Genomic DNA, 100,167 nt, shown 5'->3' with positions numbered 1-100,167 from the left:
ACAGCTTTGTTGGACACTTAGCCGGAGAGTTGTTCCTATGAGTCTCTCACTCAAACCATGCGACATCGAGTCGCACTTACCATGTCATCTGCATAGCGGATTGATGGTTCTATAATGTACTTCCCTGGGGTTTTGTTGGTTATTCTTTTCTTAGTATCCTCGTGATATCTAAGTAGACCTTCAATTCCGTTTAATGCGATGTTGGCTAGTAGAGGACTAACCACACCACCTTGCGGTGTTCCTTGTTCTGGAAACTCAGGGTTTATTCCGGCTTTTAGGCATCTGAATATTCCTGACTTAATACCTTTAGGGGCAGTAAGGTTATCCATTATGGTTGTGTGACTTATCCGGTCGAAGCATTTCTCAATGTCGAGTTCGATGACCCGCTTATTGATTCCATTTGCATGGGAGTTTAGGTTAATCTGTAGGATTTTCTGGGCATCATGTGCCGACCTACCAGGTCTAAAGCCGTAACTCCTAGAATGGAAAGTTGCTTCGTGTGCTGGTTCTAAGGCATATTTTGCGAGGCATTGCCAAGCTCTATCCGCGATAGTTGGGATTTTAAGCATTCTGGTACTGCCGTCTTTTTTAGGGATGGGAATACTACGCAATTTCTGGTGTTTCCAGTTATTGCTCGATGCCTTCAGCGATTTCTCTAGTTCGTATCGCTCCTCAAAGGTGAGGGACTTCTTACCGTCGATACCTGCTGTCTTCTTTCCAGCGTTTAGCTGAGTTACTTGGCGAATTGCCAGTAATCTAGCCGCTTTGGACTTCAGAATAAGTTTTTGAAGGGACATTGCTTTTCGCTTGTCGCCTGCTTGAACTGCTTTAAACACTCGCTTTTGTAGGCGGAATAAATTACGTCGGAATTGCTTCCAAGGTAATGTCTTCCAAGATTCACTAGCGATGTCGCTGTGCCTAATCATGCTCGTACTCCGTAAAGTGTCTTCTGAATATCTTGCGGCAATTACGCCGCATCCTACCCGAATCAAAGGGGTTCCGTATCTCGTCTTACCTACTTGGAACTCGACCGTTCCTAGACCTTTGATTCGTTTTTATTCGTTCCCTCAGATGATTGTTAGTTCTTTTAGGTGTAGCCATTTTGACCATCAGATACCTAGGGTTCAAACTGCTAACGAGAACATATTGCAGTAGGTATTATCTCTGATGAAGTCAGGGTTTTTGAGTTATGCCCTGCTTTTGCTTGGGTCACTTTTCTAGGCTCGGTTTCACCATGAGAACGCCCCATTAGCGCCAGTGTCAACTCATAACAGTTGTCTGATTGCACCCTGTTCCCAGCTACAGCCTGCAAGAATCGAGCTTGCTCACTGTGGGCAGATAGGGAGTCACGCCTGAACCTGGCGGGTAGGGCTTTCACCTACATCAATCTGAGAGTTCAGCGCAAGATGTGGGAGTCTTGGCTGGGTTAGTTATGTACGGACTGTTTACCGTGATTTACTAACCAACGAATCGCACACTCTTTAGCAATCGATCAGCTAGGAGTTATTTTTATTACTGCTCTTGATAGTTCCAAAGTAGCCCACCATCGACAAAGAATGTCGAGCCAGTTATATAGTCAGCGTCAGAAGAAGCTAAAAAAGTAGAAATCGCACTGACATCTTTAGGTTGTCCTAAACGATTGAGGGGAATATTTTTGAGCAAAGCGCCTAGAGCGGTAGGATCGTTTAATAGTTTACTATTCATAGGGGTTGCGATCGCCCCTGGTGCTACGTTATTGATAGTAATGCCGTAAGGGCCCAATTCTACAGCTAAGTTGCGAGTCATCATCTTTAAACCGCCTTTACTAGCACAGTAAGCCGTAAAGTTGGGAAAAGGTAATTCTTCGTGTACGGAGCTAATATTAATAATTTTCCCAGTACGCTTTGTTTGCATCAAATGCTGCACAAAAAATTGCGTCGCAAAAAAGCAACCTTTTAAGTTGATATCTAGCACCTTGTCATAATCTTCCTCGGTAACTTCCCAAAAAGGTGCATGAGTTTCTATTCCGGCATTATTTACTAAGATATCTAGTTGACCAAAATATTCGATACTTGAATCAATTAGCTGACGAAGCTCGCTAACAACGCTAATATCTGCCTTAACAATTAAGCCTTTACTTCCCGTAGCTTCCACTTGTTTTAAAGTTTCTTCAGCTTCAGTAATGTCAGAACGATAGTTAATGACGACACTCGCTCCGGCGGCGGCTAAACTAATTGCAATGTCTTGACCGATTCCCTGACCGCTACCTGTGACTACAGCAATTTTACCTGCAAGCTTCATCTAACTAACCTCTTTCGATTTGTATTGGCTGAACCAAGCCGTAAAGATCCTAGACTATCCCAATAGCTGAAACCTCAACCAAAATAGAGATAAAGCCCTAAATATTTGCTCTAATTGAAATCTTTGTTTATCCTCTAGCTATGAAGTCAAGAGGACCAGAGAGAAGTTGAGCGAACGATCTTTAGCAATCGAAGAACAAGCTTGGGAAACGCTAGAAAAGTCAATGATTTATTACCACGAGAAACCCATTGGCACTATAGCCGCTCTCGATCCAGGTATTGATGCGGCAAACTACGATCAGTGTTTTATTCGAGATTTTGTTTCCTCCGCCCTCGTGTTTCTAATTAAAGGTAAAGCAGATATTGTCCGCTTCTTTTTGGAAGAAACGCTAAAATTGCAACCGAAAACAACCCAATTGGATTGTTTAAAGCCTAGTCGGGGCTTAATGCCAGCTAGTTTTAAAATTGGGTTTGCTAATGGGCAGGAATATTTAAAAGCTGACTTTGGCGATCATGCGATCGGCAGAGTTGCGCCAGCAGATGCGGGTTTGTGGTGGATTATTTTATTACGCGCTTATACTATTTCTACCGAAAGTAAAGAGTTTGCTTCTCGTGGCGATCTTCAAGAAGGGATTAGATTAATCCTAGAACTATGCTTAGTTACTCGCTTTGATATGTACCCAATGGTGTTAGTTCCTGATGGTGCGAGTATGATTGACCGTCGTTTAGGACTCTACGGACATCCCTTAGATATTCAATCGTTATTTTATGCAGTTTTAAAAGCCAGCTTAGAATTGCTAACTCCAATTAAAGAAAATCAAGCAATTATTCAAGCTGTGCGTAACCGCTTAGATCCCTTAATTAAGCAACTCCGGGAAAATTACTGGTTAGATGCCGAGCGATTAAATGTAATTTACCGCTTTCAAGTAGAGGAGTATGGCGAAGAAGCCCTCAATCAGTTCAATATTTATTCTGACTCTATCCCTTTTTATCGGTTGGCGAAATGGCTACCTGAAGCTGGGGGCTACTTAGCGGGAAACTTAGGGCCAAGTCAGTTAGACTGTCGGTTTTTTTCTTTGGGTAATTTGATGGCGATTGTCTCTTCTTTAGCTAACGAGCAACAATCTCATAGAATTTTAAACTTAATTGAATTGCGCTGGAGTGACTTAATTGGTGAAATGCCGATGAAACTTTGTTATCCAGCTTTAGAAGATGTTGAATGGAGAATTGTCACAGGGGCAGATCCAAAAAATCGTCCTTGGTCTTATCACAATGGCGGAAGTTGGCCAGTTTTATTGTGGATGTTGACGGCGGCAGCTAAAAAAATGGATAGAGGCGAATTAGCCCATCATGCGATCGCAATTGCTGAAAGAAGATTGCTAGAAGACCACTGGCCTGAATACTACGATGGCCCCGATGGTCGCTTAATTGGTAAAGAAGCGCGTAAGTATCAAACTTGGACAATTGCGGGGTATTTATTAGCCAAGGAATTGATTGCTAATCCCAGTCACCTGAAACTGATTACTTTCGATGCTTGAGAAGTGATGAGCAGACGGCAGCGTTAAAATTATTAATGACTATTACGCGCTGCTTTTATGTCTCCTTCTGCCAATACTCCTGACGCTAAAAATACCATTCGCATTCGTGGCGCTAGACAACACAACCTCAAAAACATTGATTTAGAACTTCCGCGCGATCGCTTAATTGTCTTTACAGGGGTTTCCGGTTCGGGTAAGTCTTCCCTAGCTTTTGATACAATCTTCGCCGAAGGTCAGCGCCGTTATGTAGAATCTCTCAGCGCCTACGCCAGACAATTTTTGGGACAACTAGATAAACCGGATGTAGAGGCAATTGAGGGATTAAGTCCGGCTATTTCTATCGATCAAAAATCTACTTCCCACAATCCTCGCTCTACGGTGGGTACTGTTACAGAGATTTACGACTATTTGCGTTTGTTATTTGGACGGGCGGGAGAACCTCATTGTCCAATTTGCGATCGCTCTATTGCCCCTCAAACTGTCGATCAAATGTGCGATCGCATTCAGGACTTGCCCGACGGTACGCGCTTTCAAATCCTTGCTCCCGTCATTCGCGGTAAAAAAGGGACTCATCGCAAATTACTCTCTAGTTTAGCTTCCGAAGGTTGGGTGAGAGTGAGGGTAAATAATGAGGTTCGAGAGCTATCCGACAACATCGACTTAGATAAAAATTATACCCATACTATTGAAATTGTTATTGACCGCCTAATTAAAAAACCAGGTATTGCAGAGCGTCTATCTGATTCTCTAACTACTTGCTTACGTCTTTCCAGTGGAATTGCGGTGGTAGACTTCCTAAATGATACATTGGGTAAGACAGGTGGAGTCCAGCCTGATAGTAAGTATAACCTAACTGGCGAAAAAATAGCAAATGAAAATGACGATTTAACCTCTACAAATACACCTAATTCCTATCAACAAGAGTTGATTTTTTCCGAAAACTTCGCCTGTCCAGTACATGGCGCAGTTATGGAAGAATTATCACCGCGTTTGTTTTCTTTTAATTCTCCCTATGGTGCGTGTCCAAACTGTCACGGATTGGGTAGCTTACAGAAGTTTGCAGCCGAGCTTGTAGTTCCAGACCCCCAAGCACCTGTATATGCGGCGATTGCTCCTTGGTCAGAAAAAGATAACTCTTACTACCTATCTCTGCTTTATAGTGTCGGACAAGCGCACGGCTTTGAGATTCAAACTCTGTGGCATAAACTCACTGACGAGCAGCAGCAAATAGTTTTACATGGTAGCGACAAACCCGTATGGATAGAAGATCGTAAAGATTACAGGCGTTACGCTGGAGTGCTGCCTATTCTCCAGAAGCAGTACAAAGAAGCTTCAGAGTTGCAAAAGCAAAAGTTAGAGCAGTATTTGGTTAACCAGCCTTGCGAAGTTTGTTTAGGAAAAAGGTTAAAGCCCGAAGCGCTGACTGTAAGGTTGGGACAGTACAGAATTACCGATCTAACAGGCGCATCAATTGGGGAGTGTCAGCAGAAGTTGCTAAAAATGCAACTAAGTAATCGCGCCTTACAAATTGCTGACTTGGTGCTAAGAGAAATAAAAGCTAGGCTGCAATTTCTCTTAGATGTGGGTTTAGACTACCTCACCCTAGATCGTCCTGCTATGACACTCTCAGGAGGCGAAGCGCAGCGAATTAGACTTGCAACGCAAATCGGTTCGGGATTAACGGGGGTATTGTACGTTTTAGATGAACCGAGTATTGGTTTGCATCAACGAGACAACGGACGATTGTTGCAGACTTTAACAAAACTAAGAGATTTGGGTAATACGCTAATTGTTGTCGAACATGATGAAGAAACTATTAGAGCGGCAGATTATTTAGTAGATATTGGCCCCGGTGCGGGTGTTCATGGCGGTTATATCACTTCTCAAGGCAATTTAGAAACCTTATTAAACGCCGAAGATTCGCTGACAGGTGCGTATTTATCAGGAAAACGAGCGATCGCAACTCCAAAACAACGCCGCGAAGGAAATGGGCGGAATTTATCGATTAAAAATGCTTGTCGCAACAACTTACAAAATATTGATGTAGAGATTCCTTTAGGTAAACTTGTTAGCGTTACCGGGGTTTCGGGTTCGGGAAAATCTACTTTAGTTAACGATTTACTTTACCCAGCTTTGCAACATCAACTAACGCGCAAAGTTCCCTTACCTCAAGGTTTAGATCAAGTTGAAGGTTTAAATGCTGTGGATAAAGCGATCGTTATTGACCAATCTCCCATTGGGCGTACTCCTCGTTCTAATCCAGCGACTTATACAGGAGTTTTTGATGTAATTCGTGAAGTATTTACCCAAACAATCGAAGCAAAAGCTAGAGGTTACAAAGCCGGACAATTTTCTTTTAATGTCAAAGGTGGACGTTGCGAAGCTTGCGGAGGACAGGGGGTAAATGTGATTGAAATGAATTTTTTACCTGATGTTTACGTGCAGTGTGAAGTTTGCAAAGGTGCGCGTTATAACCGCGAAACTTTGCAAGTCAAATTTAAAGATAAATCCATTGCCGATGTTTTAAATATGACGGCGGAAGAAAGTTTAGAGTTTTTTACTAATATTCCTAGAGCCGTGAATAGATTGCAGACTTTAGTAGATGTAGGCTTAGGTTACGTGCGATTAGGACAACCAGCAACTACTTTATCTGGAGGTGAAGCGCAACGAGTGAAATTAGCATCAGAATTATCCCGTCGTGCTACCGGAAAAACTCTTTATTTAATTGATGAACCAACTACAGGCTTATCTTTTTATGATGTACATAAATTACTAGATGTGCTGCAAAGATTAGTAGATAAAGGCAATTCAATTTTAGTAATCGAACACAATTTAGATGTGATTCGTTGTTGCGATTGGGTAATAGATTTAGGTCCAGAAGGGGGCGATAAAGGCGGCGAATTAGTTGCTATAGGTACACCCGAGGAAGTAGCAAATAATCCGCGTTCTTACACGGGACAATATTTGAAACAGGTATTGCAGCAACATTCAATAAAATGAAAATTTCACTACCTAAAATATCAACACTCCCACCACTTGAAAATTTGTCCGAATGGTGAGAGTGTGAAAAACTAATAGGTAGCAGTTAAAAATTAATGAAGGATTTTTGGGAGGGTTGCGGCGCTGGTAGCTGGTAGAAAAATAGCAAATAGATCAGTGAGTAGAGAGAGATTTTTTTTGTTGCTAAAGTGGGATGCTGGGATAATTTTTTTCTGTCTCTGATTTTAGGTGCGACTTCTCTAAACATCCAACCACCAAACAACATCATGGTAGCAAAAGCTATAAAAAATAGAAGCATAAAGCCTCCTGCTTGTAGATATGGACAGTAAATTGTTTTACTAGGCACAAGCTAACAATAAAAGCAAGCAACGGCAATATTTATTAACCAAAATCGCAAATTGTAACGACTAGGCATAATTTTCTCAGAAAGCTTCTAGGTTTAATAACAGTTGAAGTCTTTGGAATGGAAGCTTAGGCAGACTTTGTATGGATTGGGTAAATATGAGAAAAAATAGTATTTCCGAGAATAAATTAGGGTAATAGTTAAATCAATAGGGAATATTTACTTATGGAAAATTCTTTTGATCGCTGGCAAGATTGGTTAACAGTATTTGGTTATGTAGGTTTTACAGTTTTTGTAATGTGGCGCGTTTTTAGTACGAAATAAAATGGATGCGATTAAATACTTTATAGGTTTGGTAATATTTTCAAGCATTGGCTCGTTTTTGATTGTAGATGCGATCGCATTTTTTAAACTCTTAGGTAAAACGAACAATCGTTTCTTGTTTTCGGACTTCCTTCGCCTTGTGGTTTTAGCGGGGATGGCTGCAATTGGTTTTCTGCTGGCGAAAGAAACCTTTGTTAAACCTAACGATGGGACAGTATTTTTAGGTATGGGCGCGATCGCATCCTTCACTTTGTACGCCCTAGGAATCAAACGGAGAATGGCTGAGAAAAAAAACATCAATAAGCAGTAAGCGAGGAATTTTTTAATAATGAACCAGTTAGCAACCAATCGTCTAATAACTATTGCCGTTAGCCACTATTGTGAAAAAGTAAGATGGGCGCTGGAATGGTTGAAGATTCCTTATGTAGAAGAATGCCACGTACCAATTTTTCATCGTTTGACTACCCGGAGATATGGAGGTAAAAGCGTTCCGATTTTAATCACCCCAACAGGTGTTTTTAAAGACTCAACGGATATTTTGCATCATCTCGATGCGACTTCGCAAGCACCGCAGCATTTATATCCTATTGATCCTAATCAACGCCAAGAAGTAGAACAACTTGAAGAATTATTTGATAGTAAGTTAGGCGTACATATCCGCCTTTGGGGGTATCAATATCGAGGATTAGATAACCGCGAAGCTATGCGAGAAATGTGGTGTGAAGATGCGCCTAGATTTGAAAAAATTGGATTTGAATTTGCATTTCCCCTCATGAGTCGCATAGTTCAACGTGTTTACAAGGTTTCTGCTGCTAATGCTGCTAGTTCGTTACAAGAAATCAAACAAATTTTTGCGCTAGTAGCGGAGCGTTTAACCGACGATAAGCACGGGTATTTAGTTGGCGATAGCTTTAGCGCTGCGGACTTGACTTTTGCTGCATTGGCGGCTCCGATTTTACGACCAAAAAATCATCGCGCTACAAAATTTCTCCGTAGGGAAATAGCGCCACAGATGGCAGAAGTAGTTTTAGAATTACGTCAAACAAAGGCGGGGAAGTATGCACTACGCCAGTACCGCGAACATCGCTAAATATTAGCCACTAACCAACTTTTGAAAGCGCGGAGATTTGGCAATTTCTGCAAAATCTTGTTCTGTTTTTGCATCTTCTTTGTAGCGAGGATTGATTTCAATTGCCTTTTGCAAGTTCTCAAGAGCTAACTTCAATTGTCCTTGGAGAGCGTAAGAGAGAGCTTTGTTGTAGTAAGGAGGCGCATAAGTGGTATTAATCTCTAAAGCTTTGTCAAAGCTGGCTAGGGCTTCTTCATCGCGCTCTAATTGCACGAGTAAATAGCCTTTAGAATTCCAAGCTTTGTAGGAATTGGGGTTAAGTTCAATATTTTTGTCAAAAGAGGCGATCGCATCTTCGTATTTTTCTAGCACTTCTAAAGCCATCCCCCGATTTAACCACGCTACCGCATCTTCTGGCTGAATTTGTACAGCGCGATCAAAGGCTTCATAAGCCTCTTGGTGGCGTTGGAGTTTTCCTAAAGCTACACCTTTATCAACCCAAGCTTGGTGATAATTGGGAGAGAATTTGATCGCGTTGTCGTAAGATGCGATCGCATCCTCGTACTTTTGCATTCTCCCTAACACGATTCCACGATGAAACCAAGCTAGATAATTATCTGTTTGAGTTTTTACTACATTGTCGAAAGAAGAAGTTGCATCTTCGTACCTTTTTAACTCTTTGCAACTTAGCCCTCGATAGTACCAACTATCGGGATTAATGGGGTTAAGTTCTAATTCATTGTCAAAAGAGGCGATCGCATTTTCATACTGTTTTAAGTGCCAAAATGCCATACTGCGATCGTGCCATACTTCCGGGCGATCGCGGTTGATTGCTAAAGCCAGATCGAATAAGGCGATCGCATCAGGGTAATTTTCCGCCGTTAGTTGTGCTTTTCCCTCATTTATATAGTCTTCTGGATTAACAAATAATTGAGGATGATTAGATTTAAGCTTTTCTAATTCTGCTGTTAGCGGTTGAATTGTTTGAGTTATTTCTGCAAAAGCTACTTCTACTAACGATTGGGGAATATTACTTGCTAACTGTTGTAATATTTGCTCTTTTTGGGTTTTAGCATCTACTTGTACTTGCTCTAATTCTGCGGCTAGTTTATCTTCTAAAGTATTTAATTTATCTAAAGCTACATTTTTGCGTGTTTGAATTTCTGTTTGCAACGCCGTAAGTTGAGCAGCAAAATCTGTTTCTAATTTTTTTACACTTTCTGCTGATTGGGCTTCTTGTAAGTGGATTGTTCCTTGAGATTTTTCTACTTGGCTGGCAAAATTAGTTTCTAAAGCTTTAAGGTTTTGTAAATCTGCTTCTACCTGTTCCTGCATTTTTATTTGATATTGAGCAACTTGAGCAAGAATATCAAAATGCAATTGTTCTAACTGTTTTAAACTTGAGTCTTGTTGTTGTTGAACTTGCTGCTTTGCTTGAGCTTGAATTTCTGCTAATTGTGGCGCTAGTTCTGAATCTAACTTACTCAAATTTTGCTTAATTATATCCTGCTGTTTTTGTGCTTCTATTTTTAACTGCGCTATTTCTTTAGCAACTTCATTCTCTACCTTTTTTAGGTTAGCTAAAGCTATATTTTTTCGCTCTTGAGTTTCCGATTGAATGTTAGCTAACTGTTTAGTTAAATCTGCTTGAGTTTGTTGGAAGCTTTGGAATATCTTTGTTTTTTCTTGTTGCAACTCGGCTTTAAACTTGGGAGCAAGTTCGCGTCCTAAATTTTCTATATTTTGCACTAAAGAGTTTTGACTACTTGCTGTTGCTATTTGCAACTTGCTTAAACTTTCGCTAAACTCTATCTCTGACCTTTGAAAGTTTTGCAAAACTATATCTTTCTGCTTCTGTAATTCGCTCTGTAGCTGGGGAGCAAGCTTTGCTCTTGACTGTTCTAAGTTTTGAATCAATAGCTTTTGTCTAGTTTCCGCTTCTATTTGTAAGCTACTTAATTGCTCAACAAAGTCTGCTTCTGACTGCTCCATATTGTGCAAAGCTATATCTTTTTGCTCTTGCAAAGCCGTCCTAATTTGAGGAGCAAATTCCGTATTTAGCTGTCGGAGATTTTGCGTTAATAGATTGTGTCTGGTATCTATTTCTATTTGTAGCTTTTTCACCTTCTCTGTAAACTCTACTTCTAACTGCTGAATGTTTTGGCTGATTTCATCTTTTTGAGTTTTCAAATCTGCTTCCAGCCGATTAGGAAAATCCGCGCTTAGTTGTTCAAGATTTTGAATTATTGATTGTTGCCTTTCCTCCGTTTTAACTTGCAATTGATTCAAAGCTTTAATAAACTTTGATTCTGATTGTTTTAAACTTGCTACTACCTCATCTTTTTGTTGCTGAAGAACCGTTAATTCTTGGGGAAGGTCTGCCTTTAATTGAGTTAAATCTTTGAGAATCAAAAAATGTTGTTTTTGCGCGTCGTTTTGTAATTCTTGCAAGCGTTCTGCAAAAACTGTCTCTGATTCTTCTAAAGTATGCTTGGCTCTATTTATTTGTGTTTCTAGGTTTGTTAAAAGCTGGTGTTTTAAGCGTGTGAATTCTGCCTGATGGCTAGATAACTGCTCTTTTTGTGTCGCCATTTCTTGATGTAAATCTTCTGCATCAGTATTTAGATCGTCGGCAGTATTTTGCGCGGAAACTATAGTATTTTCAACTAACTTATTTGCTTCAGCAAGTTTTATTTCTAATGCTTCTAAATCGTGGAGATTGGTTTTAATTGCTTCAGCTAATTGTTTAACTATTTTGCGCCGGGTTGCAAATAAAGTTGCGATCGCAATTACTAGCAGCAACACCAAAACACCCAGGAGTATATTAAACAGGGTGACAGTGCGATTAAATTCCCGACTCGCTTCTGTTTGCGTTACCGAGCTTTGAAGTGGGGTTTGCTGCGCCAAAACGGGTGACAATGACGATAGTACGCTCAAAGACAACAGGAAAGTAATTAAATGTGTAGGTTTGCGCTGCATTGAAATGTCTCCTGTGCCTATGAGCCAAATTGATAAATCGCTTATCTTAATTTAAGATAAACAACTCTTACTCTATCAATGTCTCTAGTTGAAAGATAACAGAAAGGTTGTTTGCAGGCATAGCAACGGTTTTGACTAAATTAAGTTGTTGAGATTTGGCAACAGCGACTACTTTATCTAAATCTCTGACACCCCAATTAGGATTTTGCTCCCGTAAGCTTTCGTCAAAAGCAATATTACTGAGGGAAGTATGCTTTCCGCCGTGAGTAAAAGGGCCATAGAGATACAAAATACCGCCGGGGGGTAAAATCTGCCTCGCACCAGCCATCAAGCCTAGACAAGCTTCCCAAGGGGCAATGTGAATCATATTAATGTTGACGATCGCGCTAATTGGTTCAACTCCTAATTCCCAATTTGGCTGACAAGCATCTATAACAATTGGTGGATATAAGTTTTCAGCCTTAGTATAACTTCTCCAAGCATTAATACTAGCGATCGCTAAAGGATTAGGATCTGTTGGTAGCCAATGGCGAGGAGTAAGACGAGGTGCAAAAAATACCGCGTGTTCTCCTGTACCGCTAGAAACTTCTAAAACTGTACCTGTAGGTGGTAAAACTTCTAAAAGTACCTCTAAAATTGCCTCGCGGTTACGTTCGGTTGCTGGCGCGTATTGTCTAGCATCAGGATAGTTATTCAACTTTACAGCGCCCTTCTAAGTTACAAAGCCTTTGAGTGCGATTGCGTTCGATGGTAGCTAAATCTGGTCTTCCAGTGAGTTTTAGCCGCCAAGATGCCCAGATACTATACAGAGTATCAGCAATAAAACCAATTACAGGCAATTTGGTTATAGCGTAAATCCACCCCATCCCCAAAACTTCGTAAACTCGGCGAAAAACCTCTACGTTTTTAACAATTGTACCGTCTGGTAGTACGGCGTGGATTCTTCCCATTGCTGTTTTGAAGTCAATATTGCCGTTGTCTTCGCTTTTATATAAGTCGTCTGCTATATCTACAAAAGCTACCAATCCTCGCCCAGCATCCCGTTTCTGCAAAAAGTTGACTTCGCGCAAGCACAAAGGGCATTCACCGTCGTATAACAGCTTAATTCGCCAAGGTTGTGTAGCCGTTGATTCCTGAAACTGTGTTTTCGACGAGAGCATAATGATTTAGATATGTAAATGTAGCTATCTTCTATTTTAAGAAATATTAAGCGGTAATATGCACAGAAAATTGGGAATTGGTCATTGAGAATTTTTACCCGTTACCCTGTAATTAAAGTATTCACACATAGAGAAATAACTATGATTGACCTTTACTACTGGACAACGCCAAACGGTCACAAGATTACGATGTTTTTAGAGGAAGTGGGTTTACCTTACAATATTATTCCCATTAATATCGGATCGGGCGATCAATTTAAGCCAGAATTTCTCAAAATTGCTCCTAATAACCGGATTCCGGCAATAATCGACCGCGAACCCACGGTTGGCGGCGAACCTATATCTGTATTTGAGTCTGGGGCGATTTTGCTGTATTTAGCTGAGAAAACTAATAAGTTAATTCCTACCGATGTGCGCGATCGCGTAGCGGCTTTAGAATGGTTATTCTGGCAAATGGGAGGATTAGGCCCAATGGCGGGACAAAATCATCATTTCAATCGTTACGCACCCGAAAAAATCCCTTATGCGATAGACCGTTATATTAACGAAACGGGACGCTTGTATGGCGTGTTAAATAAGCGCTTAGAATCCAGAGAATTTGTTGCTGGTAGTTATTCAATTGCGGATATTGCTTCCTATCCTTGGATTACAGGTTATGAGTTGCAGGGTCAAAATTTAGATAATTTTCCTCACCTCAAGCGCTGGTTTGAAGCAATTAAGGCGCGTCCATCGACTATTCGCGCTTACGAAAAGGCGGAGGCGTTTAAGGATCAACCCCTTGATATTGAAAAGTCGAGACAGTTATTATTTAACCAGTCTGCAAAGACTATCGGCGACGCTTAAATGTTTCCTAGTTTTTTGCCCTACGAAGTTAATTTACTGCAAGAAAATAACTCAATAGCTTTAGCAAAAGGTATTAAACGAGCGCAAATTAGGACTTCTTTAAGCCAAAATGCTATCGCAACTTCTTACGTTTGCCAAGGTACAGGAACGCCAATACTATTACTACATGGTTTTGATAGTTCTGTTTTAGAGTTTCGCGCCCTTTTCCCTTTACTGGCTAAAAGCAACCAAACATGGGCGGTTGATTTATTGGGTTTTGGATTTACCCAAAGATTACTAGAAATTGATTACAATCCCAGCACAATCAAAACTCATTTATATGCCTTTTGGCAAACGCTAATCAACCGCCCAGTAATGCTAATTGGTACGTCTATGGGAGGTGCTACCGCTATAGATTTTACTTTGTCCTATCCCCATGCTGTTGAAAAACTTGTATTAATCAATAGTGTAGGTTTTAGTGGTGATTTCCCTTTAGGCAAATTGTTATTTTCGCCTTTAGACTACTTGGCAATGGAGTATTGGCGACAGCGCAAATTGCAAGCATTATTTTTAGGTAGTAAGTTCGGTAATTTAAAGCCTGGAGAAATTGAAGCGATTAGATGTGCGGTACTACACTTAGAAATGTCTAATTGGCAAGCTGCAATGATGAGCTTTACTAAAAGTGGCGGTTATGGTGACTTGGTGGGAAAAATTGCCCAAATTAATACGCAGACATTAATTTTGTGGGGTCAATTAGATGAGACATTGCCGAAAATAGACGCGGAAAAGTTTAATAGAGTGATCGCCCATTCTCGGCTACTATGGCTTGATTGTGGTCATGTTCCCCATTTAGAGCGATCGCAAATTGTAGCAAATCAGTTACAATTATTTAATAATTCCGGCATTAAAAACTTGCTCGGCGGTCAAATTTAAGTCTTTTAAAGTTGGGGATTTAATAACTTCGCCTAACCGAAATTGACTAACTTGATACTCGTCTTCAACTAAACTATAAACAGAAATTGTCGGTTGTTTGGGGTCGCCGATATGACGCTTACCGCCCAAACCTAAGTAGTCTACAATCCAGTATTCAGGAATGCCTAAAGTCTCGTAGTCTGTAAGCTTGTGTCCGTAGTCGGTGCGCCAATTAGTGCTAACAACTTCGATAACCAATCTAACAGAATTACCAACTGTGATAATTGATTCTCTTTCCCATCTAGGATCGCTTGTAATAGCTTGTCTATCTACAACTATCAAATCGGGTTCATAGCCAGAGCGATCGCTATCAGACTTAATTACGCACTCTTTGGGTATAAAGTAAGGGAGTTGGTGCTGTCTAATTGCAAAGTTAAGTTCTGCGGCAAGAAAACCTGCTATTTCTGAGTGTTTCCCAGTCGGTTTAGGCATTTCGACAATTATGCGATTGTGCAATTCATAACGAGATTCTGACTTTTCTGGATACCAAGCAATAAACTCGTCAAAGGTTACTTGTTTAGATATGGTCTGAATCATAACTGATAATACAGGTAATTTTAAAATTGCCTTGGTTGCTCTTGGCGACTTCTACTATTATTTAAGATTATCCCCAAAACGAGCAAACTCAACGTTAATAGTAGGAGCATTAACCAATCTCCAGCACGCACATACAATGTTTTTGTTTCCCGACGATAAATAGTTGCAGCGTGTAATTGATAAGTATTGAGCTTAGATATCCACTCTGTTTTGCCGTGGGGATCGACAATTCCAGAGTAACCCGTATTTGTTGCTCTTACTGCCCAGCGATCGCTCTCAATTGCCCTCATCACATCTTGAGCATGGTGTTGAGCAGGCATGGCGGGACTGTAGTGGGCGTTATTAGCAGCGCTGAGGATAAATTGACCTCCTAGAGCAGTTTGGCGGCGTAAATGCTCACCAAAGGCGGATTCATAACAAATACTTGTGATCGCTCGTCCAAAAGGTGTGTCAAATACTTGGTTGTCTGCACCTGCAACTTGATGGGCTTCTAAGGGGGAAAGTCTATTAATTAATGTTCCTAAAACTTCTGTAAAGGGTATATACTCGCCCAGAGGTACTAATTTTACTTTGTTGTAGCGGCTGTAAATTTGTCCTGTACCTGTAAGCGTAAACAAACTATTTGTATAGCTGCTTCCTTGTTCTCCAAAAGCTCCCAACCAAGCAACAACACCTTTTTCGCGCACTGCTTGATAAAAAGAACTACTTGGTATATCTCGCCAAAACAAAGGCAAAGCTCCTTCGGGGGTCAAAACTGCCTCAACTCCTTGATCAGCAAGAGTTTTGTAGCCAGTAGTATAACCTTCAATCGCCCGACGTAAACCACCTTCGTAAAGCTTGATTTCGTTCGGAATATTCCCTTGAATAATGCCTATTTTTAAAGCGGTTTCCGGGGTTTTGATTAGTGGCTGACTGGCTAATCCCCACCCAATTAAATGCAATCCGATTAGTAAAGAAGCTGCATAACTTAAGTAAGTTCTACTACGATTAAGCCAAGCTTCAGCAATTAACAAGTTAACTGCAACTAGAGCGGCGGTTACTGCCGTAGTACCCGATATTTGACCTAAATGTAAAATTGCGATGTTGTGGGGGCTTTGAGTATAGGCGAGCGTAGTCCACCACAATGCGCCCCTACTCCAAATACTTTCTAAACCGCACCATAAGGTTGTACCAACTAAAACGCGGAGGGGAAAAGTTAACTTTTTTCCCAAAAAAGTCATGCTAGTTGCCCAAACTGCAACTAAAGCCGCTCCCCACAGTGTAAGAAATATCCAGCAAAAAGCAGCGATCGCTAAACTAGCAAACCAAGGTACTCCCATCCATGTCATCGGATGAATGCCAGTAATCCACCAGATCGCTACACCGTGATAGCCAATTCCCCACAGCAAGCCGCAAAGGAAAATATTAGTTTTCCTTGGCAAACGATCTATAGCCCCCCTACCCCCCCAATTCTGGGGGGAATCAAATCTAAAGTCCCCCAAAGTTGGGGGATTTAGGGGAGGCTCCTCAATTAGTGCAAGAGATTTATTAGCTGTCGCTTCAACAATTAAAATCCATAACGGTGCTAAAGCAATCCAAGCTAAAAACCATGCGCTTACAGGTGCAACAGTTAAACCCATCAACACCCCAGCGATTAAAGCAATAAAAAGCGGGAGAAAACCCCCCGCTTTTATATGTTTACTCTTCCTCAACATCATCAATGACATTAGGCGGTACTAAAGCAACATCGGCGATCGCATCGTCTTCATCCAATCGTTGCACTCTTACCCCGGTAGCGGTTCTAGACTGCGTAGGAATAGCGTTGACGGTTTGACGAATAATAATTCCGCGACTTGTCACCATCATTAATTCATCATCAGTGTTGACAACACAGAGGGCTGCAAGTTTGTCTTGGGTTTTACGGGGTTTAAATTTGGTAGCAATTTTCCCCTTGGTTGCCCGGTTGTACAGCTTAAACTGAGCCACCGGAACGCGCTTACCATAGCCTCCCATAGTAATAATTAATACCCAAGGGCCGGTTCCCTCAGTAACCGTTACTTCTTCACCTTCAGCAATTTCAGAAATTTCTATTTCATCAATTTCAACTTCCGTTTCCGTAACTTCTATTTCATCAATTTCGACTTCCTCGGCTTCAGTATCTAAGATGGGCAAAGTAGCAAGAACAGCACTAGGCAATATATCCATCCCAATTAGCTCGTCGCCAGCTTTAAGTTTCATCGCTCTTACGCCGCGAGTTGCTCTACCTAGAGGGCGCAATTGTTCTTTATTGGTTCTAAAGTGAATTGCCATCCCCGAACGCGAACCGATAATGATACTGTCTTCATTTCTCGCTCGTCGTACCCACCGAAGCTCATCGCCATCTTCTAAAGAAATCGCAATTAATCCATTTGCCCGAATATTACTAAAAGCTGCTAAATCAGTTTTTTTGATGTAGCCATTGCGAGTCAACATTACCAAGTATTCATCGCTAGTAAATTCGCTCACAGGAACGATGGAAGTAATTTTTTCATTTCTAGGGATGGGTAACATCTGCACAATGGGCGCACCTCGGCTAGTGCGGGATGCGGCAGGGATTTGGTAAGCCCTCAGAGAATAAACTACACCGCGATCGCTAAAAAATAATATGCTGTCATGATCGCAACAAGTTAGAAAATGCTCAATCCCGTCATCTTCTTTAATTTTTGCCCCAGCTTTACCGCGCGTTGCTCTACTTTGCGCCTCAAAAGTGCTTACAGGCATCCGCTTAATGTAACCTTGCTCTGTCAGCAAAATTAAAGCTTTTTCATTGGCAATTAAGTCAATGTCTCCCAGTTCCCCTAAATCTCGCTCAATTACTGTGCGTCTGGGGGTGGAGTGAGCAGCTTTTATTTGCCCTACTTCAGTTTCAACAATTTCTAAAATCCGTTCGCGTCTTGCCAATATGTCTTGCAAGTCGGTAATTTGGGTTTGCAAATCATCGTGTTCGTTGCGGATTTTATCAGCTTCTAATGCTGTCAAGCGGCGCAGTTGCATCTGTAAAATTGCATCGGCTTGTTGTTCGCTAAGAGAGTAAGACTCAATCAACTCTACTTTGGCTGTCGGTGAATCGGCGGCTTGACGAATTGTGATGATAATTGCATCTAAATTAGCTAGAGCAATTAGCAAGCCTTGCAATAGATGATCTCGTTCCTCAGCTTTACGCAATTCGTACTGAGTGCGGCGGGTAATCGAAACGATGCGGAAGTCTAAAAATACTTGTAAAAACTGCCGCAGGGTTAGCAACTGAGGATCGTTATTCACCAGCGCCAGCATATTTGCGCCAAAGTTTGCTTGTACAGGTGTTTGCTTGTACAGATTGTTTAGCACTACGCGGGGATAGGCATCGCGCTTAAGTTCTATAACTACTCGCATCCCATCGCGATCGCTTTCGTCCCGAATATCAGAAATTCCTTCTAGGCGCTTTTCGTTCACCATTTCGGCGATTTTCTCGATTAGCGCTGCCTTATTTGTCTGGTAAGGCAATTCTGTAATAATAATCGCTTCTCGGTCAGGACGACCTCTTTGTTCGATGGTTTCAATTGTTGCGACTCCGCGCATACAAATTGAGCCGCGCCCAGTAGTATAAGCTTCTTTAATTGCTGCTGTGCCTAATATCTGCCCTCCGGTAGGAAAGTCTGGACCAGGAATGTATTGCATTAATTCCAGATCGGTAATTTCTGGATTGCGAATTAAAGCAACTAACCCATCAATTACTTCACCCAAATTGTGGGGGGGAATATTTGTCGCCATCCCGACAGCAATTCCCGATGAACCATTAAGCAATAACTGGGGAATCCGTGCGGGTAGTACAGTGGGTTCTTGTTGCGAACCGTCGAAGTTATCGCTAAAGTCTACCGTTTCTGCTTCTATATCTCGTAATAACGAGTCCCCGGTTAATGACTGCAAGCGACATTCGGTGTATCGCATTGCGGCGGGGGGATCGTTGTCTATCGAGCCAAAATTACCATGTCCGTTGATGAGGGGCGATCGCATAGAAAAGTCTTGCGCCATCCGCACCAAGGCATCATATACCGCCGTATCTCCGTGGGGGTGATACTTACCCAATACTTCCCCGACTACACGGGCGCATTTACGAAACGGGCGATCGGCGGTTAGTCCTAGTTCGTGCATTGCGTAAAGAATGCGGCGATGCACAGGTTTCAGACCATCCCTGGCATCTGGAAGCGCCCGACCTACAATTACGCTCATCGCGTATTCTAGGTAAGACCGGGACATTTCATTACGCAAATCGGTGGGGATAATCCTCTCCTGAGAGATCGTCATAGCTCAAAAAGCTCCAAAAACCTGAGATTTTAATCGACAAACTCAATAAAGCGCCAAATTCTTCCAAATAGCTGCTATATTTATGTCATTTTCTGTTACAATCTTAACACATTTTGGGGTCAACAGGGCTTTAAATTAAGCTCTTTTTCTGTCTTCAGGTAGTGGAAAGCAGACAGGGAAAAAATCTAAGCTAAAGCATCCCTGGAAAATATATTTATGAATAGCGAAACAACCCCAAGTCAAGCCGAAAAAAGTACAGAAAACGAAGAAGTCGAACTAAGCGCAGAAGTTCTAGATCGCATTAAGCATCCGCCAGCTATTGAAGATGCGATGATGGATTTAAGCCCCTCTGAACGTGCCAGCAACCCAGCAGTAGCACCGCAAATGTACGAAGCATCAGGCAATGAAAGAGATGACTTGAAGCGCGATGAATGAGTAAATTATTTTGCAACTGATTCGAGATATTGGCGAAAAAGGACTTTTAGAGAGGTTACAACGTTTTTGTCCTACCGAAATTATCGGCGATGATGGGGCAGTAATTACCACATTACCGGGACATAACTTAGTCGTAACTACAGATGTATTAGTAGATAAAGTACATTTTAGCTTAGGCACTACTTCCCCGGAAGATGCTGGATGGCGTGCTGTAGCAGCTAATCTATCAGATTTGGCAGCAATGGGCGCAACTCCTCTAGGTATTACCGTCGGTTTGGCACTTCCGGGAGATGTGGCGGTTAGTTGGGTAGAACGTTTATATCAGGGAATGAATCAATGCTTGCAAACTTACAATACGGCAATTATCGGCGGTGATGTTTGCAAGTCGTCGGTTATTACTGTTGCAATTACAGCTTTTGGACAAGTTGAACCCTGTGATGTTATTCGCCGCGACGCAGCTAAAGTAGGAGATGCGCTCGTTGTAACTGGGGTTCACGGGGCATCACGGGCAGGATTAGAGTTATTATTACATCCAGAATTAGGGAAATTATTAAGGGAGTGCGATCGCCTATTATTAATTAAAGCCCATCAACGCCCCCAACCTAGACTAGATGTATTGCCAATACTTAAACAAATTGCTCCACAAGTTGCCGGGATGGATAGCAGTGATGGATTAGCAGATGCGGTATTACAACTATGTAAAGCTAGTTCTGTAGGCGCAACCATTGAACGTCAAAATATCCCCACACCTAGCGCCTTTACTAATTGGCTATCTCAAAATCAAGCCTTAGACTATGCTCTATACGGCGGCGAAGACTTTGAATTAGTGTTATGTATGCCCATAGTTCAAGCTCAATCGATAGTCCAAAAACTTAGCAGCGCGGCAATTATTGGTACAATTACAGCTAATCAAGAAGTAGTATTATGCGATCGGTTTAATCAAAACCCCGATCAGCTACTAAGTGGCGATCGCAGCTTTCAACATTTTTAATTTGTTAATCCAAATTTTTACCAACAACTACAGCATTGATTTGGCAATGAGACGTTGCAATGCAACGTTTCTACAGGGATTTTGATTCCAAAACGGACAACCCATCAAAATACCTAAACAAAAACCCCGACGAAGCTATCTACCTCAACCGGGGTTTTATTACTTTAAGCTGTGATTACACGCTTAAACCCACTTTTGAGCCATTAATTCAGCCAAATCAACTACCCGTTGACTGTAGCCCCACTCGTTGTCATACCAAGCCATGACTTTAACCATGTCGTTACCCATAACCATTGTTAGACTCGCATCTACAATCGAAGATGCGTCATGACCTTTGTAGTCTGACGAAACTAAGGGTAAATCGCTGTATGCCAAAATGCCTTTAAGAGGGCCTTCTGCTGCTTCTTGCAAAACTTTGTTTACTTCTTCGGCGAAGGTATGTTTCTCAACTTGAATTACCAAGTCTACCATCGAAACGTTAGGAGTAGGTACGCGCAAAGCTACACCATTTAGCTTACCTTTTAATGCTGGCAATACTAAAGAAACAGCTTGGGCTGCACCTGTAGAAGTTGGTACAATATTCATTGCGGCTGCTCTTGCCCGTCTAACATCGCGGTGACTAGCATCTAATAAACGCTGATCTCCCGTGTAGCTGTGGGTAGTAGTCATTGTCCCTTTGATGATGCCGAACTTTTCGTGCAACACTTTAGCAATGGGCGCTAGGCAATTAGTTGTACAACTAGCGTTACTAATTACAACGTGCTTTTCGTGGTTGTAATCGTGGTCATTCACACCCATGACAAACGTGCCATCGTCATTTTTGCCTGGGGCAGTAATTAAAACTTTTTTAGCACCAGCTTTTAGATGCTTTGATGCCCCTTCTTTGCTGACAAAAACCCCTGTAGATTCAATAATTAGGTCAATATCCCAATCTTTCCAAGGCAAATTTTCGGGGTTGCGATCGCTTGTACATTTAATGGTCTTGCCATTAACTATTATGGAGTTGTCATCAGCACTAATATCCGCACTGTGCAACGTTCCTAGCATGGTGTCATACTTGAGCAGGTGAGCGTTGGTTTTTGGATCGGAAGTATCATTGATGGCGACAAGATCGATATTACTATTTTCTCGACCCAGCCAGCACCTTGTAAAGTTGCGCCCGATGCGTCCAAACCCGTTGATCGCGACTCTAATCACAGCGTCTTGCCCTCTGGTGTGTGTTGAATAAACTTTTGGTATTGAACCACATCATATCGCAAAGGGCGGTTCATTATAACTTGCTGTTATTGAGCTTGCCGAAAATATCTAGTTTCCTTCATATTTAACTCACACAGGAGTTGCAATGGGTGTATTTTTGGACAACTTTTAATTTGGCGATCGCTCTTTAAAAGGATATTTTAAGTATTCCTCATGAGAACTTACGAAATATTTAAGTTGTTAATCTGCAAACAAAAGTTAAAAGAATCTTAGATACTTATAACTATTAAAATGGCTGTTTGCCTTGCCATTACTCCCTTGTACGGTGCATTAATCTAAAAATCTATCGTAATCCACAGGAAAAGAATTTACAGATTGTACTATCTACAAAATCTAATTATTGATATGATAGCGCGTGACATTCATCCCGGATTGGTTGGTGTGATGGGGTGTAAGGAGCAAATATGCCAAATTCTGTTGATTTACGCGGTAAACCATTTCATTTCATTGGTATTGGCGGAATTGGAATGTCTGCCCTAGCTTATATTTTGGCTAAACGCCAACTACCTGTATCAGGCTCAGACACTCGCTCTAGCAACATTACTCAAAAATTACAAGCCCTTGGAACGCAGATATTTGACTGCCAAGCAGCCAGCAATTTAGAATTTTTTAGTTCAAAAAGTAATTCCTTACCCCAAGTAATCTATTCCACCGCCATAAATACAGCAAATGTAGAGTACAAAGCAGCGCTAGAAAAGGGTTGTTTGTTGATTCATCGCTCGGACTTATTAGCGGCTTTGATGGAGGAGTATTCAAGTATTGCTGTTGCCGGAACTCACGGTAAAACTACCACAAGTAGCGCCATTGGCTATATGCTTATGGAATCGGGGATTGACCCTACAATCATTGTGGGTGGAGAAGTAGCAGCTTGGCACGGCAACGCTAGATTAGGACAAAGTAAGTATTTAGTCGCCGAAGCTGATGAATCGGATGGTTCTTTGGTTAAATTATCGGCGGCGATTGGCGTAATTACAAATATTGAATTAGATCATCCCGATCATTACGCAGACTTAGAACAAGTAGTAAACACATTTTTAACTTTTGCTAGTCGCTGCGATACTACGATTGGGTGCATTGATTGTCAAACCGTAAAAAATCGCCTTAAACCAAAAATTAGTTACAGTTTGCAACCAGAGGGAGCAGATTACACCCTGAGCGATGTTGAGTACCGCGCCGATGGCACAACCGCTAAGGTGTGGGAGCAAGGGCAAGTTTTAGGAGTATTGAATCTACGATTGTTGGGTAAGCATAATTTAAGTAATGCGATCGCATCGGTTGCTGTAGGTAGATTGTTAAAGCTAGATTTTGATACTATTGCCCAAAGCCTAGCTACCTTTGTGGGTGCAAGTCGTCGGTTTGAAGTGCGCGGCGAAGTAAACGGAATTACTTTTATTGATGATTACGCCCACCACCCCAGCGAAATCAAAGCCACCTTAGAATCAGCGCGTTTGCAAGCAAAGCCGGGAGCAAGAGTAATAGCAATTTTTCAACCCCACCGTTATAGTCGTACCTTGACTTTTTTAACAGAGTTTGCTGAGTCTTTTCTCAAGGCAGATTGGGTTGTAATTACAGATATTTATAGCGCGGGAGAGCAAGATTTGGGACTAGTTAGCAGTCAAAAATTAGTAGCACTAATTGCCCAGCACCAAGAAAGAGTAACCTACCAACCGAGCTTAAACGATGTATCTAGTTTTTTGGTTGAAAAGCTCCGCCCTGGAGACATTGCTTTATTTTTAGGAGCGGGAAACCTCAATCAAATTATCCCCAGTGCGATCGCATCTATTAGTCAAATATCTGCCTAAAAACTATATGTATTCACAAGCCACCGAGTGTCAAATTAAAGCTCAAGTATCTCTTGCTACTTTAACCTCCTTTCGAGTAGGAGGCCCCGCCGAGTGGTACGCCGCACCGCGTAATTTAGACCAATTAAAAGCTAGTTTTGAATACGCCGAAACGCGAGATTTGGCAATTACGATGTTGGGAGCAGGATCGAACTTGCTAATTAGCGATCGCGGGATTCCGGGCTTAGTCATTAGCACTCGTCACCTGCGCCATAGCGAATTTGATCCCCAAACAGGTACAGTCACCGTCGCCGCCGGAGAGCCACTACCAAGATTAGCTTGGCAAGCAGCCGAAAGAGGCTGGCAAGGCTTGGAATGGGCGGTAGGGATTCCAGGAAGCGTTGGGGGGGCGGTGGTAATGAATGCTGGCGCTCACAAAACCTGTATGGCAGATATGTTAGTTAATGCTGAAGTGCTTTTACCATCGGGGCAGATAGAGACGCTAAGTTTAGAGGAATTAGGTTATAGCTACCGTACTTCATTGCTGCAAGGAAGCGATCGCCTAGTTACTAAAGCCACTTTGCAACTCCAACCCGGCTTTGATTCAAGTTTAGTAATGGCAACTACTGGTCAGCACTTAGAGCAACGAAAAAAGAGTCAACCTTACCATTTGCCCAGTTGTGGTAGCGTATTTCGCAATCCTCTACCTTATACGGCGGGTTGGCTAATTGAACAAAGCGGACTCAAAGGCTACCAAGTGGGGGCGGCGCAAATAGCTCAACGCCATGCTAATTTCATCTTAAATTGTGGCGGCGCTAAAGCCAACGATATTTATAGCCTAATTAATCATGTGCAACAACAAGTACAGCAAAATTGGTCTGTATGGCTGCATCCAGAAGTAAGAATGCTAGGAGAATTTCAACCGATTGGTTATTAGCGCTAGGAATTTCCTCAGCCCATCTATAATTTAATGGAACTTTGATAATAGTATTAAGCGGTCAATATCATGACAAAAGGACAAGGGTTTGGGTTTGGTTTGGGCAAAATGAAAGAATTAGCTGATGCTTTCAAAAAAGCCCAGCAAGTTCAAGAAAATGCAAAAGTCTTGCAAATAGAATTAGAGCAAATGGAAATATCCGGCGAAGCTGGTGGCGGCTTGGTTAAAGTAGTTTTGAGCGGCAATCAAGAACCAAGACGAGTAGAAATTTCCCCGGATGCTGTATCCGAGGGAGCCGATGTACTTTCTGACCTTGTAACAGCAGCCATGAAAGACGCTTACAACAAATCTACTGGCATAATGCGCGAACGGATGGAAGAATTGACCAGTGGGTTAGAGTTACCAGGAATGTAAATAGAACCGGGTGCGGCGCTAGTTTTATAGTAGTGCCAGCACTCCGAGCAAAATTATGACGTACAAACTTTTATTTGTCTGTTTGGGTAATATTTGTAGGTCGCCGACGGCAGAAAATATTATGAATCATCTGATTGAGCAGGCAGACTTAAAAAGTAGCATTTCCTGCGATTCGGCGGGTACAGCAAGTTATCATGTGGGCAATCCTCCCGACTTCCGTATGACTGCTGCTACTTTGAGTAAGCTAGGGATAGAGCTAGTTGGTCAAGCGCGACAGTTTCAAGCATCGGACTTAAAAGATTTTGACTTAATTTTGGCGATGGATACAGCCAATTATCAAGATATTTTAGCTCTCGATCCTAGGGGAGAATACAGCGATAAAGTTCATTTGATGTGTGAATACTGTACAAAATACTCTACTGAGGATGTCCCCGATCCTTATTATGGCGGGACAGAAGGCTTTAATTATGTAATTGATTTAATACTTGATGCTTGTGGTGGGTTATTAGAAACGGTAAAAGTGCGATCGCATCTTTAATCTACAATCGATGATTTTTCATTGCACTTACTAACTCCGCCCGGTTGCTTGCAGTAGTTTTTCTTAATAAACTTAACGTATTTCTCTACCGTGCGCGGACTCAAGTGCAAGCGAGTACCGATCTCTGCATTAGGAAGCCCGTGAGTGAGTAATAAGACTACCTGCTGTTCGCGCAAAGTTAGGTATAGTAGTCAAACGTTGTTTTGGGCAGTAACGGCACTAGGCGGCTGCAAATAGGGTTTAATGGAAGTTAGAAACGACGCGCGATACTCTGATTGCAATATTTGATGAGTGCCTAAATCATCAGCAATATGCGATCGTCAAAGACATGATGGATAAGTAATACAACTAAAATAATTGGAGCTAAAACAATCAATAAAGGCGATTTATATATCGTTGACTCATTATTGCAATCTCTAATAAATAAATAGTTACACGCAAACCAACTGAAAAATCAACCCCTGTTCGAGTAGAAAAGTTCTACCTTGAGCTATTTAGAGGCGGCTTATATAAAGATGAGCGACTGATAGAACCTCTATTTATACCAATTAAGTCAATTTTTTGATTAATATGGATAAACCGCTTCCTTCTCTTGAATTGAAAACCTTGAAGCGGCAATGAGCGTACATGAGCGAAAAGAGCGAAAGTTACAAAGTAGTTAGCGATAACCGTCAAGCCCGGTATCAGTATGAGATTCTGGAAACTTATGAAGCTGGACTTCAGCTAGTCGGAACAGAAGTAAAGTCTATTCGTGAAGGTAAAGCAAATCTTCAAGATGGGTACGCTTTAATTCGTGCAGGGGAAGCATGGCTAATCAACGTGCATATTTCTCCTTATACAGGTAGCGGTAGTTATTTTAATCATGAACCCCGCCGCAACCGCAAATTACTCCTCCATCGTCAAGAAATTCGTAAGTTGATTGGCAAGGTAGAACAGCAAGGACTAACCTTAGTAGCATTGAAGATGTATCTAAAAAAAGGTTTAGTCAAAGTTAGTATTGGGCTTTGTAAAGGTAAAAAATTGCATGACAAGCGCGAAGACTTAAAACGCCGTCAAGATCGGCGCGATATTGAAAGAGTAATGAAAAATTATTAAATTTGTATCTCTTTAGTAAGACTATAAAACGACCCAAGTTTATAGCGGAAGATTGATTTTAATTACGACTAAAACCGATAAGTTGATATAGACTCGTGATTAAAACAGGAATAACCTACTATGAAACGCTCTAACTTATCAAATCTCATCGGCGCTAGTGCTATCGGTCTAAGCCTAGCAATCCTACCCTTAGCGCTTCCGGTTTCTGCTCAAACAGATACTACTCCCGGAACAACTACTACCACTGAGCCAGTACAAGGAACTAACAACGCCGAGCAAGGCGATCGCGATTTTGACTGGGGATGGCTAGGTTTGATTGGTTTAGCTGGTTTGGCTGGTTTGTCTCGCAAGAATGAAGCACCTACTGCTTACCGCGATCCTAATGTAGCAAGTACAACCCCAGGTTACAGAGAATAAAATCTGACATCAATTTTCAATGTGAAAACGATCAGTTTTGCCTGCAAAAAGCATCAAAAACAAGATAAATTTTCTACTCCTCACAAATATTTAAACCCTAGTAAAGCCTCAGATCATGTTCTGAGGCTTTATTGATGTTTGCGATCGCATTCCACAATTTAATTTTGTCAATCCATATTCTGAGAGAGGTAAGGTTTGGTAAATTCAGGGGATGATGACGAAAGAAAAATACTAGCAAAAGCAGATGATCGCTAACCAACACGAAAAGGGATGGGAAATAATATATCACCGCGCCCACGCCTTACTAGCTGCCGAAATCGCCGGACATTGGCACAGTAAAGACAGACCACAAAGGATAATTGAAACTGTAGCGGCTATTTCTCATCACGACGATTTAGAACGGGAATGGGAAGGAAAAAACCTTACACCCGCAGGTACGCCTTTAGATTTTACCCTTGACAAAGAAACTAACTTAGAAAAGCTGAAAGAACAAACAGTCAATTCTCGCTATCGGGGACGCTGGGTAGCAATGCTTATTTCTATGCACACCAGCTTTCTCAATGAAGGTAAACGGGGAGAATCGCCGGAACTTGATAGCTTTTTAGATGAGCAATTGGCAAATCAAGTAAAATGGCGCAAAGAATTAAACTGTAGTAAAGAAGAAGCCGGGAAAGCCTATGCTTTTTTTCAATGGTGCGATCGCTTTTCCTTAATTCTTTGCAATCGTGAGTTACCTGCCGGACAACGAGCCTTAGAAATTAGCACTGGGCCCGACGGCAAGCGGTATGATGTGATGGAAACAAGCGAAGGTGATGTCTGCGTCAAACCTTGGCCCTTTGAACAGGAAAAGTTTACTGTGGCGATTGAAGCGTGTTATTTAGACCAAGTACAGTTTACTGACAGCGCCGAACTTACCGCAGCCTTGCAAAATGCGCCCATTAAATTATTGGAGTGGACGTTAGTTAAGCAATAATTACTACCAGATTGGTTCGAGATTGAGAATAAATCCGGGTAAAACTGCTTCTCCTGATAACGCCATAGGAGCAATTATTTCTACTTCTGTATTGGCGCGATAGATTTCTACTTGCTGAGATTTGCGGTCAATTAACCAACCTAATTGAGTACCGTTAGCCAAATACTCAAGCATTTTGTCTCTAATTACAGAAGTGCGATCACTCGGCGAAAGTAATTCAATGACAAAATCAGGACATAGGGGAATAAATTTTTGTTTCTGTGACGAAGTAAGAGTATTCCACCGTTCTAATTTTATCCAAGCAGCATCAGGAGAGCGAAAGGCGGAATTAGGGAGCCTAAAACCTGTGGAAGAATCAAACACTTTACCCAGTTTTTTCTGTTCGTTCCAGATCCAAAGTTGAGCAGTGATTGCAGCGTTTCGATTTCCTGTTTCGCCGCCAGTGGGTGGCATAATAATTAATTCTCCCGTTGTGGTGCGTTCAAACCTAAGATCGCGATTTGCCTGACATAGCTGAAAATATTGTTCATCACTCAGGCTAATAATCGAGTTGAGATCAACAGTTAGAGCATTCATTTTGATTTGCAGAATTAAGAGTAGGGGTAGGCATTTATATTCGCCTTAGTACAACTATTCTATGCCTTTGATTTGGTGTTCTGATTCTCGCTTTTGCCAAAACACTAGTTTAAACAGTATTCCCTAAAAGTGATAGAAGGGTTTATTAAGGAACTAAAGATATAGTATCTTTCCAGTTTACTTGAAACCTTTGAGAAACTGCTAATGTGTGCAGCCTGTGATACCAACCATAAGCAATAAGTTTTTCGGCTTCCATTGATATTTGCAAAAAATTTGTGCCATACATTCCAGTTTTTTCGCTACCGCTAACGATAAATTCATCATTTGCAGGCTTATAGGGGCCAGAAACATTATCTGAAATATACCAATATAAAGACGAATTAGTAATTTTTTTATGTGGCAATTTTTGCAGCCACTTTGGATTCATCAGCATTTTGAAACATGAGAAAAATAAATGATATTTCCCATCTTTGTAAATAACTTGCGGTCTTTCCATGTGGTAATAGGGCCAATCTATGGCATCGTTCGGAGCTTCAATAGCTGGCGGTAACAACTTGTAGGGACCAGAAATTTTATCGGATACTGCCAAACCAATACATCCTTGAAAATTGCCAATTGCTTTAGAACTAGCACAAATAAACATATAATAATTGCCAGTTTTGTCATCCTTGAAAATGTAAGGATCGCGCCAGTGAAAATGACCCGTCCACTGACTGCGCCCGTACCATAAATCGTCATCTTCTGGCTTTAATAAATAGTTATTAGAAGTACGCGAAAAGTGCAAACCATCATTAGATGTTGCTAAACCAATTGCTTCATTTTTAAGGTATGGTTCTTGCTTGCCACCTGCGGAGTAAAACAGATAATATATCCCATCTTCCTGATAAGCACACCCCGCACATACTCGACCAGACTCCCAATTATTACTAGGCTCAGGCTCAAGAATACTTCCTAAATCCTGCCATGTATCCATATCTGTCGAAATAGCAGCGCAAATATTACTGACTGTCCACCAAGGGTTTTGTCCTTCTAACCCTTTTAAGTAGAACATCCGATAAATATTATCGTCTTTTAAAATCCAAGGATCCCAAATCATCGGTTCACCTCGGCGTAGCGATCGCAAAATCCCTGTAACTGTCTCACCAATCGTAAATTTACCGCGCTCAACTATACTAGCGGTTGCCCAGTCTTGGTTGCCTGTAGGTAAGGGTTCAAGGTGAGTGAGAATTTTTTGCTGTAAGGAATTTAGGTTCATTTAAAAATGGGTTTTTGCTAAATGTTTATACTGTTCAATCCGCTAAAATCCAGCATGAGTCAGGGGGTAAGCATCCCGCTCACCCTCCACTCAAAATCAACTATCTAAATCCCTTTGAGCAAATCCGTCGGTTTTAAGCTCCTAAACCGAATTCCATTGCCGAAAGGTTAGTTCCTGTATGCACCACCTTCTCTAACTGAAAACCGCACTTTTCAAACAAATCCTTAAATTGTTGTTGAGTACGCCAAGCGCCTCCCGGAACCGCTACCATAATTTGTACAGCAAATAGCCCAGGCATTATGCCATCTGGGCTTTCTGGCGGCTCTCCTAAATCGGGAACAAAAGCCTGTAGCAATACAATTTTTCCGTGCTTTGGCAGAGCTTTTTTACAGTTATTCAAGATTTTTATCGCATCTTCGTCATTCCACGCCGAGATAAAATACTTCATTACGATCGCATCAGCACCCCTTGGCACTTCGGCAAAGACATCACCAGAGATTATTTGTACAGCATCAAGATCGAGTCCTTGCTTCTCTAGATAGGCTATTGCTGTCTGGGTGACGTAAGGCACATCAAACAATATTCCTTTACAGCCAGACTTTTTGACAACACTGGCAATCAGTCCCCCTTGACCGCCGCCAACATCCATAACAGTACCAAATTGGCTAAAGTCGTAAACTTCAAGCAGTGCGTCAACAGCATGATTTGTGAGAAAACTCATGGCATTGATGAATGTATCGCCACTCCAAGGATTATCTCTAGTGAACTCGTAGACACTCTTACCGTTTGCTTGCTCAAAAGGCACAACGTCAGTATGCAAACAGTTTTCAAGCTGCTTCCATGCGTCCCACTGACAGGGTTCGGTGATGTGCATGGCAAAATGACCCATCGATGGCCCCGCATTGGTGACGAGGAGTGCTGACAATTCTGTTGCCCCAAAAACCCGTCCTGGGGCTTCTTGTAATACGCCTAAATGACCTAAAGCTCGCAGGATAACATAAAGTTTTTCGACATTAGTAGAGGTAGTGGCGGCTAGAGTTTCGACACTTTGGGACTTTTCTTGGAGTAGGTTAAATATACCTAAGCGCGTGGCGACATAAACGCATTGGCTTTCCCAAAAAGCTTGGATCATGCCAAAAACTTTTTTTTTTGCCTCTATTGTGCTAGGTGCTGGGTTTGATGCGGTTTGCATTAGTTATTACAGATTACAAAATTACGAAAAACAGAAATTAACGCGCGATCGCCTTTAGCGTCAATTATTGTAGTTGAGTCGCTACAGTCTTTTAACCTAATAGTTATAGCGTGATCGCGCATTGTTAATTGTTCCACAGTAGAAAGATTTTGACGTGGAGGCAAGTAGCCTCCACGCAAGTTTAATACTCTATTCTACGCCTTCGATTCTGTCTTCTACTTCTTGATACAACTCGCGCAACATCTGCAAGTTGCTTTCGCTAGTTTCCCAATAACCGCGCCCATTCACTTCTAACAGCGTTGAAACTATTTTGCGGAATGAATGAGGATTGAGATTCATTAAGCGCTGACGCATGGCTTCGTCTTGAATAAACGTCGTATTGGTATCTTCGTAAATCCAATTATCAACCGCGCCCGCCGTTGCACTCCAACCGACTGTATTTACTAGGCGCTTAGAAACCTCTCTTACACCCTCGTAGCCGTGATTTAGCATTCCCTCGTACCACTTGGGGTTGAGCAGCTTAGTACGGGCATCTAAACGCACGGTTTCACACAAGCTGCGGACTTGGGCGTTAGCGGTAGTAGTATCAGCGATAAAGGACGATGGGGTTTTACCGTCAGCGCGTAAACTAGCTACTAGCTTTGTGGGATCGGAGTCGAAATAATGGCTAACATCTGTCAAGCTAATTTCGGAGGAGTCGAGATTTTGGAAAGTAACGTCAACAGTTTTTAAAGCAGTTTCAAAAATCTGTTGTGATTTATCCATCATTCCCGGATCGTCGGCGCTAAAAGCGTAGGATTTACGACTGAGGTACATATCTTGCAACTCAGCTTCGCTATCCCAGGTACTATTTTCAACAGCTAAGTTGATATTAGAGGAATAAGAACCTGAAGCATTAGAAAATACGCGAGTTGCAGCTTGACGCAGATTAATTCCCATTTCTTCCGCTTGAATTAAGGCGTGTTTGCGGACGTAGTTCATAGATAGCGGTTCGTCGGCTTCGGCTGCCATTTTTACGGCTTGATCGAGCAAGTTCATTTGATTAATAAACAAGTCGCGGAATACACCGGAACAGTTGATAACTACGTCAATGCGGGGTCTTCCTAATTCTGCTAAAGAAATTAGTTCTAACTTATTAACTCTACCCAACGCATCGGGTACGGGGCGAACTCCTACCATCCACATAACTTGAGCGAGAGATTCGCCGTAAGTTTTAATGTTGTCGGTTCCCCACAAGACGCAGGCGATCGTTTCTGGGTATTGTCCGCCATTTTCGAGTTTTTGCCGCTCTAACAACCGATCTACAACGATTTTGGCCGAAAGTACCGCCGCCGTTGTCGGAATAGATTGGGGATCAAGAGCGTGAATATTTTTACCTGTGGGTAACACATCCGGGTTGCGGATCGGATCGCCACCAGGGCCAGGTAATACATATTCGCCTTCTAAAGCTTTGAGTAATGCACCTAGTTCGTTATCCGCGCATACTTGTACAAGGCAAAATTCTAGGTACTCAAACAATGGCTTTAGGTCTTGAGAATCAACTTTTGGATAGCCTGCTTGATGGAGTGCTTCTGTCCAAGGCTCTTTTTTACCCATGTTGAAAAAGTTGAGTTTGGCAACTTTGGCAACCCTACCATCGGCATCAGTTTGAGCTTTGACTAGGGCAGAAACGGCGCTTCTAGTGGCTAGAGTAATACTTTGCAGCAACTCAACATCTTCTAATATACCTTGGTCGTTAAGGCGGTAAATGTCGTTAATATCTCGCCCGATACTGGTAGCAATGATGCGCGGTAAACTCTTTGTTTCTTGCTCGTTGCGATCAAGACTAGCAATATTAACTAAAGTTGCGATTGCTTCTTCGGCGCTTGGAGGCTTCCCAATCACGTGCAAACCACACGGTAATAGCCGCGACTCTATCTCCATCAACCGTCTGTAAACCATGCCAACAATATTATCTCGCTCCTCAGCAGACATATCTTTAGCATCGGTTTCGGGTAAAGTAATATCTTTGTCTAAATTCACCAATCGGCACTTGTCCATAATGGTGTTGACAATAGGAATCCCTCTACCACTGCCTTTGAGAGTTTGATAAGAAGCGATTAATTCGCTGAGTTCTTTTAAGCCTTTATACAATCCAGCATTTTCAGCAGGTGGAGTTAAATAGCTGATAGTTTCAGCATAACTGCGACGTTTAGCGATCGTTGCTTCGCTCGGATTATTAGCGGCGTAGTAATAAAGGTTGGGAATTGAACCAATTAAATTATCTGGGTAACAGTCCCCTGACATTCCCATCTGCTTACCAGGCATAAATTCGAGCGATCCATGCGTACCAAAATGCAATACCGCGTCGGCTTTCCAGATTTGCTCTAAATAGGTATAGTAAGCGGCGAAGCCATGATGAGGACTAGCCGAGCGGGAAAATAATAGCCGCATCGGGTCGCCTTCGTAGCCAAAGGTCGGTTGTACGCCAATAAACACATTACCGAATTGCTTACCGTAAATTAGTAAATTCTGCCCGTCGGTGTTGAGATGTCCGGGAGGCGCTCCCCAGTTTTCTTCCAAACGGTGAGAATAAGGGGTTAATTGTTCGTACTCTGGTACGGACATTTTGTAAGCAATGTTTAATTCAGGGCTATTGTACTGCGCTTGAGCATCGTGGATAACTTCTTGCATCAGTGCTGAGGCGGATTCGGGCAATTCTGGCAAGTCGTAACCGTTGCGCTTAAGAGCTTGCATGACTTCGTAAATAGAGCCAAATACATCTAAGTAAGCCGCCGTTCCCACATTTCCTTTATCTGGGGGGAAACTAAAGACTGTAATTGCTACTCTTTTTTGTAATTTTGGCTGACGGCGCAGGTTTGCCCACTTCATCGCCCGTCTTACTACCGTTTCAATTCGATCTTGCAATGCGATCGCTTTTCCAGTATTTGCATCGCGCCCTGATAAAATTATCGGCTCAATTGCTCCATCTAGTTCAGGAATCGCAATTTGCAAGGCTACTTGAATTGGGTGCAGTCCTAAATCGCTATCTTGCCATTCTTGAGTTGTTTGAAACACTAAAGGCAATGCCACCATATAAGGGCGATTCAAGCGTTTTAGAGTTTCGATTGCTTTAGGATGATCTTGTCTTGCTGGCCCACCAACTAAAGCAAATCCGGTTAGCGATATCACCACATCAACTAAACAATTGCCTTCTTTGCCTTGACTATCCCAAAAATAAGCCTCAACAGGCTTAGAAAAGTCCAAACCGCCAGCAAAAACGGGAATTACTTTAGCTCCCATCGCTTCAAATTCTTGCACCATTGCCACATAATGGGCATCATCCCCAGTTACTAGGTGTGTGCGTTGCAATACTAAGCCCACACAAGGCGCTAGAGGGTCTTTTAAGTCAGCACTAATATCTTTACGACTGTTGTACCAGTTTAGGTACTCTTTGACATCCTCAAACATCCGTGTAGACAAGGGATGCCAAATCCCCATGTCAGGATAAGTTACCGGATCTTGGTACTTTAATGCTTCCTTGTATGCGCCAGGAAAGATATATTTATCCGTCAGCATCAGCAGAAAATTCTCTAAGTTTTCCGAAGATCCACCTAGCCAGTATTGGAAACTAAGCATGAAATTACGGGCATCTTGGGCTTTATCTATTGGCAGATACTTCAACACTTTGGGCAAAGTCTGCAATAGTTTGAGCATTCCATCTTGAAAAGACGCGCCCGATTTTTCTTTACGATTACGCATAAATTGCGCGATCGCACTTTTTGATTGTCCTAGCTGCGCCATTGAAAAGCTACCCATTTTATTGAGGCGCATTACTTGAGGCATTGAGGGGAAAACCACTGCCACATCTAAGTTATCGCGGTGGGGTTCTACGGCAGCTACTACTTTATCAGCTAAGTCTTCGATAAAAATTAGCGAACCAATAAATACATTAGCGGTGGCAATATCCTTTTTAAAGGCTTCGTAGTTTTCGTTAGAGCGCAATTCTTCAATCAAGTAGCCAGAAATTTCAATCGCAATGGATGGGTGTTTGTCATTAATTGACCGCACCGCCTGCGATAGGGCGCTTTGATACTGGGACTCTAACACGACATAGACCACTTTAATGAGCGATCGCCCCTGTAGATTGTCGGGCGCGATATGTCTGATGGTGGACTTGACGTGAGTGAACATAGAGTGTTTCTCCTGTGGTGTGGGATCTATTGCCCCTGGAATTTAAAAACGCTATTTAGTTAGTGACCTATAAATTATTTTTTACCAAAAAACGCTTACCAAAGGCGGGTTACGCGCATTTATGACACAATTTGTATTAATATACCGCAATAATTCTTTGTATTAGTTGACAAAGTTAATAGTGACTCAACCATTTATTACAAAAGCAACACATTTTGATGTTTTGATTCTTGCCAATGGGCCAGGAGAAGTAACAACTTGGGTGCGTCCAGTTGTTAGGGCTTTGCGAAAACAATTAGGTAAAATTCGCATTTCGATAGTTTTATCGCCTTGTCCCCACGCAACGGGCAAAGAAGCGGAGATTTGCCGCAGCTACGAGGAAGTAGACAGAGTACAGGAAGCAAAATATTTTTGGCAGTTTTTATTGTGGGGAAAAACGGCGGATTCTTGGGAATGGCGCGATCACGGTATAGTGCTTTTTTTAGGTGGCGATAGCTTTTTTTCGGTACTAATTGGCAAACGCTTAGGTTATAAAACGGTGGTTTACGCAGAGTGGGAAACTCGCTGGCATCAATGGATTGACCGTTTTGGCGTGATGCAACCCCAAGCTATTAATCCGAAGTTTGCCCATAAATGTACAGTGGTCGGGGATTTGATGCTAGAGGCAGCCCAGGGGCAAAAAGCAAGTGACATTAAAACAGAATTAATTGGGCTATTACCAGGCTCTAAGGCGGCAAAACTAGCTCAAGGCGTACCTTTAATGTTGGCGATCGCCGAATTTATAACAGCGAGTCGTCCGCAAGTCCGTTTTGTAATTCCTGTAGCTCCCACCATTAACTTAGAAACTTTAGCCAATTTTGCTAATCCCGAATTTAATCCAGTAATTGAGAGCTTTGGGGGAATTAGTGCAACTCTTGTCTCTGAGCCTCCCCGTCTCAAAACTTCTGGTGGATTGGAGGTAGATTTGTGGATAAAGTCGCCAGCTTACGATTTATTATCTCAATGCAGTATTTGTCTAACTACCGTAGGCGCAAATACCGCAGAACTTGGGGCTTTGGCTGTCCCAATGATTGTATTGCTTCCCACGCAACAATTAGACGCAATGCGATCGTGGGATGGGATTCCGGGTTTGTTAGCTTCTTTACCTATAGTAGGTAAAAGTATGGCAAAACTCATTAACTGGTCAATTCTAAATTTACCTCGCCGTTTGTACGCTTGGCCGAATATCTGGGCGCAGTCTGAAGTAGTACCAGAGCTTGTAGGCAATTTGCAACCAAAAGAAGTAGCGGCGATGGTATTGGATTATTTAGATCATCCTAAAAAACTCCAGCAAATTAGCGAAGTTTTGCGGAGTATACGTGGTGAAGCTGGAGCAGCACAAAAGCTAGTAGCTTTAGTTAAAGAGGTAATAGGTGATGGGTAATGACCAATGACCTATTACCCATTACCCATTACCCTCATTCCGAAGATTGCCCATCTCTGCGCCCTAACTCATAAACCCCACAACCCATACAGGCAATAACTCCCATACTAATCGCCCAACTACCGCCTAAGCCCAATTCCACACCGTAATTACATAGTGCGCCCAAACCTAAAAATGGTAAGATGCTAAAAATTGACGCATAAAAAGCATTTTGCGATTCTCTGGCTTTGCGAGTACGTTCAAATTCTTTGGCGCTGGTGTATAAACTCCGCTCGGCAAAGTTAAACCAGCGTTGCAGTTGCAAAGTTAACCAGTCGCTAAAGGGTGAAAATCCTAGGTATAGTGCCAATGACCACAAACTCGCCCCAGCGATCGCACTAGCATTTAGATCAAACCTAAAAGGAAAAATATCGTTAAACATATATAGGTTGAGCGATCGCTAAACTTAAAAACCCTGCTTAAAAAATTTTAACGATAAACCAGCCTATTTACAAAAACCTGACGTGGGAAGTCCTCAACTTCGGCAATTTTTTCGCCTAATTGTGTTGTAGACTACCCAATTTTTACCTGATAATCTCTTACCCTACTTTACAGAATCACCTATAGAGTAATATATGTCATTGACATTAAGGAAATATGCTTGCAAGTAACGATTAATTACCACAAGTTTTATAAGTTATCATTACCAAAACCTTGCTCAGTAATTGGGAATAATGACTTGATTACTGGCTAAATATCGGTGTTTGTAATTTTTGTTGAGGAGTGTCAATTATGAGCCAATTATCTAAACCCTATCGTCAGACTCGTTATCTGCAAATATTGTTAGCTGTTATAAGTATAATTACTGCACCAGCTTTTTTATCTGGGCAACAAAGCGTTAAAGCTTTAGAAGCAGAGGAAAACCAAGTAGCAAGTAGAAATACTTGGCGTGGTGCGTCTTTTCCTGTAGAGAATTTTCGCGGTTATAGTTCACCTTTTGGCTATCGGCGCTCGGCGACGGGTGGCTCTAATTGGGAATTTCACGGCGGTTTAGACTTAGCTGCACCCCAAGGGAGTTATATTCGTAGTTGGTGGGCAGGAAAGGTTGTCAAAGTAGCTGATAAGAGCGCTTGCGGAACCCACATCATAATTCAATCGGGGCAGTGGGAACATAAGTATTGTCACATGAAAGGAAACGTAGAGAAAAATGGAAGCGATCGCTATTTAGTTGATCGTGAAGGCGGCTTACAAATTCAAGAAGGTCAAGTATTAGGCGCAGGGACTCGAATCGGGCGCGTAGGCATGACTGGACGAACTACAGGTCCTCACTTGCATTGGGGGCTTAAGTATGGCAACAATTATGTAGATCCGGCGTTGGTGTTGAGGGCGATGTATGCTCAACAACCCTCAAATATTCAAAAAGCCGCCGTTAGTCAGCAGCAGTTAGTCAATAGCAAAGTTGCAGAATTTTAAATTGTTGTAGAGACGTTGCAGTGCAACGTCTCCATATTTTATTATTGTAGAGACGTTGCACCGCTCTACATTTTTTAGACTCTATGTTTTAGCGAGAGTCAGTTTTTTATCTGTAGGCTGGGCAAATTGAGTAACAGTTTGTCGGAAAACGTCTCCTTCTATGGTTTCAAATTCAATTAGCTGCTCTACCAGCAAATCCATCAAAGCGCGATGCTCTTGAAGAATCTCTAAAGCCTCCTCGTAACACTTGCCAATTATTTCTCTAACTTGAGCATCAACTTTACAAGCGATTTCTTCAGAAGACTCCGACTTCCTCCCTAAATCTCGACCTAAAAACACATCGTTGCTTTGTTCTTCCAGTACAACTAGCCCTAAATCGCTCATTCCAAACTTTGTGACCATTTGCCGCGCTATGCTAGTCAATTGTTGAATATCTTGACCTGCGCCTGTCGTAATTTCTCCTTTCCCAAATACCACTTCTTCGGCGGCTCTCCCTCCCAAAGTAGCCGTAATTCTGGCTAAAATCTGCACTCTTGAAATTAAGCCTTGTTCTTCATCAGGAGTAAACCAAGTCAATCCTTTTGCTTGTCCGCGTGGAATTAGCGTTACTTTCTGCAAAGGATCGTGGTGTTTAAGCTTAGTAGCAATCAAGGCGTGTCCGATTTCATGATAAGCAATCAAGCGCTTGCTCTTGCTGTCAACTAACGGCGTACCTTCCATTCCCGCAACTACTCGATCTACGGCGTTATCAATTTCTAGCCCTGTAATCGCCTCTTTACGCCGTCTGGCGGTGAGAATTGCCGCTTCATTGAGTAAGTTGGCTAAATCTGCTCCGGTAAAGCCTGGGGTGCGTCTAGCAACTTCTTCTAGCGATACGGAAGGATCGACTTTTTTATTGCGAGCGTGAACTTGCAGTATTTCTAATCGCCCTTTTAAATCGGGAGTATCTACCGTTACCTGGCGATCAAAACGTCCCGGACGCAATAAGGCGATATCTAACACATCTGGGCGGTTGGTAGCAGCAATAATAATAATGCCTGTATTTGCCTCAAACCCGTCCATTTCTGTAAGTAGTTGGTTTAAGGTTTGTTCTCTTTCGTCATTTCCGCCCCCTATTCCCGTACCTCTTTGTCTTCCTACAGCGTCGATTTCATCGATAAAAATTAGACAAGGGGCGTTTTCTTTGGCTTTCTTAAATAAATCGCGGACACGAGAAGCACCCACACCCACAAACATTTCTACAAATTCAGAGCCAGAAATGCTAAAAAATGGTACTCCCGCTTCTCCAGCGATCGCTTTAGCCAGCAAAGTTTTACCTGTTCCCGGCGCGCCTATTAGCAATACTCCTTTAGGAATTTTTGCCCCAATCGCTGTAAAGCGCTCTGGCTGCTTTAAGAAAGTAACTACTTCTTCTAACTCTTCTTTAGCTTCATCAATCCCGGCTACATCGCTAAAAGTTATCCCGGTTTTTGCTTCCATTTGAAAACGAGCCTTTGACTTGCCAAAATTCATCGCTTGGCTACCAGCATTGGCAGAGCGGCGCAGAAATAGCAGCATAATGGCAACTAATGGCACAATCCACAATAAGTTGAGCAAAAACCACATTGCGGCTTTACTATTAGCTGAGGAATTGTACTCTAAATCAATATTTTTTTTGCTGAGGATTTTTTTAATTAATTCTGGGTTTTGGTCAAAAATTTTGACTTCCTCCAAAGGCGCATCCGGCTTTTGCCCTCGCAGCTTAACTTTGGCGATGGGTTGTTCTGGATCTAATTCTACCCTTGTCACTTCGCCGCTATCGATTTTTTGTAACAGTTCGCCATAAGATAAAGCCTCTGTTTCTGACTTTTGGGCGTTAGCCGGAAACGTACCGAAGAGCATTGACTGCACTATTAGCAACGATCCGGCTGCTAAGGTTGCTAGACGTTGCTTTGCTGTAACTCTATTTTTAGGTAACCTTTTTAGTGGTTGCTGATTCAATGCTTTTTTCCGGGAAATACTCATATTTAATTGCCCTCTGTCTTTTGACGAACAACCATTATTTAACTCAAAAATATATCTATTCTCTAATCTAGTCTAACTTTCTTGTTTCAATTACTGCTGTCCCTGCCAAGTATTGCTGTAATCCTCAAGATATAACTTCAGCCAAGCATCCAACTTTGGCATCAAACTCTGTTAAATTATATGTAGTCATACCGAGTATGAGTTTTCTGGCGATCGCAGTTTAGGGAGTTAAAAAGGCTATGGTCAAAATTGTTGGTATCGGCGGAAGTTTGCGGGTTGATTCTTACAGCCAAATTGCCTTAGATATAGCAGCAAGACGTGCCGAAGCTTTGGGAGCAGAGGTAGAAATCTTAGACTTGCGCCAAATGAATTTACCGTTTTGCGATGGGGGAGAGTATCTAGACTTCCCGGATGTAGAGAAACTGCAAAAGGCAGTAAAAGAAGCTGACGGATTGATTTTAGCGACACCAGAGTATCACGGGAGTGTTAGCGGCGTACTTAAAAATGCTCTCGATTTAATGAGCTTTGAGCAGTTAGACGGTAAAGTTGTAGGATTAATTAGCGTTTTGGGCGGTCAAGCTAACAGTAACGCCCTCAATGACTTACGAGTAATTATGCGTTGGGTACACGCTTGGGTAATTCCAGAGCAAATTGCTATTCCTCAAGCTTGGAAAGCCTTTTCACCAGAGGGGAAGATTTTAGATGAAAAAGTTGGCCAGCGCTTTGACGAGTTTGCGAAAAGTTTGGTAGACAATACCCGGAAGTTAAGAGGCGTGTAAGACTTCTTTGCCCTACACGCACAGCTATTTAATGATGGTGGTGTCCGCCATGGTCGTGGCTATGATGGTCATGAGTGTGAGGTACAGCCATCTGGGGATTGACAGCTACCGCACTCTCGGCTAACAATTCGGCAATATGGGGATTAGCCCAATCCGCCGCCATTTCCATAAATTCTGAGCGATCGTTTACGCAAGGCATTTGCACGTAGTTAACCTCCGAATGCTTGCGTTGCAAAGCATGAATGATGTGGTCAACGTCTAGCAAAGTTTCGTGATTTTCGGTGGCAAAACCGATAGGCATAAATACGATCGCCTTTGCACCCAAATCAATTAAATTATTAGCAGCGACAAAGGCGTTGGGCTGCGTCCAGTCAATTAGGGGTGTATCGTGATTGAGCCAACCAACGGAGATTAGGGCATAGCGGTTGATTAATTCATCTCTAACGCGATCGTAAAGTGCTTGACTTTCGACAATGCCCGAAGTAAAGCCTTTTGCTTTGTGTGGGCAACCGTGATTCATTAGCACAATGCCAATTTGGGAAGGCAAATAAGCCGCCGCTAAATCTGTGGCTATTTTCTCCTCAACCATTTGTGCCATCAACTTAATGTAGGCACTTTCGTTGTAAAAAGAAGGAATATAACGCTGTCCTTTAATCCAATGTTCGCCATCATCGGCTAGTTTGGTTAAAGCTTGGTTGACTTGCTCGACAGCAATTCCGCTAGTAAAAATTGAATCTACAACTAATAAAGGATAAATTAGCAGCTTATCAAAACCTTGAGCCTTGATTTCTTCAAGCACTTGGTCGGGGAGGAAAGGAGCGCAAAAGTTAAAGGCTTTGAATACTTGAATTTGGTTGCCCCATTTAGCTTGCAAGAATTTTTCAATTCCCGCCCGTTGGTCTTCAAAAATGGCATTGTGAGGCGAGACAAAATGATCGTGCTGGTGATCCCATTCATGGCGATCAAACAAGGCTAATAACTTCGCAAGAGGCGGATAAATCCACGTTGGTACAGGAGCAAATTTAGCTGTAAGCAGATTTAAAGCTTGTTCGTTGTAGTTAGCAAAATCTTCGTAGCTTTCAACTTCACCGTAACCCATCAGCAATACGGCAACTCGATCTTTACCTGTTGCTTGAGTGGGTGCAAATGATTGAGATTTTTCAGGGGTAGCTACCACTATAAAGATCCTCGATTAGATAAATTTAAAATTGTTGGGCTAGATAATCAATTCTTCATTCATTAGGTTAACATCCCCTACTAGGGGATTGTTGCAGTAGACTAGAGTTTTAAAAATATTTAAGGTGCAAGTCGAACTGCGTCTCGCCCTTCGCGTTTAGCCCTGTACAGTGCTGCGTCGGCTTCACGAATTACATCTTGTCCGGTTATCCCATGATCGGGAAAACTTGCTACACCTAAAGAAAGGGTAATTTGTCCTAGGGGTTCGTGATGATACTTGAGATGTAAGTGCTTGATTCCTTCTCTAAGTTGCTCTGCTCGCTTGCTGGTAATGTCTAAAGAGCCCTCTGGTAGAATAAGGATAAATTCTTCACCGCCATAACGACAGGCAATATCTGAGCCTCGGACGTATTTTTGGATAAACTGCCCTAATTCTTGAAGTACGCTGTCTCCAGCTTCATGCCCAAAAGTGTCGTTAAAGCGCTTAAAGTGGTCAACGTCAAGCATGATAATTCCTAACGGTTGGTGTTTGCGATCGCACCTTTGAATTTCCCTCTCCAATGATTCTTCCATGTAGCGGCGATTAAATAAGCCTGTAAGCGGATCGCGGATGCTTTGACTTTCTAATTTTTCTCGCAGTTTAATATTTGCTAGAGCTAAGGAAATATGTTCGGCGACAGTAAATGCTAGTTGCTGTTTAGCCTCAATTGCCGTTGCTGATTCTAAGGAGCTTAAATAGAGCATTCCTAGGGCTTCCCCTTGGGCGATCATGGGTACGCACAAAGAAGCGGCGGGGAGGGGATGAGCTAAGTGTTGACACTGCAAATTGCTATGCAATACCCCCGCAAAATGCGATCGCCCCCGTCGCAACGCCCAGCAATCGGTAGGCAAAAAGGAGACATAGCTGGTTAAGGGTGGATCTCCCCAAGTTACTACCGCTTCAACAATATTTTTGGAGGCATTAATTAAAAAGATTCCGCCCGGAAGATCGGGAAACATCAGCTTTAAAAACGTAGAAATTGCCGTGTAAGCTTCAACAATCGTGCGACAAGCTTGGAGAACATCGCTAATTTCGCTAAGTAAAGTTATTTCATAATTGCGCTGTTCTAGTTCTTTTACCGAGAGATTGAGGCGATCATTGGTTTGCTGAAGCTGGGATTCGGTTTGTTGACGATGGGTGATGTCGCGGAAAATACTCTGAATAGCAACGGGTTTGCCATCAACGAATTTACAACTAGCGCTGCCTTCAACTAAGATACTTATGCCATCTTTGGTTACAAATTCTGCTTGCACAACAGCGTCTAGGCTTCCTCCATTCAACACGCGTTGCACTACCTCTTGGCAATGGGATTGAGCGTCGGGAGAAATAATATCAAATAAAGAAAGACGATCAATCTCAGCTTCGCTATAGCCTAGGGCTTCGCGCCAAGCTCGGTTTACATAAATAAAATGCCCATCTAAGGCGACGCTTTGAATTAAATCGCTGGCGGTTTCAAATAAGTCATGATAGCGCTCTTGGCTTTCTAGCAAGGCTTGGGTAGCTTCGGCGCGTTCTGTGATATCACTACCACTAGCTATTACATATTCCACCGCACCTGTGCGATCACGCAGTTGAGTATTCGCCCAGGCAATTAAACGGCGATCGCCATTACGGGCAATCCAATGGGTTTCGTAGTTATCAGGGCGACTTGCGGGCAAGTTTTCGATGGCGTTTTTTACTAGGTTTACTTCCTGAGGTGGTATAAATAAACTCCACAGATACTTACCTTTAACTTCGTCAATGTAACAACCCGAAATTTGTTCGGCGGCGCGGTTAAAGCGCACAATTTTGCCTTGAGGATCGCAAACTATTACTATTGATGCACTCGTCTCTAAAATCGCAAAAGTCAAGTCTCGCTCTTGCTCTAAATCGGTTTCTACTTTTTGGCGTGCGTTAATTTCTTGTTCTACAAAGTAATAAACAATCGCTAAAACCAAAAAGTTAAGCAATATTCCTATAGCAAATACGATCTCAAAGTTGTATATATTGGCTCTGCTTGAAAGCACATTTTTTTTGATTAATTGAGTTTCAAAGGATTCCATCTCTTGAAGCGTTGCGTCGATTCTGTCCGATATATATTGCCCTTCCTCAGTTCTTAACGATTGTGTCGCTACGTCAAAACCTTGCTGGCGGAGATTAACAGCCCTTTCTACTTCTGTTAATTTTTGGTCAATTAGCTGATCGAGACTTGCCAAACGTTTTTGTTGAGCAAGGTTATCGGCAATTTGCAATTTTAATTGGGCAATTTCTTGTTTTACCGAGCTTTTGACACTGTAGTACGGCTCTAAATATTTTAATTGAGGACTGTTGATGTAACGATATTTGGCGATCGCCACTTCTTTCATTTGCAAGTTTATATCTTCAAGATTGTCAATAATTTTGTTGCGCCCGATCTGCTTGTTACTATTTTTAACTTTTTCATTGAGGCTGCGATGGGCGAAAAAGCCAGCCCCAGCTAATATTAAAAAGGTTAACCCCAGTCCTACAGCTACTTTTTGAAAAAATTGCTGGCGATTTTTATGTTTTTGCTGACGATTGTACTCAATACTCTCCAATTTAGACAAATTGGTGCGTAGCTCAATTAGCTTAACTACTTGACGTGCTAAAATTTTAAGAGATTCAATTTGTTGCGCTTCAAGTTCTCTTGGTACATGATCAATTACAGCGAGACTACCCAAAGCATAGTTTTGAGATGTAATTAGCGGTACACCAGCATAAAAACGAATAAAAGGCTCGGAAGTTACTAAGGCATTATGGGCAAAACGCGGGTCTTTTTCAGGATCGGGAATAATAAATATTTCTTCTTGTAAGATCGTATAGGCGCAAAAAGCTACTTTGCGGGGTATTTCGCTAACTTCTAAACCAACAATAGACTTAAACCACTGGCGATCGCCATCCACAAGACTAATTAGAGCAATGGGAGTACCGCAAATAGACGCAGCCAACTGAGTAATATCGTCGTAGGCTTTTTCGGCGGGAGTATCAATAATTTGATACTGAGAGAGATTTTTTAGCCTTGCAGCTTCATTTTTAGGTATTGGCGGTGTAATTTTTTTGTTCATTATTTACCAATTACCCCGTTAAAGAATTGCTGAGAATGCCTAGCTGACCATATTTTCTAGGATTAGCTACATAATAATGAATACTTCTTAGCAAATTACATTAACTTTAGGGCGATAGCGCAAGCGCGCCCGGTAACGGGCTTCGCAGCTACGGCGCTAAAATTAATGAGAACCATTTTTGACTTTAAGTATAAAAGCATTCTTAGTAGTTTATCTTTTCGCTCTCAAGACTTTGATTTAATTATTGCCTATGAGTATTTTTATTTGCCCCGGCTTTCACTTACCCCAACTAACTCAAAGTTTTTTACAGGAATTGTCATTATCTAATTCAAATTCTACATTATCAGTAAATGCACGCATTTTCAATGCAAAAAATTATACTGCTTTATCAGTTATACATATTTTACAAGACTTAACTAAAGCTTACGGTCAACCGCACCAGGCTGCACCAGTGTTATTTATTAGCTTTAGTGCGGGGGTATTAGGAGCGCTCGGTGCGGCTTGGGGATGGGAGCTACTAGGGGGAAAGGTTAAGGCAGTAATTGCGATTGATGGCTGGGGAGTACCGTTAATGGGTAATTTTCCCATTCATCGGCTGAGTCACGATTATTTTACTCACCAAACATCGATAGTTGTAAATCCCTCGGAGGATAGCTTTTATGCAGATCCGGGAGTGGAACATTTGCAAATGTGGCGATCGCCTTCTACGGTAAAAGGATGGGCAATAAGTGCGGTTAATTTCCCAGTGCGATCGCGTTGCAACGCCGCCGAATTTATTTTGCTGCTATTGAAGCGTTACCAAGAAATTGAGTAAATTGGGGCGATAATTGAATTTTTAAGATATTTTATGTTTCCTATAGAAGAACCAACCGCAAAGCAAGTTGGATTTGTCGCTTTGCTCAAAAACCGCTCCTTTTTAGCGTTATGGATAGGACAATTACTTTCCCAGGTAGCCGATAAAATTCTTTTAACTTTGCTGATTGCACTGTTGGCGGTTTATCCCACAGCAACGGGGACAGAAAACTCTATGCGATCGGTTTTACTGCTTACTTTTACCTTACCAGCAATTTTATTTGGTTCGGTGGCAGGAATTTTTGTTGATAGGTTGGGTAAAAAGTTAATTCTTGTAGTTTCAAATGTGATTCGCGCGCTGTTAATATTTACAATCCCTTTTTTACCAAGGGAATTTGTAATTTTATTATTGATAACATTTGTTATTTCAACAGTTACTCAGTTTTTTGCCCCCGCAGAACAAGCTGCAATCCCGTTACTTATCCCCCGCGAGAACTTGCTCGCAGCTAATGCTTTATTTACTACAACCTCAATGGGGGGTTTTATTGTTGGCTTTGCGATCGGGGAACCGTTATTAAGTCTTAGTCAAGCTTGGGGAGGAGATAAGGGACAAGAGCTATTGGTTGGTGGTTTATATCTTTTGGCAGCAGTGACGTTGCAAGCCGTTTCTTTCAAAGAAACTGTAGGTAATGCTCACAGTATGATGGTGAATCCTTGGCAAGAAATGAAAGCAGGCTTTTGGTATCTGAAGCAAAACCGCCTGGTTTGGGATGCGATCTTGCAACTGACAACTTTGTACTGTGTAATTGCCGCCCTAACTGTGTTGACTTTCAGCCTAGCTCCTCAAATTGGCTTGCAGTCAGAGAAACAATACGGGTTTATAGTGGCGGCTGCGGGAATAGGAATAATGTTAGGCGCGGGAGTTTTAGGGCATTGGGGCGATGTCTTTCGTCATAAACCTCTGCCTTTGTTTGGTTTTTTGACTATGGCATTTGCTTTAGCTGCTTTTAGCTTTGTCAGCAATTTATGGCTGGGTTTAGGGCTGAGTGCTGTGTTGGGGTTAGGGGGCGCTTTAGTGGGCGTACCGATGCAAACTCTAATTCAAAGAGAAACTCCCACCGAAATGCACGGTAAGGTTTTTGGGTTTCAAAATAATTTAATCAATATCGCCCTCAGTGCGCCATTAGCAATTACAGGGCCAATTACCGATGCTGTTAGTAATGCTGTAGGCTCCGAAGCTCTTGGATTACGGATAGTGTTAGTGGGAATGAGTGCGATCGTTTGTGTTGTAGGTATTTGGGCTTGGAATAATACTCGCGGCGTTTTGCGTGATGTAATATAACCATGACAAAGTTGCCACTAAAGTAATATTTTCAATTAAAATGAATTTTTGAATACAAAAAATCTTTACTATTAAATAATTAGCAATTGTGTGAGGTTTACTCAGTGCGTTCACAAAATATCCCCGCCGGGGAATCCACTATTACAAATAATTCTATAATTCCAGAAATCGTAAAATTAGAAGTAGCGATCGCGCCGATAGTTAGCGATAGACGGGCAACGGGGGGTTTTGCTTTAATAGACTCGCTCAAGCGTCACGGCGTTGAGCATATTTTTGGCTATCCGGGCGGGGCAATTTTACCGCTTTATGACGAGCTTTATAAAGCTGAAGCGGCGGGTGGTATTCAGCATATTTTAGTTAGACACGAACAAGGGGCGGCTCACGCCGCCGACGGTTATGCCCGTGCCACAGGAAAAGTAGGCGTGTGCTTTGCAACTTCTGGGCCAGGAGCAACAAACTTAGTTACAGGCATTGCGACAGCGCAGATGGACTCGATTCCGATGGTAATTGTAACTGGGCAAGTACCTCGTGGGGCTATTGGGACGGATGCTTTTCAAGAAACGGATATTTATGGAATCACGCTGCCGATTGTCAAGCACTCTTATGTAGTGCGCGATGCTAGAGATATGGCGCGGATTGTGGCAGAGGCTTTTTACATTGCTAGTACCGGACGACCCGGCCCAGTTTTAATTGACGTACCTAAAGATGTGGGGTTAGAAGAATTTGACTATGTGCCTGTAGAACCCGGTACAGTCAAGTTGCCAGGGTATAGTCCTACTGTTAAAGGCAATCCTCGTCAAATTAATGCCGCATTGCAATTAATGCAGCAAGCGCGCCGTCCTTTGTTGTATGTAGGTGGTGGGGCAATTGCTGCCAGCGCCCATAACGAAATTAAGCAAGTAGCGGAGTTATTTAATATTCCGGTTACAACTACGTTGATGGGAAAGGGTGCTTTTGATGAAAATCATCCTTTAGCCTTGGGAATGCTGGGAATGCACGGCACGGCTTACGCTAACTTCTCTGTTAGTGAGTGCGATTTGTTGATTTGTGTAGGAGCAAGATTTGACGATCGCGTTACCGGGAAATTAGACGAATTTGCCTCTCGCGCTAAAGTTATTCACATCGATATCGATCCAGCAGAAGTTGGCAAAAATCGCATCCCAGAAGTGCCAATTGTTGGTGATGTCAAGCAGGTTTTAATTGATTTATTGGCTTTATGTCAAGCATCGGGCGATCGCGCAACTAATCCAAATCAAACTCAAGAATGGTTAAATCGCATCTATACTTGGCGACGAGATTACCCTTTAGTTGTGCCTCATCATAACGACAGTATGTCGCCTCAAGAGGTAATTTTTGAACTAGCGACTCAAGCACCGGATGCTTACTACACAACAGATGTAGGGCAACATCAAATGTGGTCAGCACAGTTTCTCAAAAATGGCCCCCGGCGGTGGATTTCTAGCGCGGGGTTGGGGACTATGGGTTACGGTTTACCCGCCGCAATGGGTGCTAAAGTTGCCTTGCCTACTGAAGAAGTCATTTGTATTAGTGGCGATGCTAGTTTTCAAATGAATTTACAAGAATTGGGTACGCTTGCACATTACGGCATAAATGTCAAGATTGTAATCGTAAATAATGGTTGGCAAGGAATGGTAAGGCAATGGCAGCAGGCATTTTTTGGGGAGCGTTATTCGTCATCGAATATGGATCATGCGATGCCAAACTTTGAAATGCTGGCTCAAGCTTACGGGATTAAGGGAATTAGAATCGATAAACGGGAAGAATTAAGCGATGCGATCGCTCAAATGTTGGCTCATAATGGCCCAGTATTGGTAGATGCTCATGTCACAAGAGATGAGAATTGTTACCCAATGGTTGCCCCTGGTAAGAGCAATTCACAGATGATTGGTTTACAAGATGTTCCGAAACCCGAACAAGTAGAGCCAGTTTTCTGTAGTAGCTGCGGTGCGAAGAATCTTAGTAATAATTTTTGTCCTGAGTGCGGCACTAAATTATAAAAGTGTAACTTTAGCTTAATTAAGCATCGGTGGGTAAATAGTTACTCACCGATTTTTTTTGGCTAAAAACTGCTCTAATTAGCAATTGGCGGAGTTTATAAGTTTTTATGCAAAATAATATTACTAAAAGAATCGGCTTAATCTTACTATTGCTCTATACACAGTTAAATATTGAGCAAGCCGTAGCCCAAACTAAACCATCTACCCCAACAAAAACGGTAGAAGTTAATCCGGTTATCTGTCCCGCGCAGCTTGGTAAGGCGATAGAAACAATTACTAATCGCCCACAATTTAGTCAAGCACGTTGGGGAATTGTCGTTAATAAGTTAAATAATAGTCAAAGTCTTTATAGCCGCGACTCGGATAAATATTTTATTCCCGCTTCAAATCTCAAACTGTTACTGGCGGCGGCGGCTTTGCAGCAACTAGGGGCAAATTATCGCATTCGTACTTCTATTTACGGTACAGATAGCGGTCTATTGCGCCTTGTGGGACGCGGCGATCCAAGTTTGACCGATGTTCAGCTTACAGCTTTAGCAAGGCAGTTGAAGCTGACAGGAGTTAGGCAATTGACCTATTTAGCAGTAGAGAGAAGTCGCACTGACGATATTATCAATCCAGACTGGGAATGGGGAGACATTCAGGCAGATTACGGCGCACCGATTGGCAGCTTAATTATCAATCAAAATGCTGTAACGTTACAGTTGTTGCCTCAACAAATAGGTCAACCATTGCGCCTTGTTTGGAGCGATCCCATTGCGGCGACACAATGGCAAAGTGTTGATAATCAGTCAGTAACAGTAAAGCCAGGAGAACCCACAGAAGTTGAATTAAATCGGGATTTGAGCGGTATATTGCATCTTAGCGGACGCTTAAGTATTAATTCTCCGCCGGAATTAGTTTCTCTAGCTGTGATCAATCCCGCAGAAAACTTTATCCAACACTTGCGCCGGGTGTTATTAATTGAAGGGATTAAAGACAATAGCAATAGGGTTAGGCTAAATATTGTTGAAGTTGAAAAGCAATTAGCCAACGCGCCAGAAATTGCCGCCGTAAATTCGCCCCCATTATCGCAATTATTGGTAGAGGCAAATCTTAATAGCAATAACTTGTATGCAGAAGCGTTGTTACGCACGTTGGGAAGTAAAGTAAATTCCTTTGATAGTAACTCGCAAAAAGGGCTAATTGCCGTTAAACAAGCTTTGACAAACTTAGGGGTAGATCCCAAAGGTTATATTATGGCTGATGGTTCGGGATTGTCGCGGCATAATTTAGTTAGTCCAGATGCGATCGCTCAAACTTTGAGCGCTATGGCATCATCGCAATATGCGGCTATATATCGGGCTTCTTTGCCTGTGGCGGGGGTTAGTGGTACTTTGGTTAATCGCTTGAAAAACACCCCGGCTCAAGGCGTTGTTAGCGCCAAAACAGGAACAATGAGCGGGGTTCTAGCTTTATCAGGATATATTAACGCGCCAAATTACGAGCCGCTTGTTTTTAGTATTATTATCAATCAATCTGACCAAAGCTCGGCAACAATTAGACAAGCGATAGATGAAGTTGTTTTACTACTGGTATCTTTGCGGCGTTGTTAGGTTAGTTTTATAAAAAGTGGATTATTTTAGCTATGAGCCGTTTATGGCAAATTATTCGGACGGTACTGGGGTTAATTATTCGTCACCCGATAACAGGTACGAGTGTTATTCCGATTTTACCCGATGGTCGGATTGTATTAATTCAAAGGCGCGATAATGGCTTGTGGGCGCTTCCGGGAGGAATAGTAGATTGGGGTGAAGATGTCCCAACGGCTGTAAAGCGCGAATTAGCAGAAGAAACGGGTTTAGAAGTTGTTAAAATTCGCCGCTTAGTTGGCGTGTATTCCGCACCTGATCGCGATCCAAGAATGCACTCAATTTGTATTGTAGTGGAAGCAGAAGTTACAGGAGTAATGGCAATTAAAGACAAGTTAGAAGTATTGAATATTCAAGCTTTTAATTTAGATTCTTTACCAGAAGGTAGACTTGCTCACGATCACAGACGACAATTGCAAGATTATTTAGATAATTTGACAACTCTAGCTTAAATTTTGCGCTTTTCGGTAAGCTTGGATTCCCCAAAAAATTAAATTGCGATCGCACTTGATTTTCTCAGCTAAATTAGGAAACTGGGAATTAAGATAACTATGTAGAATTGTGCGATCGCCTCCGGTTAATATTACTTGGCTATTTGGGTACATCTGCAACCATTTCTCTATAAAGCTTTGGATTCCAGCAATTAAAGTATAAATTATCCCACTTTGGATTGATTGAGTCGTATTTGTCGCAAAGTACGGGGGTAATTGTGTAGGTAGTTCGGTGATAGATAGATTAGCGGTTTTTTGACTCAAAGCCAGAAATTGTAAGCTTAATCCCGGTAAAATTGCTCCACCTACGAAAGCAAAATTGGCATCACTTCCTGTAAAAGTAAGCGCTGTACCAGAGTCAATAACTAATATAGGTAAACTGTAGGTTTCTTTTGCACCCCACAAAGCTAAAGCGCGATCGCTCCCCAAGGTAGAATATATATTTTTAAGCGGTATTTCATTTAAAGTAATTACTTGTATATTTGGGTAAGTTTGCCAAAGCTCAGTTTGGCTAGGTACTACAGAAACCAAATACAAAGATAAGGGATAAGCAAAATCTTCTCCAACTAATATCTCTAAGGGTAAATCATCCCAACTTCCAGAGGCTAATAGTTGAATGGAAGTAGCCGCCAAATAATCTGTATCCCAACTACAACAGAGTTCTTCGCCTTTAAACAAAGCCCAGTGTAGCCGAGAATTGCCGATCGCTAAAGCCAGCCAAATAGATTTATTAACCATGCTACTAGCGAGCGCTCTGTAAAACTCTCCTTAATTTAAGGCGTTGCTGAAAGTATGATGATTTTCCCTTTCTGCAACTCTTTTGTCTCCCTCATTCATACCGCATTGGGAATTGTTCATTGAAATTACTACCAATTACCAATTACCCATTACCTAATTTAAGATTGTCACAACTTGATTAATCCGGGGTTTGCCAAAACGTTCCCAAGCATTTCCCCCGCGCAAAAATAACTCCATCCACCGCAGAGGTTGACCATTTTTATCCCAACCCGAACTACCAGGAGAAAAGGCTAATGTTCCTTCAGGGACTTTAAAGCTACCGTCAGAATAAACCGCGTCGCTGACTACATCGCCAACTCTGATTACTACTTTAGATTCTGGTTTTAAACTAAGACTATCGCTAGAAATTGTAGTTTTAATATTACCGTAGCCATCAACCCAAGCTACGCGATCGCCTGGTACATTCGGTATTTGATTGGGGTTTAACTCGTCTCCTAGCAGGCTAAAGTCTCCATTTGCGATCGCTATAGTGGCGATTGGAAACACATCGCGGGAGCGAAATTGCGAACCTGCGCGTGATACTTTTATACTGTGGATAACTTCGGCATAGTCTTTAATGAAGGACAAAGTATAACCTGCAATTACTCCTACTACTTTGACTCCATTAGGCAAGAGTGCATAAGTAAGTCCTTCACCTTCATTATCTATCCTTGGTTCGGAGTCATCTTGACGGGGGGCGCAGTTGTGGTAAATTAAGCGGTTTTCTGCGCCTGGATTAAGCCCTAATTGAGCAATCCAGAAGCCTGTCGCTAAGGTACTAAAAGGCGGTACAGAGAGACAATAAATTTGAGCATTAGGTAAGCCCATAGAAAGCCGTTGCGTTACTTCTGTAAAGGCTGGATCGCCGTTGCCATAATCAGCAATTAAATTAACGAGCATATGATCTATCTAATTACTACAATTTATATTAACTATGTTCTACGCATATCAAGCTAGGTTAATCGATTTTTTAAACTTTGAAACTTTCTCTTATATATTGACAAATCTACTTTATTATGTACATAAAAGTAGAGGAAATCAGCGATCGCCATAATGACATTAACAAGCACACCTCTAATATCTATAATTATTCCAGCTTTTAATAGTGAAAAAACTATTTTTGAAACCATTGAATCAGTTTTAAATCAAACTTGGAGAAACTTAGAATTAATTGTAGTTAACGATGGTTCCCAAGACTCAACTTTAGATATTATCACTGGTATAAAAGATCCGCGCCTTAAGGTATTTTCTTATACTAATGCTGGCGTATCAGCTAGTCGCAATCGGGGAATTTCTCAAGCGGAGGGTGAGTTTATTAGCTTTTTAGATGCAGACGATTTGTGGACACTAGACAAGCTAGAAACTCAACTCAAAGCCTTACAAAATAATCCTCAAGCAGGAGTAGCCTACAGTTGGACTGACCATATTGATGAAAATAGTCAATTTTTAAGAGCAGGCGCTCACTACACTGTAAATGGGGATGTGTACGCAGAGCTTTTGAAAAGTAATTTTTTAGCTAATGGCTCTAATATACTGGTTCGCACCCAAGCTTTAAGAGAAGTAGGTGGATTTAATCAATCATTCACTCCTGCGGAAGATTGGGATATGTATTTAAGATTAGCCTCGCGCTATCATTTTGTTGCAGTTCCATCCCCACAAATTTTATACCGAATAACTACTGTTTCCGCCTCAAGCAATGTTTTTAAAATGGAAGCAGTATCTTTACGAATTATTGACCAATATTACCGCCAAGCTCCCCAACACCTCCAGTCTCTAAAAAGTGAAAGTTTAACTGCTCTTTACCAATATTTAATCTACAAAGTGTTAGAAGAATCTAGAGGACGACAAACAGGAATAAAAGCAGGTAAATTACTATGGAGTTATTTCAAAAATGACTCCTCTAAATATCGGCAAATTCGCTTTAAATTTTCCTTATTATCTAAAGTTGCAGGAACAATCTTGATACCTGCTTATCAGCCTAAACTAGATTGGTAAAATATTTAATTGTTTAGGCGATCGCGTGTATTGTTAAGACGGGTCAATTGCCAGTAAACATTGCACCGCAACTTACTAATTCCTGACGCTGCTTATTTGTAATGCCAATTCCTGCGCCAAAGTTACAATTTTTTACGGACGTACCAAGCCATAGCGTTTCGTTTAAAGTTGCTCCTTGAAGAATGGCGTTATCCAAGTTGGCGTTAGTAAAGTTAGCGAATATTAAATCTGCATCAACTAAACTACTATTACTTAAATTTGCCCTCGATAAATCGCCGCGAATAAAGTTTACACCATCTAAAACTAACCCAGATAGCTCTGCACCTTGCAAGTTAGGAAACTTAGCTTTAGTAGGGTTGCTAAAAAAGCGCATTATGCAGGCTATATTAGGTTCGGCAAGAGGCATAATAGTCAAAAAGTTTGCATAACGAGCTAAACCCATTTCTTTGAGAATTAGCAAGCGTTTTTGTGGCGACTTTTCTAAAAAGTCTATACTTGTTTGATGAAGATTTTGAGTTAGCATTTATCTAATATTTAACTTGCTGCTAATAAATTAAATTCTGCTTCCGCCGTTGCTAGGTGCTTGATTAGTGTAGATTTTGGTAAAGCTATTTGCAAATGTTCCCAAGGTAATATCTGCTCAGTAGACCAAGTTTGATAAACATAAAACTCCATTTCTGGAATTTGTCCCCGTAACTCCTTAAAAGCACGGCGATAACTACCCAAAGTGTCGCCATAATGCCGAGTTAATTCTAGCAAATAAGACAATCTGCGATCGCCTCTAGACAATAATGCTTGAATAACCGACCAATTGTAGCTTTCTGGGCGAAAATCTATACCTTGAGGTTTCAACTGTTTTTGCAATAACTGTAAGCGTTTCTCAGCTTGAGGTTTGACACCAAACCATTGAAAAGGTGTATGTGCTTTTGGCACAAAGGTACTGCATCCGAGGGTCAAACGCAAGCCGGGAGCAGCCTTTTTAATCGACCTCATCATCGTTACAGTTTGTTCGACATCTTCTACTTCTTCCCCTGGTACACCGACCATTCCGTATAGCTTTAAGGCCTTTAATCCCCCTGCTTTGGCGTTAATTGCAGCAGTAATAATCTCATCGTTATTTAGTTTTTTATTGACAATTTGGCGGATACGAGGAGATCCACTTTCTACAGCAATTGTAAGCGATCGCGTATCTCGTTTTGCTAAAGTTTCTGCTAACTTTTGGGTAACTGTATTTGTACGTACCGAAGCAATACTTAAACGCACATTATCATACTGTGGTTTACTTAAATAATCGAGTAAAGTTTCAAACTCTGGATGTTGAGTAACTGACGCACCAAGTAAGCCTAATCTATTAGTTACAGCTAATCCGCGCTCAATTGCGGGAATTAAAGACGATTCCAAGCTTGCAGTCCGAAAAGGTAAGGTTAAGTAACTTGCAAGGCAAAAACGGCACATTTCAGGACAACTACGCACCACTTCTACCATGTAGATATTTTCCCAAGCGGCTTTTTGGGTAACTACCGTTGAAGCCGATAAAACATTACCTCGATAAGTCTGTTTATCTACATAGCTAGGAATTTTATTTGTAACTGGTTGAATTGATTTTATACCCCCTGTTTTTTCGGTATAAATTACCTCGTATAAGCTAGGAATATAAATCCCTGGTATTTGTGCTAAGTGAATTAATTGCGTCCTTTTATCAGCATTTCTAACTTGCTTGTATGCGTCTAAAAAGTTATCTAATAAATTTTCCCCATCACCTAACAAGATGATGTCAAAAAAATCTGCAAAAGGTTCGGGATTAGCACTAAATACCGTACCACCACCAAAAACTAAAGGATGATTTTCATCTCTATTAGCGGCTCGAATTGGGATTTGGAGAGATTCGAGCAAATTGAGAATATTAACGTAATCTAGCTCCCAAGAACAGGAAAAGCCAAGCAATTCCGGCGAAGGGGGTAATTGTTCGCGTACATCAGTAAATAAGCGACTAACAGCTACATCCGAACGCATTGCCAAAGTAGCCCATACGACTTGATAGCCTAAGCTAGTAATGCCTACCGTGTATTCGTTGGGAAAGGCAAAAATAGTCTCGATAGCGTCGGTGTCAGGGGTAGCAGGAGTAAATAGCAGTCTTTCAGCAGCAAAAGCAGTCACAATATTTTTTTAAATTAGAATCACTTATATCTAATTTTAAGCCATACAATTATCATGTTGAAAATCAAAGTAAATAAATTAGCTAGAATAATCGGCAAAGCGTTGAGATAAATTCCATAAATCAGCCAAAGGAAAATACCTATATTAAAAATAATTAGGGTATTAAAAGAAATATCTTTAGCCGATTTAGTTTGCCAGATTTTTAATAACTGAGGTAAAAAAGCAAGGGTTGTTAGCGTACCTGCAACTAATCCTAAAATTGTAATTGAATTCATTTAAAAAGTTGCAACTATTCCTAACAATAAAACCTACAAAACGGGCAAAAAGCCCATCTTGTAACTATTAAGGTAACACTTTACACTGTCCGTAATGGCGCAATAAATGATCGCATAATACTAATGCTACCATCGCTTCAACCATCGGCACTGCTCTAGGAAGTACACAAGGATCGTGTCTACCTTTGCCTTTTAACAGCATTTCCTCGCCTTCTTTATTCACAGTACGCTGCTCTTTACGAATTGTAGCTGTGGGCTTAAAAGCTACCCGCAAAATGATGTTTTCACCGTTAGAAATGCCACCTTGAACACCACCAGAGCGATTAGTTACTGTACGGAGTTCGCCATTTTCATCGGTATAAAATTCGTCATTGTGTTCGCTACCATTTAACAGAGTTCCGGCAAAACCCGAACCAATTTCAAACCCTTTAGTTGCGGGGAGAGACATTACACCTTTGGCAATATCCGCTTCTATTCTGTCAAAAACGGGCGAACCTAAACCTTTTGGTACGTTACGGGCGACACATTCAATTACACCCCCAATAGAATCGCCTTGTCGTCCCACTTGCTCGATAAGTTCAATCATCCGCTCGGCAGATTCGGTTTCAGGACAACGTACAATGTTACTTTCAACTTGTTCTAAGGTAACTGTATTAGAATCGATTACCGCTTCTAAATCTTTAATCCGCTTAACATAGGCAACAATTTCTACATTAGCAACTGTAGCAAGAATTTTTTTAGCGATCGCACCTGCTGCCACTCGTCCAATAGTTTCCCGCGCCGAAGAACGTCCGCCACCTTGCCAATTGCGAATTCCATACTTAGCATCGTAGGTAGCATCAGCGTGAGAAGGACGATAAGATTGCGCCATCTCATCATAATCTTGAGGGCGAGTGTCTTTGTTTCGCACTAAAATAGTAATCGGCGTACCTAAAGTTTTGCCTTCAAATATCCCGGAAAGAATTTCGCAAGTATCAGCTTCTTTGCGCGGTGTCGTAATTTTACTTTGTCCTGGTCGCCTACGGTCTAATTCTTTTTGAATTTCCTCGGCGGTAATCTCCAATTGTGGCGGACAACCATCAATTGTCACTCCAACGCCGCCGCCGTGAGACTCACCAAAAGTAGTGACTCGAAACAAATGCCCAAAAGTATTACCCATGATGCGTCTTTAAAGATAGCCTGCTATTTTCTAGCATAAACAAGTTGTAAGTTTAAAGTTAAAAGTCCTAAATTTTGGTCTTTAATTGCTAAATATTCAGGAAAAGTAGTAAACCATGCAAATTATTGAGTGTTTCCATACAGCCTTACTTGTCACTGACTTACAAAAAGCTGAAGATTTTTATAGTCATGTTCTCGGTTTAACTAAAATTGACCGCAGCCTTAACTATCCCGGTACATGGTATCAAATAGGCAACTTTCAACTGCATCTCATTGTTGATAGTTCTATCTCTACTGATTTACACAACGCAGAAAAACTAGGACGCAACCCACACCTTGCTTTTAAAGTTGCCGACTTAGAAGCCGCCAAAACTCAACTAATAGCTGGCAATTACTCTGTTCAATCTAGCGCTTCTGGTAGAAGTGCCTTATTTACCAAAGACCCAGATAACAATATTATCGAACTGACTCAAATCTAAACTTTTTACAGTGCGGTTTGTCAATGAAAATTATTGCCTACACTTACACAAACCCTTTACTAGAATCACCACCAGAGCCGAATTTATGGGGGTGGGAATTAGATAAATTGTATCAAGACTTAGGAAAGCGATCGCAATTGCAGCAATTACTACGAGAAGCAAAAACCGATCCCGCCAATTATTTGCTAATTCGTCGCATCGAAGAACTTGGCGACTCTATCCCAGAAATTAACAATCGTTTGAGCGAATTACAAGCACTCAACATCAAACTTATTACTACCGAACAAGCGGCGGGTATGCAAGCCGACTTAATACAACTGCAACAAATTCAATATGAACAGCATAGCCGCAGCATCCGCCAAGGACACGCCCGTAACCGTCTCAACGCCCTGACTCCACCTGGTAAAGTTCCCTACGGCTACCGCAGAATCAAAGCTCGTTATGCCATAGATCGTACTACATCCCCCGTAGTCAAAGACTTTTTTGATCGCTTTTTGCTTTACGGTTCTTTGCGGGGTGCGGTGCGTTACTTAGCCCAAAAATATGGTAAAAAAATCTCTGTCACTACCGGAAAACGGTGGTTAACTAATCCCGTTTATCGTGGCGATACGGCTTATCAAAACGAACAAATATTGTCTGATACTCATCCGCCGATTATTTCTAGAGAAGAAGCCGCCCAAATTGATCGCTTATTGCGCCGCAATCGTCGCTTACCACCGCGTACAGCCAGCGCTAACCGTTCTTTAGCGGGATTAGTTAGCTGCGCCCAATGCTCGTCGCCCATGACTGTTGTTAGCGTTAATAAGCCCCGCACAAAGGGCGAATACCTCTACTTGCGCCCAACTTTATGTCCCCGTCGTCCTAAGTGTCGTCTTGTTTACGAAGAAGTATTGCAGCAGACTATTCAAACTATTTGCCGCGATTTACCTTTAGCTGTAAGTGGCGTGAATTTTTCTCAGTTAGACGGTGTAAAAAATTCTTGGTTAGCAGAAATTGCAAGTTCACAAGAAATCCTCGCGCTTATACCAAATTTGCTCGATAATGGCATCTTAGATATAGAGACGGCAACTCTACGCACTTACAACCTCCGTACTGAAATTTCGACGTTACAGGGAAAATTAGCAACTTTGCCTCCCGTAAATTTGCGCTCAGTAGCTCAATTAGTTTCAATTCCTCAGTTTTGGCTTGATTTATCAGAATCAGAGCGACGATTTTACTTTCGGGAGTTTATTCGGCAAATTGAAATAATACGCCAAGATAAAAGTTGGAACTTGCAAATTATCTTTATTTTTTAGCAGTCGCTTCAAACCTTGCATGGCTCGTTTGTATTATAAAAATTTCACCCAAAGACGTTTATTAGATTGGTTGTGGGTTTTAGGATTATTAATCGCTGCACTAATACTATTTACGCTCAATTTGGGCGGCGTACCACTAAGAGATTGGGATGAGGGTACAGTTGCTCAAGTTGCGCGGGAAATTTCGCTTCATCCTATTGCAACGAATGCTTGGCTTTATCCTACCTTGGGCGGGGAACCTTACTTAAACAAACCACCGCTTATCCATTGGCTGATTGCTTTGGCTTACCGCCTTGGTGGGGTAAATGAATGGACTTCGCGCTTACCTGGGGCAATTTTGACGGCGCTTTCTGTCCCCTTACTTTACAGTGTTGGGCGAGAAATATTCCCGCAACGAATAACGGCTATTTTTGCAAGTTTAGTCTATTTAACTATGCTGCCAATGGTACGTCACGGACGACTTGCAATGTTGGATGGCGCGGTAGTCAGTTTTTTTATATTTACAATTTTGTGCGTGTTGCGAAGTAGGCGAAATTTGCGCTACTGCTTGGGTGTAGGAGTTGGTTTAGGATTAATTTGCTTTACTAAGGGGCTTTTAGGTTTATTATTAGGTGCGATCGCCTTATTATTTCTGTTCTGGGATACGCCACGCTTACTTACCAGTTGGTATTTATGGCTAGGAGTAGCAATTGGTATTACTCCTGTCGTTAGTTGGTATACTGCCCAGTGGTTGCATTACGGTAGCTTTTTTACCCAAACTGCTATAGTTACTCAGTCTCTCAATCGAATTTGGCAAGGAGTCGAAAACCACGCCCAGCCCTCTTGGTATTACTTACTAGAAATTGTTAAATATTCTTTCCCTTGGCTGCTATTTTTGCCCCAAGGATTTCGTTTTGCTTGGCTTAATAGCAATATCAGCTACTCCAAACTAATTGTTGTTTGGCTGGGTGTTTACTTACTGACAATTTCTGTAATGACTACTAAATTGCCTTGGTACGTTTTACCCGTTTACCCCGCTTTTGCTTTAGCCGTGGGAGTACAGCTAACCCAAGTTTGGCACAAACCACGCTTAAGTTATTCCCGATTGGCGATAGCGCAAGCGCGCACGCAGGGCTTCGCTATTCTCACAATCCTTGCCTTAATTTCCTGGGGTGGTAGCTTATACTTTAGTCCCCTAAGTCCCGCCAAAGACTTGCAATTGCAAACAATTTTAACTTGTATCGCGCTGACAATGACCACTGCGGCAATTTTAGCCCAAGAAGGCGATCGCCAATTTATCGTAATTTTATTTTGGGGTTGTTATCTTTCCCTAGCTTTATTTGTGACTTCTCGTCATTGGGTATGGGAATTAGCCGAAGCTTACCCAGTAAAACCTGTGGCGGCGATGATTCAAAGCAACACAACCCCACAGCAAAAAATTTATACTTCTTTTCCCTATCATCGACCATCCTTAAACTTTTATAGCGATCGCCAAGTCATTCCCGCCACTAACGACGAACTACAAAGATACTGGCAACAATCAAACCCCTACTTACTCGTCGAACCGACTAAGCTTAAAAGTCTAGGATTAAAATCTGTGCAACGATTGGGAACAAGAGAAGGTTGGACTTTAATTAAGCGCCAAAGCTGAAAATAACAGCAGCTTACAATTTTGGTTGATTATTGGCATCGTTCATTTTTTCTACAACTTGATTTTGAGGATTCTGTTGATTGTGGATATCTACACTAAAAACACTAGCACCCACAATCAACACACCTATAGCAACATACATAAAAGGACGCTTAATAGAACCCAAGTCGCGCACAATTCTTGCCCAAGGGTTGCTTTGACGGCGCAACAATTGACCAACTAACATTTGTTTACCACTAAAGGGATCGCGGACGTAATGACCGCTCCAAGTTACTACTAACTTCTCTTGGCATGAATTACAAGTAAACAATCCTTCGCACATCTTGACCAACTTGAGTTTGGTGCTTTTTTGACAAATTGGGCAAGTAGTATGATGATTACCAGAGGTGTGAGTGTTCATAGGTCAACCTAATTTGCGTGCGTTGCTTGGCTCCAACAGAATTCATTGAGCGTCCTAACTAAAGTATTGCCCTTTTTTGTCATAGATCGCCATAATAACTTACTTCAACGGCCGAAGCCCTGCGAGCATATTGTTAATTTTCTGCATCTATTTAAGAATAATTGCTAACTTTTGTAACCAATCATAAAAGTTTCGATTGGCAATGTTCTCCTACCATCAATTCTGACTAAGATTATGTTATTTACTCTATGCAAATATTTCATAATGCCAATGCGATTTCTGCATATTTTAGCGATGAAAAAAGCCAAAAATATCAACTCTAAGTTTTTATTACTAAAACTTATCTAAAACTTATTACCAAAGATAGATGCAAAACTGACATTATTGTTTAAGAGATATAAATATTCAAGATATTTCTAGAGACAATTAAAAATTCTTTGTCTCCCTAGGTAATTTTGCAGCAACAAATAAGGTTTTCAGTTCCATTAATTATTGCTACTTTACCATTAGGGATATTCTCGTTTGTGGTAGATGCTAAAAACTTCAAAATCGAGGTGAGGATTTAGTAGGAGCCGTACTCCTCCACAAGAGAGCGCTTACGCTGTAGCTTCGGTATCATCTTGCTCTACTTGCTGTAAACGAATGTGTTTGCGTCCTAAAGTTATTTTAAACTCATCTCCCGGCTCTAAGCCCATTTGTTTTGTGTAGGCTGAACCTATCAATAAATTTTGATTTCTCTGGACGCTAATTTTATAGCTGGCGCTACGTCCTCCCCGCCCGTCGGAACTACTATGGGTATCTAATTCAATGCCTTCTGCATCAATTAGAGCATTAAGGAACTTCATCATGTTGACCCGCTCTACACCATTTTTGGTAACTGTGTAGTAGCCACACTGTTTAGCTTTATCTTCTTTGCTGATAAGCTCTAGCTCTTTGACTTTATCAAGAAGTTCTTGACCGATTAATGGCTCTAATTTTTTCTTTTTATTCATCGACTTGAGGTAGATAACTAAGGGTTTAATTGTTCAGTTAAGTTTTATTTTAGCTAATACGAGCTTTAAAGCAATAGGTTCGGTGGCTTAAAGCAGTAAAAATTAGCAAAATGCTGAGAGCAAATATAGTGCATTTTGAATTTTATTTTTAGTTTGACTCTTACCCAAGCCTTGACAAAAATAATTTTCGCCAAGGCTACGATATTGCTTAATTATACTTAGCTTGACAAATTATAATACACTAATTTTGATTGTAAAATGATAATATTACTGAGATTATATGAAAAAAAAAACTATAAATATTGATATTAATTGCGAATACTAGCAATAAAATAATAACGTTAGATGTATTACCTAAAAGCTAGAGAGCGGCTAAAATTAGTCTCTTTGACCACCACCTCAAGAAAATTCAAAATATACACGCAGAAAAAATTAAAAGGCGGTAGTGCTACGAAGACAACAAATGGTCAAAATACTGACTCATCACCAAAAAAGCGCAAATTGAAGCGAAAATGCAGGCTTAGTAGAAAAGTTTTAAGTAGTAGGCAAATACTGATTAATCGCATTGCAAGGCATAATTAGGTTTAGATAGGTTTATTTAGTGGCTAACATTTTGGTTTGAGGCAAGGCAAAGTTAGATAAACTTGCCCAAGGGTTGCGATCGCAGGTTTGGTAATTAGCTATTAGATGAAATTAACAACTCGCGGACATTATAGCGTCAAGGCTTTACTTGATTTGAGCTTGCAACCACGTCAAAAGCCAATCGCTGTAAAAACCATTGCTTTGCGGCAAAATATTCCCGCCCCCTATTTAGAAAAATTACTAATAGAAATGCGTCGTGCGGGGTTAGTAGAATCCGTGCGTGGTGTAGCCGGGGGGTATAAATTGGCTAAGTCCCCCGAAAAAATTTCTTTAGGGCAAATTCTCGCCGCCGTAGGCGAAACCATCGAACCTTTACCCCATCACAGCCCAAACAATACCCAAGCTGAAGACTGGGTAACATTTACGTTGTGGCGGAGATTGCACCGAAAATTATCAGAAGCGTTGTATGCTATGACTCTTGCCGATCTTTATTATGATGCCCGGAGTTGGCAGGCATCTCAAGGAGAATCAACGAGTTTTGTGGTTTAAATGGGTAATGGGTAATGGGTAATAATTTTCAATGACCAATGACCAATGACCAATCAATAATTGTGCTGTTAGGGGCGGTAGTTTTAGATTACTCCATTGGCGATCCTTGGAGTTGGCTGCATCCAGTGCAGGTAATGGGTTGGGTTATAAATCGTTTTACTCAAGTATTGAAAATTAAGGAATGCGATCGCCCTTTACAGCAACGGGGGCTGGGGATATTATTAGGACTAATATTAATAATTGGTAGTGGTGCAAGTGGTTGGGCAATTTCCTATGGCTCAAACTTGATTCATCCACTGTTTGGCATTGTTACTCAAAGTGTTATTTTAGCTAGTTGTTTTGCCCTAAAAAGCTTAAGACAGGCAGCAGAGACGGTTTTGCAAGTATTAGCAACAGGTAATGTAGAACAATCTCGAATAAGTTTAAGTCAATATGTTGGTAGAGATACCGAAAACCTAACGGAGTCAGGAATTTTACGCGCGGTCATGGAAACTGTGACTGAAAATTCCACTGATGGGGTGATGGCTCCGCTATTTTATGCGATTTTTGGGGCTTTTACACCTTTTGGTAGCGTTCCCTTCGCCTTAGCCTACAAAGCTGCGAGTACATTAGATTCAATGATTGGCTACCGGGAAGCACCCTATACTTATTTAGGCTGGTTTAGCGCCAAGCTTGAAGATTATCTTACATGGCTTCCTTGTCGCTTAACAGTGTTAACTTTAGCGTTATTGTCGGGGAAACCTAGGCAAGTTTGGCAAATTTGTTGTCGAGATGCGGTTAAAGATGCTAGTCCTAATTCTGGCTGGAGTGAGGGGGCTTACGCGGCGGTATTGGGGGTACAAGTAGGGGGAATAAATTGGTATCAGGGGGTAGCTAAACCCAAACCTTTAATTGGAGATTCTATTTATCCGATTACACCAGCGCTAATTTACCAAGCTTTGCAACTAACACAATCTAGTTTTTTGGTTTGGCTATTAATTGCGATCGCACTTTTATTAGTAAATACTTAAAATATTCTACTTACTAGGGATCGATAACTATGGCGGCTAAAGTCGTTGAAATTTTATCCTCTGAAGAAATCCGGCGGACGATGACGCGCCTCGCTTCCCAAGTTATTGAAAGATCCCGCGATTTGTCGAACTTGGTAGTTTTAGGTATTTATACAAAAGGAGTAGCTTTAGCAGAAAATTTAGCTAAACAAATTGAAGTGCTAGAAGGTGTAACTGTTCCGGTGGGAGCGCTAGATATTACCTTTTACCGAGATGATTTAGACCAAATTGGCGTAAGGACTCCAGCTAAAACCGATATTTCTTTTGATTTGACCGGAAAAACAGTTTTACTTGTCGATGACGTTATTTACAAAGGGCGGACAATTCGCGCCGCTTTAAATGCCGTCAATGAATATGGTAGACCATCAACTATTTGGTTAGCAGTGCTTGTCGATAGAGGTCATCGAGAATTGCCCATCCACCCAGATTTTACCGGGAAAAAGCTTCCCACTGCCAAAGATGAAAAAGTCAAAGTTTATTTACAAGGCTTTGATAACCGAGATAGGGTCGAATTGATTAGTAGTTAGATTTAATTCAACCTAATTAGTAGCGGTAGTATTAGTTCTCGCGTCAAACTAGATAAAACCAGTATCAATAATTTTAGGTATGCAAACTCTCGAAAAGACTCACCCCAAACTGCAAGAGTTAAAAACTCACTTGGCGGAAGTTAACGACATTGAATCAGCCGCCGCCTTGCTTTACTGGGATCAGGCTACTTATATGCCTCCAGGCGGTGCGGCGGCGCGGGGGCGACAAATAGCTACTTTGAGACACATTAGCCATACTAAGTTTACTAGACCAGCTATAGGACAACTCTTAGAAGAATTGCGCGACTACGAGGCAAATTGTGACTATAGTTCTGATGAAGCTAGTTTAATTCGGATTGCTCGTCACGACTACGATCGCCTAGTCAAAATTCCCCCAGATTTTACGGCTAAATTTTCTCAACATAGTGCCGAATGTTATGAAGCTTGGGCAAAAGCACGACCAGAAAATGACTTTAACGCGATCGCGCCTTTTTTGCAACAAACCTTGGAATATAGCCGGGAAATGGCAAACTACTTTCCTGGCTACGACCATATCGCCGATCCTTTAATTGATGAATCTGATTATGGGATGAATACCCAATCGGTGCGAACTTTGTTTGCCGACTTGCGTCAGCAATTAGTGCCAATTGTTGCCGCTATTTCTGATCAACCCCTGGCAAATGCCTCTTGTTTATATCAGCATTTTCCTGAAGCCGAGCAACTAGCCTTTAGCCTCAAAGTTATTCAACAGCTAGGTTACGATTTCCACAGGGGAAGACAAGATAAAACTTTGCACCCTTTTATGACTAAGTTTTCTACCGGAGACGTGCGAATAACAACCCGCGTCCGGGAAAATGACTTAAATGAAGGGTTATTTAGCACTATCCACGAAACCGGACACGCTTTGTACGAGCAAGGTATAGCCCGAAGATTTGAAGCAACTCCCCTAGCTGCTGGGACATCTTCAGGAGTTCATGAGAGTCAATCTCGACTGTGGGAAAATTTGGTTGGACGCAGCCGTAATTTTTGGCAGTTTTTCTATCCTCAGTTGCAAGCAACTTTTCCTAGTCAGTTTCAACAAGTACCTTTAGAAACTTTTTATCGCGCTATTAACAAAGTCAAGCGTAGTTTAGTTCGCACTGATGCTGACGAAGTAACTTACAATTTGCACGTAATGATTCGTTTTGATTTGGAGCTAGACTTGCTTGAGGGCAAGTTAGAAGTTAAAGACCTTCCCGCAGCTTGGAACAGTCGCTATAATTCTGATTTGGGGATTGTACCCTCTAGCGATGCCAACGGCGTATTGCAAGACGTGCATTGGTACGGTGGAATGGTCGGCGGTATGTTTCAAGGTTATACCTTGGGTAACTTAATGAGCGCTCAATTTTTTGATGCGGCGCTTAAAGCTAATAAAGAAATTCCTCAGCACATTGAGCAAGGTAATTTTGATTTGCTGCACGATTGGCTCAAACAAAATATCTACCAACATGGACGCAAGTACACGGCGGCGGAACTAATCGAACAAGCGACGGGTAAACCTTTGAGTATTGACCCATTTATTAGTTACATTAAGCAAAAATTTGGCGAGTTGTACGCCCTTTAATAGTTCGGAGTTAGAAATAACTCCAACCAATTTAGCTTGCCACGCTCTAGGGGGAAGCTAAAATCTCTAACGTTTTGTAACTTAATTGTTTGATAGCCATTAATTATAGGAGGTGCTATGTCAGCAGAATTAATCCAAAATGCGATCGCTGAAGAAAAGAATGATCTACGCTCTTTTATTAGCGAGTTACGTCATCACGAAAACCGCTACTTGTTACGCAATGATATTTTGAATGTCTACAAAGAATACTGTGCTAAATACCAAAAGGGCGAAGAATATTATAATTCTTCTAACTTAGGAAAATTAATTTATTATACTCAAGAAATCATCCGCGAAGATGGCAGTATTTACTTGATTTCACGCTCAAAAATTGCTAGTCAAGAAGTTTACAGAATTACCGAAGAATTAAATGTTGAACTGTTAAATGTTCAAGAATTGCTAGATGTACGCGATCGCTTTGTCAACCGCTACCACCCCAACGAAGGGGATATGTTAGAGTTAGATTTTCAGCCTTTTTACGACTATACCCCCACAATCCGCGATCCTAAAAACATTGGTAAAGGTGTAGAGTTTCTTAATCGCTATTTATCGAGCAAACTTTTTCAAGATCCCAAGCAATGGCTAGAAAGTTTGTTTGATTTCCTGCGTTTGCACAAGTACGATAACACCCCATTATTGATTAATGGCAGGATTCAATCTCAACAGCAACTATCAGAAAAAATCAAAAAAGCCTTGACTTTTGTAGCGGATCTTGATAGTGAGGAACCTTACGAAAAATTCCGTTTTGTGTTGCAATTGATGGGTTTAGAAGCTGGCTGGGGTAACACGGCAGGGCGCGTTAAAGAGACTTTAGAAATTTTGGATGAATTAATCGATTCTCCCGATCACCAAACCTTAGAAGCCTTTATTTCGCGGATTCCGATGGTTTTTAGAATCGTCTTAGTGTCTCCTCATGGCTGGTTTGGTCAAGAGGGAGTTTTGGGACGACCAGATACGGGGGGTCAAGTAGTTTACGTCCTCGACCAAGCAAAAAGTTTAGAAAAACAACTGCAAGAAGATGTAACTTTGGCGGGACTAGATATACTCGGAGTCAAACCCAAAGTAATTATTTTAACGCGCCTAATTCCTAATAGCGATGGGACGCTTTGCAACCAACGTTTAGAAAAAGTCCATGATACCGATAATGCTTGGATTTTGCGCGTACCTTTACGGGAATTTAATCCCAACATGACGCAAAATTGGATCTCTCGGTTTGAATTTTGGCCCTATTTAGAAACCTACGCAATAGATGCAGAAAGAGAGCTATTAGCAGAATTTCAAAGTGCGCCTGATTTGATTGTTGGTAACTATTCTGATGGTAATTTAGTCGCATTTCTGTTAGCACGGCGATTGAAAGTTACCCAGTGTAATATTGCTCATGCTTTGGAAAAATCGAAGTATTTGTTTAGCAATCTTTACTGGCAAGAATTAGATGATAAATATCATTTTTCTTTACAGTTCACTGCTGATTTGATTGCAATGAATGCCGCTAATTTTATTATTAGTAGCACTTACCAAGAGATTGTCGGAACGCCAGATAGTGTAGGACAATACGAGTCTTATCAATGCTTTACTATGCCAGAACTGTATCATGTAGTAAGTGGCGTTGAATTATTTAGTCCTAAGTTTAATGTCGTACCGCCAGGAGTAAATGAAAAGGCTTATTTTCCTTACTCGCGCACAGAAGATCGAATAATTGGCGATCGCACTCAGTTAGAAGAATTGCTTTTTACTCTAGAAGATCCTAATCAAATATTTGGTACGCTTGACGACCCAACTAAACGCCCAATCTTTTCTATGGCGCGGCTTGACCGAATTAAAAACATGACAGGATTAGCTGAATGTTTTGGTAAAAGCCCAGCTTTGCAAGAGCATTGCAATTTGATTTTAGTTGCGGGGAAATTGCGCGTAGAAGAATCGGGAGACAATGAAGAACGAGACGAAATAGAAAAGCTATATCGAGTTATTGAGCAGTACAATTTGTATGGCAAAATTCGTTGGCTGGGGGTACGTCTTACTAAGTCTCAGTCAGGAGAAATTTATCGAGTAATAGCTGACCATCAAGGAATTTTTGTTCAACCAGCGTTATTTGAAGCCTTTGGATTAACAGTTTTAGAAGCAATGATTTCAGGATTGCCAACTTTTGCTACTCAATTTGGCGGGCCACTGGAGATTATTCAAGATAAAGTTAATGGCTTTTATATTAACCCCACAAATCTAGAAGAAACTGCCGAAAAAATTGTTGAGTTTGTAACTAAGTGCGAACAAAACCCCAATTACTGGTATGAAATTTCGACACGAGGTATTGACCGAGTTTGTAGTAGCTATACTTGGAAAATTCACACTACAAAGCTGCTAACTCTAGCGCGGATTTATGGATTTTGGAATTTTAGTTCTAAAGAAAACCGTGAAGACTTATTGCGTTACATTGAGGCATTATTTTATTTGATTTACAAGCCAAGAGCGCAAGCACTTTTAGCAGAGCATAGTCATCGTTAAGGCTTGTAATAACGTCGTTCAGTTTCTTTGAAGATAGATTAAAGACCTGAAGGAAAATCTTTTTTCCTTCAGGTCTTCACAATTACAATCGATTTTGGCGGAGATTTAACTAAAGTTAACGATCGCACCTTGATAATTTAAAGTGCGATCGCATTTATCGAATCCTAAATTTTTGCTTCTTCTCTAACCAACTTCTCCCAACCCAAATCTTTAAGATTATTGTTGCGACGCAAAGGACGAGTTACCAATTCTAAAATGTCCCGCGAATTAGTAAAGCCGTGAATTTGAGCAAAGGTAAATTCTACCGACCACTTGGTATTAATCCCTCGCGCTTCTAGCGGATTTGCGTGAGCCATCCCTGTAATTACCAAATCTGGGCGAGTTTCTTGAATGCGCTGAATTTGGTTGTAATTGTCTGGCTTTTCAATAATTCTCGGCAAAGGTACGCCCATTTCTTTACAAGTATTCTCTAACAGCGTCAATTCTGCCGCTTGAAAACGCTTATCCATGTACGGGATGCCAATTTCGGGTACAGTCATCCCACAGCGTACCAAAAACCGCGCTAAGGATATTTCTAGCAAGTTGTCGCCCATAAAAAAGACCGACTTACCGCGAATTAGCTGCAAATAATCTTCCATACTTGCCCAAATTTGCGCCTCCCGCTCATCTAAACCTTTAGGCGTAATTCCTAGCACCGAGCAGATTTTTTCAATCCAAGCGCGAGTTCCATCGGGCCCAATCGGAAAAGGCGAACCAATTAACTTACATTTACGCCGACGCATCAAAGTTGTGGCGGTGCGGCTAAGAAAGGGGTTGACACCAGAGACATAATACCCTTCTTCAATAACAGGTAATTCGGTGTAACGCTTAGAAGGTAGCCAACCGGATACTTTAATGCCTTGCTTTTTGAGTTCCAGTGTTAGCTGCGTAACTACAGGGTCGGGTAAAGAACCAAATAAAACTAATGGTGTATGTTTGACATACTCCGATTCATCGGCGGCGACATCTTCCTTCTTTTTACCAAAATTAAGCAATGAGGCGATCGCATTGCGTTCTTTTTTCTCAGATTCTACTACCGATACTTTTTCAGGACAACGGGCTGCCATTGCTGCAAGTACCGTATCTTCTCCTTGAGTAAAGGCATAATCTAAGCCATTAGCACGGGCTGTAACAATGGGGATGCCAATTTCTGACTCTAATCTTGGTGCTAACCCTTCCAAATCCATCTTAATAATCTCAGTCGTGCAAGTCCCAATCCAAACAATTACGCTAGGATTGCGATCGCGCTTAATTTGCAAACATAACCGTTTTAGTTCTTCATAATCGTTTAATTGGGCGGAAATATCTCCTTCCTCTAATTCCGCCATTGCATAACGGGGTTCAGCAAAAATCATTACCCCCATAGCGTTTTGGAGGAAATAGCCACAAGTTTTTGTCCCAATTACCAAGAAAAAACTATCTTCAATTTTTTGGTAAAGCCAAGCTACGCAACTAATCGGGCAAAAAGTATGATAGTTACCAGTTTCGCATTCAAAGGTTAAAGCTTCAGTTTGAGCTACGGTCATAAATTTAGTATTCTCCCCTGTAATTTTTAAGGAATAGGTAAAATTTCAGTTTTTAAGGGTACAGCAATTGGTTATTAAAGCAAAAAATCTTTCGCTTTTTTCAAGTCATCCTCGGTTAATAGTTGGGAAATAGACCAGAAATATCTTGCTCTTGAATTTGTTGTTCCTCTGCGGTGAAATCGCTGCTGGATGTAAGTTCAACGCCCATTACTTCCTCTCCTCCACCCGAAAATAGATCATCATCAGAAAAATTTACAACTACAGAATTATTATCTAAAGTTTCTGCTTCTATTTCGTCAAAGACAATTTCATCTAGAGAGGTGATTGTAAAGGCGGCTTGTTCTTGCTTCGAGACAGAAACACCATCTTCCATGCTTTCCGCTTCATCAACAAATACTACAAACTCATCATCAAGATTAATTTGCAACAAATCATCTACTTCAATTTGTCGTTTTTTTTCCTCAATGGTGGCTTGAGTAGAGTTACCTAACATCAAACCTGGATCGAAATTTAACTCTAATACATCAATTAAAGTATCTACATTCAGGTTCAGTTTTGAGAAAGGTAACATCCATTCTTGTAGCTGCGGTTCTAGCGCATTAATTACGCCTAGGATGAGGTAAGACGGGGGACGCTTGCCACCGTCAGGAGTAGCAACGCTAGAATGCAAGCTAATCCAGGAGCGATTGCTTTGAAAATATTGCAACCACTTCTGTTTTAACGAGTTTTTTAGGCTACCAAAAAAAGCCATTGGTTCTAATCCCCATCCTCCAAACTAGACCGATTAAACCATCATCAAATCTAGTTTTTCTTCTTTATTAGCGGCGGGAGTTACGGGATTGAGGTAGAAATCAGACAGCAAAGAGAACAATTCGCGGTCTGGAGCATCATTAGGTACAACACCTTCTGGTCTGGCTAAAATTTGATCGGCAATACTCAAGTAGTAATCGCACACATAGTTTAGCGAGGGGTCTGTTTCTGCCATTTCAAACAAAGTCTTACCTTTAACGCGAGATACACGGATGTCCTCAATTAAGGGCAATACTTCCAATACTGGCATGGGTACAGCTTCGATATACTTCTCAATTAAATCGCGTTTAGAAGTACGGTTGCCAATTAGTCCGGCTAGGCGCAAAGGATGGGTACGCGCCTTTTCTCTTACCGAAGCAGCAATTCGGTTAGCGGCAAATAAAGCATCAAACCCATTGTCTGTAACGATTAGGCAATAGTCGGCGTAATTTAAGGGTGCAGCAAAACCACCACATACTACGTCACCTAAAACATCAAACAAAATAATATCGTACTCATCAAAGGCGTTGAGTTCTTTGAGCAATTTTACAGTTTCTCCCACCACGTAGCCACCGCAACCAGCACCCGCCGGAGGCCCACCAGCTTCTACGCAATCTACGCCGCCGTAGCCTTTATAGATGACATCTTCAGCCCAGACATCTTCGTAATGATAATCTTTTTCTTGAAGCGTATCGATAATTGTGGGAATTAAAAACCCAGTCAAAGTAAAAGTGCTGTCGTGCTTGGGGTCGCAGCCAATTTGTAATACTTTCTTGCCACGCTTGGCTAAGGCAACAGAGATGTTACAGCTAGTTGTAGATTTGCCGATGCCACCTTTTCCGTAAACTGCAAGTTTCACTTAATTTTCGGCTCCTATCGTTGTTTATCAAAGTGCTAGTTGTAAAAATCTATCTACTAGCGCGTTGGTCTTTTATGTTTTTGGTCTTTGATTGAATTATTGTTCAACTCTGGCGCAAAAGAAAGGGGGTTGAAACATAAGTATAAGCTTAAACCAAATTTAAAAGCTTTATTTAAGAGCTAACTAAAATAAAAAAGCTCAAAAAACTCTGTCAACCCTCAATAAAGACGTAAATACAATTTTAATGACTGCATTTTATAAAATAAGTAACAAAAAACAAAAACAAATAAACCCTGAAAGCTGTAAGGAAAGAGAGCTAAAAAGTCGCGCTTAAACTCACCAAGACCTAGTTATCTGAAGCCCAAGCTAGTGTAAACAGCCGCTCATGCGGTATTTGCTGGGACAATAGATAGTTTTGACTAGAGTTTGCAGCTACTTAGAGGACAAGATCGAGGGGAACTTGGCTACTTATGTTAAAAATAATAAATTTTGCCTAAATAGCTGTATTTCTAGGAAACATAACCTTCAACTTCTGCTATTTCTTGTAGAGACTGCCAACCAGATTGCCATTGAGAAGTATTTTTAAGCAATTTAGCATTGACCCAAAAACGCACAAGAGGATCGCAAGCTGCTACCATTTCGGCAAAAACCCATTTGCCTTGATTTTTGCGGTTGACAACTTGAAAGTGTCGCCAGCCATCTATTTTTTGCTGTGCTGTCCATTTTGAGCCAACTAAATAGGGAAATTTTTGTTTCTTTTGCATAATTAATTTGGGTAATGGGTAATTGGTGATTGGTAATTGGTAATTGGCAATTCCCAATGCGGTATGAAGGAGGAGACAAAATTGCAGTAGAAAAATCATCATACTTTCAGCAATGCCTTAATTTGTAGTTATCTAAGGCTTTTAGCTGGGTAGCGGCGGTAAGGTAGTTGCTACTTCTTACCATCAGGGCATCTAGATTCTAAGCACCGTACTGAATGCGGTAAATCCGACCGTTGGCTTCTTCCGTAACCAATAAACTACCATCTGGTAACACCAATAAACCCACTGGTCGCCCCCAAGTAGTAGGCTGGGAAGGATCGAGCAAAAATCCGGTTAAAAAGTCTTCGTAGTAACCTTGGGGTCGCCCGTTATTAAAGGGAACAAACACAACTTTGTAACCTGTGGCGCGATCACGGTTCCAAGAGCCACGAAAGGCTGCAAAGGCTCCATTACGGTATTTTTGCGGAAAAGTTTGGCGATCGTAAAATTGCATCCCTAAAGCGGCAGAATGAGCCTGAAATAGCACGTCTGGGGTCTTGGTACTACGAGCTAAATTGGGGCGTTTGCTCACGCCATTAACTACTTGCCGAGGATCGAGATTATTAGGCGCAAGGTAAGCATAGGGCCAGCCGTAAAACTGCCCCTGTTGCAGGCGTGTAAAGTAGTCGGGGACTAAATCATCGCCCAGGGCATCCCGTTCGTTGACGGTGACGTACAGTTCCCCGGTTTGGGGGTGAAAGTCTAAACCGATGGGATTGCGTAAACCCGAAGCAAAGGTTTGACGATTTGAACCGTCTAAGTTCATTACCTGTACAGAAGCGCGGGGTAAGGGTTCTTCCTCAGCATTCGACTCAGAACCAATAGAGACGTACAACTTTTTGCCACTGGGATCGGCTACTACATTGCGCGTCCAGTGTTGGTTGTAGCCGCCGCCAGGAAGATCGGTAATTTTTTGACCATTGCCACTAATTTGTTGTTGTCCTTGCTTGTAAGGAAAGCGCAATACAGCGTCAGTATTGCCCAAAAAGAAAGAATTAGCAGCGAAAGTCATTCCAAAAGGTATGTTTACTCCGTTTTGAGCCGTAGCAAAGGTTTTATTAGTATCGGCGACCCCATCGCCATTAGTATCGCTTAGTAACCGAATGCGGTTTTGCCTAGTTTCTGTTACTAAAACTTCGCCACTAGGCGTTAAAGCCAGCCATCGGGGGCGATCAAGGTTTTCGGCAAATACACTAACTGTGAAGCCTTGGGGAACTTGCAGAGTTGGATTTTGCGGGATGGGGATAACGTTAGGAGATTTGGAGGCGCTATCGGTGGCAAAGGGTTTGGGTAAACTAGCAACGTTCAGGCGAATAGGTGCGGGGGATAGAGTTTGAGTTTTTATTAGCTTTTTAGACTGATTAGGACTTGCAGCTATAGGGGTAGAAGTGTTGGGAGTAGGTTCTTTAGCGCCTGTAGAATTACAAGCGGCGGTGGTGGGGATAAGTAACAGTAGTAGCAATAGGCGGAAATTCATGTTTTTAAGTTAAATTAACCTATCTCTAGGTTAGTAAATAGCTGTAGGAAGTTACACAGGCGAAGCCCTGCGTGCGCGCTTGCGCTATCGCACGTCATCGGGCGCTAATGCAGCAAAGGCTACGGGTTACGGGTGCGATCGCTCAATTATTGCTGACAGAACAACTTAAAAACCCTGGTGTATGGACAGTATAAGCCTTACCAACAGATTTATTTGAGCAAATAGCCAGTCGTGGCTTAACTATTCATCAAGAATAGTTGCAATAAAGCTGTGAATATATCCTGCGGCAGAAGGCACGGGTTGAGCCGTAAAAGTAGGATGCGTCTGTTACTGGTAGATAGGGATCGTTCTATGCAAAGCTTATTAAAAGCACTAGCTCAAAAAGCTGTCGTTTTGGGGTTGATGTTATTAATTGTTTTTTCAAGTTTAAATATATTTGTGGCTCCTAGCTACGCCATAACTGCGTCTAGAGACAAACTGACAAGTCAAGATAAAATTGACCGTGCTTATCAATATAGAGAAGGTGCAGGAATTTTAGAAGAAGAAAAGCAAGCATCTGCGAGTGCAAAGCAAATTTTTAAACCCGAAGATAAAGCTAATATCGAAAGTGTCAAGGCTTCCCAAGCTACTGATTCGGAAAAGAGTTTAGTAGAGCAAGGCAAAGACTTACTAGAAAAGGTAACAGGTAAGTAAAAACAATTTATGGCAAGAGACGTTTGGCTAAACGTCTCTACCAGCGTATTAAAGTATAAACCTACCCACTATAAATCAACTTCTTGTAGTACAGACAAGATGCCTGTACTAATTAGAGTATGGAGTAGGAATATTTAATATGAAGCCAAAGATTATTGTCCTTGATGACGATCCTACAGGTTCGCAAACAGTCCACAGTTGCTTGCTACTAACGGTTTGGGATATCGATACTCTGCGTTTGGGTTTAACTGACGAGTCGCCAATATTCTTTATTTTAACTAATACTCGCAGTCTTCCCCCAGAGCAAGCCGCCCAAGTAACTAGAGAAGTTTGCCAAAATTTAAAAAGTGCGATCGCATCACTAAATATCCAAGACTATTTGATTGTCAGTCGCTCTGATTCTACTTTGCGCGGACATTACCCGATTGAAACCGATGTAATTGCTGAAGAATTAGGAGGAGTGGACGCTCATTTCCTTGTCCCAGCTTTCTTTGAAGGCGGACGAATTACTCTTGATAGCGTCCATTATCTAATTGTTGATAACGTACCTATACCCGTCCATGAAACAGAGTTTGCCCGTGATTCGGTATTTAGTTACAGTTATAGTTATTTACCCGATTACGTCGCCGAAAAAACTCAAGGGCGCATTATAGCTAATACAGTAGAACGGTTTTTACTTGCAGATATTCGTACAGGGTTTGATATTACAGGTAAGATATCCACTTTAGATCGATTGCTGAAACTTACAGATAATAAGTGTGTTGTTGTCGATGGCGAAGTTCAAGGGGATCTAAATATCTTTGCTAAAGAAGTCCTCGCCGCCGCAAGTTGTGGTAAGCGGTTTTTGTTTCGCAGCGCCGCTAGTATTTTAACGGCTTTAGCTGATTTGCCGCCCCAAAGCGTACCCGCCGAGGAGATGTCGCAGTACGTGCGAAAGGGTACAGGGGCGTTTATAGTGGGTTCTCACGTCAAAAAAACTACCGAACAATTAGAAGCATTACTTAAAGAAACTGGTATAGTCGGCATTGAAATAGATGTTGCTCAATTGCTCGATAATTCAGCAGCGCAGTCCTTACTTACTCAAACTTTAAAACAAATCCAAACCGTACACGCAGAAAATAAAACTCCTGTAGTTTATACCAGTCGTCAAGAATTAGCCTTTGCTGACGTACAGGCGCGCCTACAGTTTGGCGCTGATGTTTCTGCTTTGCTTATGGATATTGTACGCGGTTTGCCTAGAGATATTGGCTTTTTGGTTAGTAAAGGCGGGATTACTTCTAATGATGTCTTGAGTACAGGTTTAGCTCTAACTTCGGCGCGACTATTAGGTCAAATTTTAGCTGGCTGCTCAATGGTAGTCACTCCTGACAATCATCCGCAGTTTCCTAATTTACCTATAGTATTATTTCCGGGAAACGTGGGCGATACCGATGCTTTGGTGACAATTTACCATCGGTTAATGGGTAAAAAATAGCGGCTAAGAGACGCTGCATTGCAACGTCTCTACACCTATATCATTACTTCTGTGGCGATTGGGCTACAGAATTATTAGCTAGAATTGCGATCGCTCTTGTATATTGAGGATCGTTTTTAGTTCCTATTAAAGTAGGATTAGTGCCTAAAGTTTGGGCTTGAGCTTCAGTAAGGTCAATTTTGATATCTGGGGTAATTCCCTTGTGGCTGATATCTGTACCTTTAGGTGTATAGTAGTGAGCGATAGTTACAGCTATGCCCGAACCATCAGAAAGCGAATGTACCGATTGAACTAAGGCTTTACCAAAAGTTTGACTACCGACAATAATTGCGCGATTGTTGTCTTGCAACGCTCCAGCCAAAATCTCACTAGCACTTGCAGAATTGCCATCTACTAATACTGCTAAAGGCAACTTAGTTAGAGATGTACGATTTGCTGAGGGTTGTTCGCTGCCACCATCACGATCTACAGTACGGACAATTGCCCCGCTATCTAGCCACATCCGGGCAATTTCGATACTTGAATTGAGTAAGCCGCCGGGATTGCCACGTAAATCTAAAACGTAAGCATCAACTTGCTGACTATCTAACTCTTTAATCGCTCGTTGCATTTGCTCGGAAGCGTGAGAGCTAAATTCTCTTAAGCTGATGTAACCTACTTTCCGCTTACCTTCTTGCTTGAGGGTATAACGCACTGTAGGCACTTCAATCGTGGCGCGTGTCAGCTTAAGATCGAAAGCTTGTTTGCCAGAGCGACCAATTTTTAAAGTAATCAGCGTCCCAGCTTTACCGCGAATTAAACTAGAAGCTGCTTGAACATCTAGCCCTTTAGTTGGTTTGCCGTTGATAGCTAAAATCTCATCGCCGGACTTAATGCCTGCTTTGAGTGCTGGGGAAGATGCGATCGCTTCTACTACTGTCAGCCGATTAGTTTTTTCGTTTAGCTCTAAACGGATACCTACCCCAGAAAGTTCGCCAGAGGTTTGGTCAGTTAGCGCTGCGTAGGCTTCGGGATCGAGGAAGCGTGTATAGGGGTCGTTTAGTTTTTCTAAAGCCTGCTTAACTGCCGCGTAAGCTTGTTGGCGGGACGTATAGTTACGGCTTAACAAGTCTTGACGAACAGCTTGCCAGTTAGTTTTATTAAATGTGCCATCTACATATTCGCTATTGACAAGTTGCCAGACTTCATCAACTAATATTTTAGGGTTGTTGTCTCGCAAGGAAGTCCGCAGAGAATTACTCCAAACTGGAGCATATACAGATAAAGTAGCCGTAGTTGCGATCGCTCCGCTAAACAAAGCGATTGTGAGTGGTGAGAAGCGTCTTGATGGTTGGTGCATTGAAATTCGCGCTTTTTTTGGAGGAAAGGATGTGGAAAGCCGATTCACCCAGGCATTAATTACCACTACTTTTGTCGTGGTATTTGTATCGAATATACACCCGACTAGCGGTTTGGTGGGGAAAAGAAGTGTTAAAGCTCTATTCTAACAATGAGATTATTACTACCATAATCGAACTATTTGAATTTGGTGGGGGTGATTTTCAGCCAGTTTTGTTAGTGTCCTAAGTAAATACACTGCAAACATAGACAATTTCCGAAATCTTAAGCTTTATTTACTTTTAGCCAAGCAAAGATTTGGGAAGCGGTAAGTTTTAAATTAACTTCTGGTAATGTGGGAATTGGGACTCCGCCTCTGTAAATATTAGGTTCTTGTTGGGCAGCAAAAGTCAAGATAGAGCGATCATCTGGATCTACAAGCCACCCTAATTTGCAACCATAATGCAGGCAATGGAGGATGTTATCGATTACACGAGTTGCTTTTTGGTCAGGTGAAAGAATTTCGATTGCCCAGTCAGGAGCTTCTAAAAAATTATCTTCTGGTTCGCCCTTATCATTAACTTGTACACGATTCCAGGCAATTACGAAGATATCGGGGACAACAGAGCGTTCAGCAAAAGTACATCGTAATTCAGGTAATGCGGTGTAGTTGTCGCTACTCGTATCAATGGTAATTAATAGCTGCTTTTGCAAAACAGAGTGTCGGAATTTAGGCATTGGCTTTTGAATTGCCACCCCCTCAGCATACTCCCATGCTGGAGACTCATCTAAATATGGCAGCTTTAGAAATTCATCAAGGGCAATTTTTTGAGTTAGTGCAGCACTCATTGTCTATCTTGGCGCTTAATTAGTCTTTAGTATAACGATAAGCATTTAGGGAATCTTATCGCTGATATAGGCAGCATCCTTAGAAAGAGAGCAATGTTACTCAATTCCTTAAACTAATAACCATTTTCCTGAGTGGTTGAGATTTGCCCAAACTTTGAGAGGTTGGTTATCGGTACATATTTATAGTTGCTCGTTTATGTACGATTTCTTCGCTACCTAAACGATTATTCAAGCCGGGGATAGGATTTGACTCAACACCGTTGTTTGTATTCAGTGCTACAAACTTTATTAATCTTTTTTATCTTTAGATAGATTACTGAATATATCATAACTATCTTTAAGAGGAAGATATTAAATTCAGTCTATTTATAATTTAAGAGCAGAACCTAAGCTATGCGATCGCAAAATTCCTATGTTTAACATTGGCGACTATGTATTTAATCAAAATACGGGTAATTTAGGAAAAGTCATTGGTTACGGGCATCAGATGGTTAACACTGCTTATATGCCAACTGTCAAAGTGCTGGTAGATTTTGCTACGAATTCTTGTAGAAGAGGATTTGTAGAAGAAGATTTGCTTACAGTATGGATTCCTTGGGAAGAAGCTCAAAGGATGCAAATAAAAAATCACTACGTCAATTGAAGCATAAGGGACTATTTTTTACTTTGTTTTGTGTATTGCTTACTACAACTAATTTTATTTATTGCTAATACTTAAGACTCATAGGTCAAGAGTTTATCCTAATGATATAGAAAGAGGAAACTTTAAAGATAGTTTGTTAAATTGATTCTTACTTTAGATTGTAGGACTAAGTTTATGTCTCAGAGTCAATCGTCGGAATTATCTCCAGAAATTAAACAACTTCCCGAACACGCTCAACAAATGTTTCTGGCTGCTTTTAATAGCGCGAAAGAAGATGGTATGAGCGAACAAGCTGCTCTTAGTGTGGGATGGAATAGTCTTAAAGACAACTATGAACAAACTAACACTGGTGAATGGAAGCTAAAGCCAGAAGATACTAATATTCACAATAAATCTGTTCAATCTGGTGGCAACTAATCTTTATTACCAAGTGCCAACCTAGTCTATAAACTTTTAGTTTAGAAGGAGAGCTATCTTGTTAAATAGCTCTTTTTTTGTTTATAAACTTGAAAAATATTAGCTAGATGCAGTTAAACTTATTAGCCATATTTAAACTTATTAAAGTTTTTTATATAGTAACTATTACATATTTACTAAATTTCTCTCTCCCGTGGAAGATGCATCACTAAAAAAACTTTGGTATGCTTCTCATCATACCAAAACTTAGTCATACCTAACTGCTAGAAAAAGTTTATAAGTAGATTTTAGTAGTATTCTCTACTATAGCGATATAACTCTACCTGCTTAATTTTCAGGCATTTTTTTGCTGTTCTTGCATCAATACACTAAAAATTTGGTTATAGAATCCTAAAATTTTGTTGACAAAATTTTAGGAAAACCTCGTCAAAGTTAAATCGACAAATAACTGGTTAAGACAAACTATGCCGCGACAGAAAACAGAAATAAACAATAACGGTGGTAACAAAGTGGGGACAGCAAAAGTTCAGGAAGATTGCCTAGTTGCCATATCTGAATCATCCCAAACATCCGCCTTTAAGCAAGAAAATCAAGCAAGAAAAACTCTTACAACTGCGCCAGATTTAGTTTGTTTATCTCATTTGCGGTGGAATTTTGTTTTCCAAAGACCTCAACATTTACTTAGCCGATGCGCTCAAGGAAGGCGAGTATTTTTTATTGAAGAACCGATATTGAGCAACGAGCCAGTAGGACGACTTGATATTAGTTCTCACGAGAGCGGAGTAGTGGTAATAGTGCCACATTTGCCGGAAGCTTTGAGTGTTGAAGAAGTTGCCAGCGCCCAAAAGTTACTAATTGATGAATTATTTGCCCAGTACCAAATTGAGCAGTATATCTGCTGGTACTATACGCCGATGGCTTTAGCTTTTACGGGGCATTTGCAACCTTTGGCAATTGTGTACGATTGCATGGATGAATTATCGGCTTTTAAAGGCGCATCGCCTACTCTTAAAAACAATGAAGCCCAGTTGTTTCGCCGTGCAGACTTAGTATTTACAGGGGGGCAAAGTCTATATGAAGCCAAACGAGACTGTCATCCCAACGTTTACTCGTTTCCTAGCAGTGTAGATGTAGCTCACTTTGCCCAAGCAAGAAATGTGAGTCAAGAACCAGCAGATCAAGCAAACATTCCGTATCCGCGCTTAGGATTTTATGGAGTAATAGACGAGCGGATGGATCTGGAACTATTAGCTGGAATTGCCGCCGCTAGACCGGATGTGCACTTGGTAATGATTGGGCCAGTAGTAAAAATTGACAGTGCAATGTTACCCCAAGGCGAGAATATTCATTATCTCGGTAGCAAAGACTATCAAGAGCTACCAGCTTATTTAGCGGGGTGGGACGTGGCTATGCTACCCTTTGCTCGTAATGAGTCAACCCGGTTTATTAGTCCAACTAAAACTCCTGAGTATTTAGCCGCAGGTAAGCCTGTAGTATCTACTTCAATTCGTGACGTAGTGCGTCCTTATGGGCAAGAGAACTTAGTAGAGATTGCCGATAATGTTAGCGATTTTGTGGCGGCGATAGAAAAGCTATTAAAAGAAGACTTGACAGCATCGGGGTGGCGATCGCGCGTTGATACTTTTTTAGAACAGATTTCTTGGGATCGCAGTTGGGCAGCAATGATGCAACTGATAGAATCGTCTTTAGCAACGCGCGAACCAGATAAGACTCATTCGCCCACAATTGAGCCGCCCAGCATTATTACTAGAGAATATTTGTTTGATTATCTGATAGTAGGAGCGGGTTTTTCGGGCAGTGTACTTGCCGAAAGGTTAGCAAATCAGTTGGGGAAAAAAGTGCTAATTGTTGATAAGCGATCGCACATCGGTGGCAATGCTTACGACCATTACGACAATGCAGGCATTCTCGTTCACAAGTACGGACCCCACATCTTTCATACCAATAGCCGCGAAGTCTTTGAACACTTATCGCAATTTACGCAGTGGCGCAGTTACGAGCATCGCGTTTTAGCTAGTGTAGACGGTCAACTCGTACCAATTCCGATTAATCTCGACACAATTAATAAGCTCTACGGGCTATCGCTCAATTCATTTCAAGTTGAGGAATTTTTTGCATCTGTAGCTGAACATAAAGAACAAATCCTAACTTCCGAGGATGTTGTCGTTAGCAAAGTGGGTAGGGAATTATACGAAAAATTCTTTCGCAACTACACGCGCAAGCAATGGGGCTTAGATCCATCAGAATTAGATAGATCGGTAACTGCGCGCGTTCCTACTCGCACCAACCGAGACGATCGCTATTTTACCGATACTTACCAAGCAATGCCTTTGCATGGTTATACGCGGATGTTTGAGAATATGTTGTCGCACCCGAATATCAAAATTATGCTCAATACCGATTATCGGGAGATTGAGAAGGCTATTCCTTGTCGGGAAACGATTTATTCAGGGCCCGTTGATGAGTTTTTTGATTTTCGCTACGGCAAGTTGCCCTATCGTTCGCTGGAGTTCAAACACGAAACCCACAATACTGCTGTTCATCAATCAGCGCCAGTAATTAACTATCCCAATGAACAACTTTATACTCGCATCACCGAGTTCAAATACTTGACAGGACAAGAACACAACAAAACCAGCATTGTTTACGAGTTTCCCCGCGAGGAAGGCGATCCTTACTATCCTGTACCGCGTCCTGAGAATGCGGAAGTTTACAAAAAATACAAAGCTTTAGCTGATGACACTGCTAACGTGCATTTTGTCGGCAGGCTGGCAACTTACAAGTATTACAACATGGATCAAGTTGTCGCTCAAGCTTTGACGGTTTACAAGCAAATCAGTAGCAAGGTAGTAGGGCGTTAGAGAGAAAGGGAAAGGTTAGAGGATTTGAAGCAACCCTTTAACCGATTTTTGTAAATAAGAGGATATCGATGAGTTCAAAGTCGTTAATTACTCCGCCTTTGGAAATTTGGGCTGGTGTGGAGTGTACAGTTAATCGAGTAGGTGACGAATATAGCGACCAGTTAGAGCGCAATGGTCATGCTACGCGCCTAGAAGACCTAGACTTATTTGCCGAACTGGGGATAAGTGCCATACGTTACCCTGTACTGTGGGAGCGGACTGCACCTGATAGCTTAGATGAACCTAATTGGTTGTGGGCGGACGAACGGCTAAAGAAGCTGCAAGAATTGGGTATGCGTCCGATTGTCGGTTTAGTCCATCACGGTAGCGGCCCTAGATATACTAGCTTGGTCGATCCGGCATTTCCAGAAAAACTAGCTACTTTTGCCGGGATGGTTGCACAGCGCTACCCTTGGATAAGTCATTACACGCCTGTAAACGAACCTCTGACTACAGCCCGATTTAGCGGTTTGTACGGACACTGGTATCCTCACGGCACGGACGACTTAACTTTTGCCCGTGTTTTGCTAAATCAGTGCCGCGCGATCACTCTATCGATGCAAGCAATCCGGGAAGTCAACCCCAGCGCCCAATTGGTGCAAACTGACGATTTGGGTCATGTTTTTAGTACACCTTTATTAGCGTATCAAGCAGAACTAGAAAACGAACGGCGTTGGTTGAGTTTTGATTTGCTGTGCGGACGATTGAATTGCGATCGCCCAACCTGGGATTACTTACGTTCGGCTGGCATTACAGAAGATGAACTAAATTGGTTTTTAGACAATCCTTGTCCCCCCGATATTATGGGGATTAATCATTACCTAACAAGCGATCGCTTTATAGACGAACGTTTAGAGCGCTACCCAAAATCGGCTCATGGCGGCAACGGAAAGCAGGCATACGCAGATGTAGAGGCTGTTAGAGTTTGCGCTGAAGGTACGGCAGGAGTAGGTACATTGCTACAATCTGCGTGGCAGCGCTACAGGTTGCCATTGGCTGTAACTGAGGTACATCTTGGCTGCACCCGTGAAGAACAATTGCGGTGGTTATATGAGGTTTGGCATTTAGCAAACGAGCAAAGGCAAAAAGGTGTAGATGTACGCGCTATTACTGCTTGGTCGCTTTTAGGTGCATACGATTGGAATAGCTTGCTGACGCGCTTTGATGGATATTACGAACCAGGTGTATTTGATTTGCGATCGCCTCATCCACGTCCTACAGCCCTGGCACGGGCGATCGCAGATTTAGCCCAAGGCATTGAACCAAACCATCCATTACTAGCTACACCGGGCTGGTGGCATCGGCAAGAGCGGTTATTGTACCCGCCTGTAAGTTGCATTTTAGAGCAAGCACCAAACAAAAATATTCGCTCCTCACTAATACCGAAGCCAGTGGCTATAGTGGGAGCCACAGGAACGCTAGGACAAGCTTTTGCCAGGTTGTGCGACGAGCGGGGTATTTTGTATCGCTTGCTATCGCGTCAACAGATAGATATTACTAACCCTGCATCGGTAGACGCGGCTTTGAGCGAAATTAATCCTTGGGCAGTTGTTAATGCTGCTGGATATGTCCGCGTAGACGATGCTGAACGCGAAGTAGATGCTTGTTTGCTTGCAAACGCTGAAGGGGCAGCAATTCTTGCTGCTGCTTGTGCCAAGCGAGAAATTCCCTTGCTGACATTTTCTTCAGACTTAGTATTTGATGGCAGTTTATCGACTCCTTACACCGAAAGCGATACTGTTGCACCTTTAAATGTGTACGGGCGCAGTAAAGTAATCGCTGAGGAGAAAGTTTTAACAAACAATCCTGCATCGCTAGTAGTCCGCACCAGTGCATTTTTCAGCCCTTGGGATGACTACAACTTCGTCACCATAGCATTGCGCGAGTTAGCGGCGGGGAAAACTTTTATTGCTGCCGATGACATTGTTTCGCCTACCTACGTTCCCGATTTAGTTCACGCCAGCTTAGATTTATTTATTGATGGCGAGTGTGGGTTATGGCATTTAGCCAATCTTGGGGCGGTTTCTTGGGCAGATTTAGCAATCTTAGCCGCAAAACAGGCTGGTGTAGATACAAGTAAAATAATTACTCGTCCTACACAAGAACTTGGACTTATGGCTCAACGCCCTACTTATAGCGTACTTGGCAGCAATCGAGGCTTATTAATGCCTGTACTTGATAATGCGATCGCTCGTTATCTCCAGCAAAGAGCGCTTGAGTAGCTTCTGTTAAGCTACTAAAAGAAATTGAAATTTTTAAAGAGTTGACACGCAGAGTGCTATTTTGTGTCTAAATTTGGGGAAAATAGAGATAGTACATTAGGCTACATTTTGCCCTAGTAAAAAGCAAAATGTAGCCCCAAGATTCCAAATTGGAGCAGGCAGCAAGATGGTTCATAGTCTAGGTACTGCAAACTTTACAGAAGTTGATTTAGATCGGTTTGCAGAAGAGCTAAATCGAGACGGAATTTGTGTAATTCACGGACTATTTGAGCGAAAACTGATTGAAGATTGGGCGACTTCTTTTGATGCTTTATTTCAAGAGCGGTTGCACAGGCCAGGTGGAGTAGCTCCCAGAGGGACTGCTCGCGGCTATGTCACAATGCCTTGGGTGGCTCCCTTTAATAATCCGGCAGTGTTTGCCAACCCGACCATTTTGGGCGTACTCAATCGCGTATTTTATCAAGAATACAAGCTAGTTCAGCTAGGGGTAGACATCCCCATGCAAGGATCCCAGTATCAGGAAATCCATCGTGATTTCCGTCCATTGTTTTGCGATCGCATTGTCACGCCGCTCTATGCCCTAGCAGTTAATTTTCCCTTGGTAGAAGTGACTGCTGAAAATAGCCCGTTTGAGATGGCGCGAGGAACTCACCTAATGCAACGTGAGGAGGGATTAGTCAAAATTGGGGCAGGGGAAATTGCCATGGAGCAGTTTTTAATGCAGCCTGGAGATGTGATGGTGCGATCGCCCCTAGCACTGCATCGAGGAACCCCTAACCGCACACCGCAGCCACGCCCGATGATTGTGATGGGTTACGTCATGCACTGGCTTCATACCCACAAGGTAGATTTAACTCTTGAGCAGGATTACTATAATGGCTTATCGCCTGAACTTCAGCAGTTACTTCGGTGTCAAACCGTGGAGCAGTTGCCCAATGAGGCAACAGAAACCTACGTCAACTTCCAGTATTGATGTCAACACATTATACTAATCCAGTTTATCCAGATTACTTTGCCGATCCCTTTGTTTGGCAGCATCAGGGTGTCTATTACGCAATCGGGACAGGTACAGCAGAAGCCGCAGGGCAGGTAGATGAGAGCCACGAGCAGCGAGTCTTTCCCCTGCTAAAGTCGGATGATTTATTCAACTGGCAGTTTGCCGGAAACGCTTTGCTGCGTCCCGATCCTGCACTGGGAGATAACTTTTGGGCCCCGGAAATTGCTTACCACGATGGTACTTTCTACCTTTACTATTCCGTTGGGCATGAGGATAAAAACCATCAGCTACGGGTTGCCAGTAGTCTTGAACCTTTAGGCCCGTATCAGGATGTGGGTGAGCCATTGGTCGATCCCGAAACTTGTCCGTTTGCGATCGATCCTAGCCCTTTCCAGGACGATGACGGGCAGTGGTATCTTTTCTACGCCCAGGATTTCTTGAATACCGAAGATGGGGTTCGGGCAGGAACGGCACTGGTAGTAGATCGTCTGCTGACGATGACGAAATTAGCGGGGGAAACTAGAGTTGTTTTACGTGCTAAGCATGATTGGCAAAGGTTTTTAGCTAATCGTCCCATGTATGGTGCTGTCTACGATTGGCATACCTTAGAAGGACCCTGTATTCGCAAACACGAAAACCGATACTACTGCTTTTACAGTGGTGGGCGTTGGGAAACGGAGAGTTACGGGGTTGATTATGGAGTTGCCGAGCAGGTGATGGGTCCCTATTCCGATGCCGGAAACCAATCGGGACCGCGAGTGCTGCGCTCAATTTCTGGCTACGTATTAGGTCCTGGACATAATTCGATGGCAGTGAGCCTTGATGGTCAGGACTATATGATCTATCATGCCTGGGATAAGGAAATGAAGGCACGCCGGATGTGCATCGATCGGTTGCTCTGGACAGAAGAAGGTCCTCGCTGCCAGGGACCGACCTGGACACAACAACAAATATCAGGGTAGCCAGAAGTAATCAAACAAAAACCAGAATCAGTAATTACACCATATATATACACAACTTTACTTAGCAGCAACTAACACTTGTCCGCTATAACCTAATTCGTTGTACTGTCTGAGGACATCGGTTGCGATCGCACTTTTTCCCTCTGCTATCAAAGCAACACAAGCACCACCAAAACCGCCACCAGTTAAACGAGCGCCATATACAGCCGGAGTTCTTTGTAAAATGTCTGCCAAGGCATCTACGGCAGGTACAGACACCTCATAATCATCGCGTTGACTAGCGTGAGAAGCATTCATCAGTTCGCCAAAGCGGCTGATAGAGATTCCAGAAATCGCCTCTAGTACGCGGTTATTTTCCGTAATTACATGACGAGCGCGGCGACAAAGTGGTTCGGGCAATGATTGAGCAACTTGGGGATTAGTAATATCTCTCAGCGCTTTTACTCCCAAAAGCCGCGCCGCCTCCTCGCACTCGACCCGACGTTGATTGTAGCCGCTACCTGCTGCTAGAGCGTGATTTACACCACTATCTATTACTAAAATCTCTCCGCCTGCGGGTAATTCCAGGGTGCGACGTTCGAGGGTGCGAGTGTCTAGAAATAGCATCGAATGAGTACCAGCTAGACTAGATGCCATTTGATCCATAATGCCGCAATTTAACCCCGCATACTGAATTTCTGCTTGTTGTCCGATTTGGGCAATTTGAACATCATCAATCGGGAGATTAAGCAGACTGCGTAATCCTTTTAGGGTTGCAACTTCTAAAGCCGCGCTGCTAGATAAGCCTACACCGATTGGTACAGTAGAAGTGACGTACAGGTTTATAGCCGGGATTTTGTAGCCTTGTTTTGCTAAAAGTTGGATGCAGCCAAATATATAACTTGCAAATCCTTCAGGAGTAAGACTTTTACTAGCAACACTTACCATTTCCTCTAATTCTTGAGAATAAAAATGGTATTGGGTATCTTGGCTCAAACCTAGCTCTACTTTTGTGCGTTGGGGTATAGCAATAGGCAATACAAACCCATCATTATAATCAGTGTGTTCGCCCAGCAGATTTACTCGTCCTGGTGCGGTGGCTTCAACTTCTGGCGTTGTCCCAAATATTTGTTGAAAATTCATAACTTAATTAATTTCTAAAGGAACAGGGCGCATTCTCCCTGCTATTTCTACACTAGGAAAATTTGGATCGAAAGTGAGATTTTCTAGCTTGCCATCTGCCAAAATGACAAAGGTATCCTCAATTTTTGCTCCCGGTAAACTTGGATTCCACGCTACAGCCATGTTTGCTGTCAAAGTATCGCAAGTAGTAGGATTGGCAACAATTTCTCTAGCTAAATAGCCGCAAGTTCCGCCTTGATGGTGTTCGCGGATAGCTTGCAAATACCCATGCTGTTCATAGGCTTGTTTTAATTCTTGGTAAACTACGTTGAGTGCTACGCCAGGTTTGCACGAGTTCAATGCTTGGGCTTCAATTTCTCGGATGTGTTGGTGCAACTGGGAATATTCGTCTTTCTTCCCAAAATACACAAACCTTGTGAGATTGGCATACAAGCCGTAACCTCTAGCGCAAAATACCATCATCGCTGATTGAGAAATTGCCTCATTACTAGGAGTAGCATGACGATACAGAGGTAAACGCCTTTCTCCTGCTACCAATGTCAAAGCTGGATGCAACCCCCGCGCCCACAATGCTTCCGCACCCGCCCCGGCTAGTTGATATTCTGTCCAAGTAGGCTTGGCATTAGATAACACCTCCGTCATTGCTGCGCTTGCTTTTCGCCCTACTTGACGATAGCGTTCTAGTTCGCCCTGCATCATTACCCGTTTATAGTTTACAAGTAAGTCAGGTAAAACAGTTTCAGCAATAGTAGGGCGATCGCTACATACTTTACCCCCATTAGTAGCCTCGCGCACAAATGTTTCGCGCATAGCACCATCAGCCCAAGGATTGACGTGCAGTTGAAAATTTGCGGGTAACTCTTCATCCTGCAAGCGTTGCGCTTCAATTTCATCCGTCAATACCCAAGCATCTTGGGCAGTAACTAATACTTCTGCTACTCCCGTTTCGACCGTTAGCAGCACAGCACTATCAGCACCCGCCGTTACCCAAGCAAACCAATCTGTTCCTTTAAGACGAACACCCGCAACCTCGGCGCTAACTAAGACTTGACGAATTAACTCTAGTTTGGCAGCAACTTCAGCATTCATAATTTTACTGGCGTTTCAAGATTGACAACTACCGCTTGTAGTTCCTTTGCCTTCTCTTCTGGTAGCGTGTCACTAGCAAACATTCCTGCGGCGAGTTCAGTTCCCGCTAGGTACTTGAGCCGATCTTTTGTCCTTAGCGGCGGGTAAAACTCAGCGTGTAACTGAAATTCTGGATGCGGATTACCATCAATAGGCGCTTGAAACCATGCCATTAAATAAGGAAAAGGGCGATTCCACAAACCGTCATATTTAAGAGTTACAGTTTTAAGTGCTTTGGCAAGGGCGAAACGTTGTTCTGCGCTGAGATCGTTAAATGTGGCAACAGGGGCAATGGGCGCAATCCATACTTCGTAAGGGTAACGGGCGCATACAGGCACAAAAGCGATCGCATATTCATCAAGATAGATAATCCGCTCGTTTGCGGCTATTTCCTTTTGAATCAAATCTGGCAACAACGAACTCTGATGCTGCTGGTAATAAGCCAACTGACACTCCAACATCCGCGCTGGAACTGGTGGTACAAAAGGATATGAGTATATTTGCCCGTGAGGATGGTGTAAAGTCACCCCTACTTCTACGCCGCGATTTTCAAAGGGCAAAACGTACTGAATCTGCGGCGGTGCTTTGCAAGTGCGATCGCCCCACACTTGCAAAAGTAAATCTAACCGATCTAGTTCCAAGTAGGCAAGAGCAGTTTCGGGATCTTGAGTAAATACCACTACTTCACAAGTCCCATTAGCGGGTAACGTCTCGACAATAGAGGCTGGCGGATTGTGCGATTCTACTATCATGGACGGAAAGCGATTATCAAACACAGCTATGTCATAGCGCCCCTGGGGAAGTTCCGTAGGAAACTGAGGGTCGGTTGTAGGTGCTAAAGGATTGTACTGAGGCGGGGGCATAAAAGTCCGCCCCTGACGGTGACTAGCGTAAGCTACCCATTCGCCACGTAAAGGATGCCAGCGCAAATGTGGGTTGGCGGCGACAGTTTCATTACTAGGACTAGGTGCAATAATCCCTTCGTCAATCGGGGAGCGACTGTATAGAGTCAGCTTGCGCCCATCCGGTTTTAAAAGTTCCTGGAAATACATCATCCTCCTCCACTTCTCCTTTAGTTGCCGCAGCGATCGCAGAAATCGGAAACTTCGGCGTGCGATCGCTATACAATAAGCCGTTAGCTTCTTGGAAAGTATCCGTAAGCTGGGTATAGCAAAAGCCGCTAAACATCTCTATTTTGTTGATTGCCCCTAACAGTGCCTCGTACCTCGTTTGTAGTTCGGAGATATCGTTAGAGCGCACGTATCCCCAAATTTTATCAGTATTAATGTTTTCTAAGGGTTGGGCGTAGGCTATACCGCCAAATTCTGTTAGCATCACAGGCTGTCCGTGATGGGGATAGCCATCAAGCGTCAGTACGCGCCCCCCCGGACGCTGACGATCCAATAAGTCGGTTAACTTTACATCCTCACCGTAGCGTTTCAATAATTGCTGCGGTTTGTTGTTGTAGTCATGGATGGCAATAATGTCAGTATCGGTACTTTCCCAACCATCGTTGCCAATTACTAGCCGCGTTGAGTCTAAAGTTTTAGTTAAGTGATACAGCGCCAAAACGTAGTTGCGGTGCGCTGCTGTTTCAACCAAGTTAGGCACTCCCCAAGATTCATTAAAGGGAACCCAGACCACAATGCACGGATGACTAGCATCGCGCTTAATTACCTCCGTCCACTCGCGGGTAATGCGCTCTACGGCGGTGGGCGTGAAACGGTAGGCGCTGGGCATTTCTTCCCAAACCAACAATCCTAAAACATCTGCCCAATACAAGAAACGAGGATCTTCAATTTTTTGGTGCTTACGGACACCATTAAAACCCATACTTTTTACTAATTCTACATCGTGCCGCAACGCCTGATCAGAGGGTGCAGTTATCAGGGTGTCGCTCCAATAGCCTTGATCTAAAACTAGCCGTAAATAATAAGGTCGCCCATTGAGCATAAAGCGATCGCGCTGTATGCCTACTGTCCGCATTGCCGTGTAGGAATAGACTTCATCTAGTAAATTATTATTTTTATCCCATAGTTGAATATGGGCATCAATTAATGTTGGCTTTTCTGGCGACCACAATAATTCGTTGCGGTAGTCATCAATCCCTGGGTCAGAAAGGGTGATCCGGCGGTGCAATTCTCCGTTAAACACATCGTAGCGATCATTTACAAGCAATTGGTCGCCAACGCTCAGTTTGACACTGACTTGAATATCATGCTGTTGTCCGGCGATAAAAGCTTCAAAGCCAATTTCCCACCGCTCAAATTGGGGAGTCCAACAAAGGCGATCAATGTAGGTTTTTCCTACGCGCTCTAGCCATACAGTCTGCCAAATGCCGCTAGTACGTGGATACCAAATACTATGAGGTTCTAACTGCCAATCTTGTTTACCGCGCGGTTTGGCTAAGTCTTGGGGGTCGTCTTGCGCCCAGACTGTAACACGCTGCCTGCCGCTCTCATTTAAAACAGAGGTAATATCAATAGTAAAAGGCGTATATCCACCTTCATGCACCGCCATAAATTGACCGTTGACCCACACGCGCGCGCAATAATCTACTGCGCCAAAATGAAGCAGTACGCGATCGTCTTTAAATAGTTCAAATTCGCGCTCGTACCAACAGTTGGGATGAAAACCCGTGTTACCAATCCCACTTTTGATTGATTCCGGCGCAAATGGGACTTCAATACAGTGACTCCACTCAGAAATATCTAAAGGCGAAGTATATTGCCCCTCATCGTCATAGGCGAACTTCCACAAACCATTAAGATTTATCCAGTTGCAGCGTTGTAGTTGCGGACGTGGATAGGCTGACGCTAATTGAGGAATAATAGCTCTAGTTTCAGACTGACGAGCTACTCCACCACAGACATTTTCCGGTCTTGACGAGTTCATTAATATTTTTACCCTTCTCTAAAACTCTTACTTTTCTCTATTGTCTCTTTTTCTTAAAAATTAATTTACTTCCTAGTCATGAAAAGTGTTAGGTCTTCCACTAATAACCATTTTCCTGAGTGGTTGAGAGTTCCCCAAACTTTGAGAGGTTGATTATCGGGGCAGATTTGTAATTGTTCGTTGATGTGCGATCGCATTGTTACTAATTGCCATGTCTGCATTGATTCCGTTAAGGTCAGCGTATAATCTTGGTCGCTACGGCGGTTGAAGATGCCCTCAAAGATGCGAGAATCAGGTGCTAAGGGAGATAAGGGACTTTGATTACAAGGGCAGTTGCCGCTAATAGGATAAGCTTCAAGATGCTCTAAATAATAGCGTTGCCAGTACAACCAATCGGGATGATTTGGCGGCAAATTGAATAAGGGAATAATAGAAGTTTTTGCTTGCAATAAGGCATTTTGTAGTTTACTTATAGGCAAGTCTCGCGGCTGACAGCCCAATTCAACACACAGCGCCGCCGCCATTCCCGCCGCTTGCCCAATATTCATGACTACAGGTTGTAGCCTAGTTGCACCATTAGCGACATGAGAAACAGATATATTTTTTTCACAGGCTAATAAACCATCGGTTTCCACTGGTACAAGGCAACTATAAGGAATAGTAAAGGGTGTACCTGTCCAGCGTCCTCCCCAACGGATAGATTTAGACTGGAGGGGAAAGTCTACACCAGGGTAATGATGATCGTTAGCGTAGTTGCCTATAGCAACGCTTTCCGGTTGTAACTGGGCGACATTTCCCCCAGATATAGGTAAAATATCTTGCTCTATAATGGTATTTATTCCTACTAAACGGCGACTTTCGCGGTAGTAAGGATGTATGGCATAAGCACCGCCGTTAACAGAAAAAATATTCGTTGCCAGCCCGTATTTACGCCCGAATTGAGATTGAATAAAGTGAGCGAAACCTTGGGTATGCCAAAGGCTTTGTTGCAAAAATTGCTGTTGCGATGTTTCTGATTCAATTAGACGTTTTACGTCTTCGGCGTAATCATTACCATGCTTGGGCCAGTTAATCATAAATAGATTACCTGGCAATCGTCCGTAGTTTAAAAATTCTGTTTGCCCGTAGTCTGCCCAAGCGTCAGTATACTTTGTGGGGTTGTAATTTGGGGGTGCGGGAATTTTGGGGGCGATCGCACTTTCAAATTCTTGCATAATTACTACCCAAGTAGGCGCTTGAATTGGGTATGTTTTAGTTAATTCATTTTCGGCAATTGGCGCACTAACTTCGCCCCATTGGGCTTGTAATTCCCAACCCCAACGATAGGGAATTTCGGCTAATGCTAGTAAGTCTCCAAGCTCAGTAGCATCTAAGGTAATCTTGGCTTTAACGGTAAAATCAGCAAATCTTACCCCAGTAATTGCATTACCATTCTTGATAACTTCTAAAGGTACGCTTCCCGCAATCCATTGTAAAAGTGGTAATTCTTTTACCCAGTCTGCAAATATTTCTGCACCCAGGCGGGGATTGTAGCTAAAAAAACTTACCCAACTATTGTTTAATCCGCCTATTTGTTTTTGTTGCAACTGCTGTAAAAATTCACCCCAAAGCCCAGTTTGAAAAGCTTGTAATTCGTTGCCATCAGGGGCAGCTACCCCCGCAGAAGTTAGCATTCCGCCTAGCCACTCAAATTCGCTGACAAGGATAGTCTTAGCCCCACTTCTCGCCGCTTGAATTGCTGCGGATGTTCCGCCTGTACCACTGCCGACAACTAAAACATCACAGGAGATTAATTCATTCTGCATTGGTAGACAATTGGGCTGTTAATACTTCGCTACCTTGGGTTGTGACTAATACATCGTCTTCAATGCGAATCCCGCGTACATCGGCAAATTTATTTAACTGTTGCCAATTGACGGCATCTTTGTATTTGGTGCGAGTTTCGGGGTTATTTAGGATTGCGGGTACTTGATAGAAACCAGGTTCAATTGTAACTATCATATTGGGACATAGAGGGCGATTCAGACGTAAATAGCATAACCCAAAGCGATCGCTTCTTTTCCGTCCTGTTTCGTAACCTGCTATATCTCCCAAGTCTTCCATATCGTGAACATCCAAGCCTAGCAGATGCCCGACACCGTGAGGGAAAAACAGCGCGTGAGCATCCATTGCAACTAAATCCTCTGGATTTCCGCGTAAAATGCCCAAATTTACCAATCCTTGAGCAATTACTTTCGCCGCCAGCAAATGAATTCCTTGATATTCCACTCCCGGAGAAATTGCCGCAATACAAGCATCGTGCGCCGCTAGTACCACATCATAGATATCTTTTTGGGTGGGGGAGAATTTACCCGAAACTGCCCAAGTGCGGGTTACATCTGAAGCCCAGCCATTAGAGGTTTCTGCCCCTACATCTGCTAAGAGTAAATCTCCAGCAGATAATTTATTGAGGTAATGATTGTTATGGAGAACTTCGCCGCGCACGGTAACGATACTAGAATAAGCACAAGTCATATTATTACCTAATATTACCTGCTCCATTGCCGCGCGGACTTCTGCCTCTGTTTTGGCGTTTTTAGTTGCTGCTATCCCGGCCCAGTGGGCTTTTACAGTTACTTGGGCTGCTTGTTTAATTTCGGCTATAGCTGATTCATCGTGAGATAGACGCAATTGGGCGATCGCACTTGCTAACTTTAGATCGACACCTTCTAAACTAGCCTTACGTTGTAACCATTTGTCTTGTTGTTGGCGAGTAACAATATCTTGTACAGGAATTGTGGCAGCTTTATAAGTACATTGTCTTAACTTGGCAAAAGGGTAAGCAAAATCTGCGCCAATAGTTGCAGCTATTTCCTCGCGTTTCGGGGTTTCGCCATGCCATAGAGTATTACTACTAGGCGGATCGTCCATAAACAACTCTAAACTGCCATTTTCTAGACGAATTGCCGCATTTTCTAGATTCAGCCCTGCAAAGTAGAGAAAATGGCTACTAGCGCGAAAAGGGAAAGTATTGGCAGCAAAATTACGCGCTGAACTTTTACCCGACCAAAGAATAACGGGAAAGTCAATTAGTTTAGCTAATTTTTGTCTGCGATCGCGTAAAGTATCAATCAATTTTCTTATTATTATTACTTATCTCTACTAAAACACTTACAAAATGAGTCTTGCCAAAACCTAGCGGATTTATTGACAGACATTTTGCAGGGGGTTTGCCCCCCTAACCCACCAATTCCTGGTTTTTCTACGGTTGAAAGCTGGAATATAATTGTATGTTTAGATTACCCAATGCTTTTGTAGCATTCTCCTACGGCGCTAAGGTCGCCGCATTTAACAGATTTTATTGTTACATCGTACTGCAAACTTTTACTTATGAGTCAGCTGATTAGTCGTTCTCGTCCGTTATTTATGCCTTACACATGGTATCGGCTTTTAATTGCCTTGCTCGTAGTCACGATGCTAGGCTGCGGGTTATTTCCAGGGACAGCATTTGCCCTTACCGAAACTCCACCCAAAGTTAATAAGTCCATTACACCGTACTTCGATCGTGTTGCCGATAAATTAACTGAGTTTCGCCTAGATAATGGGATGAAATTTTTGATTTTAGAGCGCCACCAAGCGCCAGTAGTATCTTTTTTGACTTACGCCGATGTCGGTGGAGCCGATGAGCCAACGGGAAAAACTGGCGTAGCTCACTTTCTCGAACACTTAGCATTTAAAGGTACGCAACGTATCGGGACGAAAAACTATAAAGCTGAAAAACCTTTACTTAACCGTTTAGATACTTTAGCAGAGCAAATCAAAGCAGGTGGCGATAAAATACCAGCTTTGCAAGCAGAGTTTGACAAAGTACAAGCTGAGGCCCTGAAATTAGTTAAGCAAAATGAATTAGGGCAAATTGTGTTGCAAGCTGGCGGAGTAGGCTTAAATGCCACTACTTCTGTGGAAGCTACGCGCTATTTTTATAGCTTTCCTTCCAATAAGTTAAAACTTTGGATGTCCCTAGAATCAGAACGATTTTTAGAGCCAGTATTTAGGGAGTTTTACAAAGAAAAAGATGTAATTTTGGAAGAAAGAAGATTGCGGGTAGATAATTCTCCCATTGGTAAAATGATTGAGGCGTTGCTAGACAAAGCTTACACTGTTCATCCATACAAGCGTCCCACCATTGGTTACGAGCAAGATATCCGCAATTTGACGCGCCAAGATGTGCAACAATTCTTTGATACTTATTACGTTCCCAGCAATATTACGATCGCTCTTGTGGGAGACGTTGACCCAAAACAAGTAAAAGAACTTGCTCAAGCTTACTTTGGACGCTTCAAAGCCAAACCTTCACCACCTCTCCTCAAAGTTGTAGAACCCAAACAAACAGAAGTTAGAGAAGTTGAATTAAAGTTGCCTTCCCAGCCTTGGTATTTAGAAGCTTACCACCGCCCAGCAATTACTAGCCCAGATAATGTAATTTATGGACTAATTGGCAGTTTGCTAAGTGATGGGAGAACTTCCAGGCTATATAGCTCTTTGGTAGAAAAGCAGCAATTAGCCCTCAACGCTCAAGGATTTAGCGGTTTTCCTGGGGACAAATACCCGAATTTGATGCTGTTTTATGCTCTAACTGCGCCTAATCGGACGGTGGACGAATTGGCGACAGGATTAAGAGCAGAAATTGAGAAGTTGAAAACAGAGCCAGTATCAGCTATAGAGTTAGATCGGGTCAAAACCCAAGCAAAAGCAGGATTATTGCGAAGTCTTGATTCTAATTCTGGCATGGCTCAGTTGTTGATGGAATACGAAGTAAAAACTGGCTCCTGGCGCAATTTATTTAAAGAATTGGAGCGTTTAAACGCAGTAACGGCGGCGGAGGTGCAGAGAGTCGCTGTAGCTACTTTTAAGCCAGAAAATCGCACAATTGGGCGTTTGTTGCCAAAAGAGAATTAAAGGAAAATATGAAATTATCTATCAAATTGGCGATCGCCTTCGTCTCAATGCTACTTGTTGTATTGCTAGGTTTGCCTAGTATGGCAGCCACCGCGCAACATTACGACGAGTTGAAGTTTGCACCCTTACCAGAAATAAAGTTGCCCAAGTACGAGCGATTCGTAATGGATAATGGCATAATTGTGTACTTGTTAGAAGATCGAGAATTGCCTTTAATAGGCGGTACGGCGCTAATTCGCACAGGCGATCGCTTTGAAAGTGCTGATAAGATAGGTTTAGCAGGGCTTACAGGTACAGTAATGCGTACTGGTGGTACTACAAAGCATTCTCCCGATGAACTCAATCAGCTACTCGAACAAAGGGCTGCTAGTGTCGAAACGGGCATTAGTACAACTTCGGGTAGTGCAAGTTTTAGTGCTTTAAGTGAAGATTTGCCCACAGTATTTGAGTTATTTAGCGAAGTATTAAAAACCCCCGTTTTTGACGCACAACAGCTAGAATTAGCCAAAACTCAAGCACGCGGCGGGATTGCTAGGCGCAATGACGATCCTGAAGGTATAGCAGATCGAGAGTTTCAAAAGTTGCTGTATGGCGATGCTAGTCCTTATGCTCGTACAGTGGAGTATGCAACTATCGATAATATTTCCCGCGAGGATTTAATCGGGTTTTATCAAAAGTATTTTCACCCCAATAATATGATTTTGGGGATTGTAGGCGACTTTAACTCCGCTCAAATGCGATCGCTGATTCAAAAAAACTTAGGAAATTGGAAAGCTAACCCCAAGCTAGTTAAGCCCACTTTACCCGCAGTTTCTCAAGCAAAAACAGGCGGTGTTTTTGTTGTCAATCAGCCGCAACTTACCCAAAGCTACGTACAAATTGGTCACTTAGGCGGAAAGCTAGATAGCCCAGATTATGCGGCGTTAGATGTGCTAAGTGGGGTATTAAATGGTTTTGGCGGACGATTATTTAATTCCGTGCGATCGCGTCAAGGACTTGCTTATACTGTTTACGGTGTCTGGAGTCCCAATTACGATTATCCGGGAACTTTCCTCGCTGGCGGACAAACTCGCTCTGATGCTACCGTACCTTTTATTAAAGCAATTGGCGAGGAAATTGAAAGCTTAAAGGCTAAACTTGTCACCCCAGCAGAACTTGCTTATGCCAAGGAAACAAAATTAAACTCTTTTGTCTTTAATTTTGAAGATCCAGCCCAAACATTGTCTCGACTGATGCGTTACGAATATTACGGCTACCCGGCAGATTTTATCTTTCGCTATCAGCGCGGTGTAGAAGCAACAACGGCGGCGGATGTCCAAAGAGTAGCGAAAACCTATCTCAAACCCGAAAATCTTGTCACGTTGGTTGTCGGCAATACTACAGCGATTCAACCGCCCTTAGATGGGCTGAATACTCAAGTAACACCGATAGATGTGACTATTCCTGGCGCAAAACCTGTAGTCATGAAATAGATTTTGGGCGATCGCACTATCTGCAATACCCTTGATTGGCACAAGGGTAAACCTACCTCTAACACTCTCGCTGTATGTCTAAAAAACCAAACACTTGATATTTTCTTGTAAATTTGGCTCAATTTTTTGATAACTTCTGACAATGAGGCGATCTCCTTAAACTTTCCCCTATTTGTTTTTTATAATTACGCAAACCCGAAAGGCGGCAACTATAAAGTACGAATAACTCCTTAACTACTGCAAAAGCTAGAGCGTAGCGTCTTTAAGCTGCAAAAGAGGATATTCCAAGCGTCTAATCGTGGCAACGTTAAATTAGTTCGCAGGCTTCAGAAATTGTTGATAAGCTCATGGGCAGCAAAAGCATTATCGGTTCGTCGGGTCACTCAGGACAATCAAGGTAAAAAAACGGCAGGTGTGGATGGCATTAAATCGCTGACCCCAAAGCAACGTTTCGCCTTGATAGATAAACTGACACTGAGCAATAAGGTAAAACCAACGCGCCGAGTTTGGATACCCAAACCTGGCACAGAAGAAAAAAGACCTTTAGGAATACCCACAATGCACGACCGAGCCAAGAAGAGAGCTAATCAAACTGGGGTTAGAACCGGAATGGGAGGCGCGTTTTGAACCTAATTCTTATGGGTTTCGCCCTGGGCGCTCTTGCCACGATGCGATTGAAGCAATATTCTGTGTTATTAGTCAAAAATCCAGATTCGTACTGGATGCTGATATTAGCAAATGCTTTGATCGTATTAATCACAATGTACTTCTCAAGAAATTAAATACCTATCCAACCCTGCAAAAACAAATCCGAGCTTGGTTAAAAGCTGGCGTTATGGATGGGAATGAGTTGTTCCCCACCACTAAAGGCACACCACAAGGCGGGGTGATATCACCTTTACTTGCAAATATTGCCTTACATGGTATGGAGGAATTGATTAGGGATTTAGCCCCAAAATTCGAGATGAGAGATAGTCGTGGTCATACTTTAGGACTACGAGATAAACTTAAATCGATTTCACTGGTCAGATACGCAGACGTAAAGTCTG

General features: G+C 42.2%; 80 protein-coding genes and 3 pseudogenes. 44 read left to right on the top strand and 39 right to left on the bottom strand.

All coding sequences use genetic code 11. The features are described 5' to 3' along the window. Positions 1–77: 77 nt before the first annotated feature. Together C7B70_RS10655 and C7B70_RS10650 are read right to left on the bottom strand one after the other, a co-directional pair. Positions 78–926 (bottom strand): annotated as a pseudogene (locus C7B70_RS10655) (reverse transcriptase N-terminal domain-containing protein); the annotation flags it as partial. A gap of 586 nt (positions 927–1,512) precedes the next feature. Next, positions 1,513–2,280, bottom strand: coding sequence for a glucose 1-dehydrogenase (locus C7B70_RS10650; RefSeq protein ID WP_106369023.1), 768 nt, complete (start codon positions 2,278–2,280; stop codon positions 1,513–1,515). Positions 2,281–2,446: 166 nt separating this feature from the next. Between C7B70_RS10650 and C7B70_RS10645 the strand changes: the two genes are divergently transcribed. The 4 genes from C7B70_RS10645 (at position 2,447) to C7B70_RS10625 (ending at position 8,574) form a co-directional block, all read left to right on the top strand. Continuing rightward, entirely contained in the window at positions 2,447–3,817 is a 1,371-nt protein-coding gene (locus C7B70_RS10645; protein WP_106369022.1) for a glycoside hydrolase 100 family protein, read from the top strand. Positions 3,818–3,874: 57 nt separating this feature from the next. Beyond that, positions 3,875–6,817, top strand: a complete 2,943-nt coding sequence (gene uvrA / locus C7B70_RS10640) for an excinuclease ABC subunit UvrA (RefSeq protein ID WP_106369021.1) — start codon at positions 3,875–3,877, stop codon at positions 6,815–6,817. A gap of 668 nt (positions 6,818–7,485) precedes the next feature. Continuing rightward, entirely contained in the window at positions 7,486–7,794 is a 309-nt protein-coding gene (locus C7B70_RS10630; protein WP_106369019.1) for a hypothetical protein, read from the top strand. Positions 7,795–7,812: 18 nt separating this feature from the next. Further along, complete coding sequence (locus C7B70_RS10625) at positions 7,813–8,574, top strand: glutathione S-transferase family protein (RefSeq protein WP_106369018.1); 762 nt, start codon at positions 7,813–7,815, stop codon at positions 8,572–8,574. Positions 8,575–8,577: 3 nt separating this feature from the next. Here the strand turns inward: C7B70_RS10625 and C7B70_RS10620 are convergent, their stop codons facing one another. From C7B70_RS10620 to C7B70_RS10610, 3 genes are all read right to left on the bottom strand, one after another. Next, the gene (locus C7B70_RS10620; protein ID WP_106369017.1) at positions 8,578–11,532 is read right to left on the bottom strand and encodes a tetratricopeptide repeat protein; all 2,955 of its coding nucleotides are present in this window, start codon (positions 11,530–11,532) and stop codon (positions 8,578–8,580) included. Positions 11,533–11,599: 67 nt separating this feature from the next. Beyond that, positions 11,600–12,229, bottom strand: coding sequence for a DUF938 domain-containing protein (locus C7B70_RS10615; protein WP_106369016.1), 630 nt, complete (start codon positions 12,227–12,229; stop codon positions 11,600–11,602). After that, complete coding sequence (locus C7B70_RS10610) at positions 12,222–12,692, bottom strand: thiol-disulfide oxidoreductase DCC family protein (protein ID WP_106369015.1); 471 nt, start codon at positions 12,690–12,692, stop codon at positions 12,222–12,224. The genes C7B70_RS10615 and C7B70_RS10610 overlap by 8 nt, the downstream gene beginning before the upstream one ends. 141 nt (positions 12,693–12,833) lie before the next feature. On the opposite strand from C7B70_RS10610, the gene C7B70_RS10605 reads away from it, so the two are divergent. Next, positions 12,834–13,535 carry a glutathione binding-like protein gene (locus C7B70_RS10605; RefSeq protein WP_106369014.1) on the top strand — a complete coding sequence of 234 codons (702 nt, stop codon included), beginning with the start codon at positions 12,834–12,836 and terminating at the stop codon, positions 13,533–13,535. Then, on the top strand, positions 13,536–14,447 hold the full coding sequence (locus tag C7B70_RS10600) for an alpha/beta fold hydrolase (protein WP_106369013.1): 912 nt from the start codon (positions 13,536–13,538) through the stop codon (positions 14,445–14,447). It begins immediately after the preceding gene. On the opposite strand, the gene C7B70_RS10595 is transcribed toward C7B70_RS10600, so the two are convergent. From C7B70_RS10595 to gyrA, 3 genes are read right to left on the bottom strand one after another with little or no spacing between them, the layout of a single operon-like run. Continuing rightward, positions 14,400–15,023: a Uma2 family endonuclease gene (locus tag C7B70_RS10595; protein ID WP_106369012.1), complete on the bottom strand. Its 624-nt coding sequence runs from the start codon at positions 15,021–15,023 to the stop codon at positions 14,400–14,402. The two genes, C7B70_RS10600 and C7B70_RS10595, sit on opposite strands and share 48 nt — an antisense overlap. A 20-nt stretch (positions 15,024–15,043) precedes the next feature. Beyond that, on the bottom strand, positions 15,044–16,642 hold the full coding sequence (gene lnt, locus C7B70_RS10590; RefSeq protein WP_199192187.1) for an apolipoprotein N-acyltransferase: 1,599 nt from the start codon (positions 16,640–16,642) through the stop codon (positions 15,044–15,046). Between the two features lie 58 nt (positions 16,643–16,700). After that, entirely contained in the window at positions 16,701–19,325 is a 2,625-nt protein-coding gene (gene gyrA, locus C7B70_RS10585; protein ID WP_106369010.1) for a DNA topoisomerase (ATP-hydrolyzing) subunit A, read from the bottom strand. A gap of 216 nt (positions 19,326–19,541) precedes the next feature. Between gyrA and C7B70_RS10580 the strand changes: the two genes are divergently transcribed. Both C7B70_RS10580 and thiL read left to right on the top strand, forming a co-directional pair. After that, complete coding sequence (locus tag C7B70_RS10580) at positions 19,542–19,760, top strand: hypothetical protein (RefSeq protein WP_106369009.1); 219 nt, start codon at positions 19,542–19,544, stop codon at positions 19,758–19,760. 7 nt (positions 19,761–19,767) lie between these two features. Then, positions 19,768–20,751, top strand: coding sequence for a thiamine-phosphate kinase (thiL, locus tag C7B70_RS10575; RefSeq protein ID WP_199192186.1), 984 nt, complete (start codon positions 19,768–19,770; stop codon positions 20,749–20,751). Between the two features lie 183 nt (positions 20,752–20,934). Here thiL and C7B70_RS10570 read toward each other — a convergent pair whose 3' ends face one another. After that, positions 20,935–21,948, bottom strand: a complete 1,014-nt coding sequence (locus tag C7B70_RS10570) for a type I glyceraldehyde-3-phosphate dehydrogenase (RefSeq protein WP_106369007.1) — start codon at positions 21,946–21,948, stop codon at positions 20,935–20,937. A 464-nt stretch (positions 21,949–22,412) separates the two neighbouring features. On the opposite strand from C7B70_RS10570, the gene murC reads away from it, so the two are divergent. From murC to C7B70_RS10550, 4 genes are all read left to right on the top strand, one after another. Continuing rightward, entirely contained in the window at positions 22,413–23,810 is a 1,398-nt protein-coding gene (gene murC, locus C7B70_RS10565) for a UDP-N-acetylmuramate--L-alanine ligase (RefSeq protein ID WP_106369006.1), read from the top strand. 7 nt (positions 23,811–23,817) lie between these two features. Next, positions 23,818–24,726: a UDP-N-acetylmuramate dehydrogenase gene (murB, locus tag C7B70_RS10560; RefSeq protein ID WP_106369005.1), complete on the top strand. Its 909-nt coding sequence runs from the start codon at positions 23,818–23,820 to the stop codon at positions 24,724–24,726. A 69-nt stretch (positions 24,727–24,795) separates the two neighbouring features. Beyond that, entirely contained in the window at positions 24,796–25,140 is a 345-nt protein-coding gene (locus C7B70_RS10555) for a YbaB/EbfC family nucleoid-associated protein (RefSeq protein WP_106369004.1), read from the top strand. A gap of 55 nt (positions 25,141–25,195) precedes the next feature. Beyond that, positions 25,196–25,678, top strand: a complete 483-nt coding sequence (locus C7B70_RS10550; protein WP_106369003.1) for a low molecular weight protein-tyrosine-phosphatase — start codon at positions 25,196–25,198, stop codon at positions 25,676–25,678. Between the two features lies 1 nt (position 25,679). Here the strand turns inward: C7B70_RS10550 and C7B70_RS10545 are convergent. Further along, positions 25,680–25,860: pseudogene (locus tag C7B70_RS10545) on the bottom strand (response regulator transcription factor); the annotation flags it as partial. Between the two features lie 445 nt (positions 25,861–26,305). On the opposite strand from C7B70_RS10545, the gene smpB reads away from it, so the two are divergent. The 3 genes from smpB (at position 26,306) to C7B70_RS10530 (ending at position 28,163) form a co-directional block, all read left to right on the top strand. Next, positions 26,306–26,773, top strand: a complete 468-nt coding sequence (gene smpB / locus C7B70_RS10540) for an SsrA-binding protein SmpB (protein WP_106369002.1) — start codon at positions 26,306–26,308, stop codon at positions 26,771–26,773. A gap of 120 nt (positions 26,774–26,893) precedes the next feature. Then, complete coding sequence (locus tag C7B70_RS10535; RefSeq protein ID WP_106369001.1) at positions 26,894–27,190, top strand: WGxxGxxG family protein; 297 nt, start codon at positions 26,894–26,896, stop codon at positions 27,188–27,190. 244 nt (positions 27,191–27,434) lie between these two features. Then, entirely contained in the window at positions 27,435–28,163 is a 729-nt protein-coding gene (locus C7B70_RS10530) for a DUF3891 family protein (RefSeq protein WP_106369000.1), read from the top strand. A 3-nt stretch (positions 28,164–28,166) separates the two neighbouring features. Here the strand turns inward: C7B70_RS10530 and C7B70_RS10525 are convergent, their stop codons facing one another. The 4 genes from C7B70_RS10525 to C7B70_RS10505 all read right to left on the bottom strand — a co-directional run bounded on the left by C7B70_RS10525 (position 28,167) and on the right by C7B70_RS10505 (position 35,359). Further along, positions 28,167–28,739, bottom strand: coding sequence for a Uma2 family endonuclease (locus tag C7B70_RS10525; RefSeq protein WP_106368999.1), 573 nt, complete (start codon positions 28,737–28,739; stop codon positions 28,167–28,169). 145 nt (positions 28,740–28,884) lie between these two features. After that, complete coding sequence (locus tag C7B70_RS10520) at positions 28,885–29,994, bottom strand: family 43 glycosylhydrolase (RefSeq protein WP_106368998.1); 1,110 nt, start codon at positions 29,992–29,994, stop codon at positions 28,885–28,887. A gap of 133 nt (positions 29,995–30,127) precedes the next feature. Next, positions 30,128–31,186, bottom strand: a complete 1,059-nt coding sequence (locus C7B70_RS10515) for a methyltransferase (protein WP_199192181.1) — start codon at positions 31,184–31,186, stop codon at positions 30,128–30,130. Positions 31,187–31,375: 189 nt separating this feature from the next. Continuing rightward, positions 31,376–35,359, bottom strand: coding sequence for a magnesium chelatase subunit H (locus C7B70_RS10505; protein WP_106368996.1), 3,984 nt, complete (start codon positions 35,357–35,359; stop codon positions 31,376–31,378). Positions 35,360–35,540: 181 nt separating this feature from the next. Here C7B70_RS10505 and C7B70_RS10500 point away from each other — a divergent pair, with 181 nt between their 5' ends. Then, positions 35,541–36,782: a lipid-A-disaccharide synthase gene (locus C7B70_RS10500; RefSeq protein WP_233220884.1), complete on the top strand. Its 1,242-nt coding sequence runs from the start codon at positions 35,541–35,543 to the stop codon at positions 36,780–36,782. 34 nt (positions 36,783–36,816) lie between these two features. Here C7B70_RS10500 and C7B70_RS10495 read toward each other — a convergent pair whose 3' ends face one another. Beyond that, positions 36,817–37,203, bottom strand: coding sequence for a hypothetical protein (locus C7B70_RS10495; protein ID WP_106368995.1), 387 nt, complete (start codon positions 37,201–37,203; stop codon positions 36,817–36,819). A 350-nt stretch (positions 37,204–37,553) separates the two neighbouring features. On the opposite strand from C7B70_RS10495, the gene C7B70_RS10490 reads away from it, so the two are divergent. Beyond that, positions 37,554–38,234, top strand: a complete 681-nt coding sequence (locus C7B70_RS10490) for a M23 family metallopeptidase (protein ID WP_106368994.1) — start codon at positions 37,554–37,556, stop codon at positions 38,232–38,234. A gap of 81 nt (positions 38,235–38,315) precedes the next feature. On the opposite strand, the gene ftsH is transcribed toward C7B70_RS10490, so the two are convergent. Next, the gene (gene ftsH, locus C7B70_RS10485) at positions 38,316–40,238 is read right to left on the bottom strand and encodes an ATP-dependent zinc metalloprotease FtsH (RefSeq protein WP_106368993.1); all 1,923 of its coding nucleotides are present in this window, start codon (positions 40,236–40,238) and stop codon (positions 38,316–38,318) included. A 239-nt stretch (positions 40,239–40,477) separates the two neighbouring features. On the opposite strand from ftsH, the gene C7B70_RS10480 reads away from it, so the two are divergent. After that, entirely contained in the window at positions 40,478–41,017 is a 540-nt protein-coding gene (locus tag C7B70_RS10480; protein ID WP_106368992.1) for an NADPH-dependent FMN reductase, read from the top strand. 28 nt (positions 41,018–41,045) lie between these two features. Here C7B70_RS10480 and C7B70_RS10475 read toward each other — a convergent pair whose 3' ends face one another. Together C7B70_RS10475 and C7B70_RS10470 are read right to left on the bottom strand one after the other, a co-directional pair. Next, positions 41,046–42,194, bottom strand: a complete 1,149-nt coding sequence (locus C7B70_RS10475) for a ferrochelatase (RefSeq protein ID WP_106368991.1) — start codon at positions 42,192–42,194, stop codon at positions 41,046–41,048. Between the two features lie 119 nt (positions 42,195–42,313). Then, positions 42,314–45,295: a diguanylate cyclase gene (locus tag C7B70_RS10470; RefSeq protein WP_106368990.1), complete on the bottom strand. Its 2,982-nt coding sequence runs from the start codon at positions 45,293–45,295 to the stop codon at positions 42,314–42,316. A 250-nt stretch (positions 45,296–45,545) separates the two neighbouring features. On the opposite strand from C7B70_RS10470, the gene C7B70_RS10465 reads away from it, so the two are divergent. From C7B70_RS10465 to C7B70_RS10445, 5 genes are all read left to right on the top strand, one after another. Next, the gene (locus tag C7B70_RS10465) at positions 45,546–46,109 is read left to right on the top strand and encodes a hypothetical protein (RefSeq protein ID WP_106368989.1); all 564 of its coding nucleotides are present in this window, start codon (positions 45,546–45,548) and stop codon (positions 46,107–46,109) included. 33 nt (positions 46,110–46,142) lie between these two features. Beyond that, positions 46,143–47,429 (top strand): MFS transporter, encoded by a 1,287-nt coding sequence (locus tag C7B70_RS10460; RefSeq protein WP_106368988.1) that lies wholly within the window; start codon positions 46,143–46,145, stop codon positions 47,427–47,429. Positions 47,430–47,596: 167 nt separating this feature from the next. Then, a complete protein-coding gene (ilvB, locus tag C7B70_RS10455) occupies positions 47,597–49,447 on the top strand; it encodes a biosynthetic-type acetolactate synthase large subunit (protein WP_233220886.1) in 1,851 nt (616 codons plus the stop codon). A 107-nt stretch (positions 49,448–49,554) separates the two neighbouring features. Beyond that, the gene (gene dacB, locus C7B70_RS10450) at positions 49,555–51,042 is read left to right on the top strand and encodes a D-alanyl-D-alanine carboxypeptidase/D-alanyl-D-alanine-endopeptidase (protein ID WP_106368987.1); all 1,488 of its coding nucleotides are present in this window, start codon (positions 49,555–49,557) and stop codon (positions 51,040–51,042) included. 32 nt (positions 51,043–51,074) lie between these two features. Next, positions 51,075–51,530, top strand: a complete 456-nt coding sequence (locus tag C7B70_RS10445) for an NUDIX hydrolase (RefSeq protein ID WP_106368986.1) — start codon at positions 51,075–51,077, stop codon at positions 51,528–51,530. Here the strand turns inward: C7B70_RS10445 and C7B70_RS10440 are convergent. Next, complete coding sequence (locus C7B70_RS10440) at positions 51,522–52,307, bottom strand: pantothenate kinase (RefSeq protein ID WP_106368985.1); 786 nt, start codon at positions 52,305–52,307, stop codon at positions 51,522–51,524. The genes C7B70_RS10445 and C7B70_RS10440 overlap by 9 nt on opposite strands. Positions 52,308–52,460: 153 nt before the next feature. After that, positions 52,461–53,246, bottom strand: coding sequence for an S-adenosyl-l-methionine hydroxide adenosyltransferase family protein (locus C7B70_RS10435; RefSeq protein ID WP_106368984.1), 786 nt, complete (start codon positions 53,244–53,246; stop codon positions 52,461–52,463). 153 nt (positions 53,247–53,399) lie between these two features. Between C7B70_RS10435 and C7B70_RS10430 the strand changes: the two genes are divergently transcribed. Next, positions 53,400–54,341, top strand: a complete 942-nt coding sequence (locus C7B70_RS10430) for a glycosyltransferase (RefSeq protein ID WP_106368983.1) — start codon at positions 53,400–53,402, stop codon at positions 54,339–54,341. A gap of 43 nt (positions 54,342–54,384) precedes the next feature. Here C7B70_RS10430 and C7B70_RS10425 read toward each other — a convergent pair whose 3' ends face one another. The 4 genes from C7B70_RS10425 to aroC form a co-directional block, all read right to left on the bottom strand. Beyond that, entirely contained in the window at positions 54,385–54,864 is a 480-nt protein-coding gene (locus C7B70_RS10425; RefSeq protein WP_106368982.1) for a pentapeptide repeat-containing protein, read from the bottom strand. A gap of 11 nt (positions 54,865–54,875) precedes the next feature. Then, positions 54,876–56,498: a radical SAM protein gene (locus tag C7B70_RS10420; protein WP_199192179.1), complete on the bottom strand. Its 1,623-nt coding sequence runs from the start codon at positions 56,496–56,498 to the stop codon at positions 54,876–54,878. A gap of 20 nt (positions 56,499–56,518) precedes the next feature. After that, the gene (locus C7B70_RS10415; RefSeq protein WP_106368980.1) at positions 56,519–56,773 is read right to left on the bottom strand and encodes a SemiSWEET transporter; all 255 of its coding nucleotides are present in this window, start codon (positions 56,771–56,773) and stop codon (positions 56,519–56,521) included. A 67-nt stretch (positions 56,774–56,840) separates the two neighbouring features. Further along, a complete protein-coding gene (aroC, locus tag C7B70_RS10410) occupies positions 56,841–57,932 on the bottom strand; it encodes a chorismate synthase (protein WP_106368979.1) in 1,092 nt (363 codons plus the stop codon). 115 nt (positions 57,933–58,047) lie between these two features. Between aroC and C7B70_RS10405 the strand changes: the two genes are divergently transcribed. Genes C7B70_RS10405 through C7B70_RS10395 form a run of 3 tightly spaced genes read left to right on the top strand, consistent with a single transcriptional unit; the run spans position 58,048 to position 61,335 of the window. After that, positions 58,048–58,410 (top strand): VOC family protein, encoded by a 363-nt coding sequence (locus tag C7B70_RS10405; RefSeq protein WP_106368978.1) that lies wholly within the window; start codon positions 58,048–58,050, stop codon positions 58,408–58,410. A gap of 23 nt (positions 58,411–58,433) precedes the next feature. Further along, the gene (locus C7B70_RS10400) at positions 58,434–59,705 is read left to right on the top strand and encodes a recombinase family protein (RefSeq protein WP_106368977.1); all 1,272 of its coding nucleotides are present in this window, start codon (positions 58,434–58,436) and stop codon (positions 59,703–59,705) included. Between the two features lie 19 nt (positions 59,706–59,724). Continuing rightward, complete coding sequence (locus C7B70_RS10395; protein ID WP_106368976.1) at positions 59,725–61,335, top strand: glycosyltransferase family 39 protein; 1,611 nt, start codon at positions 59,725–59,727, stop codon at positions 61,333–61,335. Between the two features lie 13 nt (positions 61,336–61,348). Here the strand turns inward: C7B70_RS10395 and C7B70_RS10390 are convergent, their stop codons facing one another. Together C7B70_RS10390 and C7B70_RS10385 are read right to left on the bottom strand one after the other, a co-directional pair. Then, complete coding sequence (locus tag C7B70_RS10390; protein ID WP_106368975.1) at positions 61,349–61,735, bottom strand: hypothetical protein; 387 nt, start codon at positions 61,733–61,735, stop codon at positions 61,349–61,351. Between the two features lie 596 nt (positions 61,736–62,331). Further along, entirely contained in the window at positions 62,332–62,727 is a 396-nt protein-coding gene (locus tag C7B70_RS10385; RefSeq protein ID WP_106368974.1) for an AbrB family transcriptional regulator, read from the bottom strand. Between the two features lie 687 nt (positions 62,728–63,414). Between C7B70_RS10385 and C7B70_RS10380 the strand changes: the two genes are divergently transcribed. The 5 genes from C7B70_RS10380 (at position 63,415) to C7B70_RS10360 (ending at position 69,575) form a co-directional block, all read left to right on the top strand. Next, entirely contained in the window at positions 63,415–63,858 is a 444-nt protein-coding gene (locus C7B70_RS10380; protein WP_106368973.1) for an Rrf2 family transcriptional regulator, read from the top strand. Positions 63,859–63,896: 38 nt separating this feature from the next. Beyond that, positions 63,897–64,868 carry an adenosylcobinamide-phosphate synthase CbiB gene (cbiB, locus tag C7B70_RS10375; RefSeq protein ID WP_106368972.1) on the top strand — a complete coding sequence of 324 codons (972 nt, stop codon included), beginning with the start codon at positions 63,897–63,899 and terminating at the stop codon, positions 64,866–64,868. Positions 64,869–64,897: 29 nt separating this feature from the next. Next, positions 64,898–65,434 carry a bifunctional pyr operon transcriptional regulator/uracil phosphoribosyltransferase PyrR gene (pyrR, locus tag C7B70_RS10370; RefSeq protein WP_106368971.1) on the top strand — a complete coding sequence of 179 codons (537 nt, stop codon included), beginning with the start codon at positions 64,898–64,900 and terminating at the stop codon, positions 65,432–65,434. 79 nt (positions 65,435–65,513) lie between these two features. Next, positions 65,514–67,037 carry a carboxypeptidase M32 gene (locus C7B70_RS10365; protein WP_106368970.1) on the top strand — a complete coding sequence of 508 codons (1,524 nt, stop codon included), beginning with the start codon at positions 65,514–65,516 and terminating at the stop codon, positions 67,035–67,037. Between the two features lie 117 nt (positions 67,038–67,154). Next, on the top strand, positions 67,155–69,575 hold the full coding sequence (locus C7B70_RS10360; protein ID WP_106368969.1) for a sucrose synthase: 2,421 nt from the start codon (positions 67,155–67,157) through the stop codon (positions 69,573–69,575). Between the two features lie 164 nt (positions 69,576–69,739). Here the strand turns inward: C7B70_RS10360 and C7B70_RS10355 are convergent, their stop codons facing one another. From C7B70_RS10355 to C7B70_RS10335, 5 genes are all read right to left on the bottom strand, one after another. Then, on the bottom strand, positions 69,740–71,140 hold the full coding sequence (locus C7B70_RS10355) for a ferredoxin:protochlorophyllide reductase (ATP-dependent) subunit N (protein WP_106368968.1): 1,401 nt from the start codon (positions 71,138–71,140) through the stop codon (positions 69,740–69,742). Between the two features lie 115 nt (positions 71,141–71,255). Further along, a complete protein-coding gene (locus C7B70_RS26315) occupies positions 71,256–71,891 on the bottom strand; it encodes a DUF5331 domain-containing protein (protein WP_158260481.1) in 636 nt (211 codons plus the stop codon). A gap of 33 nt (positions 71,892–71,924) precedes the next feature. Next, positions 71,925–72,788 (bottom strand): ferredoxin:protochlorophyllide reductase (ATP-dependent) iron-sulfur ATP-binding protein, encoded by an 864-nt coding sequence (gene bchL, locus C7B70_RS10345; RefSeq protein ID WP_106368967.1) that lies wholly within the window; start codon positions 72,786–72,788, stop codon positions 71,925–71,927. 509 nt (positions 72,789–73,297) lie between these two features. After that, complete coding sequence (locus tag C7B70_RS10340; protein ID WP_106369026.1) at positions 73,298–73,552, bottom strand: TIGR02450 family Trp-rich protein; 255 nt, start codon at positions 73,550–73,552, stop codon at positions 73,298–73,300. A gap of 199 nt (positions 73,553–73,751) precedes the next feature. Next, on the bottom strand, positions 73,752–75,068 hold the full coding sequence (locus tag C7B70_RS10335; RefSeq protein ID WP_106368966.1) for a sorbosone dehydrogenase family protein: 1,317 nt from the start codon (positions 75,066–75,068) through the stop codon (positions 73,752–73,754). Between the two features lie 71 nt (positions 75,069–75,139). Between C7B70_RS10335 and C7B70_RS28310 the strand changes: the two genes are divergently transcribed. The 3 genes from C7B70_RS28310 (at position 75,140) to C7B70_RS10325 (ending at position 77,235) form a co-directional block, all read left to right on the top strand. After that, complete coding sequence (locus C7B70_RS28310; protein ID WP_255409325.1) at positions 75,140–75,262, top strand: hypothetical protein; 123 nt, start codon at positions 75,140–75,142, stop codon at positions 75,260–75,262. Positions 75,263–75,419: 157 nt separating this feature from the next. Beyond that, on the top strand, positions 75,420–75,761 hold the full coding sequence (locus C7B70_RS10330) for a hypothetical protein (RefSeq protein ID WP_146134028.1): 342 nt from the start codon (positions 75,420–75,422) through the stop codon (positions 75,759–75,761). Between the two features lie 139 nt (positions 75,762–75,900). Beyond that, a complete protein-coding gene (locus C7B70_RS10325) occupies positions 75,901–77,235 on the top strand; it encodes a four-carbon acid sugar kinase family protein (protein WP_106368964.1) in 1,335 nt (444 codons plus the stop codon). Positions 77,236–77,278: 43 nt separating this feature from the next. On the opposite strand, the gene ctpB is transcribed toward C7B70_RS10325, so the two are convergent. Both ctpB and C7B70_RS10315 read right to left on the bottom strand, forming a co-directional pair. After that, positions 77,279–78,574 (bottom strand): carboxyl-terminal processing protease CtpB, encoded by a 1,296-nt coding sequence (gene ctpB / locus C7B70_RS10320; protein ID WP_106368963.1) that lies wholly within the window; start codon positions 78,572–78,574, stop codon positions 77,279–77,281. A 263-nt stretch (positions 78,575–78,837) separates the two neighbouring features. Then, positions 78,838–79,401, bottom strand: a complete 564-nt coding sequence (locus C7B70_RS10315) for a Uma2 family endonuclease (RefSeq protein ID WP_106368962.1) — start codon at positions 79,399–79,401, stop codon at positions 78,838–78,840. Positions 79,402–79,813: 412 nt separating this feature from the next. On the opposite strand from C7B70_RS10315, the gene C7B70_RS10310 reads away from it, so the two are divergent. The 6 genes from C7B70_RS10310 (at position 79,814) to C7B70_RS10285 (ending at position 87,563) form a co-directional block, all read left to right on the top strand. Continuing rightward, positions 79,814–80,044, top strand: a complete 231-nt coding sequence (locus C7B70_RS10310) for a hypothetical protein (protein WP_106368961.1) — start codon at positions 79,814–79,816, stop codon at positions 80,042–80,044. 174 nt (positions 80,045–80,218) lie between these two features. After that, positions 80,219–80,461, top strand: coding sequence for a ChaB family protein (locus tag C7B70_RS10305; RefSeq protein WP_106369025.1), 243 nt, complete (start codon positions 80,219–80,221; stop codon positions 80,459–80,461). A 464-nt stretch (positions 80,462–80,925) separates the two neighbouring features. Further along, the gene (glf, locus tag C7B70_RS10300) at positions 80,926–83,343 is read left to right on the top strand and encodes a UDP-galactopyranose mutase (RefSeq protein WP_106368960.1); all 2,418 of its coding nucleotides are present in this window, start codon (positions 80,926–80,928) and stop codon (positions 83,341–83,343) included. A 68-nt stretch (positions 83,344–83,411) separates the two neighbouring features. After that, positions 83,412–85,604, top strand: coding sequence for a family 1 glycosylhydrolase (locus C7B70_RS10295; RefSeq protein WP_106368959.1), 2,193 nt, complete (start codon positions 83,412–83,414; stop codon positions 85,602–85,604). 166 nt (positions 85,605–85,770) lie between these two features. Next, positions 85,771–86,577 (top strand): phytanoyl-CoA dioxygenase family protein, encoded by an 807-nt coding sequence (locus C7B70_RS10290; protein WP_106368958.1) that lies wholly within the window; start codon positions 85,771–85,773, stop codon positions 86,575–86,577. After that, positions 86,577–87,563 (top strand): glycoside hydrolase family 43 protein, encoded by a 987-nt coding sequence (locus C7B70_RS10285; protein ID WP_106368957.1) that lies wholly within the window; start codon positions 86,577–86,579, stop codon positions 87,561–87,563. The genes C7B70_RS10290 and C7B70_RS10285 overlap by 1 nt, the downstream gene beginning before the upstream one ends. 57 nt (positions 87,564–87,620) lie before the next feature. Here C7B70_RS10285 and galK read toward each other — a convergent pair whose 3' ends face one another. From galK to C7B70_RS10255, 6 genes are all read right to left on the bottom strand, one after another. Then, positions 87,621–88,685 (bottom strand): galactokinase, encoded by a 1,065-nt coding sequence (galK, locus tag C7B70_RS10280; RefSeq protein ID WP_106368956.1) that lies wholly within the window; start codon positions 88,683–88,685, stop codon positions 87,621–87,623. A 3-nt stretch (positions 88,686–88,688) separates the two neighbouring features. Further along, positions 88,689–89,774, bottom strand: a complete 1,086-nt coding sequence (locus C7B70_RS10275; RefSeq protein ID WP_106368955.1) for a Xaa-Pro peptidase family protein — start codon at positions 89,772–89,774, stop codon at positions 88,689–88,691. After that, entirely contained in the window at positions 89,771–90,868 is a 1,098-nt protein-coding gene (gene galT, locus C7B70_RS10270) for a galactose-1-phosphate uridylyltransferase (RefSeq protein ID WP_233220883.1), read from the bottom strand. Before galT ends, C7B70_RS10275 begins: the two co-directional genes overlap by 4 nt. Then, positions 90,798–92,708 (bottom strand): glycoside hydrolase family 2 protein, encoded by a 1,911-nt coding sequence (locus tag C7B70_RS10265; protein ID WP_106368953.1) that lies wholly within the window; start codon positions 92,706–92,708, stop codon positions 90,798–90,800. The genes galT and C7B70_RS10265 overlap by 71 nt, the downstream gene beginning before the upstream one ends. A 65-nt stretch (positions 92,709–92,773) precedes the next feature. After that, positions 92,774–94,513, bottom strand: coding sequence for an FAD-dependent oxidoreductase (locus C7B70_RS10260; RefSeq protein WP_106368952.1), 1,740 nt, complete (start codon positions 94,511–94,513; stop codon positions 92,774–92,776). Further along, positions 94,503–95,822 (bottom strand): aminopeptidase P family protein, encoded by a 1,320-nt coding sequence (locus tag C7B70_RS10255; protein ID WP_199192178.1) that lies wholly within the window; start codon positions 95,820–95,822, stop codon positions 94,503–94,505. The genes C7B70_RS10260 and C7B70_RS10255 overlap by 11 nt, the downstream gene beginning before the upstream one ends. Before the next feature lie 255 nt (positions 95,823–96,077). On the opposite strand from C7B70_RS10255, the gene C7B70_RS10250 reads away from it, so the two are divergent. The 3 genes and pseudogenes from C7B70_RS10250 to C7B70_RS10240 form a co-directional block, all read left to right on the top strand. Beyond that, positions 96,078–97,646: a M16 family metallopeptidase gene (locus C7B70_RS10250; RefSeq protein WP_369831848.1), complete on the top strand. Its 1,569-nt coding sequence runs from the start codon at positions 96,078–96,080 to the stop codon at positions 97,644–97,646. A 20-nt stretch (positions 97,647–97,666) separates the two neighbouring features. Further along, on the top strand, positions 97,667–99,118 hold the full coding sequence (locus C7B70_RS10245; protein ID WP_199192183.1) for a pitrilysin family protein: 1,452 nt from the start codon (positions 97,667–97,669) through the stop codon (positions 99,116–99,118). 237 nt (positions 99,119–99,355) lie between these two features. Beyond that, positions 99,356–100,167 (top strand): annotated as a pseudogene (locus C7B70_RS10240) (reverse transcriptase N-terminal domain-containing protein); the annotation flags it as partial.

This window comes from Chlorogloea sp. CCALA 695 (assembly GCF_003003885.1).
Lineage (GTDB): Bacteria > Cyanobacteriota > Cyanobacteriia > Cyanobacteriales > Chroococcidiopsidaceae > Aliterella.
The sequence above is the reverse complement of the archived record's forward strand: the minus strand, read 5'-3'. Positions and strand labels throughout refer to the sequence as shown.

Excerpts from the sequence above, each read along its gene's own strand:
- C7B70_RS10295 (WP_106368959.1), top strand. The coding sequence starts at position 83,412 with ATGAGTTCAAAGTCGTTAATTACTCCGCCTTTGGAAATTTGGGCTGGT.
- C7B70_RS10265 (WP_106368953.1), bottom strand. The coding sequence starts at position 92,708 with ATGAACTCGTCAAGACCGGAAAATGTCTGTGGTGGAGTAGCTCGTCAG.
- C7B70_RS10430 (WP_106368983.1), top strand. The coding sequence starts at position 53,400 with ATGACATTAACAAGCACACCTCTAATATCTATAATTATTCCAGCTTTT.
- glf (WP_106368960.1), top strand. The coding sequence starts at position 80,926 with ATGCCGCGACAGAAAACAGAAATAAACAATAACGGTGGTAACAAAGTG.
- ftsH (WP_106368993.1), bottom strand. The coding sequence starts at position 40,238 with ATGAGTATTTCCCGGAAAAAAGCATTGAATCAGCAACCACTAAAAAGG.
- C7B70_RS10445 (WP_106368986.1), top strand. The coding sequence starts at position 51,075 with ATGAGCCGTTTATGGCAAATTATTCGGACGGTACTGGGGTTAATTATT.
- C7B70_RS10305 (WP_106369025.1), top strand. The coding sequence starts at position 80,219 with ATGTCTCAGAGTCAATCGTCGGAATTATCTCCAGAAATTAAACAACTT.
- murB (WP_106369005.1), top strand. The coding sequence starts at position 23,818 with ATGTATTCACAAGCCACCGAGTGTCAAATTAAAGCTCAAGTATCTCTT.
- C7B70_RS10355 (WP_106368968.1), bottom strand. The coding sequence starts at position 71,140 with ATGACCGTAGCTCAAACTGAAGCTTTAACCTTTGAATGCGAAACTGGT.
- C7B70_RS10250 (WP_369831848.1), top strand. The coding sequence starts at position 96,078 with ATGAGTCAGCTGATTAGTCGTTCTCGTCCGTTATTTATGCCTTACACA.
- gyrA (WP_106369010.1), bottom strand. The coding sequence starts at position 19,325 with ATGACGATCTCTCAGGAGAGGATTATCCCCACCGATTTGCGTAATGAA.
- C7B70_RS10520 (WP_106368998.1), bottom strand. The coding sequence starts at position 29,994 with ATGAACCTAAATTCCTTACAGCAAAAAATTCTCACTCACCTTGAACCC.
- C7B70_RS10415 (WP_106368980.1), bottom strand. The coding sequence starts at position 56,773 with ATGAATTCAATTACAATTTTAGGATTAGTTGCAGGTACGCTAACAACC.
- C7B70_RS10390 (WP_106368975.1), bottom strand. The coding sequence starts at position 61,735 with ATGAACACTCACACCTCTGGTAATCATCATACTACTTGCCCAATTTGT.
- C7B70_RS26315 (WP_158260481.1), bottom strand. The coding sequence starts at position 71,891 with ATGGCTTTTTTTGGTAGCCTAAAAAACTCGTTAAAACAGAAGTGGTTG.
- C7B70_RS10310 (WP_106368961.1), top strand. The coding sequence starts at position 79,814 with ATGTTTAACATTGGCGACTATGTATTTAATCAAAATACGGGTAATTTA.
- C7B70_RS10340 (WP_106369026.1), bottom strand. The coding sequence starts at position 73,552 with ATGCAAAAGAAACAAAAATTTCCCTATTTAGTTGGCTCAAAATGGACA.
- cbiB (WP_106368972.1), top strand. The coding sequence starts at position 63,897 with ATGACCAATGACCAATCAATAATTGTGCTGTTAGGGGCGGTAGTTTTA.
- galT (WP_233220883.1), bottom strand. The coding sequence starts at position 90,868 with ATGATGTATTTCCAGGAACTTTTAAAACCGGATGGGCGCAAGCTGACT.
- C7B70_RS10610 (WP_106369015.1), bottom strand. The coding sequence starts at position 12,692 with ATGCTCTCGTCGAAAACACAGTTTCAGGAATCAACGGCTACACAACCT.
- C7B70_RS10440 (WP_106368985.1), bottom strand. The coding sequence starts at position 52,307 with ATGGTTAATAAATCTATTTGGCTGGCTTTAGCGATCGGCAATTCTCGG.
- lnt (WP_199192187.1), bottom strand. The coding sequence starts at position 16,642 with ATGGGTTTAACTGTTGCACCTGTAAGCGCATGGTTTTTAGCTTGGATT.
- C7B70_RS10435 (WP_106368984.1), bottom strand. The coding sequence starts at position 53,246 with ATGCTCGTTAATTTAATTGCTGATTATGGCAACGGCGATCCAGCCTTT.
- C7B70_RS10315 (WP_106368962.1), bottom strand. The coding sequence starts at position 79,401 with ATGAGTGCTGCACTAACTCAAAAAATTGCCCTTGATGAATTTCTAAAG.
- C7B70_RS10580 (WP_106369009.1), top strand. The coding sequence starts at position 19,542 with ATGAATAGCGAAACAACCCCAAGTCAAGCCGAAAAAAGTACAGAAAAC.
- C7B70_RS10495 (WP_106368995.1), bottom strand. The coding sequence starts at position 37,203 with ATGTTTAACGATATTTTTCCTTTTAGGTTTGATCTAAATGCTAGTGCG.
- C7B70_RS10275 (WP_106368955.1), bottom strand. The coding sequence starts at position 89,774 with ATGAATGCTGAAGTTGCTGCCAAACTAGAGTTAATTCGTCAAGTCTTA.
- murC (WP_106369006.1), top strand. The coding sequence starts at position 22,413 with ATGCCAAATTCTGTTGATTTACGCGGTAAACCATTTCATTTCATTGGT.
- C7B70_RS10470 (WP_106368990.1), bottom strand. The coding sequence starts at position 45,295 with ATGAACAAAAAAATTACACCGCCAATACCTAAAAATGAAGCTGCAAGG.
- C7B70_RS10330 (WP_146134028.1), top strand. The coding sequence starts at position 75,420 with ATGCAAAGCTTATTAAAAGCACTAGCTCAAAAAGCTGTCGTTTTGGGG.
- uvrA (WP_106369021.1), top strand. The coding sequence starts at position 3,875 with ATGTCTCCTTCTGCCAATACTCCTGACGCTAAAAATACCATTCGCATT.
- C7B70_RS10325 (WP_106368964.1), top strand. The coding sequence starts at position 75,901 with ATGAAGCCAAAGATTATTGTCCTTGATGACGATCCTACAGGTTCGCAA.
- C7B70_RS10400 (WP_106368977.1), top strand. The coding sequence starts at position 58,434 with ATGAAAATTATTGCCTACACTTACACAAACCCTTTACTAGAATCACCA.
- ctpB (WP_106368963.1), bottom strand. The coding sequence starts at position 78,574 with ATGCACCAACCATCAAGACGCTTCTCACCACTCACAATCGCTTTGTTT.
- C7B70_RS10530 (WP_106369000.1), top strand. The coding sequence starts at position 27,435 with ATGATCGCTAACCAACACGAAAAGGGATGGGAAATAATATATCACCGC.
- C7B70_RS10465 (WP_106368989.1), top strand. The coding sequence starts at position 45,546 with ATGAGTATTTTTATTTGCCCCGGCTTTCACTTACCCCAACTAACTCAA.
- C7B70_RS10525 (WP_106368999.1), bottom strand. The coding sequence starts at position 28,739 with ATGAATGCTCTAACTGTTGATCTCAACTCGATTATTAGCCTGAGTGAT.
- C7B70_RS10460 (WP_106368988.1), top strand. The coding sequence starts at position 46,143 with ATGTTTCCTATAGAAGAACCAACCGCAAAGCAAGTTGGATTTGTCGCT.
- C7B70_RS10290 (WP_106368958.1), top strand. The coding sequence starts at position 85,771 with ATGGTTCATAGTCTAGGTACTGCAAACTTTACAGAAGTTGATTTAGAT.
- C7B70_RS10285 (WP_106368957.1), top strand. The coding sequence starts at position 86,577 with ATGTCAACACATTATACTAATCCAGTTTATCCAGATTACTTTGCCGAT.
- aroC (WP_106368979.1), bottom strand. The coding sequence starts at position 57,932 with ATGGGTAATACTTTTGGGCATTTGTTTCGAGTCACTACTTTTGGTGAG.
- pyrR (WP_106368971.1), top strand. The coding sequence starts at position 64,898 with ATGGCGGCTAAAGTCGTTGAAATTTTATCCTCTGAAGAAATCCGGCGG.
- C7B70_RS10480 (WP_106368992.1), top strand. The coding sequence starts at position 40,478 with ATGGTCAAAATTGTTGGTATCGGCGGAAGTTTGCGGGTTGATTCTTAC.
- C7B70_RS10555 (WP_106369004.1), top strand. The coding sequence starts at position 24,796 with ATGACAAAAGGACAAGGGTTTGGGTTTGGTTTGGGCAAAATGAAAGAA.
- C7B70_RS10365 (WP_106368970.1), top strand. The coding sequence starts at position 65,514 with ATGCAAACTCTCGAAAAGACTCACCCCAAACTGCAAGAGTTAAAAACT.
- C7B70_RS10630 (WP_106369019.1), top strand. The coding sequence starts at position 7,486 with ATGGATGCGATTAAATACTTTATAGGTTTGGTAATATTTTCAAGCATT.
- C7B70_RS10515 (WP_199192181.1), bottom strand. The coding sequence starts at position 31,186 with ATGCAAACCGCATCAAACCCAGCACCTAGCACAATAGAGGCAAAAAAA.
- C7B70_RS10625 (WP_106369018.1), top strand. The coding sequence starts at position 7,813 with ATGAACCAGTTAGCAACCAATCGTCTAATAACTATTGCCGTTAGCCAC.
- C7B70_RS10395 (WP_106368976.1), top strand. The coding sequence starts at position 59,725 with ATGGCTCGTTTGTATTATAAAAATTTCACCCAAAGACGTTTATTAGAT.
- C7B70_RS10260 (WP_106368952.1), bottom strand. The coding sequence starts at position 94,513 with ATGCAGAATGAATTAATCTCCTGTGATGTTTTAGTTGTCGGCAGTGGT.
- C7B70_RS10535 (WP_106369001.1), top strand. The coding sequence starts at position 26,894 with ATGAAACGCTCTAACTTATCAAATCTCATCGGCGCTAGTGCTATCGGT.
- C7B70_RS10405 (WP_106368978.1), top strand. The coding sequence starts at position 58,048 with ATGCAAATTATTGAGTGTTTCCATACAGCCTTACTTGTCACTGACTTA.
- C7B70_RS10600 (WP_106369013.1), top strand. The coding sequence starts at position 13,536 with ATGTTTCCTAGTTTTTTGCCCTACGAAGTTAATTTACTGCAAGAAAAT.
- galK (WP_106368956.1), bottom strand. The coding sequence starts at position 88,685 with ATGAATTTTCAACAAATATTTGGGACAACGCCAGAAGTTGAAGCCACC.
- C7B70_RS10505 (WP_106368996.1), bottom strand. The coding sequence starts at position 35,359 with ATGTTCACTCACGTCAAGTCCACCATCAGACATATCGCGCCCGACAAT.
- C7B70_RS10360 (WP_106368969.1), top strand. The coding sequence starts at position 67,155 with ATGTCAGCAGAATTAATCCAAAATGCGATCGCTGAAGAAAAGAATGAT.
- C7B70_RS10550 (WP_106369003.1), top strand. The coding sequence starts at position 25,196 with ATGACGTACAAACTTTTATTTGTCTGTTTGGGTAATATTTGTAGGTCG.
- C7B70_RS10385 (WP_106368974.1), bottom strand. The coding sequence starts at position 62,727 with ATGAATAAAAAGAAAAAATTAGAGCCATTAATCGGTCAAGAACTTCTT.
- C7B70_RS10605 (WP_106369014.1), top strand. The coding sequence starts at position 12,834 with ATGATTGACCTTTACTACTGGACAACGCCAAACGGTCACAAGATTACG.
- C7B70_RS10335 (WP_106368966.1), bottom strand. The coding sequence starts at position 75,068 with ATGAATTTCCGCCTATTGCTACTACTGTTACTTATCCCCACCACCGCC.
- dacB (WP_106368987.1), top strand. The coding sequence starts at position 49,555 with ATGCAAAATAATATTACTAAAAGAATCGGCTTAATCTTACTATTGCTC.
- smpB (WP_106369002.1), top strand. The coding sequence starts at position 26,306 with ATGAGCGAAAAGAGCGAAAGTTACAAAGTAGTTAGCGATAACCGTCAA.
- C7B70_RS10620 (WP_106369017.1), bottom strand. The coding sequence starts at position 11,532 with ATGCAGCGCAAACCTACACATTTAATTACTTTCCTGTTGTCTTTGAGC.
- C7B70_RS10650 (WP_106369023.1), bottom strand. The coding sequence starts at position 2,280 with ATGAAGCTTGCAGGTAAAATTGCTGTAGTCACAGGTAGCGGTCAGGGA.
- C7B70_RS10490 (WP_106368994.1), top strand. The coding sequence starts at position 37,554 with ATGAGCCAATTATCTAAACCCTATCGTCAGACTCGTTATCTGCAAATA.
- C7B70_RS10595 (WP_106369012.1), bottom strand. The coding sequence starts at position 15,023 with ATGATTCAGACCATATCTAAACAAGTAACCTTTGACGAGTTTATTGCT.
- C7B70_RS10380 (WP_106368973.1), top strand. The coding sequence starts at position 63,415 with ATGAAATTAACAACTCGCGGACATTATAGCGTCAAGGCTTTACTTGAT.
- C7B70_RS10425 (WP_106368982.1), bottom strand. The coding sequence starts at position 54,864 with ATGCTAACTCAAAATCTTCATCAAACAAGTATAGACTTTTTAGAAAAG.